Here is a 115343-nt window from a genome sequence, read left to right on the forward strand (position 1 = left end):
GCTGCCGTTGACCTGATGCATCTGGCTGGTCTGGAACCGGGCGCGATTGTCTGCGAGGTGCTGAACAATCGGGGCGAGGCTGCGCGAGGAGAGGAGCTATGCATGCTGGCGCAGACATGGGGCATCGGCATTCTCACAGTTGCCACTCTTCACCGCTATCGTCAGGAGCATCTTGTGAGCTTTGTTGCGGAGACACAACTGCCCACCGCCGAAGCCAATTTTCGCCTGCGCCATTATCGCGATACCCACACCCATCAGGACTATCTAGCGCTGTTATTAGGAGATGGAGATCTGACCGGGGAAGCTCCGCTGGTACGCCTGCACTCGGCCTGCACGACTGGAGACATCTTCGGCTCCCAGCGTTGCGATTGTCAGGCCCAGATGCAGACAGCCCTTCAACGTATCGCTGCTGAGGGACGCGGTTTACTGTTGTATCTGCCGCAGGAGGGGCGCGGTATCGGGCTGTCCGGCAAGCTGCAATCGTATGTGTTGCAAGAGCAGGGCTACGATACGGTGGAGGCCAATGAGCAACTCGGATATCCAGTCGATGCCCGTTCATATGCAGGCGCACTTGCCATCCTCCATCACCTGCAACTACGGAGCGTGCGTTTAATGACCAACAGCCCACGCAAGATCCAGGCACTGATTGAAGGCGGTATCACTGTTGAGCGCGTGCCGCTTGAGATCGCACCATCTGAGCATAATAGCGTGTATCTGCACACGAAATCGCAGCAGATGGGGCATTTGCTGACAATTCTGTCAACAGCGGATCATACACAAAACGAAGCAAAGGAGAGACATGAAACAGGAACTATCACAGCCGCCCGCGCCTCATCTTAACGGGGCAGGCTTAAAGATCGGCATCGTTGTTGCCCGCTTCAACTGGCACATCACGGGTGCAATGCTCTACGAGGCGCGGCGCACGCTGCAACATCTGGGAGTGGCCGACGAAGATGTTGCGGTCTATTATGCGCCTGGATCATTCGAGCTGCCGCTGCTGGCGCAAACGCTGCTGCAAAACGAGACATACGATGCCGTTCTCTGCATTGGCTGCGTGATGAAGGGAGCCACCCGCCACGATGTCATTGTTGGCGATGCCTCTGGGCAGGGCATTCAACAGGTCTCCCTGACTACAGGTATTCCTGTTATTTTCGGAGTGATCTGCGCTGAAACTCAGCAACAGGCGGAAGAGCGGATCGTGCGAGGCGTTGAGTGTGCCGAAGCAGCTGTAGAGATGGCGCGAACGATTCAGAATCTCAAACAGAGGAAGGAGCAAGCATGTTTACAGGGATCGTTGAAGAAGTAGGAACGTTGTTGAGAGTTGAACCCACTGGTCTGGTGATTTCTACGTCATCGGGTCTGTCGGATGTGGTGTGTAAAGATAGCGTTGCGGTCGATGGCACCTGCCTGACCGTCATTGATCGTGGGAGTGACTGGTTTCATGTCGATACCATTCCAGAGACGTTGCGCTGTACACGCCTGGGAACCTTGCAACCGGGGGCGCGAGTCAACCTGGAGCGCTCTCTCGCGGCCAATCAGCGTATCGGTGGGCATATGGTCCAGGGCCACATAGAGGCGACGGTGCACGTGCTGCTCACCAGAGATGATGGTATCGAACGTTATTGCGAGGTGGAACTGCCGTCTCATTTGCGCGCGTATGTAGTCCCCAAATGCTTTGTTGCCCTTAATGGCGTGAGTCTGACCGTCATTGATCGACAACATGATCGCTTCTCCTTCGCGCTGATCCCCTATACACGCGAACATACCAATCTGGGCGAGACTAAACCGGGCATGCTGCTCAACCTGGAAACGGACATTATTGGGCGCTACGTGGCTCATATGCTCAATCAGCGCGGCGACCTGAAAGACAATGCTGATGAGTCGGAGGCAGTCAATGCCAGCCCGGTGCAAATATTGACGACCAGTCCTTTTGAATATGCACGAGGATCGCTGGTACAACGCAGCCTGTATGCTGTAGCATACGGAATATAGCTGTAGAAAATACGCACATTTCGCGTAAAATAAGATAAGCCTCTTCTAGCTTTTACGTAAAGTTGGAAGGGGTTTTATGTTGTTCTCGTCATGAAATAAATCTCCCACATTTCGTACCGAAGATGGCAGGGGCGAGGACAAGCCATCTTCGGTACGAAATGTGGGGGATTTATTTGTCAAAATTCAAGCGCATTTAACACAACGTTAAGGTCGCAAGCGAGATAGAAATAATAATCTTAACAGGCAGTTAGTGGTGATTTAATAGTAGCGAGAGTATAATCAGTACGGGCTACTTACAGTTACTCGCTATAAATGAGAGATATTGCTGGTAAATTGAATATATAAAGAGATAGAGACCACACGGTATATTTCCTCGGAACTAAAAAATGTAGCCCGGAAATATGGGGAGGAAGAGCAATTTATGACTTCATGTATCTCTCATGTGTATAGTGTTATTTCTGCGAGAAAGAGGATCAACAGCTTATGAAAAAGCATTGGCGTAATGCCCTTACCCTGGTTGTGGCATTAGCTATAGCGATCTTCAGCGCTGGTTTCTTCGCGACCGCATCCGCCGGGCAGACAGGTTTATCTGGTGATGCACCCACTGCCACGCCTGTTAAGCATGTAGTCGTCATTTTTCAAGAAAATGTTTCATTTGACCATTATTTCGGTACTTATCCTAATGCGACCAATCCAGCAGGCGAACCAGCTTTTCATGCCACGCGTGGCACTCCACATGTGAACGGTTTGACGCCTGCTCTGCTCACGCACAATTCCAATTCCGCCAACCCTCAACGGTTGGATCGTTCGCAGGCGCTCACCTGCGACCAGGATCATGGGTATACCGATGAGCAGAAAGCCTACGATAACGGACATGTGGATAAATTTGTCCAGTTTACGGCGGGTGGCAGCTGTAAGGACAAAACAACCGTCATGGATTATTATGATGGCAACACGGTGACGGCGCTCTGGAACTATGCCCAGAACTATGCTATGAGCGATAATTCTTACAACACCGTCTACGGTCCTTCCAGCCCTGGCGCAATCAACCTCATTTCGGGCCAGACGCACGGATTGACGGCCAATTCATCACAGAGCGAGGCGGTGAATGGAACGCTGATCGGAGACTCTGATCCGGTTTACGACGATTGTTCCACGACCAACGGCAATACGGTTGGTATGACGGGCAAAAATGTTGGCGATCTGCTCAATGCAAAGCACATCACCTGGGGCTGGTTTCAGGGTGGCTTCAAGCCAACAGCAACCAACAATGGCGTTGCTGTCTGTGGTGCAACGCATCAGAACATCGGCGGCGCAACTATCACGGATTACAGCCCTCATCATCAGCCGTTCCAATATTACAAATCGACCGCCAACCCACATCATCTGCCGCCGACCTCAACCGCGATGATTGGTCAGACTGACCAGGCTAACCATCAATATGATCTGCAAGATTTCTGGGCTGCGGCCAATGCCGGGCATCTGCCGGCGGTCAGCTTCCTGAAGGCGGCGGAATATCAGGATGGTCATGCCGGTTATTCTGATCCGCTTGATGAACAGACGTTTCTGGTGAATACGATTAATCAACTGCAAAAGAGCGCGCAGTGGAGTTCGACCGCTGTAGTCATTGCCTACGATGACTCGGATGGCTGGTACGACCATGTGATGCCACCGCTTGTCAGCCCATCGCAGAGTACCGCCGATGCGTTGACCGGAGCTGGCGTGTGTGGAAAAGCTGGGAATGTTGTCTACGAGGGTCGTTGCGGTTATGGTCCGCGTCTGCCTTTGCTGGTCATCTCGCCCTATGCTCAGAAAAACTACGTCGCTCACACGATCAGCGACCAGTCCTCTATTCTGCGTTTCATCGAGGATAACTGGCAGGTCGGGCGCATTGGCGATCATTCCTTCGACGAGCGCGCGGGGGCCATCACCAACCTGTTCGATTTCCATAAGAAGCCGCAAACCACACATCTGTATTTGAACCCTTCAACCGGCGAACCTGTCTGAGAGACAGATCGCAAAAGTTGATGATCTAAAGATACAGTTTGATACATCGGGACAGAGCAGCAAACATGCTCTGTCCTTTATCTATGATATTTTCCTTTTGAAAGAGGTAAGATAGTGGTTTTTCGCTATTTTCGGGGTAAAGAAAAGCAAAATAACAAAAGCACAATTGAGAAAAATAAAGGAAGGGGCTTTACGCGTCGTCTCTTTTTTCAGGGAGCGGCAACAAGCGTATTAGCCGTTTCTTGCTCAGATGCGAATTCCCTTGTCCCATTAACCGATTCAGCAGCAGGAGGCCAGTTACGCGAATATTGGATACAGGCCGATTCGTTCTATCACAACCTGGTTCCCACCGGCATTGATGACATGTCGGGAACGCGCTATGCGCCCAATGAGAGTTCGTACTGGGCTGTTGGTTATCGTGCCTATACTCCCGGATGGAAGCAGCCTTTGCCGTCTGATGGCAATATCGGGGCAAACTCAGGTATTCCTGGTCCCGTGCTACGGGCGAGTGTGGGTGATACGATTCGCGTTCACTTTCGCAACAATGATACCCATTACCGCTTCTGCCATAGTATGCATCCTCATGGCCTGCTCTATACGCCAGCGAATGATGGGTCGTGGAGTGCGCACGACGCTACAAAGCCTGGGACGGCCCTCAAGGTTGGCGAGACGTTTACATATGAATGGAAGGCAGTCGCCAGTTCGGTTGGCAGCTGGCCGTATCACGATCACGCTATGCCTGCCACTATTGCGGGCAGTACCAGCACGAGTGGGAAGGAGATGGGAGGGGTCTCGAACGGGATTATGGAGCTTGGGGCAGAGTTGGGCCTGTTCGGTATGATTGCCGTGACTGATAGTAAAACGCCTCACGTTGATCGCGAATTTATTCTCTGTTTCCACGATTTTGTAGAAGCGGACGTTCCGCAGATCAGTCAGGATTTTGACTGTTTCAATGGTTATGCTTTTCTAGGCAACACGCCGACGTTCGAGGCAAAAGTTGGCGAGCGTGTGCGCTGGCGCATCATGGCGTTGGGATCGGAATTTCACGTTTTTCACTTGCACGGCCATCGCTGGCAACTAAACGGAGCTTTTACCGATGCAGTGAGCATCGGCCCTTCTATGGCGCAGACATTTGATTATGTGGAAGACAATCCTGGCACCTGGCTCTACCATTGTCACGTGACCGATCATTTCATGGGCGGCATGGCCGGATACTATATATCTCGCTGATCGGGCTGTTCTGCTGGGCGCGTGTCGGGGAATTTGACCTTCCGGTAAGCTTCGCTGACTGGAAAGCGAACATCAGGCACGCCAATGCCACAATATCGCCTGACTCGAAGGCGTGGTACGTCCAGAAGTTGTTCTCTTCGCGCCTGAAGACCTCGATGAAAGCCTGCTGCGTATCCACGAGCATATACTCTTGAATCGTCGGGCATTCGCGATAGTAGCGCAACTTATTGCCGCGATCATACGCTTCCGTACCCGGAGAGAGTACCTCTACGATGAGACGCGGATAGAGCAGCGTCTTGTCGTCGCTCTGTTCGCGCTCGTCGCAACTGACTGTGATATCAGGGTATATATAGCGCGATGCGGAGAGTTGTACGCGTCCATCTGAAGTATAAACGCTGCAAGTACTTTCGGACAACAAATTATTTAAAATGGTAGTGATATTTCCGGCAATCTTTGAATGGTTATTTGTACCTCCAGCTAGCATTCTTATATCACCGTCGATATACTCATATCGCGCCTCGTAGCTGTCTTCGTCAATCTTTAGATACTCTTCAACTGAAGTCATAATGTGTTTCGGTAGAGCCATGTCTCAAATTCTCTTCGCTCGCCACGTTTGCACTTTAGCAGAGAAATGCTCATTCCGCCCCCGTGAACAAACTAACGCAACGGCTTCTCAGATGTTTCTCTGTACAAACACATTATACCGAGACATCCAAATCTTCAAAGCTTGCTGGTTCCGGCAATTTTTACCCATCCCTTGACAATCGCGCCTGTCATTCTTTATAGTAGTAGTGGTTGCTACTACTAAATGGAAAGGATATCGGTTGTGATTGCAACAACGCTTGAAGAGATGAAACAACTGGGCTTTACGGGGGCCGAAGCTCAGATCTACGTCTATCTGCTGCAACATCCACTCTCGACCGGCTATGAGGTCAGCAAGGGTACTACCTTGCCGCGTGCCAATACTTACCAGGCGCTAGAGACGCTGGTGGCGAAAGAGCGCATTATTGCCGTCAGTCAAGATCCGATCCGCTACTCTGCCGTTCCACCTGCGCGCCTGCTCAAGCGCATTCAAGAGGAGACACAGCAGCGTTGTCGCGATCTGGAGCAGCAGCTTTCTGCTCTGGAAAAGCCTGATAGCGTTGGGCATTTCTGGGAGTTGAACGAGCGCAGCCGCATCGAGGCCCGCATGGTTGAACTGATTAATGCGGCGCAACAGCGGATCTCGGCCAGCCTGTGGGCAGAGGATCTGGAACGACTCGCCGGGCCGTTACGTGTTGCACATGAGCGTGGTTGCACCATCATTCTCAATCTTTTTGGTGAGGCCAGCGCGGATTTCGCCACTATTTATCGGCATGAGGGGCCGGAGAAAGCGGTTGGCGGACACGTCGTTGCCCTGAGCATCGATTTCTCTGAGGCTCTCGTAGCATCGCTTGACGAGCCTGTCACAGGCGTAGTGACCGAGAATCGCACGCTGGTACGCGTGGTCGAGAAGCTCATTCGCGACGAGGCGTACCTCGCCTCTATTTACGAGCAATTCTCAGCTGAACTGGAAGCGGCCTTTGGTCCACATCTGGTTGATCTGCGCCGTCGCTTGTTGCCAACTGAGGACGCTGTACATTTGATTGCGATTACCGCGCTGGGTTCACAGGCTATTCACCTGCCAGCAGAGCTAGAGCTGAAATAATATTTTTTGCGAAGAGATCATCGGGGAAGCATCGCGGCATGTTTCCCTCTAAAAGTATGCATAATGAAAAGGAGCATCATCATGGCAGAAAACGTAACCGTTGTTGTGGGAACGCAATGGGGAGATGAGGGCAAGGGAAAGCTGGTCGATCTCTTGAGTAGTCAGGCAGACCTTTGTATGCGCTTTCAGGGCGGAGGCAACGCCGGGCATACTGTTGTCAACGATCATGGCACCTTCAAACTCCACCTTGTTCCCTGCGGCGTTTTCAATCCTGAGTGTCTCTGTATTATGGGTACGGGAACCGTCATCGATCCGGCGGCGCTGTTGCAAGAGATCGCAGAGTTGGAGCAGCAGGGAGTGGCAGCTAAAAATGTGCTGGTTTCGGATCGCGCCCATGTCGTGATGCCCTATCACAAGCTGCTCGATCAGGTGGAGGACGAGGCGCGTGGAGCGTATCGCGTGGGAACAACGGGGCGCGGCATCGGCCCGGCCTATACCGACAAAGTGGCGCGTATCGGTCTGCGTATCGGCGATCTATTGTATGAGAACGTGTTGCGGGAGAAGTTGTCCACGATTCTGCGTCGCCATAATACCGTTCTCACCACCTATGGTCAGCAGCCCTTTGATCTGGAACAACTTGTTGCAGAGGCACGAGAATGGGGAGAGCAGTTGCGGAGTCGCATCGTCGATACGCTGCCAATCACCCGTGCCGCCTTGCGAGATGGGAAGCGCATTATGCTGGAGGGCCAGTTGAGCGCCATGAAAGATATTGATTGGGGATCATACCCCTTCGTCACCTCTTCATCTCCCACCGCAGCGGGTGCCGCAGCTGGGTCGGGCATTCCACCTCGGCGTCTCGATCAGATTATCGGAGTTGCCAAAGCCTATAGCACGCAGGTTGGCACAGGACCGATGCCCAGCGAGTTGCATGATGCTCAGGGAGAGTTCTTACGCAATCATGGTGGCGAATTTGGCGCAACAACGGGACGCCCTCGTCGCGTCGGCTGGTTTGATGCCGTCGTGACCCGTTACGTCTGCGAGATCAACGGCTGTACAGGATTGGCACTGACCAAGCTGGATGTACTGGATAGCTTGAGCGAGATTCCCGTCTGCGTCGCCTACCGTTACAAAGGCGAGCGCATCGAAGATTTGCCCGATACGATCATTCACGAGCAGTGCGAACCCATCTATGAGGTGCTCCCTGGCTGGCAGAGTAACACCTCGGAACTGCGCAGTATTAGCGACCTGCCCAACAACGCCCGTGCCTATCTGGATCGATTAGCCGAACTGGTTCAGACTCCCCTTCACAGCGTCGGTGTCGGCCCACATCGCCATCAAACGCTACTGGCACAATAGCAGCGTTAAAAACTTATAGCGCCGTAATTGTACGATGATGATCTTACGCGCATAAACTTCTGTGTAAGAGCCTTAAAAATGGCGGATTGGTGCGAGATAAAACGGCGCATCGTCGAAGTCGAAGCCGCTCCTAGACCGGCTTGATTCTTTGGGATCTCGACATACATCCTCGATAGATTCGGTAAGAGCGAGGAAGCGGGAAAGTGGTCCTTCATTTTCCCGTTACGGGTGGGAGGGCTGAGTCGCAAAAACGTTCGTTTCCTGTGAAAAACAGCAGAGGCCCGTTGAAATAATGCCATTTCAGCGAGCCTCTCCCTTATCCTTCCGTTTTTCCGAGGGAGGCCTCGTCAAGGGCGAGAAAAGCAACACCCGTCAGTTGCTCGGAGATGTTCCAGAGTCTTCTGGCAATGGCTAGATCGTGCGCCTCTGGGGCGGCCTGGACCTCGGTCACGTTCCCGCTTATCTCCATGAAACCATCCGGGCCAAAGAATTGACCTCCCTGTACTCCTGACGCAGTTGCTGCATAGAGTTGCGGGAGGACACCGCGTTCGGCAGGTTGAGCCGTTGCGGCGTTCAAGCATTTGATGATGGTGCCGAAAAAGCCAGTATATCTCTTGCTCAGATAGCTGTCAAAAAAGACATCAACAATGCCAGGGCTTTCCAATTCTCCCATCTAGCGGGAGTGCAGAGGGCGGCAGCCCTCTGCCGGGGTGCGGGGTGTCCCCGCAAAAACCTTTTTTCTTCTCTTTTGCGCGCCGTCGCAGGCGGCGCGCGAAGGAGGGAAGGAAACTGGGGACACCCCAGACCCCGGCAGGGAGACCCTGCACCCCTTTGAGCGGAGAACTGGAAAGCCCTGTCAACAATGCGACCACTCTTTCCCAATTGATAGCACAGAGTGTCCATGTGGAAGTTCCAGGAGTGATATGTTGCAAAATCGACCGTTTTCTGACACTCATAGTTTACTTATAGAGCGTGAATGCTCCTGACATCCGTGAGCGTGACGCAGAGGTTGGAGCAGTCTCAAAAAACGTGCCATAATCAAAGTCTCATTTGGGCAAGCAAAGGGTGTCATTTTGTGCATTTTGCGCTATGCCCTATAATCATATCCTGTCCCTCTAGCCACATAGAAGATTTCCTGTATAATGGCGGAAGATCATTACGGGGACATTGCGCTTTTGCAACAACGCCACGTTTGTGATCTTTGAGAAAATCACATGGTATGAAGGGGAACGGAGAAATATGCTGCCCTCATCACGGTACGTGCTGCAATTTTATAGTATTTCGCTACTTTTGATGCTGACTTTATTTTTACAGGGCTGTCAGGCGAGCTATTCTGAACAGGCCAGCAGCACGGATGCAAACACGAATTTTACTGACAATGCTGCGGCAACCACCACCAGAACGCCGTCATCTCAACCAGGTACGCGTCCCACCAGCAGCAAATATCGCATTCTTTTCGATAATGCTCATGCAGAGAGCGCGGGTAATGCTGATTGGGTGATTAGTGGTGCTCAGCCTGATCCATTGAAGGAGAATCCGCATCCAACAAAGGAGACTGATTGGACAGGTGGCATTAGCGCATGGGGAGTGGCGCTCCAGCAGACGAATCGCTATCTTTTGATGACCAACGCCAGCGCCTTCACTTATGGCAACGCTAAGAATATCACCGATCTCAGCAAGTTTGATGCGCTGATCCTGCCAGAGCCGAATAAGCTCCTGACCGCCAGCGAAAAAAACGGCTATTATGCAGTTCGTGCAGAATGGCGGTGGCCTGTTTATGATCTCAGATCATGACAAGAGCGACCGCAATAACGACGGCATCGACTCTCCAGCTATTCTCAACGATTTGATGCAGAACAATGGCGTAGCGAAAGACCCCTTCGGGTTTCAAATCGATCTCAAGAATATTAGCAGCCAGAACTTGAACAATCTCACACCGCAGACGAACCCGGTGCTGAATGGCCCGTTTGGAGCGGTCAAGGGAAGCATCATACGCAATGGTACCACTGTGACGTTGCATCCCACCGCGAATGCGCAGGTGCGAGGACTTATCTATCTCAACAGCGCCTCGCCCACTGGTAGCAAAAATGCATTTCTTGTCAGTAGCAGCTATGGGAAAGGGCGTGTGCTTGCTATTGGTGACAGTTCAACAATCGATGATGGCACCTGTAGAGGCAATGATCAGTGCTATGATGGCTGGAATGATCCCGCCGCGCAGAATCGTGCCCTCTTTTTAAACGGAACGGCCTGGCTTGCAAAGGCGATCTAGCGCACCTAATGTTTAGCTCTACATGTTTTTGCGGCAGACGTATTCAGCATATTCAGTTGATGGATACGTCGCCTCTTCAATCGTAAAACCTGTACGCGTGAGCATACCTTCGAGAATCCAGCCATAGGTGCTGTACTCGTCGCGCACATGCGTTTCAAAGTCGGCTGCGACAAATCCTGTTCCTGGCTCTTTCGCCACGCGCATAATCCAGGCATTGATATGTTCGCGATAGGCGGCAGGCTCGAATGAAAAGATGGTATCGCGCAAGTAGAAGATTCCACCGGGTTTCAGCATGGCAGCCATGCGCTGAAAAGCCACCATTTTCCAGAAATCGGGCAAGTGATGCAGCGCGAAACGCGTGATAATGGCATCAACGGGAGCAGCACGATGTTCATACGTCAGGAAGCCACCATGATGAAATTCGATAGGGGCCAGATGAGCAGCAGTCGCCTTCTGAATGGTATAAGTCAGCATGGAGCGCGAAACATCCACAACATAGACATAGGCTCCGGCCTTTGCCGCCGCTATCGCAAACGATCCGGTGCCAGCTCCAAGATCGATCACATGAGAGCCTGCACCGATAGCGAGTCGGTGTAACAATGCCTGTTCTTCCGCTGTGTTCGAGCCTTGATCGCGATCATACGTTGCAACCTGGGTGGTATTCTCGAAGTCCACACCTATCTGTTGTCGATCATCGTAGTACCATGAAGGCAATGTGCTCATGTATTTTTCTCCTGCTTGTCTGATGTAGTGTTGCCTGGATAGCCTAAGCTGAGCGATGCGGTGAGCGCCTGGCCCTGTACAAAAGCAATCAGCGCCTCGTTGCTTGCATCAAAGCGCGAGGCAGGCATCGAAACGGACATCGCTCCCCAGATCGAATGATCGAAACGATAGATCGGAGCGCCGATGCAGCAGACACCAGCTTCAAATTCCTGGCCGTCGAGTGCATAGCCCTGCTCGCGGACACGTCGTAGGTCGGCAAGAATATGCTCCCAACGAACATGTGAACGTGGGGTGCATTGTGTTGGCGGGTGATTCTGATAGTAGCGGGTCAGGGTCTCCTGAGAAACGTTGGCTAAGACAGCTTTGCCCAGGGCGCGCACGAATGCGTGCTCCTTGTATCCCACATAGAGTGAGCGGACTTTGACGTGCTGCGTGCCCTCGGCGATATAGTTGAGAATGACCTCATCACGTTCCCACGTGGCCACATAGACCGTTTCGCCGCTGCTATGAACCAGCGCTTGTGCCAATACTTTGATAGATGGAGGAATATGACGCTGGCTCTGGTAGAGATTATTCAGGTGCGCCACTTTGTCGGTCAGCATATATTCCTGCAATTGCCTGTCTTTCTCAAGATAGCCGGCATAGACCAACGTATTGAGGAGATGATAGCAGGTACTTAGCTTGATCCCGGAGACATGACTCAGCCATTTGGCGCTGCAACCACATTGACGTTGAGCAATTAATTCAAGGAGTTGTAAGCCTCGTGCGAGGCTGGCAATCATCCAGGGTTTCTCGTCCTGTTCGCTCTGTGGCATGTCTCTGTTAACTTTCTGTATAAAGCCGATCAATGTGAGAGCAAGTATATCATGAGGGTGGGGAAAAGTCGTAGTGAAAATTTCAAATAATTGCAATCATCAACTATAATAATTTTTCATCAGATAAAGCTAACAGAGGTGTCAGCAGACACTTTTCCTGTCATTTTTCTTCTGGTTATGCTCTCCTAGATGGCTCAGTCCGCTTCTCTTTCCACGCAACGATTTCACTACGTACAAATCGTAGCTCGTCGTGCCAGTAAATAGTGGTGAGCTTGCCCCGGTCTTTTCGCTCGTAGAGGGTCTGTCGGGCGACACCTGCCAGCTGATAGGCTTGTTTGGCGGTAAGCAATTCCTGCAAGGGATACAGGCGGATGTAGGCTTGATTGACCAGTTGCCCTACTGGTGTGCTGTGGAAGTCTTTGGGAAAGAGACAGTCGTTGCTTTGTGAGTCCCCATAAAGGCTTTGAGTCACCATTTGAATGGCCTGGTGGACTGCTTCCGCTTCAACGAATCCGTCCTGAGCGCACTCGGCGATGATTAGCAGTGCTTGACCCAGACAGCTTGAACGCAACACTTCGGGTGAAGAACTCCAGTCGGGTGCATCTGCATTCATATGAGAGGGCAGAAGGTCGTGCTGCCGTTCCCACATACGCCTTGCCTCTGCCTGCAAAATGCTATCGACCAGTTGCAGGTATGGTTCACGGATGCGCCGGGAGGTCTGGTCAGAATTATGTTCCAGATGGGGTTCTGACGTAGGAGCAGCAAGGTGATACACGATTTTGGAATGGGTTGAAGGAGAGGAGATATAGAGGATAATCTTGAGGTCAGGATGGGCAGGTGCGAGAAGGGTGACAGTGTCAAATTCCAGATGCCCTAAGATGGGATGATTCATTTCTTTTCGCCCATTCAGATCATCAGGTACGTCGTAGCACGACCACCACAGACGAAAGAAGGCACTCTCTTTTTGCAGTTTCTCGATCATCTCCCCAAACCAGGGGTCTTCAGGAAAGCGTGCGCTCTCAGTACGCAGGACCGCAATCATCAACCGTGCGGATTGTTCCCAATCTGGATAGACTTTCCTGGCGAGTGGATCAGTGAAATGGGTCCAGAGGAGATTTTGGGGGTGGACAGCACTGGCTTTGCCATACGTCAGGACGGTTGCTGCTGCTCTGTTCCAGGCCAGAACACCCCAGCGTCGTCCTAGCACAAAGGCTGGATGAGGATCAAGCGCCTTCACTGCCTGTTGAAGAGCAGGACTTATCTGTTCTTCCTCGGAAAGAGACCATTGTGTCGGAAGGGACTGTCCCGCAAGCACGAAGAGATGCTGTTGTTCTGGTGCTGTGAGCCGCAGTGCCTGAGCAATACTGTCAAGAACCTGCTCAGAAGGATGAATATCACGCCCCTGTTCAAGGGCGACATACCAGGAGGTTCCGATATTGGCCAGTAGCGCAACTTCTTCACGACGCAGCCCAGGTGTCCGCCGACGCCTGTTCCCCGGGAGACCAACATCCGCTGGCGAGAGACGGGCACGACGGGTGCGGAGAAACTCGGAGAGCGCTTGACGACGTTCTTCTTCGCTCATAAACCCTGACTCTTTTCTTATCCTATTTCTCTGAAGCCTACTATAGACACACTCTGGTAATAGGATAACACATAGGTCATACTAGAAAAAGATCCACACGATCTGAACATTGCAGAAGAGTAAGCACGTTCAGAGACGACATGTGTTCCTAAACCTAAATAAAGAAGAACCTATGAGATAAGAAAGGGTGAAAAGACATCGTATGGATATTCGTGAGAAAGTTATCATCATTACTGGTGCCTCAACTGGTATTGGACGAGCAACAGCACGTCTTTTTGCAGAGCATGGAGCCATCGTGGTGCTTGCGGCACGTTCAACCGACAAACTGGAAGCGCTTGCCCGTGAATTACAGGCGCAGGGGAGGGAAGCGCTCGCCGTTCCAACAGATGTGACGCAGGAAGATGCCGTGCGACACCTTGTAGCGAGAGCCACTAAGACATATGGACGTGTTGATATCCTTATCAATAATGCAGGGATAGGAGCAGCTGGCCCCATCGCCGACTACCCGGCTGATGCCTACCGACAACTCATCGACCTTAACCTCTTCGGTCCTTTCTATGGTATGCAGGCGGTAGTACCTCATATGCGCGAACATGGAGGGGGGCTGATTATCAATGTGAGTTCGTCAGCAACGAAGCAGGTGTATCCTCTTGTGGGTGCTTATACATCGACAAAGCACGCTCTCAACACTCTCTCGGCGTACGAACGTACTGAATTAGCTCCCGACAATATTCGCGTCATCACCATGTATCCTGATCTTACAGACAGCGACTTCAGCAGGAACGGGTTGGTATTTGGCCTCAGACCTGAACCAGGTGTTACTGCGCTGGGAGAACTTCCTACCCCCGATAGCCCTGAAAAGGTGGCGCAAAAAATCCTTGAGGCGGCTTCTGATGAGCCTGCTGACAAATACATGGATTGACACTTCCTTCTGTTGAACATGGAACAATAACCTGAATAAAAGCGAGCACCGAGTAACATCATTACATTTCTCAGTGCTCGCTTTTATCACTATTTGAAAAACAGGTTATTAGAGGTCGGGAGCGGCCAAACCATGCATACCCAGCGTGATGCTTGCCTCCCCGCCGTGATGAACATCATGTTCGATGAGGTGCCAGATGATCCATGAGCGCGTGACTATATAGCCCTCGTCATCAAGCTTTTCTTCCCAATCGGCGGGAGTCCAGCGAGCGATAGAGGCTTGCATCAGCCTCCAGGTTGTTTCAAGCGCTGTAACTAGTTCGGCGGCACTACGTCTGGGCATGTCCTTCCGATCCCATTCGCTGAATGCCTCCATCTCCTCTCCACCTTCATGGATGACTAGAGTAAACCAGCGAGCGCGTGCCCCGATGATATGCAGCACGATATCTTCGACTGAGCGGAGATTGGGAGCTGCGCTTACTTCCAGTTGATCGGATGAAAGCGGTGCAAGAGCTTTGACGAGTAAGTTCTGATAGTTGCTCCATCCATCGAGCAACGTTGGGAATGTTGATTGCGCGATAGCCATGATGAGCTTCCTTTCTAACACGGTCTTCTTTACTCAACACATTTTAGCAGAGAAACAGGATATGATCGATCCGCATTATTTGTCGGATTGTCGCCAGGCAGTTTGCAGGCATTGTTTCAACAGCACGACATTGGTGAGCGGCCCGACGCCTCCCGGTGTGGGAGTAACAGCTCCGGCAACCGTGCGGACTGATTCAAGATCGACATCGCCAGTAATCCCGCCCCCTGGCTTCGCATTGATGCCGACATCGATTACGGTCGCTCCCGGACGTACCATCTCAGCCGTCACCATATTTGCCCGCCCGACAGCTGCAACCAGCACATCGGCTTCACGCGTAATTTCTGACAGATTGGTGGTGCGCGAATGGCAAATAGTGACGGTTGCATGCTGCTGTAACAGCAAGATTGCCAGCGGCTTGCCAACCACATTGCTGCGTCCCAGCACCACGACGCGTCGCCCTTCCAGTGGCGTGTGCGTTCTCGCCAGCACCTCCATCACAGCCCCGGAGGTTGATGGTAGGAGGCTGGGAAAGCCAAGCAAGAGGTTTCCCGCGTTATGAGGACTGATGCCATCGATATCTTTTTCGGGTGCAATCGTTTCTGCGACCATTTGTTGTGAAAGATGGGCGGGTAGCGGCATCTGGACGATAATGCCATGCACCGAAGCATCGGAGTTGAGACGTTGGAGTGCCGCTCGTAGAGCGTCGGATGCAGTATCTTCGGGTAACTGGTCCAGGCGTGCTTGCACACCAACATCGTTGGCAATGCGTAAGATAGCCTTGCTATAGACGCCCGAAGCTGCGTCACCGCCCATGCGTACGATCACGAGGCCGGGAGCCTGTCCCCGACTTTCTATGTAGCGTTGCACGTCGTTACGCAATTCTACTCGCATCTCTGCACTGAGCGCTTTCCCATCGATAATAGATGCAACCATCAGTTAGTCCCTCTTTTCTACTGTTTCTTTCACCTGCTGGCTGACCGTCGCGAGGGTCTGTAGCGCTTGTTCCAGGCGATGATTGAGCTTGCCGACCAGTTCCTGATCTTTCATGGAGGTCACGTTGACGCGTATCATCCATGAGGCTCCATTACCCGCGCTGACCGCCAGTGCAGAAGCCGTTGCGATATCGCTCAGTACACGCGCATTGCCAATTTGTGCGATACGGAGGCAATAGTTGATCAGTTCTGCCGCGCTTTCAGCCATTGCCAGCGGGACCAGGGCCGCCTCTTTCAGGCTCTCCTGGACCGCTTTAGTGCGTGCAGCTTTCTCTTCAGCAGTTGTGCGCGGCAACTTAAAGCTTGCCGATAGCCTACCATAGGCGGCGATATCCTGCTGCATGAGTTGTTGAAAGCTGTCCCGCAATTGCTCCGCCCGCTGGAGAAGCGTGGTGATCTCTTCCTGTACATCTGCGTAGTCGGCCTTACCCAGCGTCAGGCGCGAGACCATACAGGCAAGAGCAGCCCCCATTGCACCACTGAGCGCGGCTGCGGAACCACCGCCAGGCGTTGGTTGTGCAGATGCCAGGTCATCAAGATAATTACGCAAAGGTTTATCTAGATACATAGTAGCGTTTGTGCCCCTTAAAAGTTTTTAAGATTGTGTACAACACCTCACGGTTGTACACACCTGAGACATGCTGGTGTCTACAACCGTGAGTGGGTAATCTTACCGCTTTAGTGTATCGTTTCTTCCCACCTATCGTCAATGTACTTTTTCCTCCCAAAAAGGGAACGGGCATGTCACAGGTTGCTATTTGCTGAAATCTTCAGATTGTTTACCCCTTTGCATCATCTAATTACCTGTAAAATTTACAATGCATTGCTTACCAGATTATACAACTATTATAGTTATGTGAACTACTTCATTTCTGTTTTGTCTTGCATCTGTTATAATCCCTCTGAATGTATTTAAAGAGGGATGACGATGCAAGAACGCGAAGGTATCCATCAAGCAAAAACGGCAGGTGAGACGCTTGGACGCTACCACCTGTTACATTGTATCGGTCGGAGCAGCGCTGGCGAAACCTGGCTGGCTGAAGACCCACTCCTGCATCGACAGGTAGCTATTAAGATATTGCCTTCCCAGAAACAGCACGATCACGAATATGCAACGCTTTTCAAACGAGAAGCACAAACCGTGATTACGCTCAGCCATCCTCATATTTTGCCCATTCACGACTATGGTGAACGCTTGCGTGCGGATGGGCAGATTGATAGCTACCTGGTGATGCCCTATATCGAGGGTGGTTCTCTTGCTGAACTGCTCAAGCAGCGGAGCCTTTCCCAGGGGGAGGCTCTGAATTTGCTGGTCCAGGCTGCTGAGGCAATTGATTATGCGCACGCCCAGGGAGCAGTACATCATGATATCAAGCCTGCTAACATGCTGCTACGTTCCGATCTCTGGTTACTACTGGCAGACTTTGGGATTGCGAGCATTGTCGCCAGTGCTCAGCCTGCAAAGAAAAAGGCAATTCCTGGCGCTCTCTCGTACAGCGCACCTGAGCAAGCGCAGGGCGCTGCGGTAGCCGCCAGTGATCGTTATAGTCTGGCTGTAGTCGCCTATCAATTGCTTACCGGCCATCACCCTTTTCAGACAAAAACAGGGAGTTCGATCGTTCACCTGGGACAGTCTCCATTCTCGCCGCGCCGTTGGAATCCAGCATTGCCAGCTACCTGTGAAGATGTATTGTTACATGGTCTGGCAAAAAAGCCAGATGACCGTTATCCTTCCGCACACGAGTTCGTCGAGGAACTGACCCGTTCACTGACTGCACCCACAACGACTGGCAACGCGGTGACACGCCGGAACCTGCTAATCGGTGCAGGAGTAACAGCGCTGATAGGTGCAGGCGGTATCTGGTCCGCAGCCAGTGGACGGCTTCCTTTCGGGACGACGCCAGCATCAACGCCAGCATCATCACCTGATCCAGATGGGCCAACAAAAATTCTGCGTGGTCATAAAAAACCTGCTCATGCACTTGCCTGGTCCCCCGCTGCTGGCGGGATGGTGCTGGCCTCAGTCTGCAATGGAGATTCCACCGTCAAATTATGGAACCTGCAAACATTCTCGGGTCAACAAACCGTTGTCAACAAAAGTACAGCGAGCAAAGAGCTAGGCCGCACGCAGCTCGCGCTTGCCTGGTCGTTGGATGGGGGTTCCCTTGCGCTTGGCGGCGGCAATGACCAGGGACGCTCGAAAATCGATGTCTATCATTCAGATCTTAGTGGGCCAATTGCAGGATTGGAGCAGGGTTTTTCTCTCTCTGCTGCGGGACTAAAGGGACTTGGTTGGATAAAACAAACGTTGCTGGCTGCTCTTTATACGCCTGATATGCCTGCTCATGATAATGGACAGCATTGTTTGCTCGGCCTGTGGAATACGCAGGAGCCAACATTGAGGCCACAGCCGGTTTCTATCAGTGGTATCCTCTCGCCGTCAGGGTACGAAACAACGTATCAGAGCCTTGCCGTCTCGCTTGACGAGACACGGCTTGCTATTGGCACTATGCAGGGAGCATTGGTCGGAAGCGCGGAACTGACAGGGAATCATGTACTGTGGAAGCCAGCACCTTTTGGTTTGCTACAAGCTTTCCCCGGTAAGCAGACTGGTAATGCCATCAATGAGTTAGGCTGGATCTGGACAAAAGATGGAGAAGCGCAATCATTACTGAGTATTACTCAGGGGAAACCCAATCTGCTTGTTGGCTGGAATATCGATGGTGCAACGCCCCATGAACCCATAAATATTAGTAAGTTAAACAATTTTCCGCCATTTACTACTCTTGTCACATCTTCTAATACCCAGAAGCGCCTCTATGCGGCAGGGACGCAAGCGGGTGAGGTCTATCTCTGGGATGACGATGCGGGGCAGCTTCCCAAGCGCATTTTAAAGGGGGGAAGCATCAAAGGGCGCGTCATTGCGCTGGCCTTGTCACCCGATGAGCTATGGATGGCCGCCAGCTATGATGATCGTGATGCCTCTATCGCTATCTGGGAAATATAAGGGGAGATACGTCATATGCAAGTGTATCAGGCTATTGATTGGCAGGGCCGACAGTTCAGGCAGTATCATGTGCTTCGTTTGCTCAAGCGTGATCGTATTGGCGCATTGTGGCTTGCCGAAGAAGGCCAGAGGCAGCGCTACGTTGTTTTGAGACTGTTGCCAGGCGTTGCGGCTGATGCACATGAATATATACATCAGTTTGAGCAGATCGCGCTGGCCTCTTCCGGCCTGGAACACCCCCATATACTTCCCGTGCAGGACTCAGGTGTTGAGGTGGGTAATCGAGATGAAGTCATCCCCTTCCTGGTGTACCCCTATCTGGAACAGGCTACTACTTTGCATGCACATCTTCAGCGTACTGGTGAGATACCCCCTGCTGCGGAAACGTTTCGCCACCTCTTTCAAGCGGCGCGGGCCATCGACTATGCCCATAGCCAGCAGGTGATACATGGTGGCATTCAACCTGTTTGCCTGCTGCTTGACGGAACACGCTTACTGTTGACCGATTTCTGTCTGGCATCGCTGCTCGATAGCGATATTACCATCAGCCGTACATACAGTGTTGATTTGCCTTATCTTGCACCGGAGCAGGCACAGGGCGAGAAGCAGGAAGCCAGCGACCGCTACAGTCTCGCAATGGTTGCTTACCAACTGTTCGCCGGTCGCCTGCCCTTCGAGGGAAAGGACAATCCTTACGAACTGCTGCTGCAACAACTGACGTTGATGCCACCTGCGCCGGGACGCTTCAATCCTACCATGAACTTACATATGGAGAACGTGTTGTTGAAAGGACTTGCCAGGGAACCACAGCAGCGTTACTCTTCTTGTTTAGAGTTGGTGAGTACGCTTGATCGTGCCTGGAAAGGATTGCCGCTTGATCCGCTAGATGATCCTGATGCTACGCTTCTGGTCGCCAGGAAGCCTCCTGTTCAGGAACCGCCATCCAGATCAGTAGTTATATCAGCTTCATCGCCATCATCCGTTCCTTCTCTGCCTGTCATGCCTTCTCGTGTAGCGGCAGAGAAAAAAACAATGGCTCCGATGAAGATAACACCTGATAGCCTGCCTGACACGTCCGAGCAAGCTGTTTCTCCACAAGAGGAGAAGAAGGGTAAGTTGAATCGGCGAACAGTGTTGATTGGCGGCACGTCTGCCGTCGCACTTGCGGCGGGAGGTGCAACCCTTCTGACACTATGGCTTAGAATGGACCCTTTCAAGCGGCTTCCAGGGCCACTCAAGTTTACACCAGGCAAGCCGCTTGTTCACCTGATTTCACACCAGGATATGGTCTCGAATGTTGTCTGGGATCCCAGCAGTCGCTATATAGCTTCGTCGAGCCAGGATCAGCATGTTATGTTGTGGGATGTCGGCGGCCTCTTGCGCCAGAAATCTGCCAGGCTTCAGGTCATGAGCCAGCCCACGCACCAATGGCAATTTGGGCACAACGGCATTATTGTCATCTTTGAAGTTCTTCATTGGACCCGCAGTGGGCGCAAAATCATTATCTCAGGGATGGATTCGGGTTCATTTCTGCTTCTTGATCCTTTTGCCGAATCGGATGAACGTCAGGCTTATAGCAATACTTCAGGTGAATCCCCAGGCTCTTCTCTGTATGCAAATGCCATTTCTGATCCGCACTCGGATCTATTGGCTGCGTTCGTTGCGTACAGCGGGAAGCAACTGGAGATTTTGCTCTGGCGAGAAGGACAGCCGACGAAGGCGGTTGCTAGCCTGACCTGGACCTCACCAAATGCTGATCCGAGAGAATCTCCGCTACTATTAACGATTGCCTGGTCTTGTGATGGCATGATGGTTGCCGGTCTGACTACTGATCTGGATGTGGTGATCTGGGATGTGAATACACATAGTGTCAAAAAGACTCTCAAAGTGCCTATGCGGAAACAAAAGATCGAAAATGTGAAGATGCAGAGGACTCCGGTGCTGGCATGGTCTCCAATAGATGCGAACATTCTGGCTGTGACTATCGTTGAGACGATTGTGCTGGTTGATATACGGGAGGAGAAGCCTCTTGATGTGTTGATCACGGATAATCAAGATGCGTATACGCCGCCCACAAACGCTAATGAAACAGGCTGGGTTCCGCAAGTGCTGAGCGCGTGCTGGTCTCCCAATGGGCGTTACATTGTTGCTGGTTACTCACAGGCGTTTACGACAATGGCCGTTTGGGATTTGCAAAAGCAGGCAGTGAAAAGGGATCAAGAGGAAGGGCATCTACAAGATTACCTCTTCCCACCTCCGGGCACGTCAAACGCTCACACGGGCAGCATCACTGATATATCCTGGTCCCCTGATGGGCGCTATCTGGCAACCGGGTCAGTTGACAAAACCATCCTCATCTGGCAGGTAGATGCCAGCGAAGAATAAGTAGGAGGAAGGATATGGTGCAACAGAACACGTTAAAGCGTGATGAGGGACAGCTTGGGCGTTATCACCTGCTTAAACGAGTCGGGCGTGGTGGTATGGGTGAGGTCTGGCTGGCCGAGGATCCGCAGCTTCATCGTCAGGTAGCCATCAAGATGTTGCCTCTCCAGGAACGGTATGATGAGAAAGATGCAGCCCTCTTTGAGCGTGAGGCGCAGGTAGTGGCATCGCTTAACCATCCACACGTTTTGCCTGTCCATGATTATGGTGAGCAGCACCTTCCTGATGGTCAGGTGATCAATTACCTGGTGATGCCCTATATCAGTGGCGGCTCCCTGAGCGACCTCATCGGACGGCGAACGGCTGCCGGGGAGGGCTTTCATTATCGGGAAGCGCTCGCCTTTCTGTTGCAGGCCGCTGATGCCATCGATTATGCTCATACGCAGGGCATGATTCATCGCGATATCAAACCTGCCAATATGCTTTTGCGCTCAGAGGAGTCTTTGCTGCTGGCTGATTTTGGCATTGCTCTCATGGTTTCCCATGATGACGATGTGGAGGGGTCTGGGGCGATGATCGGGACTCCACTCTATATTGCGCCCGAACAGGCTCAGGGGAGACCAACAGAGGCCAGCGACCTGTATAGTCTGGCAGTGATTGCCTATCAGTTCATTACCGGGCGTCCCCCCTTTCAGGCTGAAACGAGCTATGCCACCATCGTCCAGCATATTGTGCAAGCTCCACCATCTCCGTTACAATGGCATCCTGATTTGCCCGAGGAGTGTGTTGCTGTGCTGCTGCGGGGGCTGGCGAAAAAGCCAGAAGAACGCTATGCCACTGCACGAGAGTTTGTGATGGCTCTGATCCGCTCTCTTGGAGTCGAGAATCTGCTCCCTGCTTCTCCTTTGCCATTACCCTCTACTGTTCCTACCCAGGAAGGTGCCAACAAACTCCTCACCCGTCGCAATCTGCTTATCGGGACAGGGACAGTTGCTGGTATTGCTGCGCTGAGTGGTGGAATCTGGGCTATGAACCGTCGAACGGCTCCGCCACCAATAACAAAAAAGAAGTCATCAGGGATGGAGCAACCGGCGATGGTCCTGCGTGATAGCAAGACCGCTCCAAAGGCGATGGTTTGGAAGCCTGGAGAAAATATTCTGGCTACATCTTGTTACGATGATAGCACTGTCAAGCTGTGGAATATTGATGTCTTTCGCATTCAGAATCTTCCTATGTATGAAAGCACCTACACCAAAAATGATCTGCCAATTGCTCAGCAATTGGCCTGGTCGCAGGATGGGAAGTATCTGGCGGTCATCAATGGGCATGACATTAATCTCGTAGACATGTATATCGACATCTTTTCTGCCGATCTCAAAAGTAAGCTTGCTGGCTTCGAGCAAGGGATCAAGATCCATTCTCCCTTTATCAAAGGGCTTGTTTGGATCGAAAACAGATATCTGGTAGCTGCCTGGGATGGACCCGATCACGGTGATTATATCTATCTTGGCATGTGGGACACTTTGCATCCTCAATTGCGACCAGAGCCTACCAGGATCAAAGCAATTCCCTCTATACTTGATGGAGACATTGGTAAATATCTTGAACTGTCCATTTCACCCGATGCAACTAGCCTGGCTCTTTCCTCTAGCGGCAGTGTCTTTGTCGGCAAAACAGAGATGGTAGGGAATCAAGTCGTCTGGAAGGAGACTCTGCCAGCCCGTCTTCCGAGCGCAAATACATTTGTCCAGGGAGCCATCTGGACAAATGATGGAAAGCGCTTTCTAGCTATCTCTCTTGATGTTGTCATCAACTACGTGTTTGGTTGGGACTTGACCGCTAAGCCAACCGACCTTCTCAGGTTTGGTATTCCCCAGGATGCAACAAACTTTACCTACATTGTCGCTTATCCAAAAGCCGATAAGAGCATGTTTGCGGCTGGCACGGAGGATGGCAAAATCTACATATGGGATGGACAGACAATGAAATTACCAGTACGTGCCTTGATAAGCCCACCTTCCATTAAAGGTGGAATAATGTCATTGGCCTGGTCAACCAATGGTCAATGGTTAGCGGCTTCCTATGGTGATGTCGATGTGACGATCTTGATCTGGAAGATATAAGGGGGATGTATGCCAGAACAGCAGAATAATACACCCGGCACGAGTGAAGTAACAGATATTACTCCAATAAAAAGTGAGAACGATCCTTCAGAAAGCGTAGCAGTAGAGAAAACACAGACTGTTCAATTACCTCTAGCATCCCGGCAAAAGGGTGTTGGGCGGCGTAAGTTGTTGCTGGGAGGTGGAATAGCACTATTTGTGCTGGCTGGAGGTGGCACTGCACTCACTATGACCCTGATGAATACTCAATGGCAGACATTGTCAAATCCATTCTTACCAGCACCAACCATGATTTCAAAGCCTCGTCATCTGGTGCCTGGAAAGGTGATACTCACTATTGATGATGCACATACAGATACGATTACCAATGTACTCTGGGACCCCACCGGGCGTTATCTGGCTTCGTCGGGCTATGATTATACTGTCAAACTATGGGATGTGGGAAACATTGTGCAAAAACAGGTGGCAGATTCTCCTGCTACATTGTCTCGGCCCACATGGCAGATATTGAAGGAAAATGCTCCCTTTGGATTTGATGAACTGCATTGGTCGGCTGATGGACGCAAGCTCTTCACAATTGTTTCTGAGCAAAATGATGATATCAAACCAATAGCCCTGAACCCTTTTGCCGACAATGATAAAGGACAGATCTTTACTAATGCAAAAGTCAAGCAATCCTCTTTTTCCGAGCCTCAGCCAGCGCCACAGAACACGATGCTGGCTGCTATAGACATCATTGTACGGCACTATCTCAAAGTTGATCTCTGGCAGATAGATAAGCCAGATGTTCCGGTAGGCAGCCTGATCTACCAGGATCCTGATCAGTTTACTGGTAGTTTTGCGAATATCCTCATCATCGGCTGGTCCTGCGATGGCTCGTTGCTGGCCGCTTTTACTAGCTCAGGACATCTGGTTATCTGGGATGTAAAAACTCGCGCCGTCAAAAAAGCTTTTCAGATACCGCGTCAGCAAAGCGATGACACAAGTACCATAAAAATATCCCGCATTACGCTCTCCTGGTCCCCAACCAATCCTCACCTGCTGGCGGTTTTCAACCTTGCTGCTATTGCAGTCGTTGATGCAGTTCAAGGGAAGGTACTCTATCAATTAAGCACAGATGACCCGGATGCCTTCACGCGCTCTATAAATCCCAAACGCAACTGGACGCCTCATGTCGTTGCTATTACCTGGTCACCAGACGGGCGCTATGTTGCTGCCAGCTATGCCAATAGCAACAAAGTTTATCTCTGGGATACACAGACAAAAGAGCCGCAGATGAAAAATGGGCTACGTATGCAACAGCTTATCTTCCCACAGGCAGATGATCCACTTGCACATAGCGATGCGGTCGCCGATATATCCTGGTCTCCAGATGGACGTTTCATGGCGACCGCATCCTACGATGAATCGATCAAAGTGTGGAAGGTTGGAGAATGATGGCTAATCGTCTCCAGGAGCTTCTCGTACCGATCTACCTCTGACTTCAACATCAGTGATGGGAGGTTCCTTTATCTCCAATGCTTTGTGGATAGTGAAGTCGTAGATCAAAGCTCCTACGACACCTCCAACCAGTGGAGCGACAATTGGAACCCAGAAGTAGTTGCCAGGGCCAGGAATAGCCACCGGTCCCCACCCCGCGATGAGACAGAACAGGCGCGGCCCAAAATCACGGGCAGGATTGATGGCGTATCCCGTATTGAGGCCGAAGGAGAGACCTATGCCTACAACGAGCACACCGATGATAAAGGGATTGAGGTTGGCCTGAACTGGCTGGTTACGCACGTCGATAAGGGCGAAAATCACTCCAACCAGCAGAGCCGTCCCTAGGAACTCATCGCAGAACGCGCCGAATATCCCCACGAACGGCTTATTATAGGTATACCAGACAACCCCAGCATTAATAGGGTTATTGGGCGCACCGGCAACGTTACGTATGATATGGTGAACGGTTTCATAGTGGACCAGAGCGCCCTGATAGATAAAGTACAGGATCGCCGCCGCGACAAATGCGCCGACTACTTGAGCTATCCAGTAGGGAATCACCTTGCTCCAGGGAAGCTTCCCTCGTACAGCGAACGCGAGCGTCACTGCTGGATTGATGTGTGCACCGCTCAGCGCTCCCGAAACATAGATTCCGAGTGCAACTGCGATGCCCCATCCCCAGGCAATGACCATCCAATTAAGCGGAACAAAGTCCGTAAAGAATATTAAGGACGCTACACAGCCGCAGCCGAAGAGTATCAGCACCATTGTGCCAAAGAATTCCCCCACCATTTCGCCCCGAATACCGGCGAGCGGGTGAGTCCTGGCTACAGTTTGACTTAACATAAGCGTTTACTCCTTCTCATACAACTTTTACCTTGACCATTGCACTTCCGCTATGAGGATGTTCAGGGACACGACCTACTACATGATGACGATCTGTCATTATGAGTGCGAGTATGCATTCTTTTGCCTGTGTGATCGGCTCTGCTCCCAGGATAAGGCGATAGAAACCCTGTAGACCTGCGGCCTGCACCTCTGTAATGGTGAACTTCATGTCGCCTGTGAGATTGTACACGGCAAAGTTGCTCGCACTGAGATTCGGCACACCCAATCCATTATCATCGATGACTGAGGCGGCCAGAACGAAACGCGATGAATGTTCCCCCAATACAGGGCGAGAGCGCTAACACTATAGCCTGCCATGATACTGCCTTCTTTCTCAAACATGGCTTTCTTTGTTCAATCAGAGAAAGCAGAAAAGATAATGATGATGGACAATCATCATCTAAGAGACATGCTACAGAAGAGGAGTACGTCAACGGTTCCTGTTCTTCCTACTCTTCAGGAGAACCCATGAGAGAGAACCCGTATCTTAGTGGCAAGATGTACAAGGCGGAGAGAGATGGCGATAATATCTTAATACGATAGTATTATTAGGTAAATAAAATATGATTGTCAAGCTGTTCATTGGCTTGCATCGTGCTTTTTGAACGTCATAGAGAATGAGGAGATATCTCTTCTGATGCTGCTAAATTTTGGAGATCCTGGTCTGACCAGATGGACCATCTTGGTTTCGCGTGAGCAGTCTGTTGTAGCTCATACTTATTATCAAGTATGTTGCCGCCAACAAAGATATTGCGCTTTTTGAATGGCTCTGGTGTGGTGGAAAGGAGCCAGCCACGTTGAGATAACTGGGGCGAGTAGAACCAGGGGGGAATCAAGCGTATAATCTTGTTTGTGTATCCACGTGGGGCAGGGAAAAGACGTTCTGACACAAAGTTTCTCTACAGTTGCGGCAAAAAAAGCAGCCCAGCGTTTCCCATCTGCGGTTGTCGTTGATGCAGGTGGTGTATTGATCAACTCCTGGCGACGATCTATAGCATAACGCCACCAGTCATGAAGAAAGCATCCAAGCGCGAACCAGGGATCTTCCCCCTGATCGATGGAGGCTACTGCATCGCTTATAGAATGTATTGGGTATGGGAGAGGCATTGCCATCGTTCTCGCTTTTCCTTATGACGTTACAACGTTTTTTCTTTCACTCTTTCTATCTGAAAACTTTATAAAAATAAACAGTGTTTTTAGCCCGAAAAAGCCGTCTCTTGTGCATTCACGCTCCCAACATATGCACACTCGCTATAAAGAGGGCAACGCGAGCACTCTGGTCGTTGCGCGTGACAAATCTTGCGTCCGTGCGTAATCAGGTTGACGTGCAGCGGGTAGACCCATTCGGGCGGTAAGACTCTGGCATAGATGAGGTGGGCTTTGTCGGCGCTGACCTTTGGTCCAATTAAACCTAAGCGCTGCGAGGTACGCCACACGTGCGTATCGACCGGCATCGATGCCCGGTCAAGATTGAACATGAGGACACAGGCAGCCGTCTTTGGTCCCACACCCGGCAACGTGCGTAGATAGGCCCACGCTTCCTCAGTGGTGCGCTTTGCAAGTTCGGTAGAGAGATAGGCAGAGAGCGTTTGGGTGCCTTCCTGGATCTGTTGCTGATCCGTCAATGTCTGAAGCACATCCTGAATGCGCGGCGCTTTGACGTTCGCCAGCCCGCCCGAACGAATGGCATCTGCTACCAGATAGGTAGGGGCATCACGTACCTCTTCCCACGTTGGAAATGTCGTGATCAATTGCTGGTAGGCACGCCCCGAGTTGATATCTGAGGTATGCTGTGAAAGAATCGTGCCAACCAGCCCTCCCAACGGATCATTGTCTGGCTGGTTCACCGGTTCACCATATGCGGCAATCAGCGCTTCATACACCCGCGCTAAGTGGACTGTGGGTATCAATGATGTCGTCATGCTTTTGTTCCTGTCTCGATCAAATAAAGTAGGTATTGTACCGCTATTCTAGCGCTATTGTCGCTTCTGCACAAGTGCGGTGCAGCATGAAACAGGGCTTTCCAATTCTCCCATCTAGCGGGAGTGCAGAGGGCGGCAGCCCTCTGCCGGGGTGCGGGGTGTCCCCGCAAAAACCTTTTTTCTTCTCTTTTGCGCGCCGTCGCAGGCGGCGCGCGAAGGAGGGAAGGAAACTGGGGACACCCCAGACCCCGGCAGGGAGACCCTGCACCCCTTTGAGCGGAGAACTGGAAAGCCCTGCAGCATGAAAGCACACGTCTCTATAGGACTTTATGGAGGAGCTATGCTGTGAAAGTTGTCTTCTAGGAGGGAAGAAGAGTATTATTATAGCAAATTCATATTTATGAAAATGTACATATCATATGATGTGACTTTTCACGTCTCTACGCCTTCTTTAAAAGGCAGAGAGAAGGCGTGATATTGATGCAAAAAATGTCAAGAGGTGGATTACATGCACCTGGATCGGATTAAAAAACATATTTCCCTTCTATCCCTTTTTCTGCTGCTTCTGCCTGTCGTTCTGACCGCTTGTAGTACTTCAGACGGTCAAGGTGGTAATCAACTGGCCTCCTCGCGCGTCTTGCCAGCGGAACAGGACGAGTCGCAGAAACGTGCGCAGGTCAGTTCACCGTTACAGGTCTCTACACGCAATAATGGTCCCTGGGGAATCGCCCTCGACGAGGCTCGTGGGTTTGTATGGGTGGCTGAGCCTGGCTGTGATCCCAAGCCACCCTGTCCTTCAGCATTTCCAACCAAGATCACAAAATTTGCGATGGCCGATGCGAGCTTCATTCAGGATTTCCCGGAGCCTGATGGCAAGTACTCTAACCCCTTCTTCCTGGCCGTCAATCCCAGCGATGGTCACGTCTTCTTCTCACAACCAAACAGCGATGCTATTGGCATGCTTTCGCCCGATGATAATCGTTTCCAGCAATGGCATACCACGACGGGTAGCACCCCTTATGATCTGCTGATTGACAAGAACGGGAACGTCTGGTTTACTGAATACAACAGCAACAGCATCGGCTTTCTGAATCCTAAGACGGGCAAAATTGTGGAGACGCCGACGCCCACTGCCGGGACTCAGCCTTATGGTATTACGCTTGACCCCAAAGGTAATATCTGGTTCGCGGAAAATGCGAAAGGGATAGCGCAGGTCGGCACGTTTACCCCAACCGCTAATGGGAGCATTAGCATCAAAGAGTATCCCATCGATGGTACGTTGCGCTCACAGCCGCACCTGATCACGGCAGCACCCAACGGCCATATCTGGGTTACAGAAGGCTTCCTGGGCAATATTACGGAACTTGATCCTGCGACCGGCACCCCAACCCATTATAAAGTTGCTTCGGCATGCCGCAGACCACCCGACAACTGTACTCACATGTCCGGCATCGCTGCCGATAAGGACGGCAACATCTGGTTTAGCGATTCGCTTAACGCGACGGTTGGCTACTTCGTTCCATCGAAACGAATTGCCAAGATTCAACCATTGACCGATCCCAATGCGCACCCGCATGATGGTTTGGTGGTGCAGAGCAACGGGAGCGTCTGGTTTACCGAGCAGTTTGGTTCGCTTCTCCCCGGCGAACTACAGGGGCCGGCGCTGGTGATGTGGCCCAAAGGCACGCTGAAATAGCGACCAGACCGTTTGTTGTTCCATCTGACAGAGGCAAGATATCGTATCGCCTCTGTCAGACCTCGATCCCGTCTCGCTCCCCTTCGTTTATTGCTTTCCAAACAGAGTGCCGCGTGCCAATGTCCCTCCGACCGTATTGTCTTTCTCAGAGTGGTATGGTAAAAATTGGGTATATCTATTTTGTAAAAAAAGCTGAATCATTCTGCTTTTGCATAATTTGCCCTACTTTTGGTTGCGTTCCCTGTTCTATATAAGATAGCGATGTATATAGATATAAGGAGTTCCGGGTGACGATAGTGAATAAAAAGGCGATGCTCAGTATGTTCTTCACTTTGCTTGTTATTGCCACGAGTTTTCCCGCCTGTACCTCATCACAACAGACGAATAGTGGAGATCAATTCGTCGCCTCGCCCCGTATCGTTCCAGCGGAACAGCCAGAATCCTCGCAACGCGGGCAATCTCCAAAAGCTCATCTTACGCCAGCAAAAGTCAATCCCTGGGGTGTTGCTCTCGATGAGGCGCGAGGCTTTGTCTGGGTCGCGGAACCGGGATGCGAAATGACGCCCACCTGTTCTGGAACATTCGCCTCCTACATCGGCAAATATGCGCTGGCAGATGGAAGCAAAATTGCCGATTATCCACAGCCAGCTATGGGACCAGCCGGGACGAAATATTCCAGTCCGCTATTTGTCGCGGTGAACCCGAAAGATGGCCATATCTGGTTCACCGAACCGAACAGCGATGCAATCGGCGAACTGAGCCAGGATGATGGAATGTGGGACAATTACGCAAAGGGCATAACGCCGGGCAGCGCTCCCTACGATCTGGTGTTCGATAAAAATGGAAATATCTGGTTTACCGAAATAAACGGTAACGCCATTGGCTTTTTCAATACAAAAACGCATAAGATTGTTGAGACTGCCACTCCTACTCCTGGCAGCAATCCGTATGGCATCACTAGCGATGGCAAGGGGAACATCTGGTTTGCCGAGAATGGCAAGGGGATCTCGCAGATAGCCGCTTTCAAGCCAACCACTAATGGGAATATCACCATTACCGAGTATTCCATCGACTCGGTACTTATCTCGCGCCCACACCTGATTACGGCTGATTCACATGGGATCATCTGGTTTAGCGATGGGTTTACCGGTAACATCTCACGCTTCGATCCCGCAACTCAGGCTGTGACGCATTACAGGGTCGCTTCGGCATGTCGGCGCGTGAACAATTGCACCCATATCTCAGGGATTACCAGCGATAAGCAGGGCAATATCTGGTTCACCGACTCTCTCAATGCTGTGGTTGGTTGCTTTTATCCAGGCAACAGCACAGCCAGAATCTCGCTCCTCAGCGATCCTAACGCGCATCCTCATGATGGATTGGCGATTCAGAGCAACGGAACCGTCTGGTTTAGCGAGCAATATGGATCGCAGCGCAAGGGTGATCCTGTGCTTGGCCCGGTGCTGGCGATGTGGCCGAAGGGCGTGCTGAAGTGACCCCCGAAGAGAAAATCAGGTGGGTGATATACTGTGTGCAGGAAGGCAACTTTATTTCCTCACCATCTGAAAGGCAGATTATCTCATGCTTATTGATCTCAGGAGCGATACCGTAACGCAACCAACGCCAGCGATGCGGGAAGCTATGTACCGTGCCGAACTGGGCGATGATGTGTATAGCGAAGATCCAACGATCAACCGCTTGCAAGAGCTGGCAGCCGAGATCACCGGCAAGGAGGCGGCCCTGTTTGTGCCGAGCGGCTCAATGGGCAATATTGCCGCCGTGCTCTCTCACGCCGGGCGCGGCCAATCTGTGATCGTTGGCGACCAATCTCATATCTATCGCTACGAGGGCGGCGCTGCTTCAACGCTTGGTGGCTCACCTATGTACGTCGTGCCCACGCATTCTGATGGCATGCTCGATCTGGACAGGCTGCGGGCCGCGATTGCTGATGATAGCGATGAGCATATTGCGCCAACCGCTCTGGTCTGCCTCGAAAATACGCATAATCGTTGCGGTGGTACAGTACTGCCAACTGAGCAAATCGCCACGATTGCCGATATCGCCCATGCACAGGGCGTGGCAGTGCATATGGACGGTGCACGTATCTTCAATGCCTCGATTGCGCTTGGGGTGCCAGTTAACGAACTGGCTCACTCTGTGGACTCGCTCATGTTCTGTCTCTCAAAGGGATTGAGCGCTCCCGTTGGCTCAATTCTGGTGGGAAGCAAGGCGTTTATTCACAAAGCTCATCGCGTGCGCAAACTGCTTGGTGGTGGCATGCGTCAGGCTGGAGTGCTTGCCGCTGCTGGTCTTGTTGCGCTGGAACAAATGGTGGAGCGATTGGCGGAAGATCATGAGCATTGCAAGCAACTGGCGTATGGCCTGGCTGATTATCCACAGATCGCTATCGATCCTGAACGGGTTGTGACCAACATGTTGCTCTTTACTCTGCACGATTCACAGCAACGGACGTTATCGGAGGCAGAAGCGGGTCAATTTCTGGCGAAAGCGCGTGAGCATGGTGTGCTGATGGGAACGATGGGCGACGGTCTTGTGCGAGCTGTGACGCACTATGGACTGGAAGCGGAACATATTTCAGCGGCATTGAACGGCATCAGAAAAGCGCTGATTGAAATGCAACTGTAACACGTTTTACTCCAACTGAGGGACATTGCTGGTACACAGAGTAAAAAGGAAGGGGAGTATATGAGCCGTAATAGACGATCAAACGCGAATCGCGTAGCTGGTGGCATTGCGCTCCTGGGCCTCATTCTGGCTTTTACGACCGGCTCTGGTGGCCTCAATGTCCCGATCTTTTTTGTCGCATTAGCCTTTGCATCGCTGGTTGGTTCGCTTGGCACGCCCAACAGAGCAAGCATACTTGGAGGGATGCACGCCTTTGTCTGGCTGCTGATGGTAGCCGCATTCATCACTACCGGCACTGCCCATGTCTTTTTCTTTGGTATCATCGCCTCGCTCTTGTTGGGGCTGTTTGGTCGCGCTCTATTTGCTCAACGTATGCAAAATAACCCGCCCATGCGTAACAGACCCACCACGCCATATTATCAACCCTCCAATAAGGTGCCTGAAGAGCCACCATATCGCGGCTATGAACAGGGCTACCGACCATCCGCTAGCCAGCCCGCAGAGCCGCCTCCCCCTTCGGATCAGTACGAACAGCCTCAGGCGCAATATCCTCAGCAAATGCCACCTCAACAATAATTGACTTGCCGCTTTTTTCATAGCGAGAAAGAATAGATAAATAGCAATGCTGATGGATTACCAACAAACCAGTGTTTATTATGCAATGTAATTAAAATACATGATTAATGTGAAGAGTTCGTAGTTGCGCGATTTATCGCGCTGGTATCACCTTTGTTTAATTGGATCAAGCGCGATAAATCGCGCAACTACGAACTCTTCAAGTAAGGAAGGAGCCAGTAGCATATGTTATGGCGACATGGAGACGTACTGATTGCCACCGTTGAGCATATTCCCAGTGGGGCGGAGCAGCAGAAGACGAGCGTATTGGTGCTGGGAGAAGTGACGGGCCATAGTCATCGCGTGGAGGATGCACAGAAGGCGCGCGTCTGGAAATATGGTACACAGCTCTTTCTGGAAGTGACAAGCGAGACGCGTATTGTTCATGAAGAACATAAACCGATTGTGCTGGCTCCTGGCTCATATCGCATCTGGCAACAGCGAGAATACACGCCTGAACGTATTGTACGTGTAAGAGACTAGAGGGGAAGGCGTAACGACATGATGAATTGGGTTACGGTCGATAGCGAACAGCCAAAGCAACCGATCGATGTCTGGAATGCTTCAGCGGGAACCGTTGTTGAGGGCGATCTCGATCTTTCCGATAGCCATATTCAGCATTTGCCAGAGCAGTTGACTGTCACAGGCTGCTTGACGCTCGATGGCTGTTTGTCGCTGCACGAGCTGCCGTCTGGCCTGCGCTGCTATAAGCTATCGGCGCGTGGGAGTGCATTGCGCAGCATCCCCGCAGATATCCAGGTACAATCGCGCCTGGACCTGAGCGATTGTGTGCAACTGGAAGCGTTGCCAGCAGGCTTAAAAGTGGGAACGCTGATTGTGGCGGGGTGTAGCTCACTGCGGACGCTGCCTGAAGGATTCGACATCTACTTTCTCGACATGACGCGCTGTACTCGCATCACGTCGTTTCCCGGGCATGGGCGAGAGCGCATGGGACGCCTGATCGCGCGTGAATGTACAGCGTTGCGTGAGTTGCCGAACTGGTTGCGCGGCGTTGGATTGCTCGATGTGAGCGGCTGTAGCGCATTGCAGGCATTGCCGGAGCAGTTGCAGGTTGCGGGCTGGATCGATCTGGCCGACACCGCTATTACTGAACTGCCCGCATCGATGCAGGGGACCGCGTTGCGCTGGCGTAGCGTTCTTATTGATGAGCATATCGCGTTCAGGCCGCACGAGATCCAGGCTGACGAGGTACTCAAAGAGAAGAATGTCGAGCGCCGCCGTGTTTTGCTAGAGCGAATGGGCCATGAGCGCTTTGTGGAACAGGTGCAGCCGGAAACACTTGATACGGATGTCGATCCAGGGGGACTACGACGCCTGTTGCGCATTCAGATGGCAAATGACGAGCCGTTGTTCTTGCTCGCCGTCCAATGTCCCTCAACCGGCAGGCAATACACCTTACGCGTCCCACCCACTATGCAGACCTGCCACCAGGCCGCAGCCTGGATCGCTGGTTTCGACAATCCCGACGATTATCACCCAGCTCTCGAATCATGAAAGATGATGAGAGGGTTCGCCAACGATAAAAAACGGCGAACCCTCTTATCGTCTTTTACCAGATCTGTTGTGCTGGAATGCGCTCAAGAATACCGTCGCCGAAGACCTCATCCAAATGTAACTCAGGCATATGTACATAACCGATGTGACAGTGACAGGTCGTATTGGTGCAGATCCGCTCCGTGAGACACTGCTCGAAATTTGCGTCGTAGAGATTACCGATTGGCGTTTTGATGAAGTGGCAGCGGCGCATCGTGCCATCGCCATCAACCGAGATGACACTCTCTCCTGCGTGACAGGCATGGCCCAGGCTGGGATAGTGGCGAGTATTCAGGGGAAAGAGCGGATCGATCTTGCTCAGGCAGTCCATCTCGTTTGCTGTGTACGGGTGGCGCTTGTAAGCATTGATCCAGAGGTAGACCTGTTCCGGCAATTCCTGACGTAACGCCTTGATCTCCTCCATATGCTCTGGCAACCCGACGACGCCAACGCTGAATCTTACCTCGCGTGCAACCAGCTCTCGACACTTCGCGAGGAAGCGTTCGCGCGAGGTCTGGCTCGGATGATAGGTGGTCCAGAGCGCGATTTTCTCTTTTGTGCAGCGCTCAACCCAATCGAGACGGCTGGAGAGGTTGGTCTGGATGGCAACCTTTGTCACCTGGGGCAGCGCTGAAAGCCGCACGAAAGCATCCTGATAGCGTTTGCGGATCAACGCCTCGCCCCAGGGCGTAAAGAAGATCCCGATCTGATCCTCTGAACGGCCTGTGACCCAATCCAGAAAGCGCTCTAATGCCTGCTGGTCGTGCTGGTGTTCTTCGTACGTCTCGCGATGTTTGGCGAAGGGGCAGTAATCGCAGCCGTAGTTGCAGCTTGAGAGCGGACCCCTGTAGAGAATCGAGAGCTTCATTGTATGCTGTATTCCTCCATCAAGTGTTGCACTTGCGACGAATAGAGCCAGGGACCAATCGTATCTGAACGCTCAAGTCCCGCTGGCGTCAGCGTCATCGCCTCATCATCGATGCTTGCCAGTCCATATTCGAGCAACTCATGAAGCATCGGAAGATCGCTGAGCGTCGTTGAGCCGAAGCGCTGCTCATAGGCTGAGAGTGTTAACCCGCCTGCCTCCAACAATGATTTCAGGACATAGCGGCGACGCTGCTCATCTTCGTCCAGCACGTAGCCATAGTGAGCAAATGCAAAAGCGGTATCGGGAGTTGTGACATATGAGTGCAGGATAGAGCGAATTGTGCTGGAGCCGACCGCGTACTCGTTGGAGTAGTGATGGGTGCGTGTATACGAGCGCGCGCCGCAGCCCAGGCCAAGCATGCCGTCATCCTGCACGCAATAGACCGGGCCAGTCTCAGCCGGGGCGTGTGGCGCGCGAAACATACGCATTGAAACCTGCGTGTAGCCCTCGGCCAGCAGCAACTCTCGCGCCACGCGATAGCAGGTAAGACGAATATCCTGCTCGTGCAGAGGAAGCGCTTTGCCTGTTCGGTCCAGCCCAGTGAGCGGGCGTACATAGAGCGGGTAGAGGTACAACTCTTCTGGATGGTAGCGTAGAGCCGTGCGCAGCGAGGTAAGCCAGCTCTCGACCGTCTGACCGGGCAGGCCATAGATCAGATCGATGTTCAGAACCGGAAAACCTGTGCGGCGAATCTCAGCAAGTGCGTGCTCAACGACGGTTGTTTGCTGGGGACGACCAGCGGCGCGTGCCTCCGCCTCGATAAAGCTTTGCACGCCGATGCTGATACGATCAACGCCGTGCTCATGCAGCAGGCGCAGCTTCTCGGCTGTTGCGGTGAGCGGCGAGGTCTCGACTGATGTCGGTGTCGAGCCTGATTGCACGCTGAACAACTCGCTGCTGAGCGTCAGGAGTCGATCCAGGCTGGTAGCATCGAGAAAGGTCGGGGTGCCACCACCAATCGCCATACGTGCAATAGTGACCTCGCCAATTGCCGCTCGCACCCGCTTTGCCTGACGCTCTACCGCATCCAGATAGCCGGGCGTGAGCTGTGCTGAAGGATCAACGGTGGTAAAGAGGTTGCAGAAGCCACAGCGCATCTCGCAGAACGGGACATGCAAGTAGAGAAAGAGTGCATCGCGTTTTTCCTGCTGCCAGAGATCTGCTAGCGGCACCGGCTCAGGAAAGTTGCGGTAAGCGGTCTTATGCGGATAAGCATAGGTATACGATGCATAGGGCGTATTTTGTAGCAATTGAGCAAGCGTTGACACAGGTTCCTTCTTCCTTTTAACTAGACGGCAAGACGAATTCGGTATACGGGACGGTCCAGACCACCGGATGGGCGACGCGATGTCCATAATAGCCATCTTCGCCATAGGCCGTCCCGTGATCGGAGCAGAGAATAACCAGCGTGGGTACACGCCGCTGCACGGCTGAGAAGAGTGCTGGCAATTGAGCATCGACATAGACCAGCGCGGCGGCATGCGAGGCAAGCGTGTCCTGCTGATTGTTGGGCAGATAGAAGTAGTTCGGTTGATGTAGCGCTGAAATGTTGATGAAGAGAAAGATTCTTTGCTCACGAGGCAAGGCTTGTAACCGTTCGCAGGCCAGTGCTACCTGATGTTCTGTTGAATTAGGATCGGTCACGCCCAGCGACGGGTTCCAATGGCTCTCCTGGAAAAGCGAGGGCAACACGCTTCCTAGTGGACTCTGTTTGTTGAAGAAGCCGACGCCACCGATGCAGATCGTATGGTAGCCAAGTTGTGCCAGGCCGCCAGGGAGATCGGGAGCATCAAAGATCAGTGTTGTCTCTGTCGTGGTTTCGCTGCCAGGGAAACGGGCGGCAAAGAGGCGCGTGTGCCGTCCTGGATGAGCAGGGGTTGGTAAAAAGCCTGCAAAGAAGGCGTGGTGAGCTGCATAGGTGAAACTGGCCGGTGAGTGGCGTTCCTCCCAGCCCGTCGGCGGCAGATAGCGTGCGATGTTCGGTATGCGGCCCTGTCGAAACAGCTCTTGCGCTACGTCATACCGCAGCGTATCGAGCGTGATAAACAACAGATCGTGCGAACCGATCAATGTGTGAGTGTTGAGCATACCTTTCGTCCTTCGAGTGCAGTGAGAATTTCGGCGCTATACGTATCCTGTCCCTGATAGAGCAGACCGGGCAGTAGATCACCAAAGGCATTCAGCTCTAAGATGGCGTGATAGCGGTAATCAGAGCTAAAGAGTAGATCGACGCCTATATAGAGACTTGCAAACAGGCTGGCCGCGCGTTTACAGGTTGTCAGCGCCTCCTGCCAGCGCTCAGGCCCGATCCTGTCCAGAATGGCGGCAAGATCACCACGCTGATTGAGCAGGTGGAGATTGGTCATTGGGCTCTGGCTCATGCGCGCAACAGTATGCATAGGCTCGCCTCCGATCATTACCACGCGCATATCGAAGATACGATTGGCAAAGGCTGCTTTTGGTATCCAATACTCAACATGCAGGCGATGGTGGCAGAGCGCATCGACCAGCCGCGCGATTTCATGCTGCGATTCCAGTTTGCGAATCCTCCGCGTATTGTAGAGCCGAAGTTCTCCAGCCTGCTCAACGACATCAACGGTCGTAAATGCCTGATGCCGTTTGCCGCTGTAGCGATAGGCGATGGTGCCAGAGGCGCTTGAACCGTGTGCCAACTTGAGAAATGCTCGTGACCAGCCGCGCTCCTGTAAAGCTGCCATCAGTTCGTCATATGAATACACCGGTGGCAGTGCTTGCGGTACAGCGATATCATGCTGTGCGAGCAGCGCGTGACAGCGCCGCTTATCGAACATAAGCAGAATCTCGTCGGGCCGATTCATCATCCGTTCGGCGGGAACTGATGAGGCGATTTGGCGCAGGATGGCGCTCAATCCCAGATACCATTGACGTGAAGCAAGCAGCCGTCCTTTTTCATAGATCAGCGTGGAGGGCGAGAGCCGCTCGTAGCGCTCCCCCTCCGGGTCCGGCTCGTCTGCTCCCAACCTGAGCAAGTCGTGTTCCGTCTCAATACTCTTGCCGGGCGACTCGATCCGTACAATTGTTGTCGGCGTGAGCTGTTCGGCCAGCGTGACCTCGCCGCTGATAATTTGTTGGTAGCTGACGAGTTGAGCGCTGGGCAGGCCGAGACGACTTAGCGCCTCTTGAAAGAGGATCACGCGCCGATCTTCTGGAGTGCCGATCAGCAAAAAATGTGGACTATTCACTGACGGCCACAAAGCGCTGCTCTTGCCCATCCCAACTATCCGGCTCTTCTCGTTTGCTGATATCAACCTCGATGTCAAGCGTTTGCAGACGTTGCATCATCTCGTCAGAACAGAAGTGATGGTGGAGATCGAGCTTTTTCAATTTGTGTACAGCCGGGCAGTTGAGCAAGGCCGCCGCACCGCTATCGTCAAGGGTGCCAAGCGAGAGATCAAGCACCTGCAACTGTTCCAGTAAAGGAGATTGTGAAAGAGCGATTGCCAGATCGTTCGTAATTTCGCTATCGCGTAAGCCAAGATAGCACAGATGAGGGAAGAGCTTGTCGGTAAACAGTGGCGCAAAATCTTCGACTGTACAGTTGGCTTCATAGGCTTCGGAGCCAGTCCATAGCTCAAGATGTTCCAGGGCTGGCAGGCGTGAGCGCAACACATCCTGAACGACGCTGCGATCCATGCTGCCCGTTTCCACCACCAGGGTTTTGAGATGCTCAAGGTTGAGAATGCCTAGATGCAGATAGGTGTCGGTGTAGGTGCTGGCGCACCCGCGTATGCCGAAGTGTTCGAGCTGAGGATACGCCGTGAAGAGTGTTGAAATATCACTCAGTTCGATCCAGGAAATCTCGCTCTCTTCGCTAAGAATATCGCCAAGAAACAGGGTGGTGAGATGCGGAAAGTGGTCCTTGTGTTTTATGAGTATCTCTATAATCGGAACAGTATAATCCTCGGCATCAACATCGTGCATGCCGAACACGAAGCCGGTGGTCGTGGAGGAGGTGGGATCGGTCAGGAATTGCTCGAATTTTTCAAGACCTGCTAACTCTTCTTCTCGCAAGACACTGTTTGAATACCTAAAACGTGGAATGGTTGTGGTTGGATCGGGAACAGGATCTCCCGGCTCCCAATCGACAATCGTCTTATCAGCAAAATGCGTTTTATAGTCGTACATGGATGTTTTAATGCCTCTCTTTTGTTCTTCATTCAGTAAGAAGAAATAATCGTCAGGCGTGTTGGGCATGAGAAAATGTTATTCACTGACGGCCACAAAGCGCTGCTCTTGCCCATCCCATCTGTCCGGCTCTTTCCGCTCACTGAGGTCGACCTCGATCCCAAGCGTTTGCAGGTGTTGCATCATCTCGTCAGAACAGAAATGGTGATGAAGATCGAGTTTTGCCAGCTTGCGTATCGCGGGGCAGCCGAGTAGCGCGGCAGTACCGCTATCGTCGAGGGTGCCAAGCGAGAGATCAAGTACTTGTAACCGTTCCAGTAAAGGAGATTGGGAGAGGGCGATAGCCAGATCGTTTGCAATCTCGCTATCGCGCAAGCCGAGGTAGCGCAGATGAGGGAAGAGATTATCGGTAAACAGTGGCGCAAAATCTTCGACTGTACAGTTGGCTTCATAGGCTTCGGAGCCGGTCCATAGCTCAAGATGTTCCAGGGCTGGCAGGCGTGAGCGCAACACATCCTGAACGACGCTGCGATCCATGCTGCCCGTTTCCACCACCAGGGTTTTGAGATGCTCAAGGCTAAGGATGCCCAGATTGAGGGGAGATTCGATGTAGGTGCTGGCGCAACCGCGTATGCCGAAGTATTCGAGCTGAGGATACGCTGTGAAGAGCGCTGAGACATCGCCCGCTCCCATCCATGAAATTTCGCTCTCCTCAGCAGTAATGTCGCCGAGAAAGAGGGCCGTCAGGTGCGGAAAGTGGTCCTTGTGTGCGATGAGCGCTTCCATAATCGGCTCGGTATAATCTTCGGCTGTATCATTATATGGCATGCCGAACACGAACCCGGCGCTGGTGGATGAGGCCGGATCGGTCAGAAATTGCTCGAAATCTTCGATGCCACTCGATTCTTTTTCACCTCGTCTTCTTGAAGACCAAAAACGTGGGATGGTCGAGGTTGGATCGGGAACAGGATCTCCCGGTTCCCAATTGATGATCGTCTTATCAGCAAAATGCGTTTTATATTCATAAATGCTCACGATAACCTCACGTCGGCTCATAATATAGAACCATATTTATTTGTGGAAGATCAGCTATATCTTTTCTGTCGGGCTATTCTCTGCGGTTCGGCTTAAACCGGTTACGACGATGAAGCGCGAAACGCTGTCCTATCAGTATCCTCGCTGGAATCATAACATAGTTCTTTGCGTGGTTGAGATTGTGTAACTTCATCTGGTACTTTCTTGTGATGGTTTGCTGAACAGAGATGAATAACTGAGCGCGACTATGCTATCATCCGAAATAGCGCTACATTGCAATGTGTGTAGCTTAATATAGATGTATGTCACCCTATTTCATCACGATAATAGAGAGGGCTGGTGAGTAAATTGTTTCCCTTTTCTAGCTGGACTACCAGACACACAGTCATTAGCGTCGTTGCTCTGGTTGCGCTGTTGTGTGCTATATTGTATTTCCCTTTGCGACCGTATCTTGCGAATGCATTCACGCATAAACAGGTGGCTGTGCAGCATGTCAGCAGCAATGTGCAAAACAATCAGGGAAACAATGCGACCAGTACGAATGAGAAGCTGATCGCGTGGCCTGCATTTGATGGTGGCGGCCAGCGCAGCGGCATTAATGCTGATGAGACCACGATTACAACCGATAACGTGGGGCAACTCGCTCGTCTCTGGCAGCAGAAATTGCCAGCCACGGCTGATGGTGCGCCGGTGGAATTGCCAGGAGTGCAAACGGCGAATGGCGTGAAAACGCTGCTCTTTGTCACGACCACGACCGGGAGCTTGCTAGCCATTGATGCTGATAGCGGAGAACAGATCTGGCGGAAGGATACCAGCGGGCCAAAATTTACCACCAGCTCACCAGCTCTTGATCCTTTCGGCAAATATGTCTATGGTTACGGCCTGGATGGGAAGATCCATAAATATGCGGTAGGTGATGGCGAGGAGTTCATGGACAAGACCTGGCCTGCCGTTGCAACTGAAATGCCCATTGATGAGAAAGGCTCCTCGCCCATCAACATTGCCAACGGCTATCTCTACATGGCGATTGCTGGCTATCCCGGTGATGGTGGTCATTACGAAGGGCATATCATTGCAATTAATCTGAAAAGCGGCATCAAGACCGTGTTTAATACATTGTGTGCCAACATCCCACATGTATTGACTAAAGGGGATTGTACAGATGTGCAATCGGCAATCTGGGGACGTGGTGCGCCAACCGTTGATCCCGTCACTGGCAACGTCTTTGTCTCGACCGGCAATGGCGCTTTTCGCGGTGATGGACGCTCTTTTGGTGATAGTGTAATCGAACTGAACGCAGATCTCACCAAAGTTATTGATTCGTATACTCCTGCCAGTTTCCAGCGGCTTCAGGATCTTGACCAGGATCTCGGCAGTACAGTTCCGGCCATTCTGCCAAAGCAAGCGACTAGTAAAACGCCCTATTTGATGGTGCAGGCCGGGAAAGACGATACGTTGCGCATGCTCAATCGGCAAAATTTGTCTGGACAGGGTGGGCCGAATCATACCGGCGGCGAGGTGCAAGAGGTACGGCTTCCGATCAAAGGAGTGATTGTGACGCATCCGTTGGCCTGGAACGATTCACAGGGCACTACCTGGCTGTTTGTTGCCAACACCTACTATCTCTTTGGCTATAAAGTCGTGACGGACGCGCAAGGCAAGACCACGTTACAGCTTGCTTACCAGAACAAATACGGCGGTAGTTCGCCTTTTCTCGCCAACAACATTCTCTATGTGCAGGCGAAAGGTGTGTTACGAGCCTTGAATCCAACCACCGGGGAAGTACTCTGGAGCAGCACACAACCATCGGCGGGTGGCTCAACCGGTAAACTGCATTGGCAAAGTCCCATCGTCGTCAACGGCCATATCTACATCCCCGACGATTCAGGGTATCTCAGCGCTTATGGCTTGAAACAATGAATATTAACTTAATAACCCGATAATGTTTCCTCTTTCGTAGTGGAGCGATTTATCGCGTTGGTGGAGGTGCCTGTGATGCTGCCCCAACGCGATAAATCGCTCCACTACGAAAGAGGAGATTCATTTGTTAAATTTCTGCCGTGGTGTTAGTTCGCTTGGGCGGGGCGCTTAAAAAAGGCGATCAGCCGATCCTGATGGGGAACGACCGAAACAAGTTCCCAGCCGTTGCGTCCCCAGAGGAAGAGTGCGTTATCAAGCATGGTTTCGCTGAGGTCGATATGTTTGGAATCTATAGTGTCAGCTAATCCGATCTCTGCGCTGTACTCCCATTTGGGTCGTTCTTGGGGAACCCATCTCTGTTGCGTGATAGAGGCTTGCAGCCTGTCCATCGTTCGTGCGGAGGCATGAGAGAGGGCCGCTAGAATCGTCTCTGGTTCTGTCTCTTCTAATGTCTGAACGCCAGGAGGGAGAGGGATGCGGAAGCGGGTATGATCATGAAAGAATTGCGTGACGAGCGTGCCTACAGGCGTTCCCTCTTTGGTTTTTACGACGCTCCAATAGCAGCGTTCCCTTTCCTCTGGCGGTCCCCAGTTTTCCACCGAAGAGGTGCGAAAATCGCCTGGATAGTCGGGTTCACAGACAAAACCCGCTTGCGCGAGTTGCTCCTGAATGGGTTTGCAGAGCATGCGGGAGAATACACCATAGGCATTTTCACCTGCCTGATCGAAAACTCGCAATAGCTCTTCCTGGTTCTCGTCCAATAAGGGCTGGCAGTGTTCGTGAATATATTGTTTGATGTAGTTTGCAAGCGTGTGAATGGTCACTTCTCTCTTCCCAGAGAGAAACTCTTCTAACGACTTCATAGAGAATGACTCCTTTTACTGTAAACTGGTAACTTGAGTAGAGATATCATTGTGAGACCCGTTACGGGATCTTCACACATAAAGAGGGTTGAGCGGTCCTTTTTAGGACAACATTTCTGCCTGATGTTTAGCTGTTGCTCAGGCAGCTTTAGAGGCTGTAGAGACCTCGTTCACCGATCTCTTGCTACGTGCCAGGCGTTCGCCGATAACCCCGATGAGTGCGACGGCCCCAAATCCTACTGCTAGATGTGTTGTTTCAGTCAACCAGTGCAAATCTCCGGCTAGAATTAGCGCTTGCTGGACGCCAAAAATTGGTAAGACGAGCGCATAGATAATCCCTATGACTCCCAATATTCTCAATTTACTGGTGAAAACTGCTATGACCGATATGATTAGCAATAGCAGGGCAACGATGAGACCGAACAACATGTGTATGTTAGTGAAGTCCGCGTGGGTATACGTTCCCATCCCAAACGCAGCTGCTATCACTGCGGAGATAGTGGCGATAATTCGGAAAAGGCGTGCTATATTCATATAAAAATCCTTATACTGAATACAATCTCATCTCATTGCTGTGATGAGAGACGTTGCTATGATGAGCCACCACATGTGACCTTCACAAAGAAAGAGGGATGAACCGTTAGATTTGGGACAGGGGCGTGAGATTTCTGGAGAAGGAACTTCTTTCTGATGCTTGACTATCTTCCTCAAAGACCTTATACTTTTCCCTATAACCACCTCAATAAAGGAGACATTAAGCATAGTGGGCGGCGGAACCAATCAGTAGTCATCGTCAAGGAGCAGATAATCTCTAACATGTACTCATTTTTGAGTGCATGGTTTCATCTGTTCGCTGGCGATATATCCTCTGCGCCAGAGATGTCTACAGCCTGCCAGTATATATGCTTAACATCGATCCTGACAGCCTATTCCCTTGCTTGCTCAATCGAGCCTGATTCCGCCTCATCTCGTGCGCGCGGATACATCCCTCCTGAGAAGATGAATGTTGTTATTTGCTCCTCTTGAAGAATTCTTATAGTCAGAAGAGAGGAGAATCATGGTGCAAATAGGCTTGCAGGGTAAAGTCGCGCTGGTTACAGGCGCAAATCATGGCATTGGAGCTGCAACCGCTCAGGCTCTGGCGGCTGAAGGAGTTGCCGTCTTCATCAATTACTTGCACATGCCGCCTCTAGGAATGCTTGAGGAGAATCTGGGTGGAGGCAAAACCGCTCCCGGACTGGCTTTGTATAACGCCAGGAGAGCGTTATCTGCTGATGGAGTTCTTGAAGCGATTCATGCACAAGGAGGTAAAGCGGAGGCGCTCGAAGCTGATCTCTCTGATCCCGCCACTATTCCATTGTTGTTTGATCGTGCTGAAGCCGCCTTTGGCCCTGTAGAGATCTTAATCAACAATGCAGACTATTGCGTGGGAGACACGTTTATTCCTCACGATTTGCTAGGAATAGCGCCGCAGCTTCCAGGCGGCTATGCGGCGACAACATTCACTGCTTCCGGTCACGATCAGCATTTTGCCGTCAATAGCCGGGCTGTGGCGCTTATGATAACAGAATTTGCGCGTCGGCATGTTCAACGAGGGAAGCGATGGGGCCGCATCATCAATATCAGTTCGGATGGAGCACCCGCTTTTGCTCATGAAATCTCATATGGAGCGAGTAAATATGCGCTGGAATCCTATAGCCGTGCAGCTGCCAAAGAACTAGGGCAGTTTGGCATTACCGTCAATATCGTTTCACCCGGACCGATTCAGACTGGACATATTACGCCTGAAATAGAGCAGCAAGTGAATGACAATACCCCGCTTGGGCGAGTAGGGCAACCAGACGATGTTGCCGATGTGATTACGTTTCTTGCCTCGGAGCAGGCACGCTGGCTCACCGGTCAGTTGCTCTTCGTGGGCGGTGGACACAGGATGATCTAAACAATAATGGAGAAACAATATATGTCTCAACAAACTATACGTCCTATAGCCATAGTAACAGGAGCGAGCCGTCAACGCGGCATCGGCACCGCTGTTTGTCGTGCGCTGGCACAGAGCGGTGTCGATATCTTCTTCACCCATTGGAGTCCCTATGATCGCTTCATGCACTATCAGGGAGAAGAGGAGACGCCTGCCCATCTGCAAAACGAGTTGCGTGCAATGGGTGTACGCTGTGAGCAGATGAGTGTAGATCTGAGCGATGTGGAGGCTCCGGGCCGCATCCTGGATGCTGTCGAAGAGCGCCTGGGTGCGGCCTCGATTCTAGTGAACAATGCCGTTCATGATGAGGATGAGCAGCCCTTTGACCAGTTAACCGCTGCCACGCTCGACAAGTTTTATGCCATCAATATGCGTGGAACGTTGCTATTGAGCATCGAATTCGCACGCCGCTTCGTACAATCGACGGGAGGGCGTATCATCAACCTCTCATCGGGCCAGGGGGTAGGAGCCATGCCTGGCAAACTCCCCTATGTTGCAACGAAGGGTGCTATCGAAGCTTTCACCGTCACCCTTGCCGCAGAACTGGCCCCCAGAGGCATTACGGTAAACGCCGTTGATCCTGGAGCCTCCGATACAGGCTGGATGACCGAAGAAATCAAACAGGCGCTATTGCCGCATGCCCCAATGGGACGTATCGGCCAGGCAGAAGACGCCGCGCGCCTGATCCGCTTTCTGGCAAGCGAAGAATCTGGCTGGATCACCGGGCAAATTATCCATTCACGAGGCGGAATGTAGGTAATCTGGTTTCTCTGCTCTAGCGTGAGTGTATATAAAGTGCTGAGACCTCCCCGCCATGAACGGCGGGGAGGTCTCAGAATCCGGCTCTTTTCAATGTGTTTTAGCGGGGATGACGACCTTCATTGAGTCGCCAGGTAATCCGGCCTCGTGTCAGATCGTAGGGGGAGAGTGCAACTCGCACCTTATCGCCCGCTACAAGACGAATATTTGACATCCGCAACCGTCCAGCTGGCACGGCCATGACGTGATGCTGCTCATCGATTTGGATTTTAAACGTGGCGCTGGGAAACACCTCAACGACTTCCCCAACGACCAGAATTTCGTCTTTCTCTTTTGCCATACTATCCTCCCTTGTCCTGCTCAGTCTAGCACTGTCTCTTCAAGAACTGCTTTTTGCAGATTCGTCTCGCTAAGGTCTGCGTCACGCAGGTTAGCTCGATACAATAACGTCCCATTAAGGTTTGCTCCGTACAGGTTCGCTCGACAAAGATGGGTACCACTCAAGTCCGCCCCGCTGAGATTGGCCTGGCTGAGATTGGCTCTGATCAAGTTGGCCCGATAGAGATCGGCCCAGGTGAAGTCCACACTGTTGAGATCTACACCGCTCAAGTCGGCATTGCTCAAACAAACCCAGGCCAAATCGGTGCCGCTGAGATCAGGTCGAATATCTGGATGCTCTTGCCTCCACTGATTCCAGGCATGGACACCTTGTTTGAGAAGGTCAAGATGTTGCTGATTCGCCAATTGGTTTACCTCCAAATGTGCCTCTGTTACATGCTCCATAATTCACCCCATTCAGCGCGATAGGAATATAACACTCTCCAGGCGAGCGAGCAAAAAATACGCTCACTCCTCTCAAATCGGGTAAGAAGAATGTCTTCAAACGCTCGTTCGATCCGAATTAAGAGTATGACTCGCGTGGAGGAGGAATGATCAGAAAAAGCACAGAGAGATGGCGCAGCAAAAGAGGAAGCCTGAGAGTGGCTCTGTTACACGATACCCTGCTGGGTGTGCAAGGCCAGGAGGCGCATCGTGTCTTGCTGCCCATGCTCTGAACCATGTGCTAACACAATTCGTCTCCTTTCTCAAAGGACTGAATAAGTATCCAACTTGAAACAATTCAAAGGCGTCGTTTGCTGAACAGGTAACGAAAGTATAGCAGCCATCAGCACAAATTACAAGAGTATCAAGCGAGGTAGCCAGTTCTCAAGGCTACCTCGCTTGCTAGATAAAGCTTCATTACATGATCCCATACACTTTCAACAACACAGCGAGAACAATAACGAGTATAATACCTCCAACTACTAAAAGATGCCACTTCTTTACCCATTTCACAACTTGCGGTGAAATAGCTTTTTCCTCTCCTTCAGGGGAAATGGAAGTACTATTGGTGCGGTTCTCTACGGCATGTTCAAGCGAGATCCTCTCTCCTGTTGGATCAAAAAAAGCCCTGGCCCGGCCAGACCACCGCCTCTCTAGAATCCGAATAATAGTGTTGATATTTTGCAGCGAGATCATGGATGGCAGAGAAATGGTCTGTCGCAATGTGAAGAGAAATATGTAGTTCTTGCAACACACGTACTACAGCCATATCGCGAATGTGATCATGGTCGTGGGTCGGAAATTCCCTCCTATCTCGAATGGCAAGTTCGCGCAATCGAGCCTCTTGTGGGTTATTGAAATAATCAATGTTGTTGGGAATCGTCTTTAAGCCTTCCTTGAGACGAGTCTTATAAGCACGCGCGTAGACGGAGAGCAGACGTTCAATCTCCTGGTTTTCGGGCGGATCATTTTGTGAATAATTTTTCTTGATCTCCTTGAGAGCCTGATCATGTGCTTTCTCTTCAACGCCTTGCCAATCGATAATTACGAATTTTTCCCGACGATGAAGTTTTTTGATCTCCTCCAAATCATCAATGGTACTCCATTTTGCACTTTTTACAAGTTCTTGATCCTTTGGATCGACTTCTTCTATTTCATCCGTCTCCTGCTGACGCGTGGCGAGTGCAAGTGGATCAGTCTGACCATTGCCGGCCTCTAACTCGTTTTCTTCGTTGATCCACGTACCATCTGACTGTCTGTGATCCGGCATGATAATGAAAATAATCCTTTCTGCATTGATAGAAATCTCAATCTGTATGACAACAGTAGGCGCAATAACGGGCAAATGCTGCTGAAAACGACGTTGATGTCTACGCTTCCAGGCATGGGGGCCATGTCGCCCATAACGGTGATACATAATATTTCACTGTACGAAAGTGTGACGAGAACTACGAGGCGAGCATAATGCAAGGAGATATAAAATACTAATCATAACAATAAGTATAACCATGTTTTACTGTATGTCAATAAAACATGTGTTCTTCGGTCAGGATTAGCATTACAAAGATAAAGTTTGATATGTCGCACAAGAAATATTGGGTGGTAAAAAAGTATTGTTGTGATTGTCTGTATAAGCGGTAAGAGATACAGTTGCGTATTCGCTTAAAGTTGAGAGTATGCACGCCAGGGAAAGCAATATTGGTGTGTTATAATTTTGATAGAAGCACAGTGAGCAAGCAGGTAGGATAGGAAGAGATGAGCCGCTGTTGGAGGCGTAGGCTGACGTATTGTGCATATGATAGCAGATAGGCAAATCTCTATCCCTGTGTAAAGAAAAAGAGGTAAGCAACGTACATAGGCATGTTGCTTACCTCTTTTTTCAACAACAAATAGAATAGAGCAGTTAGAACGCATAAAACGAGATTGCACATCATTTCTAAGAGAAAGGGTACTCTCATGGAAAACCGCTCTACTTTTATTTGTCTGATTCGGCCAACGCGTCCAGGCTTCACTGAGCAGATGTTGCCGGAAGAAGTCGATGCGATGCAGGCCCATTCCGCCTATCTTGATCGGTTGCTCAACGAAACAACATTCCACCTGATCGGCCCCTGTCTTGATCGCGCCTTTGGGATCTCCATCTTTGAAGCTGCGTCGCTGGAAGCTGCATCTGAAATAGTGGCACACGACCCGGTCGTCGAGCGAGGCGTGATGACCGCCGAAGTTCACCCCTTCCACATCTCACATTGGAAACCATGAGATGAAGCCTGTTTACTGCTCCTGAATTGTCAGCACAAATTCGATAAGTGTGTTGGGTACAAGCTCTTTTGCGCTATAGTGCACCTCTGCATGTCCTGCGTTTTCTCTCGTTTCTACATAGCGAGCGTTAGTTGCAACTTGTACGGTGAGCCCTGGGAGTTGCCAGAGATCAGCGTGCAACACTTTATTGTCAGGCGCATAGATCTGGAAGACGAAATCCGGCGTGCTATTATCTGTGATACAGGAGATAGTTAAGCGAGCTTTTGTGGCGGTGGCATTTACTGGTATAGTGTAGGCGAGCTTGATCCAACCGATTTGACTGTTGCTGCTGGTCCAATGGATGGTTGCCGGGTGAATCTGGTCGCTGGCTGGCTGACTATAGCTGGTATACTCGCCACCCACAAGCAGCTTGTTGCCAATCCACGCGCTTGCTACGCGTTTCGGTTCGCTGGCGATGACTCGTTCGACCTGTCGCTCACCCTGAAATGCTTTCAAGTGGTGTAGCGCCTCTTGCGGGATATTGGCATCCACCGCTACGCAGCAGGGGCCAGACAGAAATCGTGCGCATGGTCGAACGGGTGCGCGATATCGGGAAATGGTGCTGCATCTCTGCCTACGGCCATCCAGATCCACATGCCAATCGTGCTGGCGTAGCGCTGCATATCCATCCCGTAGCTGCGGTCGTATGGCCCGGACATATTCTTCATACCCGCATGGTACAGAAGCGCAATATCTTGCCAGAGAGCTGCCTCCATATGTGCTCCCAATGTTTGTAGCAATGGAGAGGTGGCATATGCGCGCCACAGGCCCAGTGCATAGACATCGATGCCGTAGTACGTTGGCGAGTTGTATTCGGAAAAGGTCTGATTGGGCGCGAAGAGGTTGTAGATCTCCTGTGCAAATTGCTCGCCGTTTTTCATCCAGTCCGCTTCTCCAAAGCGTTCACCAGCAAAAAGCAGGAGAAATGCATGCATCAATGCAATGTTGGTATATGATGCTGAAAGATTTCGCGCCAGCATTCCTCTGATGGCTTTGTGTAGCGCGCTATCAATAGCGGCAACGAGCGTGGTGGGAAGTTCCTGCTCATAGTCAAGCAAAATAATGGCAAGCGTGGTGCCAATAAATTCTCGCCAGTTCGGATCGTAGCCCTTCCAGATCGGCATGTCTCCTGGGTACGGCTCCTCCGGGAAGCGATACCATGTGCCATCATACGGTCTGCCTGGTTCGTCGAACTGATAGCGCAAAATGGCCTGAAGCGCTTCACAGGCTTGTTGCTTGTCGTTGTCTGTGCCTCGCTGCAACAATCCCAACGCATACCAGCCCGTTTCGCGGATATGGTGGACACGAGCGAGTGCTGAGAGTCCTTCATAGGTTGGCATTCCCAACAAACCGGCGTTGGCATCCCAATACTGGTCCATCCACCTCACGGAATGCTCAACCAGATCGAGCGCGTACGAGTTAATAGAGGAATTACGTATGTTGAGAGAAGTAAAATAGCTATCCGTCATCATTACCTCCACATTGATTTGCAACTTCAATAGTGTCATTACTATACTAGCACGTTCGTTGTACAGGACTATAGCTGTGTGAGGAAAGATGGTTTTGCTTTGTATAGTGGTTTTCAGATGCTATCTGGAATGATTATTCTTGTGTTATTATTTATACAGGATTAGAGAACCAACGTATTTTGTTCGAGTCAGGAAGGAGCTATCGATGTCTCAATGGATCGCTGGTGATGTATTGACGAATGGCGTCAAGATTCACTATACGCGCACAGGAGGGGAGAAACCGCCTCTCGTCTTGTTGCATGGTTTCTCTGACAATGGCCTGTGCTGGACCCGCCTTGCTAGAGATCTTGAGTCAACTTATGATATCATCATGCCGGATGCGCGTGGGCATGGTCTCTCTGATGGACCAGGCGAGCATTTTTTGCCCTCTGATCGCTTCGCAGACGTAGCCGGGCTTATTTCTGAACTCCACCTGGGAAAACCCGCGCTGCTTGGGCATTCGATGGGAGCAATGATGACTGCTTCGGTCGCTGCTGACTATCCCGATCTGGTGAGTTGTGTGATCCTGGAAGATCCAGCATGGCGCGACCCATCGTCCGAAGATGCGAAAGTTTCTTTCAGAGATCGTTTTGGCTGGATCTATCGGCTCAAAGGGCTTTCTCGCGACGAGTTGATTGAGGATGGCCGCAAGGGGAATCCAGCATGGGTGGATGAGGAACTCGGACCCTGGGCTGATTCTAAGATCCAGCTCAATCTTGATTTGCTCAAGATCGAATCGGTCGGTCAGGGCCTCTCCTGGCGCTCAGTGGCTCAACGCATCACCTGCCCCGCTTTATTGATTACCGCTGATACAGAACTCGGTGCCATCGTGCCACCAACTGAGGCGCATGATGCCGTTACCCTCATGAAGAATGGACGCCTCGTGCATATTGGCGGAGCCGGACATAATATTCGCCGCGAACAATATGAGCAATTCAAGGACGCGGTCGTGTCCTTCCTGCAAGAGGTCTACCTTACGTCTGCTTCGCGCTAAATCTGTGAAGTAGATGGATGTATTTGTTCATACATATATTGTAGAGGAGGGAAACATCCCTCCTCTTTGCTGTTCGATGGTGAGCAGCATGTCTCGTGCTTTTTGTAGGACGCGAAGTATACATATTTCTGGCTTAATAGGTCATTTATTAGCGAAAAGTGAGGATCGCGAACGTTTCTTTGTTTGATAGGGTTGACAATATTGATCCCACACTTCTACACTTATCTCTAATAGCTGCGCCGTTGTAACGACTGGATGTATTTTCTCGCGAAGAAGATGTTTTGTCCAGAAAGCAAGGTGGTGGCGAGATGTAGAATTGTGCTGGTCATCGACCCTAAAACAATCAGGGGAGGCTGCCCATCTTGGATAAGACCTTTAAGCAAACCATCGAGGAGTTGCATGGACGAATTGCTCGCAATATTGAACAGGCGGCAATGGAGCGTATTGATCGGCTTACCGAAGGATCGACGGTCGCCGAAGCAACCGCCGATATTTCCAATGAATCTCTCCGCGCCGCTGTTATGGATATTTTGCTCTATTCTCACCTCTGTGCACGCTTACGCGCGCTGACGCCTGGAACCCTGACACGCGAGCAGGGAAATGAACTACTCTCCTATGTGCGGGAACGCATCGTACCATATACACCCTATCCCAAAAATCGTCTGCCCCATCAACTGGATTAAGCATCTTTTATTTATAACACTTTGTTCAGGTAGCCGATGATGGCCTGAGAAGGCGCGTTGCCTGCTGTCAGGCCAATATATCCATCGGGGCGAAGCAGGATCAGCGCATCGCCAGAGACGCCATAGGCGCGGTAAGCATGTCCCTCAGTATCGATCAAGACATGGTCATTGTTGCCTGCCGTCTCACCAGAGCGAATAATCCTGTATAGCTGTATATGATCGAGAGCGCTTGTGGGCAGTTGTGGCGCGGGCTGATTGCCGAAAAGGAGCAGTGTAAAGTGTGTGCCACGATAGAGATCGAAGAGCCGCACCTGTTCGCCACTTTCGACAGAAACGCATGGCGCGTCGGGAGCGCGATCTCCGGCGCGAATACTCGTCACATGGTCCAGATCACAGGCTAGCGGGCCGCCGCGATAGGTAACGCTCAACTGTGTGACATCGGCAAAAGCGTCTTTACCTAGCAGCGAATTGCTTATTGCCTGTGTCCCCGAGGTACTATCATCCGAATCGAACTTACTCCATGCGCGAATACGGGCTGTGGTGGATGATAGCACGTTTTGCGCAATAGGGAGCCGCTCGGCCTGGTAGGTGTCCAGCAAGGACTTTGGCGCACCATGCAACACATGAGCCAGCTTCCATGCGAGGTTGTACGCATCCTGAATGCCGGTATTCATGCCCTGCCCTCCGGCTGGTGTATGGACGTGGGCGGCATCTCCCGCCAGAAAAACGCGGCCATTACGATATCGGTCAACCATGCGGACGTTTGGTTGGTAGGTAGAGATGTAGGTTGCATTGCTGAAATGAATGCTGAGTCCGTTCACTCGCTCATCAAAGAGGCGCTGAAGCGTTTCAACGGTGGGAGGTGGAAACGCGCCCGACTCATCCAGGTGGAGCGAGGCTGAGAAGAACCAGCCGTTGCTGTGAATCATGGGATTTAATGCTAACATCCCCCAGGCTGGGTCATTCCAGAAGTACCAGTAGTTGGGGTTCAACCCATCGACATGGACGTTGCCAAAGAGATTGCATTCACCGATCCAGGTCTCGCCAAGAAACGAGATGTCAGCGTATTTGCGCACCACGCTATGACCACCATCACAGCCCACGAGATAGCGCGCCTCGATAGTTTCGCTTTTTCCTGCGTGGACAACCTCTGCCACAACGCTCTGAGCATGTTGGGTAAAACCAGTGAGCGTGCAGCCCATTTCTACATATACGCCATAAGATGCAAGCTTTTCGCGTAGTACGGCCTCAGTATGTTCCTGGCTGATGAGTACATTGTAATAGGGCTTCTCAGGCTTTGGCTGGATATTGGGGCTGGATGCCCGCTGCGTCTCGCGTACAAGAATGTTGTTGCGATCATAGAAACGAGTGGGCAGGTAAGGCTCAACATAGGCGTTCAGCTGGTTGATGATGCCCAGATCCTCGAAGACCTCACGCGTGCGCCCACTGACCCCTCTGGCGCGTGAACCGATAGGATATATCGTCTGTTTGTCGATAATGCGGCAGGAGATGTCACGTCGGGCGAGATCGCAGGCCAGCGTCAGACCCACCGGCCCCGCACCGACAATCAGCACATCAATAAGAGTATTGTTTGTTTGTGTATCGTTCATGATAGAAATTTCTCCCTGTATAGTACATCTTTTATATGTTTTTACCGAAAATCTTTGAGAGCAAGAGAAGTATATCTCGCTGTGATTGCAGTATAAACGGTGGATGACCGTTGATCCCACTCCTAAAGGAGCATTGCAGGGAGTATTTCTGTTGATTCATGCTGTCGTGGTCATGTGGGGTAAAACGTTAAAGCAGGCCGAGTTCGCGTGCACGTGTCACCGCCTGAGTGCGATTGGTCACGGTTAGCTTGGCGAGCAGGTGTTTGATATGACGTTTGGCGGTGTTCGGGCTAATCACTAGACGTTCGGCAATTTGTTGATTAGAGAGACCTTCCGCCAACAATGCCAGCGCCTCCAGCTCACGCGGTGTCAACGGATCGAGCAGCGGTTGCGCCGCTTGAGGTTGAGTTGAAGCTGTAGCACGAGTGGGGGCAATGGCGGCCTGAATTTGTTGGAGGTAGCTGGGAGAAGCAGTTGTATACGCTGAAACCTGAGCGAGCAGATGGGCCATTGGTTGGCCTTCATCGGCAAAGATGCGTATGTATCCTTCTGCTTCGGCCTGGTCCAATGCCGAACCAAGCGTGTGCAGCGCTCGTTTGATTTTCCCCTGTGCATGTAGCACCAGAGCCATCACCACGTGAACTTCCAGGCTCCAACCGTGCGTCGTTCTGGCTGCACTGATCCGTTGCATCCGTTCCAGAAGCATAAGCGCCTGTGAGAGGGCCAGGGGTGAACGCCGGTTGTGCCCTCGTGCCAGTAAGAGGCGAGCCAGTGTCATATAGTCAAAGAAATAATTGTTTTGAAAATGTGGTGGAAGCTGGTCGTCGAAATGGATGCCACGCACAGCTTCCCAGCGTTCCGCTTGCTCCTGAAGATCACATGCAAGGGCCAGGCGCGCAGGGATGGCGGTGATCATATTTGCCATCGGAGGTTTCCACTGCTCCAGAGCATGTTCCATACGCTCTAGTAGCTCTTGGGCCTTGTTATCGTGACCCTGTGCCAGTGCGACACGTATCAGCGTGCCAAGTCCAAATAAAAAGACTCCTGGTATGTTACTGCCGAGTTGCTGGCAGATCTTCAACCCCTTTTGCGCGGCATCTGTGGCCTCCTGGAGTCGGTTCCATTCATATAATAGCTCGGCGTAGCGTACCAACGCCTGTGTCTGTAATAGAGGAAGTGGCCCATTGAGCCGTTCGAGCGCGCGAAAGAGATCCTCGTAGTGCCAGTTGAGTTTCTGTAGCTTCCCCTGTGCCTCGTACAGCTCTATAATGCCCAGCGCCGCCGAGAGGTGAAAGGGGAAAGCTAGATCGATGGTGTCAGGGAGAGGGGCCGCAAGAAAGAGTTGTTCGGCCGCTGCCAGATCGCCGCTTGCGCCATAGGCAGCTCCGAGTAATATTTGTCGTCCCGTCGCGATCAACTGGGCGAGGGGTCTTTCAGGATTGGAGAGAATGGGCGGAACTTCACGAGTAAGGGTAAGCATTTGTGCTATATCTCCCTGGCTCAGCGCGCCCAATGCTTGCAAGAGAGGGAGGATAGGTTGTAGATCCGCCCAGGTCGATCCTGTCTCCTGAGTATGTTCTCGAATGCGCCTTTTAAGATCCTCAGTTAGCCTCTTCAGCGTCTCCTGCGGCTTGCCGATAAATGATCGCCACTGTACTTGTGTCCAGATGAGCGAGGTCAGGTAGAGCAGCGGTGAGGCGTCAATTACTATGGATGGGAGCTGAGCAATCCATTGTTGCAAGCGGAGAAACTTGCCCTGCGCCATCAAAAGTGGTAGCAGTCGTTCTAGCAGCGTGCCCGCTCGCGTGTAATCTCTGGCAAGCAAGGCGTACTCACATGCAACCTCGTCCCAATGCTGCTGTTCGTACCAGAAACTTGCCCGCTGATATAGCGTCGGTATCAGTTCCGGTTCCCGTTTGAGCAAATGAGTACGCAAACTCTCAGCAAACAGGGGGTGATAGCGATACCATGTCTGGGCATCATCTAGCTCAGTGAGAAAGAGATTTGCCCGTAGCACTGTGACGAGCTGTTTCTGTCCATCAGCCTCTTCGGTAACTGCATCGCAGAGCTGCCCACAGAGTCGGTCCAGTATACATGTATGTAACAGAAAGCGCTGAATTTTGGGTGGCTGCTGAGACAGGATCTCTTCGCTGAAGTAGTCATGAAGAAAGCGCTGAGCACCTCCCGCATTCTCTAGAAAAGCTGCGGCATCAGCATACCCGCGCAGAGCCAGCAGCAACAATTGTACGCCAGCAATCCAACCCTCTGTACGCTGCTGGAGCAAGGTTGTTGCTTCGTGCGACAGTGTGTGCCCCATCGCAGATGCGAATGCCTCTACCTCATCGGCGACAAAACGTAGCTCCTCAATATGTTGTTCGCTCACCTGATTACGCGCTCGGAAGCGCGCCAGCGGGAGTGGTGGATCAACCCGCGTGCCGATGAGCAGATGCAACTGAGCGGGCAAGTGATCGAGCAGAAAGAGCACCATAGTATGAACGGTTTCAGAGGTGAGAAGATGAAAATCATCCAGAACGAGGGCCGCATCTCTATCCAGCTGTTCCGTCAGAGCGTTAAGCAGATGCGTCATCGCTGGCTCCCAGGCTGCGCTGTGCTCTCTTTGCACAATAGGATCGATGGGCGTGTGCCTATCCAGACGGTTGAGTGTAGCGGTAAGATAGGCGAGGAAGCGTGCGGGATCATTCTCTGTTGTTTCGAGCGAGAGCCAGGCGACAGGCATCGTGGTTGCTGAGGCCCATTCTGCCAGTAGCGTTGTTTTCCCGGAGCCAGCGGGAGCCGAGATCAACGTCAATGGTCGTGTGACATCCTGCTCTAGCGACGTGAGGAGCCGTGAACGCGAGACATGCTGTGCTGGCAGACGTGGAATATGCAATTTGATCGCCAGTAAGGGATCTGCACTAGTATCAGGCGTACTCTTTGGTGAGGTAGATACTGATGCTTCACTTGTTTGTTGCGCTCGCTTGACCAGTTCATGAGCTGCCTCTTGCAAGCGTTGGAGAGTGAGCTGTGCGGACGCGCCCAGATAGAAGCTATAGAGCCGACCATGACTCCTGCGCGTGGCGCGCCAGTAGGAAGTTCCGCGCCGGTTACCCGCCTGTGTCTTATGAGCAGTAAAATGCCCCTCCTCGTTGCGAAAGGTAAAAGAGGTCGCGTTTTCCAGCCAGGCGAACCAGCCAGAGGAGCCAACCGTTATCGTCGCTGTCTCCCCGCCATGTTGATAGCTCAGGGTCTCGCCATGTATAGTGCTTTTTAGAGAAGAGCGTTGTTTCATTAAATATAAGTAATCATCCTCAGTTGTTGAAAGTTGCCGAACATACTATACCAGCAGGACAGCAGATTCTCAAGACTGGAAAAGCAAGAACGGGTAGAAGTAGAAGAATCGAATCGTGTTATGCACGATTCGTGGGGGCCACTAGTACTATTGGTTACATATTGAGCGTGTTATGCAGGAAATTGCAGCGTTCAGCGGCCATTGCAAGCGGAATTTGAAGAAACCGAAATAATATGGTACTTTAGTGTTGACTGACGCACTATAATGCCAGTACGTATCACCGTTATTTTTAAGAGCGAGAGATAAGTGCGCGGACGAACAGGTGGCTGGCGAGATTTTGAGCGTCAGGGACAGAGCTATCTGTGGTGTTATCTGGTGCGGTGTTATCATCGTATCAAGGTACATCCACAGGGGCAAAGGTTACTCGTGGTGTTATCTGGTGCGGTGTCTACAAAGGAGCGTGCGGGCTATGAATGGCAACGCCAAAATTACCTATCATCAGCAGGTCAGTTATTGCGGCAAGCCGCGATGTCGGAAATGTCGCGAGGGCAAAGGTCATGGTCCTTACTGGTACTCGTACCAGACGGTGAACGGACACACCACACGAACCTACATTGGGAAAAATCTACCGCCAGGTGTGCAAGCTATGCAAGAAAGTGTTCCTGTGAATCGCGCTGAGAGAGTCCCGCCATCCACTCTCCCCGATCTGGCATCGCAGTTCAGCACTGCCCGAATCCGTATTTTTGTGCTGGGGCAACTGCGACTCGAACGTCGCCAACAACGCCAGTGGCAAAGCGTAACCGATATGGTATGGCAACAGCAGGATGTACGCGCATTGCTTGGATTTTTGCTCTGTGCTGATCAGCGACGGGCCAGCCGTGAGCAGGTGATGAAGGTGTTGTGGCCTGAGAGCGAGAGCGACACCGCTAGCGAGAGCTTGAATCGCGTTGTGGATAATTTGCGTCAGGTGCTTGATCCTACGAGAACGCGCGATACCTTGCGTGCAGTCTCCAACAATCCAGGGAAGAGTTCGCGCGCGCGTTCCGCACAGAGCCGCGTGCCTTTATTGCACATTGATGGGGACTGGCTGGTGCTGGCTGATCAGTCGCAGGTCTGGGTTGATGCCGATGCGTTTGAGTCCATCCTGATATATGCGTGGGGGCCACAGATTGCCGAACCCGACAGCGCAGATGAAGAAGTCGCCGCACAGAGTCGCGAACGCCTGCTGCGTGGGGCCGAGACGCTCTATGGCGGCGACTTCTTACCAGAAGAACGGCATGGAAGCTGGGCGGTTGTTCGTCGCCAGACCTTGCGCCGCAGCTATAGCACGCTCTTGCTGGAACTGGCTGACCTTTCGATTGCACGTGGAGCCACCGCCGCAGCTCTGGAAATGCTGGATCGCCTGCTTGTTGCTGATCCCGCGAATGAGGCGGCAGTGCAGCGCTTTATTTATGTCTTCGCTCAACAGAAGCGGCGTGGAGAGGCTTTGCGAGCATATCGTCGTCTGGAAGATTTTTTGCAGCGCGAGTACCAGCTTCAGCCTTCGCAGGAGACGCGCGAATTGTATGAAGCGGTGCAACTTGGCAAGCCTTTGCCGGATCACTTTATTCGTCGCAATGCTCCGGGCCAGCGCACTGCTCCACCTACAGAGGCCACGATCGCTCCTCGGGCGCGTGGACTGGATGTAGGAGATGTGGTCACTCCTCCAGGTATTCAACAGATTGGACGTGTGCATCAGAGCCCGCTGGTCGGTCGTGAGATGGAGCTTGAGACTTTGCGTGCCATGTTGCTGGATGTGGAGCAGAGCATGCGACTGCAACTGGCGACCCAGCGGCGTTTGTCCGGTATTCCGCTCGATACGCAGCGGCATCCTCAATGTACGGTCTTGCTGGGCGAGGCCGGTATCGGCAAGACGCGTCTCGCCGAAGAAGTGAGCCGGGATGCGTTGCGGCGCGGCTGGTGGGTGATCTGGAGCCGCATCTATCCCCAGGAGCGTGGCATCCCGTATCATATCTGGATCGAGGTGCTCAGACGCGCATTGACCGGCAGTGGCGTGCGTACCTCCTTGCGCATGCCCTATCCAGTAGCAGCAGGGGTCAGCACGACTCAGGATGCGATTCAGCAACTCTGGCAGCAGGCCGATGCCGGACAGTCAGGAGAGCGTGGCAAAAGAAAGCGCGATGCTGGAGAGGCCGAGGCTGGTGTTCCTTCGCAGCAGCCACTTGTTGCATTGTTGCCCGAACTGGAACCGCTTTTCCCGACTCCTATGATCCCACTGATGACACCTGAACAAGAGCAATTGCGTCTGTGGGAAGCCATTCGCGATCTCCTCATCAGTGCCAGCGAGAACGCCCCACTCTTGATCGTGCTTGATGATATTCAATGGGCCGATGGTAGCAGTGGCGAGTTGCTAGGCTATCTGGCCCGCCACCTCTATGGACACCCCATTGTGTTGCTTGCCACCTGCCGCGACACCGAACTCCCAACGCAGCCGCCGCATCCATTGCGCACGCTGATAGCACATATGCAGCGAGAGCATTCGGTGCGAACGCTGCCCATCAATCCGCTGAGTGGGGAGGAGATTCGTCGTCTCGTCTCTCATCTGCCCGAATCGATGGTGCAGTATATTCAGGAGCAGGCCGCAGGCAATCCGTTCTTCGCCGAAGAGTTGGCGCGCTCTACGCCTCATGCACTTCCCGGTAGCGTAGCGGCTGCGCTCCAACATCGTATGAGCAGACTTAGCCAGTCGTGCCAGCAATTGCTGGGCAATGCAGCCGTTCTGGGTGGCTCCTTTGAGTTCCCGCTGATCGCTGCGATGGAGACTGATAATACCATTTCTGATGAAGATAAGGTACTTGATCTGCTGGAAGAGGCGTTGCAATCGGGCGTGCTGACAGAAGAGGGAACCGGAACGCGCGTAACCTACCACTTCTGGCATCCGTTGCTGGTCAACCATCTGTATGATAATGTGTCGGCTCTGCGGCGTTCGCGCTTGCATCTACGAGCTGCCAATATTCTCCAACAGATCCACAAAGGGCGTGAGGAGGAGGTTGCCGCAACCATCGCGCATCATCAGGTAAGAGGCGGTGCGGAGCCAACAGTAATAGCCCGTTTCGCGGAGATGGCTGGAGATCGTGCCTACACCTTCTCTGCCTATGCAGAGGCCGAATATCATTATCGCCTCACCCTTGAGCAGCGCGGCCTTCCCCTCGCGACTACCTCGTCCGAGATTACCACGCTGGCTGGGCAGGCGGTGTTCGCAGATCCACATATCCTGCAATTGCTTGAATTGCTGGCAGAATGTATGATGATCCGGGGCAAATTCGCCGAAGTGCGCAACCTCTACACGGCTATCCTGGCCTTGCGCGGCGCACACTACACCTCTTCCCCGCATGAGATACAGAAGCAGGCACTTTTATGGGGCGAGATTGCCTGGACATGGCGCTATACGGGCAACAATGTCCAGGCGAAGGAGTGCTGTCAGTTGGGCGAACAGGTGTTGCACGAAGCTGGCATCGAGGAGGGACCGGCTCTGGCTCGTTTGCGTCAACAACTGGGCAGCATTTACTGGCAGGAGGGACGCTATCAGGAGGCACGCTGGGCAGCAGAGGAAGCACTGGATATGTTTGCTCATCAGCCACGAGCCTCGTCTCAGCTACGCGCCACGTTACAGATCTTGCGTACGACCCGTATTCAGCGCACGTTGGAGGGGGATCCAGTTGATCCCGGGTCCGCTCATCGCCTGCTGGGAGCACTAGCCGAGGCCGAAGGGCATCTCTCTGAGGCGCTGGAGCATCTCAATACGGCGCTCGTCATCTTCGAGCAGGCCGATCATCCACGCCGCATCGCCCACGTCTCGCACGATATTGGCTATGTCCATATCAAGAAGGCGGAGTACGAGCAGGCTCAGGCAGCGTTGCGGCGTGCCTATAGCCTTGCAGAAAGAATCGGCGACAGCCCCTTAATCGGCGTTATCACCAGCAATCGAGCGGAACTGGCTGCGTTGACAGGGGAGTTGGAGGAGGCCGAGAAGCTGTATCGTGAGAGCCTCGTTTCTGCCGAGCGTATGCAGGACCGGGAGTACATCAGCTGGTGGAATGCACGTCTGGCACAGGTGTTAAAAGACCAGAACCGCTTTGATGAGGCGACGACCTGTATCATCCGTGCGCTTAGCACGGCGCGTGCGATGTCGAATCAGCCGCGCATTGGCACTGCTCTGCTTGCCCTGGCAAACCTGCGCATCGCTCAGGCCCAGGCGTTGACGATGCGCCGCTTCCCGAAAGTGAGGAAGAGGCTATTGCAGCATGCGCGGCAGGATGTCGAGAGGGCGCTCGCTTTGAGCAATCTTGAGGCCGAGACCAATCTCAAGTGTCGTCTCGCCCTGGCCCAGATCGCTATTTTGCAGGGACGCGATGAGGGTTATGCAGAAATCGAGCGCGTGATCGAGGAGGCGCGAGCCTGTGAGCTGGCTCACGTCGAGAGCATGGCGCAGAGGTTGCTGCAACAGGCGGGGTAAATGAGGTTTATCTCAATGTTGTCGTCGAGTGATTGTTGGGTTGACCCGTAGCGACAAGGGGGGCTGGGGGTCTTGGCGGGGCCCTTGTGCTTGTCGCTGTTGGGTTTTGAGATATTGTGGGGGGCGAAGAGAGAGGAAGCGGCCTGGGGAGGGCGACAAGCACAAGGGCCCCGCGACCGCTCTCCGCCTCTTCTTGTCGCTACGGGTGATGTGAACCTTTCCCTCTCTTCCCCATATTTCCCGGATGCGCCAATAATTGAGGCAAAATTATCTTTGTGTTGCCAATGCCAATTGTGCATTCGCGATTTGCTCATTTGATCGCAGCCCCTCGAACAGATCATGTTCTTCGCGCCGCCCGCTGTTGACCAGGCTGAAGACGCGATAATACTCCTGGCTGCCCCAGAGATAGTGATGCTCCTGCTCGGTGACGTTTTCCAATCGCGTGGCCTGGACCAGTTGCGTCTGATGGCAAAGGACCGCTCGCCACACCTTTTGCCAGTGCGCATGGGTATCCAGCCGTGTTGTGACGATCCAGTTAGCCCAGGGATGTGCGCGCTGCTCCTGTCCGTCAATCGTCATGACCAGCTCGCCAAAGATGGGCATATAGCGTTGCAGCCAGGGTTCCAGTGCCACGCGATAGTAGAGCTTGGCTACGCGATGTGGCTCCAATTTCCCCGGATCAGTGTATTGTGGATCGGAGGCGCACATGACGGCTGTGGTTGTGAATTGGGAAATAGCGATATGATCGGGGTGGCCGTAAAGTCCCTCTGGGCCAAAGGTGATGACGACGTGAGGCTGGATCTGGCGAATCAGGCGCACGATTTTACCGACCACCTCCTGCGCATCTGCCTGATCCAGATCCCCATCAATATAATCCAGAAAATCGAGGCGTGCGATGCCAAGAGCGCTACTGGCCCGGCGCAGTTCCATTTCGCGCATCTTGCCCAGCGCGTACTCACCAGGATACTGGCTCCAATCGCTAAACCAGCCACGCTCTCCACGAGTTGCCACCACCAGCGAGGCCTCGGCCCCTTCCGCCGCATATTTGGCCAGCGTGCCTCCCAGTGCCAGGGATTCATCGTCTGGATGAGCTAAAATGCACATCAATTTCCATGTCGTCTTCATAACTTCTTCCTTTTTATCGATCAGTTTATATGCTAGCAGGGACGCGCAGGGCAACTCGTGGCTCTATCGGCGCGCTCACTGTTTCTTTTTTCCAGCAATGGGTCTGAAGCGCTTGATAATACTCATCGCTGGCTGCCACAAAACGCTGAATATTCCTCTCGTGAAGCTGTTGCGCAAAGAGTGGATGCGTATGCATGCTTACCAGGCTCTCCTGAATCTGAAGCTTGAGCCGGGGATGGACATGCGAGGCGACAACAACCAGCGGACCCGGCGTGCGGCAGCAAGTGTTGAGCACCCGTAAGCGGTTGCACATATGAGGGCTGTTATTGTTTACAAGCGCAAACAGGCGAGCATCAATGGCTGTGGCATCTGCCGCACCATCCAGAACCATGCGCAACGCCTGAGCCGGAGAAGTTGCCTCCACCATCGAGCGACAATGAAGCGCCAGTGGCTCCCGTGCATAGAAAGGCGGCTCTTCTACGGCTGTTGCACTCGCATGATATGCCCATGTACAGCGCTCCAGATCGCTCTCACTCTGCAATTCACTCTCTTTACGCACCACGATCTTTACCAGCCCTGGAGGAGTATTCGCTTCGTCCGTATGCTGAAATACAGGCACGGCAAGCAGTTCAACCGGATAAGCGCGCTCGCTCAACAACTGGGCGTAAGCGAGTGGACTGATGAGTCCTGCATCGGCGTCTCCGCTGGCAAAATCCTCAAACGATTCACCGTTCAAAAGAAAGGTCGGGATGCCAAGCGTACGCTCTACGTATTCTGTCATGTACAGGCACATCTTATATCTGGTCGGGGCGAGAAACGATGCAAAAATGAGCGTCTGGTTCACAATGGGTGTCTCCTTGATAGTTACTGAGCCAACAGAAAACGATGCTTGACGGAAGAATCCATGCTTCTTCTCACAGTGTAATGTTGATTTCAAGCAAAGCAGAAAGAGAGCGTACAGGAAAGATGAGCGCTCTTGAGAAGGGGTGTGATGTTAGCAGCAACAGAGACACATGTAGTGGTAGTAGCTGTTTTGGCGAAGGCCGGATGGTGAGGTGGTCAATGATGAATGCCGAAAATAGGATGGTGATACTGGCAGAATCCCTTCATAATTGCGTGTTTGCCCTGACGATGCCGCGTCCCTGCCGTCAGGCCAGACCTGATGATATGTGTTCATCTCACGTCCTCTTCTTCACAGTCTCGCCCACAAAGAATAATATTGTAGACTTAATAGATCAACAATATAAAGTATATATGGGAAGAGCGCTCTTGTCAAGCAAAAAGCGGTTTATGCCAGGGCTTTCCAGTTCTCCGCTCAAAGGGGTGCAGGGGTCTCCCTGCCGGGGCCTGGGCGTCCCCAGTTTCCTTCCCTCCTTCGCGCGCCGCCGCAGGCGGCGCGCAAAAGAGAAGAAAAAAGTTTTTTGCGGGGACACCCCGCACCCCGGCAAAGGGCTGCCGCCCTCTGCACTCCCGCTAGATGGGAGAATTGGAAAGCCCTGCGGTTTATGCTAGTACTCTCTTTGGTTTAAAAATATCTATGTGAAAAGGGCTGTTACATTTTTGGGTTGGCAACGATATCTGTAATGCACATTGCATGCAGCTATCAATGCTACATTTCGTAGGACAAACATCTCCGCACTGGCATGCAATGTCTCTCTTTGTATAGAGGTATGAAGTTTGATGAAAACATTCTAAAGCTTATGATGAGTAGTAGATAAAGAGACTGTTAGCGAACTAGAGGAGTGCGCATGAATCCCCGTTTTGGCTTGCCCAGCCGTAACAATGATCCACAGGAAGACCCGACCGAACAAATTACATCTCCTCATCGAGCATATCCTTATAGCAATCAGGATAGCGAGCGCTTGCCGATAGCGGACGCGACAAATACTTATCCCACCCCATCAGCGCCTATGTTTCCTCAATCGGAGGAGTTGCGTTATGCACAGACCGGTTCAAGCCAGCATGCAGTACACAGGTCGGTTGATAGAACGGCTGGTCAACGCTTCGTCAGTACTGAGAAGATCGAAAGCATGCCAACGAGTCCCCTTGGTGGGACTGGCTCGTTCCCGCCACCGCGCCCGCCACGACCTCCACGCCGACCGAAACGGAATGGGTTGCTAATCGTCGGTATTGTCGTGGTGATGCTGGTGGCGGTGGCTGGTGGCGGTGGCTGGGCTATGATGCATGGCCTTTCTCCCCAGCCGACGCCGAAAGTTGAGAAGACCGTGCCGACGCCAACCACGCCTCCAGTCCAGATTACAGCAACCCCGCGTGTCAGCCCTGTTTCACCCTTACTCTTTGGCACCAATCTCGAATTGTACGATAGCAAGGATCAGGCGTTGACCTCCGCAAAGACCCGGCAACTGTTTCAGCAGATCGATGTACGCATTATTCGCATGCCCATGCGCAACGATGGCACAATGGAGCCAGAATTTCAGGGCGCGCGTATGATTAAGGCGCTTGGTGCCACTCCGCTTGTGATCTTGCATGGTGATGCGCGTGTTCCGGCGGCTTTGCAGGATGATACCCAGATGATTCAGGAAATGAACAAGATTTTCGGGAACAGCCTGGTCTACTACGAATATGGCAACGAGCAGGATCTCAATGGAGTGAACGCGTCTAAGTACACCGCTTCATGGAATCGCGTGGTGCCGCAACTGAAAAAGATTGCCAACAACGCTCACTTTATCGGTCCCGTCAACTATCAGTACGATCAAGAGTATATTCAGTACTTCCTGAAAAACGCGAACCCGCGACCGAACGAGATCAGCTGGCATGAATATACCTGTGACAAATCGTGGGCAAAGGAAACATGCCTCCAGCATATCGATAATTGGAGCAAGCACATCAGCAATGCACGCGCCATGATGAAGGAGACAGTCGGTAGCGAGTTGCCGATTATGATTACTGAGTGGAACTATGCGCCCAATCCCACGCTCGGCGACGGCAAGATTACCGATACAGCTTTCATGAACGCCTGGACGACGAAAGCCTTTCAGGTATTGGCGGCCAATCGCATCTTTGCCTCGATGATCTACGCTGCCACGCATCCCGTCTTTCCGCTGGTGGAGCAAAATAGCACGCTTTCGACGCAAGGTAACGTCTTTAAGCAGGAATATCAAACAATTATCACCGATGCCAAAGCTCCAGCGGTAGTGAACGGTAGTGGCGCTACTGACAAGACCGGGACGGATGCCCAGGAGACCGGCAACGAAAACGCGATCTTTACCTTTGAGCAGAGCGGTGATAGTACTCGCTGGGCGATCGATGGCAAAAGTATTACGCACATCGGTGGCGGATCGGTCGCTAGAAATGGTAATGGCTCGCTACAGATCTCGCTGGCAAGGCTTCAACAGAACGATACGCCGGGCGTTTTTGTCAATGTTTCCGGCAGTACGCCACGTGCGGGACAGTCAGTAGCCGGCTATATCAATCTAACAAGCAATGCTGTGAGCCTCAGCGCGCGAGTCGTTGTAACCGATCAGAGTGGCAAGCAGCATATGGGAGAAGTGGTCGCTCTGACGCCCGGCAAGTGGAACCGCGTCGCCTTTACGCTGCCATCCTCTTTTAGTGGTCAGGCACAGCGCGTTGGCTTCCAGTTCAGTTCGCCCGGCGACAATATCACAGGCGCTGATGTTTACCTCGACGATGTGGGTTGGAATTAGCCTGCTTGTGCTCGTCTGGCGGCTATGTTAGAATCAAGAGACCGATAAGTCTCTTTCTAGAAGCGCATGTCAGATGAAGAAGTGGGAACGTACACATCACAATATTATTGCCCGGGCCGCGCCATTGTTTAATCAGCGCGGCTTCAGCGGCACGAGCCTTCAGGACATTATGGAGGCGACCGGGCTGCGAAAGGGTGGCATCTACAGCCACTTTGAAAATAAAGAGCAGCTGGCGGAGGCGGCATTTGAATATTCCTGTCAGTTGATGGAAGAGCGGATGCGCGAATTTCTCTCGCGCGTGCCACGAACTGCGACCGATCAGCTCCAGGCAGTCGTTGAAGCTTTTGCAACTGTCGCTTTCGATCCCCCAGTGGCGGGAGGATGCGCGATGCTAAATACGGCAGTGGAGAGCGACGATGCGTATCCTGCGCTCAAGCAGAAGGTGCGCTACTCGATGGATGCGTGGATGGCGCTGGTGCAAAAGATCGTGAGCAGGGGCATTGAGCGACAGGAGTTGTCCCCGGAAACCGATGGCGCTGAGGTCGCCACGCTGCTCATCTCAACTCTGGAAGGGGCGTTGATGTTGAGCAAATTATACGACGATTTTCGCCATATGGAGCGTGCCGTTGCCCATTTGCGCTCCTTTATTCAGACGCTTGCCAACAAGTAAAAAGAGGATGGAGCATCAAATACGACATTCCATCCTCTTTTTATGCCTGATGCGTTCCCCGACCGCTAAGGTGTAGGTGTAAGCAGCGGAGTCGCTGTGGGTGTAACGGTAGGCGTGGGAGTAGGAGTCGGCGTTACGGTTCCGGTCGGCGTAGGAGTTGGTGTGACCGTTCCCGTTGGAGTGGGAGTAGGAGCCGATGTTGTGGTCCACGTAGGCGTGGGAGTAGGAGTCGGCGTGTCTGTTGGTGTTGGCGTTACTGCCGAGGTGCCAGATGAGGCAATCACTACGCTCATGCCGCCGCTACTAAACTGGATAACCGAATTTGACTTTTTCTCGCCGAGCCAGCCCTTACAAATGACTGCTAGAGTATGATTGCCCGCGCTGACTGGCGCAGTTGTCGTTAACTCCACCATGCGATCAACGGGCAGACGGTGAAATTCTCTTTGCAGGCTGATCAGTGAAGTGTTATCGAGGTTGAGGCTGCATATGAGCTTGCCGAGTGCTCCTTTGCTCGTTTCGGGTCGTCCAGCTCGATCCCCCATATAGAGATCAAGCATGGCTGACACCTGGATTTGCGCATCGCCAGCCGGTTGCAGTGAGATCTGTTCAAGCGTGGTTTGTTTGCCATCACGTGAGAGCGAGACGTTGGAAAAAGACGTGCTTAGCATCTGTATGCTTGGATTTATGATGGGCGTGACGGTAACAGTGCTGGTATGCGTCTTCTTGCTATGAGCTGAGACCCCGTTGCTAATAAATACAAAATAGAGACCTACGCCACTCAGCGCCAGCAGCCCCAGAGCTATAGATAGATGAAGTATCCTATTTTTCTTTACCACAAGGTTCCCTCCTGTTCTGGTCTAAGAAAAGCGATTGGATGTGGTTGGGAATGGGAGAGAAAGACAGCGGGAAGTGCAGATGAACCTGCTGGAGAGATCCAGTTTGCCTTTCCGGTATGCCCCTCTTTCCCGGATGCGCCAATCAATGGTTTTTCTGCTATAGCTATTATAGCAGTACTGTGCATGAATTGCAATCTAGAAATGGACAGAAAGATTCTACATATTCCAGGATGTTTTATCCATAAAACATCAATAGCTCTTCTCTTGTGATTGAATTGAGATGGACCGTCAGGAGCCTATTGCTTTTGTTTTACTCGTACAACTCACGTAATACTGCTCGCCAGTGCCCTATTGCATGCAAATCGGTGCTATCGCTAAAGTGATCGATGCTACCAATCAATGGCCGTGTCCTCAGTCGTTGCACATTCGGGTCTGTAATCTGCTCAAGCAAGGCGCGGGCAAACGTCTCTCCCTGGATGACGCGAAATGGTCGATCATGAAAGCTGGATACTGTTTCTGGCATTGCGTGAGTGATTCCGGTGGCGTTATGCATGTGTGCAAGCTGTGTATAGGCTTCGCAGAGGGCCGACTCGCGCTCTTGCCAGCTGGCAGCCCGTTCTGCACGCCAGAGGATAGGCTGAAGCGCTGTGGCACCATCAAGCTGTTTGAAGGCTGTGCCAAACCATTTAGGATAGGGCGCATAGTGCTTTTCCAGCAAGAAGCAGAGGAACATGATGTCGCGTACCAGCCGTGAGCCGATCAGGGCCGACCCCAGTTCATCGCCCGCAAAGCCTGCGCGCGGCATCAGATGTTCTTCCTGTCCGATCCGCTGCCAGCCACAGGCGAGCAGATAGAGCCAGACATCGTGGGGATACCATGCGAGCTGGGCGCGTAAGGCCGTCAGTTCGCCGATCTCATCATGATAAACAACTCCGGCTGTGAGGCTGCGCAACTCCTGAGAGGGGAAGGTGAGCCAGTCGGCGACGGTAGGTGGTTGTTCGCCACCGTAAGCAAGGCGATATTGAAGAAAACCTTGCAGCGTTTGCAACGAGATACGATGATTGACCTCGCCTTTCGTTGTCTGCTGCATTTGCGTTATCCCAGGTTCGTCTGCGGCCTCCATAACATTGACCGGGAAGCCAGCAAAGCTATGTGGGAGATGTGTGCGGAGGATTTTATCAAGCGAGGGGATCAGGGCTGTATCTTGCTCACGCAGGAAGATCAGGAGCCTCGGACCCCAATCATGATCCATCGACATAGCCGTGTCAAAGCCCAATACATCGCTGCCCGGACCAATCAGAGCAGCGGCGTATGAAAGTGCTGGGAAATGCTGTGAAAGCAGGGGCCGTACCGCTTCTTCATAAAAGCGACGATTGAGTTCGATGCCTGGAATAAATGTACTCATCCATGCTCCTTTGTCGTTTCAGAATAGGGGTAGCTTAGCAGTCAGGTGAAGAGCATGTCAAGCTTGAAATAGTTCCAAAAAGTATAGCGATCTCTAGCATTTTATTACGTTGTATTGCAAGCTAGGACTTCTCTTTTTGGTTTCGTGAGGGGATCAACGACTAACCTCACCGGATGGACTACCAGGGGGACAACCCTTTTCCCACCCTCTACCGCATGGCGAGGGTGTATCTGGTACTAGCAGTACTTCTGCCACGTAGTCCCAGTTGCTTCCGAATGTCCTGAAACGAGAGAGCTTGCCCATCGAACCCAAGATGGAGACGAACAACGGTACGCCACTTAGGGGGAAGGGTGTCAATCAGCGCTTCTAGCTGGACGTGGCGCTCGGCATCCCCCTTGAGAATACATAGGAGCATTTGCCGCCGGACCTCCAATGGCCGCCATCAATAGCGCCTCAAATTCACACATCTAATAAAAATCTTTAGAGAAAACGACAGACTCATGAACTCTAGAAAACCATCCGAGCAGTGAAAGCTACAAGGGTGGTTTTTAGGTTCAAAACCTTGCCATAAAACGTTAGAAACATCAAGAAAACGCTCTATTTTCAAACACTAGTTTTCTATACCCCCATGATGCTATCTATTTAGCCTAATTTGCACGAGAATATTGTGCAGGATGGCTTTTCTGGAATATATTAATACGAGCAATGACCACTTTTTTGTGTCGATAGACGAGGGTTATAATGCAAAGAACCGGTAAGAGGGTGAAAATATGCTATTGCGGGGTTTTGTTGCAGGAAAGGTAGATACCGATGAGCGGTAACTCTGAAGAGACACGAGTGTATTATGAAGCTGCGGCAAAGCTGTTGGCTGAGAACAAATATGAAGAGGCGTTGGAGCAGCTTGAGCAGGTGATAAGTCGCGATCCCGATGACGCGATTGCTTATAGTAATAAGGCCATGATCTTGCTACCGTTGCAGCGCTACGAAGAGGCGCTGGTGGCCTGCGAACAGGCGATCAAGATCAATCCTGATGACGCCATTACCTATGTCAATAAGAGCGCGGCCCTGATGCATATGCGGCGCTATGAAGAGGTTATAACCGCCTGCGACCGGGCGGCTCAACTTGATCCAAACGCGGCCACCAATGATCCAGGCGTCTATATTAACAAATATCTTGCCCTGTTGATCCTGGGACGTGAGGTGGAAGCTGCCCAACTGTACGATGTCATTCAACAGTATCCACACATCAGAGATCGCCTGTTGCGGTTGCTGCTCTCGATGATGAAGGGTGAAGCTGCCTTTAAGCGGCTATAATCTAACCAGAAAGACAGCCTGAGAGGGAACTCCATCGTCAGGTGGGATGGGGTTCCTGCTTTTCAAACCATTCAGCCAAATTTTTCTTTTGCTCGCGTAAATGCTGGTGATGAGTCTTATTGTTGAGGGTACTTAGCGAGCTGCTCTTCCAACTTTTTTATATTTATCCTGCCTTCTATCAGTTTCTTGAGATCCTCGTTTAGTTGATATATCGCTGTTTCACGGCGTGGTTGGTGTTTATTAAGCCATGTTTGAAGTCTCTCGAACTCGGCTTCCAACTGCGCACGAGAAGCGTTATCTAAGCCCTGCATCGTTTCTCGCAAAAAATCTGTCGTTCGATCTTTAATTGCTGTGTTTGTTTTTTGCCACACCTCCCTAACTTTTTTATATTCTTGTGTTGTATTTATATGTTGATTATTATTAATCCATGTGTCAAGTTGCATATAATAATTTTCTAATAGCCTACTACCTTTTATATTATAATCAGCCTGAGATATTATCTGTTCCATCTCTTTTAATGTTATGTCCCTTGTTTCATTACTACGCGAAGCATCTCCCTGGTTATCAGCGGATTGCTCAGGCTTTGTTCTCTTTGCCTCTGGTCCCGTTTCCGCTGCCTTCATTGGTCTTTTCCCTTTCTTTTTATCTAGTTCTTCTCCTTGTGCTGATTCCTCCTCGGCTAATTGCGCTTGAGCGGCCGCCGCCTCTGTTCGGATGAGATCATGCCCAAACGTGATATCCCGTTTCACCTCTTGGGGCTGAGTCATTTGTTTAATGAGATCAAGACTATTCTTGCCTTGCTTATGAGGAGTAACTATTCCTCGTGCCACGTCAAAAAATTGGGTATCCGTTCCGGCATCTGAGTGTCCAGGCGAGGAAGTCTGCTCAGTAAATCTCTCGGGACTTCTACGTCCTGTCATATCGTTTCATCCTTTCATAGATCTGCATGCAGTAATAACAGCTAAGGAGGAGAAAGTTTCTCTTGAGAATCTCCTTGAGTAGGAAAGCATGTTGTGCGTTCTCTCCTCAAGAAGGATCGAGAAGAACTCAGAGAAGCTTTTTCGCTTTAAAGATATTAAAACCGGTAAAGGATGGGTAAATTAGAGGAATAGAGGGAAAATTTATCCTGGCACGGTTCTGTCAACAATGGTTTGAACGCGTTTATCTCAGATATTTACTGACCATGCGCTGTTCGTTGATCTGTTTGCTGCGGGATCTCTTGCCGCTTATGGATAACGTGCTAAAATCTGTTGCTCTCTCTCCCTTATGCTGGGTGGCTGTTGCCATTGCTCATCGCAGCTTGTCATATCGGTTTCGCTCGCGACGGCACAGACCAGCCAGTACTCGCCCGGTTCGTGTTCTCCCAGCAGGGTTGGGATGACGGTGCGTGGATGGAGCAGGTTTGTGTTGGGATCGGCAACGACAACCTTTCCCTGGCGCTGGCCCTGGAGGTCGCGTATGCCGCTCCAGCCAGCCGGGTAGATCGCCAGCGCTGCCCCTGGTTGTTCCTGTGAGTTGGCGTACTGAGCTGGTTGTGCTGGTTCGGTGCGATTAAGCGCGAAGCCTCCCTCGGCGCTGTAGAGCTTGATTGACGTACGCAGGCGATGGATGCGGATGTGCCAGGGCAGGCGAGGGAGCAACCACGTCTCGATCTCGACCGTTCCAGGCCAGGGCGACCAGCGCGAGTAGAGCATTTCCCCTTCCAGACGTGCCTCCAGCGGCACCTCACGCACGCGAAAATGCTGTCCATCGTCGCTCAACGCCAGCATGCTATCATAGGCACCCGCAGCCAGACCATAAGATGCTCCGGGCACGCTGAATCCCGAACTGGTGGAGTACGCAAATTTGGCATATTTGGCCTCACCATGTCGCACCCCCATATCATGCTGACCGCTGCTCAATGCAAATACATGCCCCGGCGTGCGACAGAGCAGCATGTGTGGGTGCTTTTGCGGCTGGATTGTAGGGAGATCAGGCAGCGGCTCCTCCTGCGCCTGCCAGAAGGGATGGGTTTCTGGAAGGGCGAGGGGCAGAAAGAAGGTGAAGGCCCAGTAAGGCGAGCCAGGCGCGTTATATGTTTCGGCGATGTTGAGATTGGGATAAGCATAGCCGATAGAGAGCGTGCCATCATTCTGGAACATGGGTTGTCGCGCCCACCAGCGCAGATGGCGCAAGGCCAGCCCTTTCATCACGCCCCAGGGTAGCGCCTCCACATCGGCGAAGGCCAGCGCGCCCCATAAACTGCCCTGCGCGAATTTATACGTGAGGCTGCGACCAAAGGGCAGTGCCGCACCATCGGCGGCAAACCAGTGCTGGAAATCGTGCGCAAACTCGCCTGCCCAGGCTTTGTAGCGTTGAGCGCGTTCGGGATCGCTTTGGGCGGCGAAACGAGCATAGATCAGGCCGATCAGGTGCATAACGAACGTATTGTAATAATCGCGCTGCATAGTGGGGCCGTCCGCGTACCAGCCCTCACCCAGATAGAATGTCTCGTGAAGCTCCAGTGCTGCCTGAAGCGCCTCCTGAGCATAAGGGACGCCAACAGTCGCCAGCCCAATGTTTGCCATGACGCGAAAGAGGAGCCAGTTATTGTCGCCTACCTTTACCTCGTTGATTGTGGAGAGCCAGCGCGCGAGTTCCTGTTTTGTGGTAGGATGCAGCGGTTCCCAGAAATAGCGGGGAGCCAGTGCCAGTGCCAGCCCGATTGGTGCCATTTCAACGAGCGCTTGCCCATAATCGCGCGGCTGGCCCCAGTATTCGGGATGGTGAGGATCACAGCCATTGGCAAGCCCCAGATGATAGAGGTTGAGATGCTCAAAGGAGCCGCCGCCAGCCAGCAACGGAGCGATGCCCCAGAGTGGGCGTGCAAAGCCTTCCAGTTCGGCATAGCGGGTCGCATAATGTGTTCCCGTCTGTCCTATCGTGACCCGTGCGTGACCATGACTGAAACAGTCCACCAGCGGGGCAAAAAGCGCTCTCACCGCTTCCTGTATATCGGCCCGCGTGCGCAAGGGATTGTCAACCAATGGGTGAAGCATGATGTGAACCTCTACTACATTTCTTCTCTATGCCACCATTATAGCACCCCTCTGGTTGAGATATCTTTACTTCGTAGTCTCGCGATTTATCGCGTAGGGGCAAGCACTTCCCACGCCGCCCCTACGCGATAAATCGCGAGACTACGAAACATCGGGGCGCTTGGTATTTGCAACGTAGAGCAGGTGTTGACGTAAAAACAGAAGAGATATGTGTATGTATGGATAGTTTTTCTGGAAGGATGAAGCAATGAATGCACTTATCCAGCTTTTTCATCTTATCTTCACGTACCCCATCCTCAATGTATTAATGGAACTCTATCATCTATTTCACGACTTCGGTTTTGCGATTGTTCTTCTCACCGTGATTGTGTACCTGCTCAATCTCCCATTCACGTTACAAAGAGTCAAACTTGCCAGACAACAACGGACGTTGCAACCGCAACTGGATGAGGTTGATAGGCAACACAACGATTTGTTAGCTCGTATGGCGGCTCGCCAGGAATTCTTGCAACAGCATGGTATCTCAGCAACGTCATCAATCGGGCCAGTGCTTTTCCAGATGCTTATACTGTCTGGTCTGTTCTTAGCGTTGAATATGGTAATAAGCAACGCAACGTTGGATACCATCAATGGCATCATGTATCCCTTTCTCGCCCATTTCTCCCAATTGCCTGATCTCAATCTCAACTGGTTCACTTTTTTAAATGCCGCGCTGCACATCGCGCTCAATCGGGCCGATCCGACGCATATTCTGCCTATCCTGACCGGAATCATTACCTTTATTCAGATGCGCATGGCACAGCCATTGACCGAGACTAAAGAGGCTGTGGTGCAATCTACGCAGTTGCTACAACTGGTTGGTCCATTGATTGGAGTGGGCATTACGATGTTTTTTGTGTGGCAATTCGCCGCTGGCGTTGCCCTGTATCGTCTGGTCTATCTAGTAGTGACGGCTGTTCAGCAATACTTTATGACTGGTTGGGGATCGTTATGGAGCGTGCCAGCGTTTGCGGGAATTTTTGCCAGCACGAGTGGGCACGTCGGGAGAGAAACTAGTAAGAGTCGCCGCGCCAGGAAATCAGCGCGACGACATGGGAAGCGCTTCAGGAAACGTTTGTGAGTCTGTAAAGATCAAAAGCTAGCCATCGCGGTTTTCTCGCTCCCTGTCCTCGGCGAGATCGAGCGCCAGAACGCTGGCAAGGATGAGCATATCGTCCTGCCCGGGGGCGATATCGACTCCGTAAGTATCGGTGAGCGAGAACCAGCGTTTCGAGACCGTTGCTACCACCTGTCCGCCCTGTGCGATGGTAAATTCATGCTCAAAAATCGAGCCCGTCACCTCCAGATCGTTGGGGCCGGGAATATCGATGGTGAAGCGGTCAACGAAAGGGCTGATGAGGTGTTTGCGTACCTCTGCAACCTCCTGGCCTCCGCGCGTAATCTCATACGTGGGGCGCAGAGCGATTAAGCGCCGATGCACACCAGCAACCTCATTGCCATTCATATCGCGCACGACCAGCCGATCATGCAGGCTAAAAACTTTGCCATCAACCTCTAGAATGGGTTGACCTGCTTCGTTCATAATGGTCGAGTCTTCCCCAAGACGAATAAGCTTTTCGCGAATCAGATAACGCATACCGTGAACCTCCTCAATTCTCTGTATTTATTCTCTTTCACTCTTTATCGTGTATCTTGTGCCGGGTAGTTTTTGTAGAAAGGGCAAAATGATATGCCTCATCTTCTATACGTTTCTGTCCAGGCTTGCGTTCTATTCTCTTGTGATGATATGGTGCTGTTGAGATATTTGTACTGAGAGGAAGAGAGCAGGATGCAAGAAGAGATGGTTCAGTTAAACGATGTTCGTTTGTGGACGAGTACGCAGGGCGAAGGGCGTCCAGTGATGTTCAGCAATGGCGGCCCCGGCTTGTGTGATTATCTGGCCCCGGTTGCTGAGATGATTGATGATCTGGTACGCGTGCATCGCTGGGAGCAACGAGGCTGTGGGCGCTCAGAGGCTGTGCCACCATATGACCATGCCACCTGCCTGCAAGATCTCGAAGAGTTGCGCCGCTATTTCGGGTACGAGCGCTGGATCGTTGGCGGCCATTCCTGGGGTGCGAATCTGGCCCTCGACTATGCTATGACCTATCCGCAGCGCGTTCTCGCTCTTATCTATCTGGCAGGCACAGGCATTACCGAGGATTGGAAACCAGAATTTAGGCGCAGGCAGCAGGAACGCACTGAACTGCTGCCAGACTTTGCCTATCCCTGGAATGAGGAGGTGCTCAAGGAAGGAAATCGTTCGCGCACAGAATTCCTGAGCAGTCCTGATCTGGTGGAGCGCATCCGAGCGCTGGATGTGCCGACTATCATCATTCAGGGAGAGCGGGATTTGCGCCCGAACTGGTCTTCGGAGCATCTGGCCCGGCTTCTCCCCAATGCTCGCTGTCACGAGATTCCTGATGCCGAACATTGTCTCTGGCTCACGCATCCACAGGAACTACGAGACCTGTTGCGAGGATTTCTCCAGTCGTAGGCGATATCCAACGCTCCAGACCGTTTCAATGGCGCTGCCAAGCGGCCCCAATTTTTTCCGCAGGCGTAATATAAGGTTATCCACTGCACGGTCTCCACCATCATAGGTTTCGCCCCAGAGCATATCGAGCAGGTCAGCGCGATGGAATGCGCGTCCAGGATTGCGTACCAGCAAATGGAGCATCGCAAATTCAGAGGCGCTGAGGTTGAGTGTTTTGCCATTCAGCTCCGCTCGATAGGCCTGGAGATCGAGATGAAGCGTTTGATAGGTCATGTGTATATCATGTAGTACGGGAGTTGGCCGTTTGTGGCGGTGTGCGTTGAGCATGCTGATAGTTGCGATATCTGGCATTGTATTCACTTTAGAGATGTTAGAAGATAGTTTCCCAGATGTTTTTTTCAGCTCATTCATTGTCAATATTTGACCCCCTTTTGAAATACAGACAACAGGATGTTATTTTGTGCGCTCATAAACAAAATAGAGAGGAGACAACTTCCTTACCCTCTCAAGAAGGAAAACGATGTGTTACTTTTCCGCAGAGAGCGTGGTTGCTCCCGGACAATCTTCCACTTGAGCGATGCGGAGAAGGGCTTTGAGACCCTGACACAGGGCAGCAAGATCCTCCTGGTTGAGTTGGGAGAGCCAGCCCTGAATACGCTCCAGGCGGCCCTGCCGCAGTCGTTGGATGAGTTCTCTTCCCGCAATGGTGAGTTGAGCCAGGGTGTAGCGGCGATCAGACGGATTTTCCACACGTTCCGCCAGCCCAGCCTGTACTAATCGGTCCACCAGATGGCTTGCCGTTGGCTGGCCGATCCCCAGATTTTCGGCGATCTTGCCAATCGCCACATGATCTTCAAGAGCAAGCGTGAAGAGTACTTTGACTTGAGCAAGTGTCAACTCAAGCCCCCACCACTCCATGAATGCGCCTTTTTGCAGCGCATAGGAGTAAGAGAAGATCAGTTTTAGCACCTCTTCGGGTGTGACATCATTTTCCCCTGGCATGATATCTCTATTCCCTTTCCTGTTTCTTTACGATAACATATTACTTCGATTGCGTCAATATAATTGATACTATCGATGAGATAACATAGTCCTTATTTCCTTCTCTAGTTGTTTGCGCATTGGTAGTTATGTAGTGTTAGCTTGCAAGGACTAGCCTAAAAGGGCTATATTTTAGGAAAGAAGTACTGCAATTGGGCGCAAAGTATGGTACTTTTATGCTACAGTAGTCTGTACTGAAAGGGAGTAGAGTTTTCCGTCCGTGGAAAGGAATGACATGATACGTGTTCTCGTTGTAAATGACTGTCCCCTGTTTGGTCTCGGTATTCGCTCCACGTTGGAGAAGACCGGCGAGTGCGAAATCATTGGCGAATCGACTGATCCGGCAGAGGTTGTTGAACTGGTGCGCACGCAGCACCCCGATGTCGTCTTGTTAGATGCTGGCCTGGTCACCGTTGATTCCCTGGAGATGGCGCGCCTGTTGCATCAATATGCATCAAATATTGGCGGTATTTTTGTATTGGCACCTACCGAAGATGAGGAGACGCTGTTCCACTTCATCAAATGGGGAGCCGTTGCGTACGAAAAACATTCCATTGTGCCACAGGAATTGATCGACAAGGTGCGCAAAGTCAGTCTGGGTGAATATTTGATCGATAGCACTGTGCTGGTTCCCACTTCTCCGCTCTATCATCCCAATCCCATCAGAGCGCGCGAAACCTTCGAGTTGCAGGTCGAGGAAAGCCCTGTTGCAACAGCGGCCCTCCCCATTTCTTCACGTGAGCGTGAAATACTAGAACTGATCGCTCGTGGTAAAAGCAATAAAGAAATTGGCAAAATGCTGGAAATCAGCGATCAGACCGTCAAAAATCATATTACTTCCATTCTCAAGAAATTACATGTTAATGACCGTACTGCTGCTGTGGTCTATGCAATTCGCGAACGATGGATCAAGCTCGATGATATGTAATGCCTCTCCAGCAGCGCGACAGGCTGGATGAAGATGTACGGAGACAATATGAGTGCGGCGTTTTTATGCTGATCGTGACCAGGTAAAATCGCCGCATACATTCTTACATATAGCTGCATTTGTTCGTGGCACGTCCAAAAATTTGACGATGCGCGCCTCAAAATACAATCCCATCCCCACAAGTGACCGTGACAACACATGCCCAATCTACGCCAAAAATGGCCTTGTTCGCCCCCTGTTTTGAGTATACTTCCGGTAGGATGCGTGAGAGGGGAAATACGATGAGAGCTGCTGGTGGGTTCACCATCTCAGATCATCCCTGCTGGTGATCGTGGATCAGGCTGGAAGGAGCATGTACGTACGAGCAAAGAACCGCCAGGGATGATCGCTTCATAGGATGTAGAGAGTTAATGGAAGGATCATGAGGCCGGGCATATGAAATTGAAGACGGTAGCTTTGCTCGCATTTCTATTCAATACGTTTCTCTTTGGCACCTATTATGCGGTGGCAAAGGATGCGCTTGAACGTATTGACCCCATCGTTTTTACCTTTTTCACGATGATGGCACTTGTCCCGGTTGCACTGTGTATCGTTGTGCTGTCGTGGCGGGAGATCACGCGTGATGTGGTGAAAAGTGGCGTGTTGCTGGGAAGCTGCCTCTGTTTGGGACTCTTCACGTTGGCAGTTGCGCTCAAGCACAATAGCGCAACCAGTACGGCATTTTTCCCCTCCCTGAACGGTTTTCTGGCCGCTGCCTGTGTCAGCCTCTTTTTGCGTCAACCGATTGGGAAGGCAACCTGGCTGGCTGGCATCGTTTCGGTTGCGGGAGCGCTGCTGTTGATCCTCAATTCTGAAATGGGGGGTGCGCGTGGCGCATTAATCGCGTTTATCGGTGGCCTCTTCTGTACGCTCTATATCTTCCTCTCTGAGCGAGAACAGCGCGACAAAACCGCGTACTGGGCGCTCTTCGGTATCCAGTTGCTCACAATGGCGCTCTGGGCGAATCTGCTGGCGCTGCTCTTTGGCGATTGGCAAGCGGTTCATCCGTCGCTGCCCAAAGATATCTGGATCATCCTGTTTATCTCACTTGGTACCATCTGTCTGCCGGTCCTGATCTCTGTGTTGCTCCAGAACCACATTTCGCCTGTCACCGTCTCGTTTATCTACATTCTGGAGCCGGTGTTTGGTGCGATTTTCTCCAACCTCTACCTGCACGAAGTATTGCCGTTCAATGGCTATGTCGGCGGTGGTCTGATAGTGGCGGGCGCGGTAATTCATACATGGGGAAGCGCCCGTCAGCCGTCCAGTGATGGCGAGGAGGTGCAGCAGCAGCTTGCGCGCATGGGGCGGCGAGTGCATCATTCGCGGCTCACGCTGCTTGGCTATCCAGCGCTCAGCTTTGGGGTAGGAGCCTTCATTCTGTATCGGATCGGCGGTTTCCCGCCGCCAGCGTGGAGGACGTTCTATCAGTTGTTGCCGATCCTGCCGGCATATATGCAGGAGCACAGTCTGGTCGGCCTCTTGCTGGTGGCGCAATCTTTTTGCTGGCTCGTCGCATGGGCCTCGCTCATCGGCCTGGGCATCCTGGTGGCCTTGCGCACAAAGCTGATGTTTACGTCGGAAGTACAACTGGAAGCAGAATGGGAAGCACAATTACCAGAAGTACAGCCGAAGATACAGGAAGAGCGGGAATCGTGGGATATGCGAACGCTGCGCCAGCGCGGAGTGAAACCAGCTGTATCATCGGTGAGGCGCAGAGAGGAGAAGCCAGAGGTGCAGCGTCGTCGCCGTGAGCGCATAGCGGAGAGGATGGCAGAAAGAACAATGGGAAAAATGGTAGAAAGGACGATTGAAAGGACATACTGATAGATTGTGATTTGTCGGGTATACCGCTTGAAACAAGATGATAGGAGTTGTTTATGCGCATCTGTACAGGTCCACATCGCTTTAAAGCACGCCATCCATTGCATGTGTCGTACAAGTCGATTCGGCATCACCGCCGGCTTGTACGATCTGCTCGGGAGGCTCTCTCTCCCCTGGCTCGACGGGTCAGTCTGCTTGAAATCGATTATAGCATCTGGCGCTTTTATGCAACTCTGTGGCGACATATGCATCCCAGTTACCATACTCCTATTTTCCTTTCCGGGCGCAGCGGTTATGGACAGTTGCGCCACACAACGCGCTGGATGCGCACCGATGGCTGGTTTTTACGCAAGGCCAGGCCGTTTCCAGTCCATAAGCAGAGGCGTTTATCTTAGGAAGCATGTTGGAAGTCGTGCAGCTTTCTGTCGAGACCGAGTTGAAGATGTTGACCGGAACATTGTAATATGCCCCCTTAGAGCAGCTTGCGGAAGGGGGCAGACCAATGAGTGCGACAGAATGCCAGGATATTCCTTGCACGACCTTTGAAATCGCGGGAAGTGAGGGAACGATGAAACAAAACGATACTGGTGGCTTTTGCATGTTGTATGTGGAGCCAGCTGATGAGCGAGCGAGTGTCTTGCAGGCCATCGATGGGCAGAAGAAGCCCATCGTGATCCTGCTTGCCGAGCATGCCCGCGCGTTTCAACGTCCAGAAGACTTTGCGACGCTGAAACACATCAAGCGTCAGGCGGACGTATCCATCGTTTTCGTGATCCCTCATGGTGGTCATCTGGTGCAGTTGGCTGCACGCAACGGCTTTCCCGTGTATCTCTCGATGGACGCGCTGGCCGAAGCGCTTTCAGCAGGTCGCGTGACACGCACCCGCTCGCTAAACAGAGCGACCGGATCATCGGACTCGCTTGATCGTAGTGACTTTGTGCCCAAAAAGACCGTCCCGCTGCCTGAGACGCTCACAGCACCTGCTGTTTCTCCACGCAAGACCAGGAAGCTTGAGGATCTTGACCCGCTTCCTGCAAACAGGGTGGCAAATAGTATTACAAGTAGCGGCACAAACCATGTCATCAGCAATGTTGCTCCAACCAATGTGGCACCGTCTCCCCTGCCGCGCAAGACCGGACCGCTGGCGACGAGCGCGTATGTGAAAAAAACGGAGCCGCTGGCACCGCCGCAACGCGATATCACCAGGAGGCGCACTGTTCCCTTGCAGCCTCCACCCGTGCAACCAACACCCGCGCCACTTGAGCCGTCAAAGAGCAGCCCGGGCAGCTTTCTGCCAAAAGTGCTGGCTATTCTGGCGATCTTTGCTGTGGCGATTGGCGGGCTAGGTTCGTTCCTGCTCTTTTATCAAAAAGTGCCCGACGTGCTGCCAGCCAGTGCCGCCGCGCCAGTTGTGATCGGACGCGTCTCTTTTCTGAGCAGCGGTCAACTCAGCGAGAACAGCAACCAGGGGATCAATGACGAAGTGCTGGTTGAACTGCACAATTTGCCCAATCCAGCGGCCCAGAAAAGCTATTATGGCTGGTTGCTTGGCGATAAGAAGCAGAGCGACGAGCAAGCAATTTTGCTGGGCGTGTTGCGTCTCAACAAGGGGAGTGTGCGTCTGCTCTATCCTGGTGATGCCGCACATACGAATTTGCTGGCAATCACCAGTCGCTTCCTGATTACTGAAGAAGACTCGGATGTGACGCCCATTTCGCCAACGCCCGATTACAATGCCTGGCGTTTCTATGGTGAAATTCCGCAAACTCCGCTCAAGGAGCCGGGCGATACGCAGAACTTCAGCTACCTGGATCACCTGCGCCATCTGCTTGCCGCCGATCCGACACTCGACCAGATGGAACTGCCTGGTGGGTTGAATAACTGGCTGTATCGTAATACGAGCAAAGTGTTGGAGTGGATGAGCAGCACGCGTGAACCCTGGGAGGATAGCAAGGACGTTGGCCTACTGCGCCGTCAGACGATTCGCGCCCTGAGCTATCTTGATGGCATCTCATATGTCAAGCAGGACTTACCACCCAATACACCTTCCATGATTAACGACCGGCTGGCACGGATCGGTTTATTAGAGGTGATGGGGCCAACGCAAGATCCACCGGGCTATCTCACGCATATTGTTCATCATTTGAATGGTCTCTTACAGGCACCAGGGGCCACGCCCGAGCTGCGGAAGAACGTGGCTGATATCGTGATGGCTCTTAATAACGCTAAATACTGGTTGACTCGCTTACGCATGGATGCACAAAAGCTCGTGAAGATGAGCGATGCCCAGTTACGCCAACCCGCGACGCTGAATCTGATCAATGACATGATCGATAACGCCACCAATGCTTATAGCGGCGAGATCGATCCGGCCAATGGGCAGATGCGCGAAGGCGTGAGCTGGCTCCACGATCATATGCAATTAATCGCAAACTTCTCTATCTCAACATTTACTGCAAACAGTCAATCTATACAAATGATACAGGATGCAAAACATGCAAAGGCATAATATACAAACTAGAGAAGGCAATATACATGCGCGCTTGTTTGGCGGAGCGGCGGTAGTGCTCGTGGTGATTGGCGGGCTGATCGCTGGACTGTTTGCCGGCTCCATTCAGCGCGCTCTAATGGCACCGGCTGTGATGGCAGTGAAAACGCCCCAGGCCGCGCAATCCACGCAAGCCATGCCCACGACAACCGCCGTCATGCCTGTGATGGGGATGCAGATGCTCGCTGAGGATACGTTTAAACGTGCCGATGGCCTCCATTGGGGGACCGCCACCGATAATCGAATGTGGGAAGGCGACGCCAATCAGCGCCCGGTGTTCTCTATTATTGGCAATACGGGCCAGATTGCCAACGGCAATGGCACATTTAATGCTCTACTTGGCCCAAATAAAGACAATGTAGAAGTTCTATTACAAGGATCAGTCAATCACTTCGCGGCAAATGGTCAATCAAACCTGGGCGTTGTTCTGCGCTGGGGCGACGCAAATAACTGGTATAAAGCTTTGATCGATAATGCAAATCTAACCATTCTGAAACGTGCTAATGGGCAAGGAGCAGTTCTGAGCAGCGTTCCATTCAAATCGCAAGATAATACGCCGTACTCGCTTCGTTTTCGTGCGGTGGGCGCGACCCTCTACGCGAAAGCGTGGTTGAGTAATATGCCAGAGCCGACGAACTGGATGTTAACCGCAACTGATACGGCTCTCCCTACTGGACAGGCTGGTGTACGCGTTCTGGTGCAGAGCGATACAGTGATTAAGATCACCCTGTTTCAGGCGACAGCAGCGAGCGCGACAACGATGTAATGGATTGGGGGAGTCTGCCTGCTTGAGAAGCTCCTCGTTTATGGTGAAAGTGTGAAGATTATGGAACGGTTGAAAGCAGCACTTGTCAATTACTGGTGGGTCAGGATTGCGGTGGGTCTGGGCCTGCTGATCAGTGGTATCATTCTCTATACGCTCTCAGGTGGTTTCCCGCCTTGGGCGTGGCGTTTCGCTGCGACTGTCTTCCCGCAAGCTCCGCGCCTCTGGGCCGCTCAGGGGGCTGCGATCCTCTTTCCGTTGATCGGGTTGGGGCTGTTGTCGCTCTCCCTGCTCATTCTCTGGGCTGTGTTGCTGGGGTCATTTGTGAAGCTGATTGTATTCTCGTGGCAGCTGTACCATGACCAACAGCGGTTCGCTCAGGATCTTGAGGAGGCCGAGTATATGGCTGAATATATGGCCCGGCGCGAGATGGAAGAGGGGGAACATATGCGTCAGCTTTCGGCCAAGTGGCAGCCTGAGAGCGCATTGCCAGCGCGTGCTTCGCGTCGTGAGCCAGTACGTTCCGGCGTTTCGTCGGTGCCACCTCGCTCTCGTCCCAGCAAATCCCCGGCTCGCTGGTCACAAGATCTGGATGAGGCTATCGAGTTTGAGGTTTCCGATGAAGCCATTGCAGCCTCGCAGAAGATGGCCGCGATGGAGCGAGCAGCCGCCACTCAGCGCCGCAAGGTTGCCAACGCGCCCGAGCCGTCCGAAACCTATTCAGAGCCGACATACCGTTCGCAGCCTGCTCAACCGACAGCCTATAAAACAACCGGGCTGCTGTCGTCATGGGAAGGCGGGAACACGACCTATGAGCCAGTTGCTCGTTCTGCTCAGCCGCCAGCATCTCCCCGCGCGTTGATACACGTTCGCAGCCTCTTTCGTCGCCTTTACCGGCCCCCTCAACGGGTTCGTTGCGCAGTCAGTTTCGCATTGTGCCTCGCTCTGATGAAGAGGTGGAAGAAGAGGCGCTTCCCGAGACGGCTTATTCGACTCAGCCTTATCTGGAACTAGAAAATGGAGAGGTGGAGGAGCCGCCAACGCTACCGACGACCGAGAAGTTGCCCGAGGACGAGGACGACGAATTGCTGGTGGCGCTGCGGCTGGTGGTTGGCATCGGCCTTGATCCGGGTATTGTGCGCAAGGATTCTCCCAATGAAGATAATCTGCTGGCGATTCAGGGGTTGCATGATGGTGAGAGCGGACCTGTCCCGTTGGGGCTGTTTGTGGTTGCTGATGGTATGGGTGGGCATGCTGACGGGCAGGAGGCGAGTCGCTTAGCGATCCAGTCGATCAGCGATGTCGTCTCACCGGCGATTCTGCGCAATGCGGAGCCGGACGAGACCTTCTCTGATCTGCTCAAAGATGGCGCGCATCGGGCCAACCTCTCCATTTATCGTCGCAATCGCGAGCAAGAGCATATGATGGGGACTACGCTGACTGCCGCGCTGGTGGTTGGCACGCAGGCGTATGTGGTGAATGTTGGTGATAGCCGCACGTATCGCTATCGCCCTGGCGAGGGGCTGGTGCAGATCTCGCGCGACCATTCGGTAGTGGCCCGCCTGGTTGAGGCTGGCATCATCAGTCGTGAGGATATCTACACGCATCCCAAGCGCAATCAGATCTATCGCTGTCTGGGAGAGAAGGCCTCGCTCGAACTCGATTACTTCCATATCGATGTGCAGGCAGGCGATATTCTCATCCTATGCTCTGATGGTTTGTGGGAGATGGTGCGCGATCCCGATATCGAGAACATTGTTGCCTCCTCATCTCCTCATGCCTCGCAGGTCAGTTCGATGCTCGTTCAGGCGGCTCTGACCAGAGGTGGCGCTGACAATATCAGCGTGGTGGCTGTCTGTGTCCTGCCAGCGGAGTAGCTACTGCTCCGCTGACAAGGCTCGATTGCTGATCGATGCGTTTGCTATCCAGTTGCGATAGGTGTTGTTTTGAACTGTGTGCTCACAAAATGTTTCCCATCCCAACGATAAGCCGCATCGATATGCAGATCCGGGCAGCAATGCGGTGCGGTGGCAGAGTAGCCACTCCCGCTCATTTGAATGATTCGGTTGGCGATGCTGACCTTCTCAACGCTCCATTTCTCCTCCGGCTCGTTTTTGCCTGATAGCGGCAGCTCTCCCAGCAGTGTTGGATGGCTGGCGGTGCCGCTATAGACGAGGACATGAACCCCGCCAAAGTCGGCCCCGGTACAGCTGTAGCGCACAGCAGCTTCCGGTTGACCATCTCCGGTCAGATCGCCGAAGCTGACCGGCTGATAGATCTCGAAGTGAATGAACTTGTTCTCGGCCTTGCCGTTGTGTGTCATAAAAGGTTGTGTGTTGCCATAACATGTGCTAGTGTAGGAAAAATTGTCCCAATCAACCGCTTTTAGCGAGGTTGGAGAAGGCTCAGGAGGCGGCGTATTACTACTCGCCGCGGGAGAAGATTGGTTGGAGGAGCCACAGGCGGCCAGGAGACAGGCGCTTAGAATGAGCAGCAAAGAGCATAATTTTCGCATAATCCACTCTCCCCAGATTCTCAATGAGATATTCTACCTATCTTTCATTATGTCACGATATGAACAGAGATCGTAGATGAATACTCCCGAGAAGTTTCAATAGTGCGATGGTGAACAATGAGAGCGAATAAATCGTGATGTCTCTCTGTTTTTGGCAAAGAGTAGCCGCCAAAATGAGGCTCCGAAGGGAAAAGTATGAGCTGGTATGAAACGAAATAGTCTTCCCACCCGTGTCAGGTAATTATTGGAGATGCATTATCGTTTTTGAAGACTTCTACCTCCTGGGATGAAAGAGAGGTTGTAAATGAATACTATGCTTGACAAGAACATGGAGACGACGCGAGTAATCGTGTTGCTCTGTATTGTATTGGCTCTGCTGGCCTTGATCGTCTTGAACGCCATCTCCCCTATGCTGTTGGATTTCTACACGATCCTGCTCTGGCTTGTGCTGGGGCTGGGACTGCTCTTTATGGGGCTGCGTGGTTTGCGTCAGACGAGTCGAGGCCGTGAATATCAGCCCTGGTATCGAGAGCCTGATGTCCTTTTGAGTGCCGGTGCATTCTTTGCGGTTGCGCTCTCTTTTGCTCTGCACTACTTCTCACATCAGAACATATTGACCGATGTTCTGCTATTGATCGTTTTTGGTATTCCAACCCTGACTCTTTTTATGTATGCATTGTATAAAGGAAGCGCTCCTATGCAGCCACAGCGCAGGCACAGCCGCTCGACCCCCTGGTAGTTGCGCTTGCTTTATGAAGTTTTTCGTAAGTTGCAGAGGAGGTTGGGTCTCCCGTAGCGACAATGGGCGGTTGGGCGGTCCTGGTGGGGGCCTTGCGCTTGTCGCTCTCCCCAGGCTTGCCACGCCGCCAGAGGGAGAGGACCATTCGGGCGAGAGCGACAAGCGCAAGGCCCCCGCAGCCCCTCCACACCTCCCCTCGTCGCTACGGGTGTGGGAGATTCCCGATCCCGGTGGTGCAATTCATCATCGCGCAACTACTGTGGAGAGATGCGCGATGAAATTTGCCAAAAGGTTAGCGATAGCGGGCCATAAGCCACTCGTCTTTGATCTCGCCTTGAGAGATGATACTGAGCTTGCGGCATCCTTCGACCACAAAGCCAAGGCGTTCGTATAAACGGCGAGCGCCTTCATTCTCTGTTAGCACCGTTAGCTCGACTCGCCGGAGCAGTAGCCAGTTATCGGCAAGATCGAGCAGCGATTGCAACAGGCGTGTGCCAATTCCCTGTCCCTGCTGTTCGGTGGCGACATAAACAAACAGCTCTCCCCGATGTCGTAGCCGACCTGTTCCCACCGTCAGACCAGCGACACCAACCACCCGACCGAATTTTTCAGCAACCATATAATGGTCGTTGGCGGTGAGTTCGGCCAGCGATTTTGCACGCTGTTCCAGGCGCAGGCTTGGGAGTGCCAGCGTCGTTTCAATTACACCTTCCTGACGGGCCAGTTGCCAGAGCGCGTGAGCATCCTGCTGGCAAATAGGGCGTATAATTATATCGTTAGCGGTGGATGTCATCGTGCCTCCATACACTTGAAATAGCACAAAAAGCTGGTCGCTATAATATCCAGACTGCTGGTATTGTGCAAAGGTCGGACTGATCTGGCGTCGTGATTTTGCGCTATCTTCGCCTCGTGAAACGCCTCGTAAACATCGTCAGAATTTGCGATGTTAACCTCAAATCCGTATGCGTTCGTTCCGAAACTCCCTGTTCACAATGCGCTGCGGTGATGATGATTTGAGCGTCAAATTGCAGTATACTATGGTATTGTTACTTATGGAAATGATGATAGGTACCTGTAAGCATGGCGGCGTGACGGGTTCTCTCTAACATGTATCAGGTGCTTCCTCTACCAGAATACTTGCAGGTACCACTCTTTCCTCTCAAACGTGGTATCATAGTTTTCCCGCACTATTCAATAACAAGGAGAAGGTCATGTCAGAAGCAGAGCGTGTTCCTGGACGATATGGATTCGAAGAGATTGCTGCGAATCGCCTGGAACCCTGGCCCAACGCTCATCCCGATAGCAACTACGTCGTGCATTTTGAAATTCCTGAGTTTACCTGTCTGTGTCCGCGTTCCGGCTTTCCAGATTTCGCAACCATCATCATCGATTATGTGCCGGGTCCATCGGTTGTTGAGCTAAAAAGCTTGAAGCTCTACATTAATAACTATCGCAATCGTCAGATCAGCCATGAAGCGACGCCGAACGTCATTCTCAAGGATCTGGTGGATCTGCTCTCGCCGCGCTGGATGCGTGTTGTCGGCGATTTCACTGTGCGTGGCAATATCAAAACCATTGTCTTTGCCGAGCATGAGCAGCCTGACTATAACGGACCGCGCCCGGAATTTCGTCGTTATTATCTGCAATCATAACCCACAAGGAGGATGCTATGTCTATAACCGTGAACAGAGATCGTGCAGTCCTTATCGTCAGTGGTGGCATGGACAGCTGTGTATTGTCCCACTATTATGCAGCAGCAGGCTTCAACTTGCATTTGCTCTCGTTTGATTACGGCCAGAAGCATGTCAAAGAACTGACCTATGCTGAGAAATATATCAGCGATTTGCGCCAGCGCTACAGTAGCGGTCCGAAGCCATTGGAGATCAAGCATACCGTGATCGAACTGCCCATCTCGCGCTTGCTTACCGACTCGGACTCGGCGCTGATCAACCAGGGCGTCAAGATGCCGCATGGACACTACACCGACGACAGCATGAAAGCAACGGTCGTGCCCTATCGCAATCCGAACATGCTATTGCAAGCTGCCACCGTTGCCTGGAATGAGAAGGCACCCATCGTTGCCTACGCTGCTCACCAGGGAGATTACGCGCAGTACCCGGATTGTCGCGAGGTTTTTGTCAACGCCTTTGACGCCATGCTCAGCGCGGCCATGAACACCACCGAAATTCACGTCGTATCGCCCTTTATGCACTTCACCAAAGCGCAGATTGCTCGCCTGGGAGCTAGCCTGAACGTTCCCTTCGAGCTAACCTGGAGCTGCTACGAAGGCGGCAATGAGGGACATGGTGATACTCATTGCGGAGCTTGCGGTACCTGCGTTGAGCGGTACGAGTCCTTTAAAAACGCAGGAGTTGTAGATCCGACAAAATATGCAGAAGATCCTGATAAGTACTTACACATCGCTGGCAAACAAGAGGGGTAGTTTCTATTTGAGCCTGGTTCGTAAGCCGAGACCTCGTAAAGCCATAGATGAAGGTGAGCGATACGTTTGCAAACTGCATAATTGGATGATGCCAGGTTTTATGGAGAGGAAGTTATGACACGATTTGCCATTATCACGCGTGAATTTACGTTTGAGGCATCCCACCACCTGCCGGGTCATCGCGGCAAATGTCGGCGACCGCACGGCCATTCGTATCGCCTGGAAATCTCGCTGCGGGGGCCGATCATTGAAGCCCCCGGCGAGTCGAGCGATGGCATGGTGATGGATTTCGAGGATCTTAAAACTATCGTCAACGAGACGATTCTGGAGAAGCTCTCCGATTCGGTCCCGCGTGGCAGCGCTGCTGGTCCCATCGAAAAGGGAGGAATGGATCACAACGATCTCAACACCCTCACCGGCATTCGTACCACAGCCGAAAATCTCGTGCATTGGATCTGGGATGCGCTGGTCGCTGGCGGTGTCCCTGACGAGCTGCTCTATCGCATCCGTCTGTGGGAGACCGAGAAGGGCCACGCCGAGATTACACGCGCTGAGAGAGGGCTGGCATAAAAATATGACAACAAGAGTTGCAACCCGCACGATAACTATAAGCGAGACCTTTGGCCCTACAATCCAAGGAGAAGGAGCACTTATAGGAAAGCCGACAGTTTTTGTTAGAACAGGCGGATGCGATTATAGGTGCGATTGGTGTGATAGCCTCTATGCTGTGCTGCCGGAACATAAATCTGAGTGGCATGCGATGTCAACTGAGGAGGTCTTTGCGGAGGTGCAGCGCCTTTCGGGGAATAAGCCGATTCTAGTGACGCTTTCAGGCGGCAATCCTGCCATCCAACCGCTTGAGCCGCTGATCGATCTTGGACACGAGCATGGTTACACCTTCACCATAGAGACGCAGGGAAGCGTAGCCCAGCCCTGGTTTGCCAAACTGGACTACCTTACGCTGTCTCCCAAGCCACCAAGCAGTAAGCAAGTAACGCGCTGGGAGCGGCTGGACCGCTGCATCTCCTATGCGCGAGGCAGAGCAGGAGAGACAGGACCGCAGACGAGCCTGAAGATAGTTGTGTTCGACGAAGAGGATTACGCCTACGCCCGCTACGTCGCCTCACGCTATCCCGACGTGCCTATGTACCTGCAAGCTGGCAATCATACGCCGCCACATCTGGCCGATGAGATCGATATTCCGGGCATTCTCAACCGTATGGATTGGCTGATACAGCGCGTCATGCAGGATCAGTGGTATGCAGCCACTGTTCTGACACAGCTCCATGTCCTGTTGTGGGGAAATAAAAGGGGCGTGTAATTTGTTACATAACAATGGGATGTAGTCGTCTTTTTGATGGAAGGCAGGCATGCTATTCGTTCCGTCTAACTGAAGAAGAGATTACGGGCGTCCACTCACCCATTTAAGATATAAGCGAGGCATTATACACATGACATTATCGATGGATCATATACGCAGTAACGGACATACTAACGGGCATTTGAAGAAAGTCGAGCCGCCATCGTCGCCGCAGAAGGTCGATTATCCTCGACTGCTGGAGTTGGGTCGCGAATTGTTACTCGCGATTGGCGAAGATCCAGAGCGTGAAGGATTGTTGGAAACGCCTCGTCGTTGGGCCGATTCCTGGCGCGAATTTATCGAATACGATCCGGGCACGACCGATACCGTTTTCGAGACCAGCACCGCAGACCAGATGGTGACGGTATCGGGCATGCGAGTATCAAGCCTCTGTGAACACCACTTGCTTCCTTTCTGGTGCGATGTGGCAATCGGATATATTGCTGATGGAAAAGTCTTAGGGTTATCGAAATTTGCTCGCATCGCGCACCAGTTCGCCCACCAACTGCAACTCCAGGAGCGGCTCGGTCAGCAAATCGCCGACGAGGTCAGCCGCATTACCGGAACCGAAAACGTCGCCGTCGTCCTCAAAGGCGAACATCTCTGTATGACTACAAGGGGCATTCGTACGCCTGGTACAATGACCTCTTCCGTCATGCGCGGTGTGTTCCGTGACGAATATGAGACGCGAATGGAGTTCCTACGCCTTATCAGTTGATCTTGCGCATACGACGAACATCGAGCCCCTCCACTCTCTCGATCTAGAAGAAGTGGGGAGGCTCAATTTTTTTGTATTGTCAGGAGCGAGCATTTTCACGGCTGCGAGCGCGTTCGCGCTCCCAGCCGTGAGCAAAGGTGCGATCCTCAATCGTCTCGCCGCTTGCCAACGTATCGGTCGTGAAATCTTCCGGACGTAGATCGGTGCCAATTTTGCAGTTGCGCCCAACCTTGAGATGATCGGGAAGGCAGGTACGTTTGCCAATCAGCGTAATGCCGCTATTCAGGCGTGACGGCTCCAGCCTGTTCGGCGTCATATCGTCGCCTGTGCCAATCTGACAGTCCTTGCCAACTTCCACCTCTTTATCGAGAATCGCCCGATCAATGGTGCTGCCTGCCTTGATTACACAGTCGAACAGGATGATCGAGTCGCGCACGACCGCGCCCTCTTCAACGATCACGCCGGGCGAGAGAACGCTATGCTCGACCTGGCCCTTAATGATACAGCCATGCGAGATCAGGCTGCTGGTGATCTTTGCGGCACTGCGCACATGAGCTGGTGGACGCTCTTCACTACGGGTATGGATAACCCACGAAGGATCGTAGAGATCGAAGGCCGGTTTGTCGTCCAGCAGGGCCATATGGGCTTCCCAATATGATTGGATGGTGCCGACATCCTGCCAGTATCCGGCGAAGGGATAAGCAAAGACCCGTTCGCTGCGCTCGACCATTGTTGGGATAATATTGTGCCCGAAATCGGCACCTCCTGCTGCCTGGGCATTCTCCAGCAGGACGCGGGCCAGCGTATCCTTGTTAAACACGTAGATGCCCATCGATCCAAGCGTGCCGCGCGGCTGGCTCGGCTTCTCCTCGAATGAGACAACCTTGCCGGAAGCGTCGGTCTCCAGAATGCCGAAGCGGTGCCCTTCTTCAATCGGCACTATAACAGCTCCCAATGTGACATCGGCTCCATGCTGCTGATGAAAGGCGATCATCGGGCTGTAGTCCATGCGATAGATATGGTCGCCAGCCAGGATCAGCACGTAATCGCATTGCTCCTCCATAATGAAGCCGAGATTTTGATAGACTGCATCGGCGGTTCCTTGATACCAATCGGATTCGAGGTGGCCGATATACGGTTGCAGCAGGTGAATGCCCCCTTTTTGCCGGTCCAGATCCCAGGGTTTGCCAATACCAATATGATCATGCAGCGAATGAGGACGATATTGTGTCAGAACGGCGACATCCGTAATCCCTGAGTTGACGCAGTTGCTCAGGGCAAAATCGATAATGCGGTACTTGCCAGCGAACGGAACCGCCGGTTTTGCTCGTTTTTGCGAGAGCAAGCTTAATCGTTCGCCCTGCCCTCCAGCCAGAATAACTGCCAATACTTTGCTCATAGTGCCATGCATCCTTCCTGTTGGGAGTTCGTTCTCCCTGTGTACTCACAGAGGATATGGCCTATTATATCTTCTCAGCGTGGCAAGCGGTGTCAGTTTTGCCTGCAAATGTTCCCACTCCAGAGAGAGGTGATATGATGTGGGATATATTTCTCTGAATCTGGAGAAGATGTTATGACGAATACGAAGGCACTCAAGGTTCTGATGGTTGCGACGGAGGCGGTCCCCTTCGCGAAGGAGGGCGGCGTCGGCGATGTGTTGGGGAGCCTGCCGCTAGAACTGGCGGCACTGGGCCATGATGTGCGCATCTTTCTGCCGCGTTACGGCACAATTGATCGCGCCCACTGGAGCCTGCAACATACCGGCGTTGAATACACGCTCAACATTGCTGGTGGAAACCAGACCTTCTCGATCTGGCGCACCACATTCCCCAATTCATCGGTCACAGTTTATTTTCTGGAACATGACCCGTTCTTTGGCTGGCATCAACGGATCTATCTTGGACTGGATCAGATCGACGAGCAGCGCCGCTTTCTCCTCTTTTGTCGCGGCCTGCTGGCAACGCTGCCACTGCTGGGCTTTTCCCCTGATATCATCCATCTCAATGACTGGCAGACCGCTCCCTGTGCCGCCTATCTGCGTACCGCGTACCGCCATCTGTTGCGGCGGGGAGAGACGCGCATCGTCTATACCATCCACAACCTGCAATATCAGGGCCGCTGGAGTCCATATATTCTCGATGAGGCCGGGCTGGATCGGGCGCAGGTCTTTCTGCCCGATGGCCTGGAGTTCTGGGGCGATGTCAACTGGATGAAGGCCGGGATCGTCTATTCTGATGTGCTGACCACCGTTTCGCATCGTTATGCTGAAGAGATTCAGACGCTCGATTATGGTTGGAGCCTCGATGAAGTGCTGTTTCAGCGCCACACTCGTATCTTCGGCATCCCCAATGGTCTCGATTGGCAAAGCTGGAACCCTGCTACCGATAGCGCTCTAACAGCTCAATATACAACGGAGAATGCTCTGGAGGCGAAAAGGCAGAATCGCACGGCGCTGCGACAAGAATTCGGCCTGCCAGATCGCTCCAATTGGCCGCTGTTGGGGATCGTCAGCCGACTCGTGGATCAGAAGGGATTTGATCTGCTTGCCAGCATCGCTCAAGAACTGCGCAATTTGCCGTTGCAGCTTGTCATTCTTGGCACAGGACAGTCGCAATATGAACGCTTGTTTCGCGAATTGGCGGCAAGCACCGACAATGTGCGGGCGCGGATCGGCTTTGATGTCGCCCTGTCGCGCCGCATCTATAGCGGGGCCGATTTCTTTCTGATGCCCAGTGCCTTTGAGCCGGGCGGACTTGGACAACTCATCGCGCTGCGGTATGGCACCTTGCCCATCGTGCATGCGACCGGCGGCCTGGCCGATACGGTTGCAGATCTGGATGCCCATCCCGATACAGGCAATGGTGTGAGCTTCATCCCCTATACATCTGATGCGCTGCTCGACGCTCTTCAAAGGGCGCTACAGCTCTATGGGCAACAGGAGCTATGGCCCGAGCTGATCACACGCGCAATGGCATATAATTCATGCTGGTCAACCAGTGCCAGAGCCTATAGTGATCTGTATCAGCGCGTCTTACGCCTCCCGCCAATCTAATATTGAGAAAGTTCTTTTAGTGCGTCTTTCGCTATCCAGCGTGCAGCCTTAGAATCTATCTGAGCAATGACCTCTGCCTGCTGGATAGCCAGAGTGCGCAAATGACTATTGCGCTTCCCCATCTGTCGTAATGCCCAGCTGACGCCCTTCTTGACGAAATTGCGCTCGTCTGTCGCATATTGTTGGATTAATGGGAAGAACGGTAAAAACGCCTCGTCCAATGCTTTTTTATCGTGAACGGCGAGGTAGGCCATGATCACAAAACCGGCCCGGCGCACAAATTCGCGTTCTCGATGGCACCATTCACGAGATTTCTCGTAGGCGCAGGGCGTTTTGTCAAACAGATTGCCGCACACCTGATCGCAGACATCCCAACTATCGAAATCGTTGACCCACTCCTCCATCTGTTGTGGTGAGACGCGTCGAGGCTCATCGATCATCGAGGCTAATATTCTGACCTCGTGAATGCCTGTACTCCATAGTTCTGTTGCCAGGGTGTGGTTCTTCCCTGTTTCTCTTGCCAACTTGCGCAATACGGGAATATTGATCCCCAACGCGTGAGCTGGATTGACGCCAAATCTGGCCATCCCTTGAATGACTTCTGGATTGGACTGTTCCTGTAATCTGGCGAGGATCTGGTCACGTGTTAACATACTACACCTTTTTTATGATAAATTTTAACAAAATAGTTATTTCCTCAGAAATTTGTAGTGGCGCAGTTTATCGTGCCTGATCCACCATTCAGATGTGTTACCAGCACGATAATGGTTTTTAACAAGCAAAAAGAGACTTCTCATTGTTATCGATCTCGGTTGTTAAAATTCATAATCGCGCAACTACGATAGTAGAGGAGATTATACTAAAATTTGTTGTAATCCACAATAGCGTTATTGCAAACTATTAAGTAATTACCGTTAAAAAATTAAGATGCGCAAATGGCTATTGCGCTTTCCCATCTGTCGCAGTGCCCAGTTGACGCCCTTCTTGACGAAATTGCGCTCATCTCTGCTGGAGCTTTTTGATATCATAGGCGCATTCTTAATAGTAGGAACGTAGTAAGAACGTGTCGACAGCATATGATGTATTCAATCAGTAAAATTTTCCTTTATCCCGCTAAAAAAGATGATGATCTATGATAGAATACGACTAACCCCCTTAAAAAAGAGATCCCGATGTTAGTGCTATTCATGTACTATCTATAAGGAGTACCACCCATACACCAGGAGCAACACCCGTTTTTACCAGATTGAAAGGAGTTGAGTATGCCAAAACCAGGAGATGTTCCACGTTCAAGAGATGTTTCACAGTCAAAAACTTATAATACAGGTGAATGGGATGGATACAAGATCTCTGCCACCGCGTCTGGTAGTGAGCGGAGTTCCCCTCCACCAGGTGTACCGCATCAAGGTTTTGTCGAGGGAGCCTTGGAGCAATTGGAGCGATTGAACCTTAGAGGGGGTTCCTCTCGCGGCGATGCAAAGGGCAAGGAATCCGATAAAATGGAAGAGATGATTGAAGAGAATATTTGGTATAACGTGTGGGAATGGCATAACCTGTTGTGTTTGGATTTCAATGAGCAGAATAAACAAATAAGTAATAAACGCGTAAAAGTAAATGCAGACATACGCAATGCAAAGAAAATGGAAGAAAAGGATAAAATATCGAAAGAAGCAGCTAAAGAAATATATAAAGAAGGTGAGTCGCGGTTATTAAAACTTGATAATGAGGAAGAAGGAGTAGATCACAACCGAAAGTATCTGGAAGAAATAAAAATCATTTATCTATTCATGGCTAACAATGGATATAAAATAACCAAGGTACATTTTAGCCCAAAATTTGCTGCACAGAAAATGTTAGGACCTTTTTCAATAGATACCAATATTAAACGCGATTTAGAGGAAATCGGAGTAAAAGTAGATGAAGATGAAACTGCGGGCAGGACAACCATCTCCTTTGATCTCGAAAGAAAAAGTTTGAGGAGATTGAAAAGTAAATTAATGGAGATTGCAGGCACCATTCTTGATAAGAAACTTGATAAGAAACATTCGGTGTAACAGAATGAAGGGTTAAGCTAAACAGATATTTTGTGAGTAATATTCAAAACAGTTCTGAGATAGGGTATGCTTCCCATCGTTGCCGTTCTTGTACCCTCATCATGAGATTGTGCCGGTTCTCATCACATCTTGTGGCGTGTTCCCCACATGGCGAACGAACGTTTCACTGTGCGCCTGTCTTATCTCCTCCATGTTTGTGATGCTATACGAGGAAAAAATGGTGATGAGGTCGCAATTTTTTGAGGCTACGCGGTCAAATCATATATATTCCTGATTGTATTGAGGTCATCTCTCTATGCTCAATCTTCTGTATATGTGCAGGGGCGCATTGAGAATATATCAGGTATAATATCGGTATATGTCAGAACTGAGGAGGCATTTATCTTTGAGCAGCAATAACTTTATCATGCAGGATGCACTATTCTTGCAACCTCCACCGGGGAAGCGCTACGTTCGCTCGTTTCTCTTCTCGCGGCGGATCGATGCTCCCTTTGCCCGGGTTCATCTGATTGCACGCGTCATACTGGTTCTGTGCCTATCAATCGCGCAACTGCGGACGATTGATACGCTGGCTCCCGATCCAATCGGTGCGGGCCTGCTCTGGGTGGTCTCTGCCCTTCTGTTTCTGACGAGTGGCATGAATATGCGGATGGCGCGTCTCTATGTGTTGCTAACCATCCCGGCACTGTTCAGCCTGTTTCTGACCTGGGCCCTGTTCAATCCCGTTCCTGGCAAGCTCATTCTCATCCAGTGGCCCATTTACTCCGGGCAACTCGCGCTTGGGCTGGCTGCGTGGCAGGCGATCTGGCTTGCAATTGTGGTGGGCTATTTTCTGTGGACGCGCAAATTCACCACAGGTATTCTGCTGGCGACTGCTGTAGCCTTGCTTCTGCCGCACTTCGTCGCGCTACCGGAGTGGACATTCGCCCGTGTGCCGTTCTTTCATCCTCTCACGATGCTGATCAGTGATCGCGGCCTGTTGGTGGCCGTAACGAAGGTGATCGGCTATTCCGGCATGGTCTTCTCGACGATTGCCCTGGTGGTGACGGGGCGTGATGCCGAATTGATCGGAACGTTGCGCCAGTTGCGCCTCCCTCAGCCTGTGATCTTCTTCTTGAGCACCGTTTTTCGTGCCCTTGATCTGGCTCTGGCCGACTACGAAACGATTCGTCAGGCGCAGATCGCCCGCGCTATTAACGCCCGCCCGAAGAGCTTCTTTCGCCTGTTACGCGACCTCGCCAGCATCGCGGTTCCCCTGGTGGCGATGATGATTCGGCGTTCCAGCGAAATTGGCGATGCTTTGTTAGCGCGCGGTTATACTCTGGGACGCTCCAGCGCCGATTTCTATGAGACAAGTCCCTGGCGTCTCATCGACTGGCTGATCCTGGCATTCAGCCTTATGTTGCTGTATCTGGCGATTGGTCCACACCTGAATCTCACGACTCTGGTGCAAAAGTGGTTCTAGCATTGAAGGGAAGCAAATTATGTCCGCAGCAGTAGCCGTATCTGGTTTATGGTGGCGCTATCCATTGTTTAGCGAACATGTGCAACCTCATCCCTGGACGTTGCGCGATGTGACATTTCAAATAGAGCAGGGCGAGTGCTTTGGCATCACCGGTCCAAGCGGCGCGGGAAAGACGACGCTGTGCCGTACGTTGATCGGGATTCTCCCCTATAGTGCGCGGCTGACCGACGAACAACTGCCTCAACATTTTCGTGGCAGCATTGATATTCTGGGTGAGCCGGTCAACGCGCACACAGCCAGCACGAATAAGATTGGCATGGTCTTGCAAGACCCGGAGAATCAATTCTTGCGCATGAGCCTCCTGCACGAGCTGGGGCTGGGGTTGCAATTGCAAGGCGTGCCACGCGAGGAAATTCTGCAACGTGGCTACGAAGCGCTCTCTCAGGTCGGTCTGGAGCGTCTCTGGCATGGTGCAGCCTATATTCACCCCGCCGATCTTTCCGGTGGACAAAAGCAGCGTGTTGCCATTGCCGCGTTCCTCGCCATGCGCCCCCAGGTCTTGATCCTCGACGAGCCAACCAGCGACCTGGACCCTGTTGGCAAGCGCGAAGTGATTGAGACGATTGCGCGTCTGCGTCGGGACTATCGCATCACCGTTATTCTGGTGGAACAAGACCCGGAGATTCTCTCGACCTTCTGTGATCGCATCGCCCTGTTGCACGAGGGACGCGTTGAATTGGTGGCACCGCCCGCTCGTTTTTATGCCGAGCGCACTGTACTGGAGCAGTGCGGTGCTTCGGTCGGCGAATTGACGCGCATCTCCTGGCACACAGGCTACCGCTACGATGGGCGTCCTCCTCTGACGCTCCGGGAAGGCGTCAGCACTTTTGCACCCATTGTGGCTCAGTATGGCTCCGTTTCCCAACCACAGCTAGAGCCATCGGGGATGGGAGAGCCGGCTGTGCAGGCTGAGCAGGTCTGGTATCACTACGAAGACGGCACCACCGCGCTCAAGGGCGTTGATCTGACATTGCGCCGGGGAGAGATGCTGGCCCTGCTTGGACCCAATGGGAGTGGCAAGACAACGTTTGCCAAGATTCTCGCAGGCATCTATCGCAGCAGCCGAGGGCGCGTAACGGTTCAGGGGCAGGATCTCGCCTCCAAACGTGTACGTAAACATTTGCCCGGCACCGTTGGTTATGTCTTCCAGAATCCCGACCATCAACTCTTCTGTCGTAAGGTGAGCGACGAGATCGAGTTTGGCTTGAAGAACCTGGGGGTTCCATCTGCGCAGCGCCGTGAGAGGGTGGCGGCGACGTTGCAGGCTGTTGGTCTGGTGAGCGAGGCGGAGGAAGACCCTCTCTTTTTGAGCAAGGGTCAGCGACAACGTTTGGCAGTGGCGGCTGTGCTGGCGATGGGACCGGAGATCCTGATTGTGGACGAGCCAACCACCGGGCAGGACGCCCGTTCTATCGCGGGCATCATGGGCCTGCTCTGCGACCTTCAGCGCCAGGGCAAGACCATACTGATCATCACGCATGATATGACGCTGGTTGCCGAATATTGCCAGCGCGTCGTCTCCTTCCGTGATGGAGAGGTGGCTTTTACTGGCACTCCCGCCCGACTGTTTCACGATCAAGATGCCTTGCAGCGTACCGGACTACGACCACCAGCTTCGGCGGCGCTTGCTGCTCTGCTCAACCAGGAAAGGGCGGTTTTGCCACCATTGATTACCGTCGAGGATTGGGTGCAAGAACTGGGCGTGCAGAGCCTGGCCTGACTCGTCGCTCTATTCAAGCGCTGCGTCTTCTGGCAAGGGCGGAGGGCGCAGCGGGACGGGCGACGATTGGATAATGCTGGTTGTCGTTGTGCCATAGAGGAGAAAGCCGTCCAGCAGCCGATCAAGCTGATCGATGGCGGGAATGTGGACCTTGAGAACGAAGCAATCTTCTCCCGTCACGCGATGACACTCCACCACTTCGGGGATTTGCTGCGCCAGTTCAGCGACTTTGGGCAATTGACCTGGATCGGGACGGATGCGGATATAGGCCGCAATTGGCAGCCCAAGCGCGACGGGGTTGAGGTCCAGGCGATAGCCGCGAATCACGCCGGACTCTTCCAGACGCCGAACCCGCTCGGTCACAGCTGGTGACGACATCCCAACGCGCCTCCCAAGCTCAGACATGGTTAAGCGCGGGTCACGCTGAAGCTCTTCCAGTATTCGCAGATTGACCGCATCGATCTCGCCATGCAGTGATGTGTAAGCGAAAAGCTGTTTTTTCTTCAAAGTTTGATCCATAGCGCCTCTACCTCGTTAAAGTTGCCATGTACGTTTTCTGATTTGCATTATACCATAAAAGAAAACGCAATCAGGAGGTGTTATGGATCAAGCGAAAAGAGCAAACGTGGTGGCGGCCAGGGTTCCGCCGCATTTCTTCTTTTTCATCAGTGCCATTTTTCACTATCTGGGACCGGCCTTTGCGGTGCTGCTCTTCTCCAATGTTTCAGTTCTTGGCGTGGCATGGTTTCGCATTGCCAGTGCCGCGTTTGTCTTTGCCATCTGGCGACGTCCCTGGCGTATGTTTGTGCAAATGTCCTGGACACAGCGGCGCATATTGATCGCATTGGGGAGCGTGCTGGCGTTGATGAACGTGTGCTTCTATGTGGCGATTTCGCGTGTCCCTTTAAGCACTGTTGGAGCCATTGAGTTTCTTGGTCCTATTGTGCTGGCGGCGCTGGGTGCGCGCACGCCGCGCAATATTACCGCGCTGGTTCTTGCCGCCAGCGGTGGCTGGTTGCTGACTGATGTACGGTTTAGCGGAGAACCGCTTGGCTTTCTCTTTGCCTTTGCCAATTGCGCTCTGTTTATGCTCTACGTCGTGCTGGGCCATCGTATCGCGCAGGATGGTGGCTCGGCTGGCATTGATCGGCTGGGGATGGCAATGCTGATCGCACTCGTCGTCGTTACTCCTATAGGCATTACCGGAGCTTTGCCAGCAATGACGCAACTCCCTCTCCTGTTGGCGGGCATCGGCGTTGGCATCTGCTCGTCAGTCATTCCTTATGTTTGTGATCAGCTGGCGATGGCCCGCTTGCCGCGTGCGACCTTTGCGCTTTTGCTCGCGCTGCTTCCGGCCTCTGCCACCATCATAGGTATCCTGGTCTTGCATCAATTGCCAACGCTGGTGGAGAGCCTGGGGATTCTCCTCGTCGCGGGTGGTATAGCGCTGCATCGCGAATCCGCAGCATAAGAGAGCATTAGATGCTCTTGAAGGGCAGAGGTGAAAGGAATTGGCGGCGAGGTTGCTGTTCTGGGGTATCTTGCTCGACGGCCCAGGCCAGGGCATCCGCGAATGCCTGTACATTCGTAAAGCGTGCAGAGATCTTTTTTGCCAGCGTCTTCATCACGACCTGTTCAATGAAGGGAGAGAGAGCCGGATTTTTCGTGCGCAGCGGTGGTGGCGGCACAGATAAATGCTGGTGGACGATCTCTTGAAAGTTGCCGGAGAACGGCTTCTCTCCGCAGAGCCATTCGTAGGCTACAATACCCAGAGCATATTGATCGCTGCTAGCATGTGGTTCCCCTTGCAGTTGTTCTGGCGCGGCATAGATGACGGTTCCCTCAAAGTTGCGCTGGCCCGAATGGAAGCTATGGGAGGCGATGGCGATACCGAAATCGTTGATTAAAAGTTCGTCATTGGCTCCCAGCAGCATGTTGTGTGGCTTGATGTCGCAATGAATGAAGTGGTTGTCATGGATATAGGTTAATCCGCTGGCTGCCTGCTTGATATAGGTAAAGACGGTGGTGGGAGGGAGGATGCTTCCCTTTGGATGGCGTTGCCGGAGCGTGCCATTGGGTGCATAGTCCATCACCAGATAGCCCCTGTCTCCATGCATGCCAAAATCGAGTAGCGAGACGATATGAGGATGGCGCAGGTTTGAGAGCATGCGGGCCTGCGCGAAAAACTTAGCCAGATCATCACCAATCAGCCGCTCGTTCAACAGCTTAATTGCCATTCGCCTGTGCTGTTCAGTATGCTCGGCCAGATAAATTTCCGATAGCTCACCCTGTTCCAGCAGGCATAGCAGGTGGTATGGGCCGATATGTTGATCTGTGAGATCAGCGTTTGAGCGAGGTATGGTCGTCAACTGTATCTCCTTAGAATAGATCCCCTGCTTCCTATCTCTGCTGTAAATTGTAATGGAAGCGTTGGGGTGTGTCAATTGGCCTCAGCTTGTCCGTATCCATAATAGTACTATGACTAACGTATTTTCTCAACTCAACCGTACCATTGCATTTTTCATATCTTGATGAGAGAACTGTATATTTGATGGAAGATATGCCGACAGTAGAAGGTATAAAGGCGTATAGACAGCGGTTTGCGGCTCTTTCTGAAACGTGCAGGTTTCCTTTTGTGATATCATGAAAGCGCTACTGGGATTTCACTGGTAGATGATGTCCCCGTTTTTTTGTGATTGAGTGAAGAATTCCAGTACGACCAATTTTTATTTTATTTTGATTTGTTCGTTGAATAATCGTGCGAATCTGTAGCGCAATAGAGATTACAGATCTCGCTTTCGTATAGCGGAGTGCTTGACATGCTACTTGCCGGTGACATTGGTGGAACCAAAACCAATCTAGCGATTTTTTCCATAAAGGATGAGCTACGTACACCTCTGAAAGAGGAAACATTTCCCAGCGCTCATTACGCAAGCCTGGCGGAACTCATCCGTGAATTTCTTGCCGATTCCACTTTTCCTATAGAGCGTGCTTGTTTTGGCGTGCCTGGACCGGTGATGGATGGCAAGGCAAAAATTACCAATCTGCCCTGGGTACTTGAAGAAGAGCAATTGCAGAACGAACTGGACATTCCTTCTGTCTGTCTGCTTAACGACCTGATGGCGATGGCGCATGCTGTACCGTTGTTAGAAGCTGCGGACCTGGCGACGTTGAATGTCGGTGAGCCGGAGACGCACGAGACAATGGCTGTTATCGCTCCCGGTACCGGTCTGGGTGAAGCTTTTCTGACCTGGGGAGGTAATTATTATTATGCGCACCCCTCTGAAGGGGACATACTGACTTTGCGCCAACCAATACGTTGGAGATTGGCCTGCTCCGCTATCTGCTGAATCATTTTGAGCATGTTAGCTATGAACAGGTCTGTTCCGGTATCGGTCTGCCGCATATATACGCATATTTAAAAGAGACGCAGCAGTTTACTGAACTGGCATGGGTCATTGAGAAGCTGGCCACAGTTGTTGACGGCAACCCCGTAATTTTTCAGGCAGCAATGGCGGAAGTTGATCAGTCGCCTCTGTGTGTTGCAACGCTCAAAACGTTCGCTGCGATCCTGGGGGCTGAAGCTGGCAATCTGGCTCTCAAGGTACTGGCAACCGGCGGGATCTATCTTGGCGGCGGCATACCTCCACGTATCCTCTCTTTCTTACAGGATGGTGGATTTATGCAGGCATTTAAGAATAAAGGGCGCTTCTCGACCCTGCTTTCACGTATTCCTGTGCATGTGATTCTCAACCCCAAAGTTGCTTTGCTTGGCGCTGCATATCACGGTTTTGAGATATAGAACTCCATCTATCTGCCCTGTCGTGCTGCTGATTTCCTTTTTGGGGTGTTGAACTCTCACTCATAGGGGGGAAGTTAGCAGCCTTCTTTTTTGCGATGTTGCGGCTGCCCTCTGCACCTATACTAAGATATGAACAACTGATACGACAGGCTTTATCCGCTAAGCGGGTTATGTATGGTCCTGGTTTGACCAGTCATACAGTTCCGTTCTTTGTGAAGAGAACCCGATGGAGGGAAGAGAAAGGATTGTTATGGGCAACGAGTATCAACGAGATCAGTCTCAGCAAGATCAATACGGAAACACCGATCAGTCTGACATGCCCCAACAGGATCAATATGGGAACCGGCAGGACCAGACCGGGATGCAACAGGATCAGTCTGGGGACCAGCAGGATCAGACCGGGATGTCTCAGCAAGATCAATATGGGAACACTGATCAGTCTGGGATGCAGCAAGATCAGTATGGGAATCAGCAGGATCAAACCGGAATGCAACAGAACCAGTATGGGAATCAGCAGGATCAAACTTAGCAGCAGCAAGATACTGGTCCTTGTGAGCGGCTCAAAGGTGTTGGGGTTGAGGTGAGATGTACCGCGCTTCTTATTTTCCCTCATTGAGAAGCGCGGCACGTTTTGTATTGTCATTGAATAGCCTGTTGTGTGCGTTTGTGTTGCAAATATGCAATAACCGATTCCAGGCTTAATACCCCCACAAGCAAGCCATCCTTCACAACTGGCACCAGATCGATATCGCGTGCCACCATTGATTGTAGCACGGCAGAAAGGGATTGATCCGGTGTTGCCACGAGCAACTGCTCTTTTAAGCGCATGCTGTAGCCAACGGGTGTTTTGCTCCAATGTTCGCGCGGCACCCGGTTAATCTCCATCAGCGTAATCAGGCCGGCGAGGTAGCCCCCTGGATTACAAACGCGCTGGAAAGCTGCAACGGATCAAAGTACTCATCGACGAGCTTCTGCAATGAAATGTTTGCTGGCACGGTGATCGCCGCAACATTCATGGCGCGTTGAACCGTGACTTCATGTAACGTTGTCTGAATCAATGCCTGCATATGGGTTGCCTGTGCCGCGCTGAGCAGAAACCAGCCGATGAAGATGGTCCATAGCCCATAAAAAAAGTAGCCGAAGAAGAAACTACCAATGCCCAGAACGATTAGCAGATAAGCACAGCCCTGACCTGCGAGCGTGGCTGAGCGCGCAGCCTGATGATAATTGCCACTGCTTTTCCAGAGGATAGCGCGGACAATACGACCACCATCGAGGGGAAAGCCGGGTAGAAGATTGAGCAGAGCAAGCGAGAGGTTAATAAATGCGAGATAATCAAGAACCGCTTCTTCAGGTGTCCCCGTGCCTGCGAAGGGTAACGCCAGTGCATAGGCTAGACCTGCAATCAGCAGATTAGTGCAAGGGCCGATTAGCGCGATCTGTAGCTCACTGCTCACGCTGCGTGGGGGCGATTCCAGATCCTCAATCCCTCCAAAAATGAAGAGCGTCATGCGTGCGATTTTGAGGCCGTGAGCCTGCGTGAGCCATGCATGGGCCAGTTCGTGGGTTAGGACGCTAACAAAAAAGAGCAGAGATGTAATGAGTGCTGTAATCCAATAGGTGCCACTCGTCCAGGTGGGAGCTAGCTGCACAAAGCGATCACCTGCCAGCGACCATGTGAGTAGTACCAGAATAATGAGCCAACCTGCGTGAATATAGAGATCAATGCCGGTGACTTTGCCAATCCGTAAGGAGCCAGGCATATTATTTTCCTCTTCCTCCAGATGCACGTCTGTTTGACGCACTCCACACGAGATGCTCAGGCGATAGATCCGCGTTGTTCGCCAGTTCTCGCCTGACCTTGATTATACGTCATGTTGGTGAAGTGAGGCTGTGAACTTGCTGAGACGAAACTGAGGATAGTTCCGTCTCTGAAACGATGGTAATATATCTCGCGTTCTATAGTGAGAAAGCTGATAAGAATCTCCCTAAGTATAAGAAAAGTACTTCACAAATTGGCTTATAACTGCTATATTGTTATATGAAGCACTTTTGTATGAATTGGTATCTGAAAAGCATCCTTGAGAACAAGCTAAATCGTCTTTGGGAAAAAGCAGGATGAAATAAGTAATGCCGCATTCTCAGTTTCGTTTCAGTCTTTTCTCAGTGTCAGTTCATGTGAAGAGCTTATGCTAGTACGAAACAGGCAGGTAGTCCTGGCAGGTGTTCGGTATGGATCTCTTTCTCGGAACATCTTTTTCGTTATGTTAGACGATGGTACGCTTTAAAATGGAAAAATGAGCGCATCTTCGACTTTTGCAAGTGAATCAGGAGGATTAATCTCATGGCGTATAACAGATCGCTGCTCGATGCAGAGACAACCGATAGCGGCGGACACGATGAGCTGCTCACAGTTCACGAAGTGGCGCGTCAGCTGCGCGTTGATGATACAACGGTTCGTCGCTGGATTAAAAATGGTGCATTAGAGGCGGTCACTTTACCACACCTCGGCAAGAGGCGCGGCTATCGCGTGCGCAAATTGACGCTCGATGCCCTGCTCAGCAGCTCTTCTTTACCAGCATAAGCGAGTGGATGCTTCCTGCGCCACCTAATTTAGTGCTTTTGATGCTCAGGCAGCAGGTGACAGTACCTGCTGCCTGACTTTACCCATTGCGAAAAGAAGATCTTCTATATATAATAAAAAGCAAGCTTTCTTAGTTTTCTTTCAGATTGGATTCAGCTAATGCTTAGAGCAATGTGCTATGATCAGTAAATATGCTGGTGGAGAAAAGCGAAAGGCTGCCGACGCTGTAAAGAGCGTCATTTTTTTCATGAGCTAAGGAGATATGTTTTATGTTGAGTTGGTTGGGACCACTAGGAGGTATCATTCTGGTCGATCTCGTTCTCAGTGGTGATAATGCGCTGGTCATTGGCGCAGCCGCCTCTAAATTGCCTCGGAAACAGCGTTGGCTCGCTATTTTGCTTGGTGGAGGTGGTGCTATTGTCTTGCGAATCGCGTTTGCCATTATCGCAACATTGCTGTTGCAGTTGCCCTTGCTCAAAGCCATTGGCGGCGCTCTGCTCATGATTATTGCCGTTCGCTTGTTGATGGATCGCAATACGGCGACTGATGGCAAGGGTGAGAAGCAGGAGGGAGAGAGTGGGGTAAAGCGTGGTTTCTTCCCGGCTTTGATGACGATTCTTGTTGCCGATGTAACGATGAGTTTGGATAATGTGCTGGCGGTGGGCGCTCTGGCGGCTGGCGAGCTGCTGGTTCTGGCAGTGGGCCTGGTGATCAGCATCCTTTTCTTGCTGGTGGGTAGTGCCTTGATTGCTGAACTGATTTCACGCCTCCCCTGGTTGCTGGATCTTGCCAGTCTGGTGCTTGGCTGGACGGCAGCCAATATGATTCTGGATGATATTAAGCTCGGCCCTGTGCTGGATCGTTTCCCCTGGACCGATTATGCTCTTCCCGCTGTGGCTATTGCGCTTATTCTTGCCGCCGATCTCTACTTGCGCTGGCGCGACCATCATAAGCAGAGTCCAGGCCATGTTTGAGGAGTTGTATGGAATGTCGTGCTGGTTGTGGTGCCTGTTGTATCGCGCCTTCTATCTCATCGCCGATCCCCGGAATGCCAGAGGGCAAACCAGCGGGGGGGCGCTGCATCCAATTGACGGAAGATAATCGCTGCAAGCTTTTTGGCAAACCCGAACGGCCTGCTGTCTGTTGCCAACTGCGCCCTTCAGAGGAGATGTGTGGCCGCACGTTTCAGGATGCCTTTCAATTTCTTATCACCCTGGAGCGTGCAACCAGACCGGAATAGTTTATTAAGAGCGTGGTAGCGAAAACCAGAAGGTCGAACCCTGACCAGGATAGCTTTCTACTCCCACCTCGCCTCCGTGTTCTTGAATGAGCGCTCGACAGACATGAAGGCCCAGACCGAAGCTCTTATTCGTTTTTTCTCCGCTATCTGTTGGCGTCGAGTGACGGTAAAAGCGATCCCAGACGCGCTGCTGGGCCTCTGGAGGAATGCCCCGTCCATGATCCTGCACCCAGACACGTATCTTCTGTTCCTCGATAGCCATACCAATATTCACTGGCGTCTCTTCGGGCGAATACTTAAAAGCGTTCAAGATATAGTTTGCGAGTACCTGACCAATGCGGTCTGCATCAGCACTGATCTGGACCGTTTGCTGTACGGGCAGATCCAGCACGAGTTTTCGTTCGGGGCGAGTAAATCGCATATCTTCCACTGTATCATGGATGATGGTAAGGAGATTGCAGGGTTGCAGAGTGATCGTTAACGTCCCATCAGCAATACGTGTGCTTTCCAACAGATCGTTAATCAGGCGTTCCTGCACGCGAATTTGGCGATGAGCCTGCTCTAGAGAGGTCTCTATTTTTGCGAGCGACGACGAATCTTTCGCCGGTTGATCGTGATGGCCTTGTATGTATCGATGGAAACGGCGCTGAGCCAGTTGGAGGTTGCCCTTGATGGCCGTAAGCGGGGTACGCAGCTCATGGCCGATGATACCTACCAGTAACTCGCGTTGCTTCTCCAGACCCTTTTGTTCCGCCATATCAAGCACGAAAAAGAGGCAACGGTCCGAGGTTTCTTCCAGGCGAATGCCGACCATCAGAACCGGCACTTGCTTGCCATCTTTCGTGATATATGCTTTCTCAAATGGTTTGCAGGCCCCCTGTTCAAGTAACTCGTGTGTGACCTGTTCGTGTAGTGAGAGATATTCTGGCGGCGTCATGGCTCGCCAGGAAAGTTGTCCAGCCAGTAGTTCTTCGCGGGTATATCCCACCAACGAGAGAAAAATATCGTTTGCTTCGAGGATCTGACCAGCCATCGTAGTTACAATAAGTCCAGTAACATTGGACTCAACCAACCGTTGTAGCTGTGTCTGATTGGCCTGGAGCGTTTCCTCTAGCTGCTTCCATTCAGAAATATCATTAAAGTGCAATGCAAGGCCGTTGGGAGATGGATAGGCGTGAATAACAAACCAGCGTTGCACACGTGGATCATAGGTTTCAAAGTGTACTGTTTGTTTATTTTGCATTGCCTGCCGTAAACTTGTTTCAAATACAGAATCAGGAGTATAAGGAGAGACCTCCCACAGCGACTTTCCCTGTAATTCGTCTCGTGTTTTCCCCATCATCTGAACTGTTCGTATATTTACATAGGTAAAACGCCATTCTTTATCCAGTTGTATCACTGCATCAGGGATACTTTCCAGCAGCGTGCTGACCCTCTCGTTGCTTGTCTGTAATAACTCTTCAGCCAGTTTCCGCTCCGTAATGTCGAGCGCCACTCCCAGCATACGCAGCGGTTGCCCCTGCTCATCATAGATTGGATGACCACGAATGAGTAGCCAGTGTTGTCCATCAGGCTCCAGTATGCGAATCTCTTTTGTGTAATTGGTGTGGGTGCGCACGGCTTGATTAGCGGCGTCAACACTGGCATGCCAATCGTCGGGATGGATCATATGTCTATAGTCGGCTACATTGACTGGCATGCCTGGTGGTGCAATAGCAGGCTTTGAGCGGTAGCTGGTGACGACATCTGATCGACCAGCAACGTTCCAGAACCAGATTCCAAGATCATTGGCAGCACTCGTCAATTGTATATATTCTTTATTTTCCTGCTCTATTCGTTTAGTCCCCGTAATGTCTTGATTCACTTCCAGCACAAGGGAGCGTTTACTGCTTGGATCGAAAATAAGTGTCTGGCGGCTATGCACGATGACCTGTTGGTCGTTACCATATCGTTGTCGTAATTCCCCTTGCCACTGCCCTTGCTCATTCAAGATCTCTTCATTGTTTACCTGCCCCATGAGCACCTGTGGTTGTAGAAGATGTACATAATTTTGTCCCAGCGCCTCCTGCGAACTTCTTCCGTAGAGTTTTTCTGCCTCATCATTCCATAAATAAATGCGTTGATTGTGGAAATCTCGCACTATGACGGCATCATGGGTGGTTTGAAAAAATAGGGAAGTTAAGAGGTCTAATGACACTTGCTCATCCTGGTGGTGTAGGGAAATATGACTGGCTTCCAAGCGCTGCCTCCTTTTTCAACCTGGTCGAACGACTACCTATTCATACCGAGGAGTAAGCGACACTATGCACCGGAGAGGTGATAGCTTTTCGACTATGATGTCGATAGCAAGTATAACATACTTACAAATAAAATGTTGACTATTTGCTTGAAATGATGTACTTGCTATCCTTCTCAGCATTATTCGATAGTTCTGCTCGCAAGAGTTTTTCTTTCCAGACAGCAATTGCTGTCTGGATTGATAAAAGAAAATCTCACCAGGATTGCCTGAAATGATCTGGCAGCAGCGTTACACATCTTGTGGAGTTTCGCGCAATCTTCCCAGGTGGCGCATTTCTGGCCAGCGCCACGCGATAAGCGCTACCACGAGAATTGTGCCAATCCCTCCAACAACAACCGACACGACGGGACCAAAGAATTGCGCCACCAGTCCAGATTCAAACCCCCCTAGCTGATTAGAGGTGCCGATAAAAAGGGAACTGACCGCCCCCACACGACCGCGCATCTCGTCAGGTGTGCGAACGAGTAGCAAGGTTGAGCGAACCACAACGCTGATGTTGTCACATGCACCGAGCAGAAAGAGCATCGGCAGCGAGAGCCAGAACCAGCGTGAGAGGCCGAAAATAATTGTAGCCAGGCCGAACCCGGCCACTGCCAGCAGCAAGGCACGTCCGGCATGCTGAAACGGAGGCCGATGAGCGAGGAGAAGAGCCATGCAGACAGCGCCCAGTGAATCGGCAGCTTGTAGCCATCCCAGTCCAATTGGGCCAACGTGCAGAATGTCGCGCGCAAAAATAGGAAGGAGCGCTGTTGCGCCACCGAGCAGAACCGCGAAAAGATCGAGTGTGATTGCAGCCAGCATGACCTGTGTTTTGCCAAGAAAACTGATGCCCTCCACGAGCGAGCCAAGCGTTTTCTGATTCTTCGCACGTTTTTGCGGCTGGTGGGTTGCCCGCATTTGTATCAGAAGCAAAATAAAAATGACGGAAGTGAGGCCGCTCAGCGCGTAGACAAACGTGGCTCCGTGCAGGAGACCGATCAGAAAGCCGCCTGATGCCGGACCAATCACCGACGACAATTGAGCGACGCTACTTCTCCACGTTGTGGCATTTTCATAGGCATATTCTGGCACGGCCTGTGCGACGAGGGCAGAACTGGCGGGATTGCTGAACGATTGCGCGCCTCCCATGACCGCCAGACAAGCGTAGATCAGAAAGAGCGAGCCGTGCACATATGACAGTATGGTCAGGACCAGCGAAGCCAGGACCAGCACCACCTGAGAGACGATCACGACCTGCTTGCGGTTGTAGCGGTCCGCGATGTATCCAGCGGGTAAAAAGAGGGCAATCAAGGGGATCACCTGAGCCAACCCAACGCCGCCCAGGACGAGAGCCGAGCTTGTGCGCTCGTATAATTCCCATCCGATCGCGACCGTCAACATCTGTCGTCCAAACATGGAGAGGAAAACGCCAACGACCAGCAGGCGAAAATCGCTAAATTGCAACGCACGATAAGAACCTTGATCGTTGACTACAGGGGACGGAGCTACAAGAGAAGTACTGTTTGACTCGTTGATCTCATCTTTGGGCTGTTTCACGTTGTTTCTTTCTAGCGCGTTGTGCTATTGCTCACCTTGTTGGGACAAGCGGAACCGTAGAGTTCTATGCTATCACTTGAAACCTCCATACAGCAAGCGTTCGGAGATACAAGCCTTACCAGACACTCAACCAAAAACCATTGATTGAGCGAGGCATCTTGTAACTTTGTCACCGGAACAAGCGTCTTAAAAGGAAAATAGGAGTTTTAAGATGAAAGGCAAGATGGTGCAAGAATATGTGGTTCACGGGGAGCAGGCGGCCAGAATTCATTGGACAACCACATTGACTGACGCGTTCAAACTGCTCTTTTTGTGTTTTGTCATTAATTATTTTCTGACCAGTGGCTGTTTCTTTTTTTTATGGAGGGCGTTCAATTTCTCCAGTGATTTCTTATCCACCTGGATGCTTGGATGTATGTTCTTCTTCGCCTTAATTTTGCCTCCCCTTATGTTTTTCACGAGCATGATCGCAAGGCATATGGCGAAAAAAGCAGTATGGAGTGCAGGTAGAAAGCGCGCGGAAGATAATATGTGTGTAGGAATTGCGCTGATGCTATTCTGGTGTTTTGCACTGTTGATCTTTTTGCTGGGACGGGGAAGTTAATCTGCTACGATGCCGGTGAGGCTGAAAGCCAGTAGATTGAAGATATTGTATATGCTGTTTTGACAACGTACTGCCAGTATCAGATAATGGGAACACAGAAGACGACCGATTGCAACTTAAATGGGTGTACAGGCCGCTGAGATGCGGCGATGGATTTTCATGGAATAGAGCAGCCTTGAGCCAGGAGGGAAAGAGGACGTATGTCAGAGGAACTTCAAGTCCCCGAACAACCGCAAGCGTCAATAGAGCCTCAGCCGCGGGTGCGGATACGGCGTACAAGATCGCTCTGGGATTGGCTTCAGTTGTTGCTAGTGCCGATCATTCTCATCACGGGCTTGCTCTGGTTGAATGTGCAGCAAAATCAGACAAGCGTTGTACTAGGTAAGCAGCAGCGAGCCGATGCGCTCAAAATCGCGCAGGAGCAGCAGCAGATGACGCTGCTCACAAATTATATGGATCGTATTTCTGATATGCTGCTGCACGAGAAGCTCTTGCACTCGGCAACGATAGATGATGTGAGGATAGTGGCCCAGGCTGAAACGATGACGCTGTTGCCGCAGTTGGATGGCAAGCGGAAAGGGATGGTCGTGCTCTTTTTGATGCAAACGAAGTTGATCAACAACGATTTTCGTGTGATCAGCTTGCGCGAGGCCGATCTGCGCGGCGCTCAACTGCATGGAGCCGATATTCGAGATACCTATCTGCTCGGGGCCAATTTGCAGGGGGCCGATCTCGGCGGGAGTAACCTCAGCTATGCATCGCTCGTGTTTACGCGTCTGGCGGGAGCCAATTTGCAGGGGGCCAACCTGCAAGGGTCCGAGTTGAGTAGTGGAGATCTCACAGGAGCCAATCTCAATGGCGCGAATTTAAAGGATGCACAGGGCGTGCAGGACGACCAGTTGGCGAAAGCAAAGTCGCTGACCGGGGCCATTTTGCCCGATGGTTCCACCCACCAGTAACATGCGACCGTTGTTAATCAGGCCATTGAATATCATTGTGCTTTTTTGTAATGGAGCGCTGCTTCAAGAATTGTTCGACTGCGGCCACCGCGTCCTGGGCATCAGGTAACGTGGTTGGTTGTCGGCGATGCCAGATGCGGTCCCACCAGCTCTGGTTGTCAGTTTTCCCGGACTTGATATACCCTTTTGCGCGAGGGGAGGACGATGAAGGAAAGATCGCTCTATAGCAGCGCAGGCAAAGCACGCGAGAGCGAGGACCAGCGTTGATACCGATGGTGCCAGTGGGCGGGTTCTGAGTCACATCAACGAGATGGGTGCGACAGATGCCGGCTCCACACTGTTTGCAGATTGCGTGGGCTGGTTGGTCGTCGTATCCAGTCTCGATGAGGCAAGCGTAGCAGTTCATCCGGGCAAACTCCTCAATACTTTAATAGTATTGGTATGATTTCAAGACAACAAAAAAGCAGCTATTGTGCTGGCAAAATGCCTTGCCGTTCTTGACAATAGTTGCTATCAATCAGGATGCGGTCACAGAAGCTCCATTGCTTTGCTACTCTTTAGTTTACGCATGAAAAGTTGAAAAGTCAAGCAACAGTACTTATTCGTTCGCCTGGCATCTAATTATCTCTCTTCTCACATCTCTTCCCGTTCCTGCTTGAGTCTGGAGACAAGTGCGAGAAGGTCTTCTCTCGATGTCGCTAGATGGGATATAATGCTTGCGATATGTTATTCACAGAGAAAAAGTAGGTTTGAAATAGGGCGGATACTATGATACAAACCGGCACGCCGCGCGCTTATTTACCATTACCACCAACACCTTTGATCGGACGCGAGCAAGAGGTAGAGGCAGCTCGTACATTGCTCTTGCGACCGGAGGTACGACTAGTTACCTTTACCGGCACAGGCGGTGTGGGCAAAACGCATCTGGCCTTACATGTTGCATCCACGTTGCGCTCTGAGTTTCCTGACGGCATCTTTTTTGTCTCGCTCGCCATGCTGAGTAGTCCTGAGCAGGTACTTCCAACTATCGCTCGTGCGTTGTATTTGCAGGGATCTGCGGATGGTCGCTGGCTCTGTAATTCGGAGCAGGCACTCCATCACCGGCGCATGCTGGTGCTGCTCGATAATGCTGAGCAGGTGGTCGCCGCTGCACCCTTGCTGGTAGATCTGCTGGCCCTTTGTCCACAGGTGAAATTGTTGGTGACGAGCCGCGCAGTTCTGCGTGTGCGGGGCGAATATGAGCTACTCGTTTCGCCTCTGGCCCTGCCCGATGCATCGGTCGATCATCACGCACTTGTGCGCTATGGCGCTGTCGCTCTGTTTGTTGAGCGCGCGCGGCAGGTCTCCCCAACGCTTCAAGTGACGGCCGAGACCGGGCCGTTGATTGCTGAGATTTGTCGTTATCTTGATGGGCTGCCTCTCGCTCTTGAACTGGCTGCGGCTCGCCTCAAGTTGTTTTCTTTGCAGTCCTTGCTGGAACGTTTGCGCCCTCGTGAACAGCGCTTGCAGCTTTTAACTGATGGTGCCCGCGATCTGCCGGAGCGTCAGCAGACATTATTAAATACGCTGGCCTGGAGCTATAATTTGCTCTCCGCTGAAGAGCAGCGCCTCTTTCGGCTCCTCTCCCTCTGTTTTGGCGATTGTACGGTGGAAGCGGTAGAGGTGATGTATGCAACGCTGGGAAGCACGCAGGCCGTTGCGTTGAGTTGCCTGACCTCTCTGTTGGATAATCATCTGGTGCAACTGAGCGAGCAAGGGGGGATGGAGCCGCGCCTGAGCATGCTGGAAACAATGCGCGTCTATGGTAATAGCTGCTTGTGTGAGGATGAGGTTGAGCAACTGCACGATGCGCATGCAGCCTATTATTTACATCTGGCGGAACTGGCCGAGCCTCACCTCTCAGGAACCGAGCAGCAGAGCTGGTTAGATCGTCTGCAAGTGGAGCATTGTAACCTGATCGCGGCCTTAATCTGGACCCTTGAACGAAAACCTCAGCCTGAGATGGCCTTGCGACTGGCAACTGCCTTGAAACAGCTCTGGATTTTGCGTGGCTACATTGATGAGGGCAGTTACTGGCTGGAACGGGCTATCAAAGCGGTTGAGAGCCTGACGGGAGTAACTCCCGCGATAAAGGCCAAAGCTGCAAAGGCGCTTTCTGAAGTACGGGACGTGAAGGCCGATCAGCTTGAGACCGCGCAACAAAATGCTACACATGGGCTGACAGCGCGAGAACAGGAGGTGTTGCGCCTGGTTGCTCGCGGTATGACCGATGCTCAGGTGGCGACAGCGCTGGTGATCAGTCCGCGCACGGTCAACGCTCATCTGCGTACGATTTATAGCAAACTGGATATCACCTCGCGCTATGCCGCCACCCACTACGCTCTCACACACGACCTGCTCTGAGACGCTCGTTGCCTACGCATGCATCACTGACGCGTCGACGAATTTCTCCGGGGAAGGCCGAATATGGCAGGGGCGACAGCTTGTCCTCGTCCTGGAACCTCATCGTACCGCCTGTGGAGCCGGACGAGGACAAGCTGTCGCCCCTGCCATATTCGGGTGGCATTCCCTCCCTGGTTTCTCAGGGTTACTATCATGGCAAAATATACGTTAACTTGCCGA

Annotated in this window: 107 protein-coding genes and 1 pseudogene (1 of these 108 cut by a window edge); 59 read left to right on the plus strand and 49 right to left on the minus strand. The window is 52.1% G+C overall.

Going from position 1 to position 115343, the window contains the following annotated elements; translation table 11 throughout:
• The 5 genes from ribA to K3T83_RS35010 form a co-directional block, all read left to right on the plus strand.
• Positions 1-840, plus strand: the 3' portion of a protein-coding gene (ribA, locus tag K3T83_RS34990) for a GTP cyclohydrolase II (RefSeq protein ID WP_220207539.1). Its footprint begins 1128 nt before the window's first position; 840 of the gene's 1968 nt are visible here — the last part of the coding sequence; the start codon falls outside the window, past its left edge; it ends in the stop codon at positions 838-840.
• Complete coding sequence (gene ribH / locus K3T83_RS34995; protein WP_220207540.1) at positions 800-1306, plus strand: 6,7-dimethyl-8-ribityllumazine synthase; 507 nt, start codon at positions 800-802, stop codon at positions 1304-1306. Before ribA ends, ribH begins: the two co-directional genes overlap by 41 nt.
• On the plus strand, positions 1279-1992 hold the full coding sequence (locus tag K3T83_RS35000; protein WP_220207541.1) for a riboflavin synthase: 714 nt from the start codon (positions 1279-1281) through the stop codon (positions 1990-1992). The genes ribH and K3T83_RS35000 overlap by 28 nt, the downstream gene beginning before the upstream one ends.
• Positions 1993-2475: 483 nt before the next feature.
• Positions 2476-3999: a phospholipase C gene (locus K3T83_RS35005; RefSeq protein WP_220207542.1), complete on the plus strand. Its 1524-nt coding sequence runs from the start codon at positions 2476-2478 to the stop codon at positions 3997-3999.
• A gap of 114 nt (positions 4000-4113) precedes the next feature.
• Positions 4114-5229: a multicopper oxidase domain-containing protein gene (locus tag K3T83_RS35010; protein ID WP_220207543.1), complete on the plus strand. Its 1116-nt coding sequence runs from the start codon at positions 4114-4116 to the stop codon at positions 5227-5229.
• On the opposite strand, the gene K3T83_RS35015 is transcribed toward K3T83_RS35010, so the two are convergent.
• On the minus strand, positions 5192-5815 hold the full coding sequence (locus K3T83_RS35015) for a Uma2 family endonuclease (protein ID WP_220207544.1): 624 nt from the start codon (positions 5813-5815) through the stop codon (positions 5192-5194). The genes K3T83_RS35010 and K3T83_RS35015 overlap by 38 nt on opposite strands.
• 240 nt (positions 5816-6055) lie before the next feature.
• Here K3T83_RS35015 and K3T83_RS35020 point away from each other — a divergent pair, with 240 nt between their 5' ends.
• Together K3T83_RS35020 and K3T83_RS35025 are read left to right on the plus strand one after the other, a co-directional pair.
• Positions 6056-6916 (plus strand): TrmB family transcriptional regulator, encoded by an 861-nt coding sequence (locus K3T83_RS35020; protein ID WP_220207545.1) that lies wholly within the window; start codon positions 6056-6058, stop codon positions 6914-6916.
• 81 nt (positions 6917-6997) lie between these two features.
• Positions 6998-8272 (plus strand): adenylosuccinate synthase, encoded by a 1275-nt coding sequence (locus K3T83_RS35025; protein WP_220207546.1) that lies wholly within the window; start codon positions 6998-7000, stop codon positions 8270-8272.
• A gap of 316 nt (positions 8273-8588) precedes the next feature.
• On the opposite strand, the gene K3T83_RS35030 is transcribed toward K3T83_RS35025, so the two are convergent.
• On the minus strand, positions 8589-8945 hold the full coding sequence (locus K3T83_RS35030; protein WP_220207547.1) for an SDR family NAD(P)-dependent oxidoreductase: 357 nt from the start codon (positions 8943-8945) through the stop codon (positions 8589-8591).
• A gap of 566 nt (positions 8946-9511) precedes the next feature.
• Here K3T83_RS35030 and K3T83_RS35035 point away from each other — a divergent pair.
• Positions 9512-10066, plus strand: a complete 555-nt coding sequence (locus K3T83_RS35035) for a hypothetical protein (RefSeq protein ID WP_220207548.1) — start codon at positions 9512-9514, stop codon at positions 10064-10066.
• Positions 10050-10541: a hypothetical protein gene (locus K3T83_RS35040; protein ID WP_220207549.1), complete on the plus strand. Its 492-nt coding sequence runs from the start codon at positions 10050-10052 to the stop codon at positions 10539-10541. The genes K3T83_RS35035 and K3T83_RS35040 overlap by 17 nt, the downstream gene beginning before the upstream one ends.
• Before the next feature lie 18 nt (positions 10542-10559).
• Here K3T83_RS35040 and K3T83_RS35045 read toward each other — a convergent pair whose 3' ends face one another.
• From K3T83_RS35045 to K3T83_RS35055, 3 genes are all read right to left on the minus strand, one after another.
• Positions 10560-11264: a class I SAM-dependent methyltransferase gene (locus tag K3T83_RS35045; RefSeq protein WP_220207550.1), complete on the minus strand. Its 705-nt coding sequence runs from the start codon at positions 11262-11264 to the stop codon at positions 10560-10562.
• Positions 11261-12079 (minus strand): IclR family transcriptional regulator, encoded by an 819-nt coding sequence (locus K3T83_RS35050; protein ID WP_220207551.1) that lies wholly within the window; start codon positions 12077-12079, stop codon positions 11261-11263. The genes K3T83_RS35045 and K3T83_RS35050 overlap by 4 nt, the downstream gene beginning before the upstream one ends.
• A 175-nt stretch (positions 12080-12254) precedes the next feature.
• Positions 12255-13661, minus strand: coding sequence for a helix-turn-helix transcriptional regulator (locus K3T83_RS35055; RefSeq protein WP_220207552.1), 1407 nt, complete (start codon positions 13659-13661; stop codon positions 12255-12257).
• Positions 13662-13863: 202 nt separating this feature from the next.
• Between K3T83_RS35055 and K3T83_RS35060 the strand changes: the two genes are divergently transcribed.
• Positions 13864-14583 carry an SDR family oxidoreductase gene (locus K3T83_RS35060; RefSeq protein WP_220207553.1) on the plus strand — a complete coding sequence of 240 codons (720 nt, stop codon included), beginning with the start codon at positions 13864-13866 and terminating at the stop codon, positions 14581-14583.
• 108 nt (positions 14584-14691) lie between these two features.
• Here K3T83_RS35060 and K3T83_RS35065 read toward each other — a convergent pair whose 3' ends face one another.
• The 3 genes from K3T83_RS35065 to K3T83_RS35075 all read right to left on the minus strand — a co-directional run bounded on the left by K3T83_RS35065 (position 14692) and on the right by K3T83_RS35075 (position 16728).
• Complete coding sequence (locus K3T83_RS35065; protein WP_220207554.1) at positions 14692-15168, minus strand: DinB family protein; 477 nt, start codon at positions 15166-15168, stop codon at positions 14692-14694.
• A 75-nt stretch (positions 15169-15243) separates the two neighbouring features.
• Complete coding sequence (locus K3T83_RS35070) at positions 15244-16101, minus strand: bifunctional 5,10-methylenetetrahydrofolate dehydrogenase/5,10-methenyltetrahydrofolate cyclohydrolase (RefSeq protein ID WP_220207555.1); 858 nt, start codon at positions 16099-16101, stop codon at positions 15244-15246.
• 3 nt (positions 16102-16104) lie between these two features.
• On the minus strand, positions 16105-16728 hold the full coding sequence (locus tag K3T83_RS35075) for a cyclodeaminase/cyclohydrolase family protein (protein WP_220207556.1): 624 nt from the start codon (positions 16726-16728) through the stop codon (positions 16105-16107).
• A gap of 360 nt (positions 16729-17088) precedes the next feature.
• On the opposite strand from K3T83_RS35075, the gene K3T83_RS35080 reads away from it, so the two are divergent.
• Genes K3T83_RS35080 through K3T83_RS35095 form a run of 4 tightly spaced genes read left to right on the plus strand, consistent with a single transcriptional unit; the run spans position 17089 to position 25109 of the window.
• Positions 17089-19167 (plus strand): WD40 repeat domain-containing serine/threonine protein kinase, encoded by a 2079-nt coding sequence (locus K3T83_RS35080; RefSeq protein WP_220207557.1) that lies wholly within the window; start codon positions 17089-17091, stop codon positions 19165-19167.
• Positions 19168-19182: 15 nt separating this feature from the next.
• Positions 19183-21552 carry a serine/threonine-protein kinase gene (locus tag K3T83_RS35085; protein WP_220207558.1) on the plus strand — a complete coding sequence of 790 codons (2370 nt, stop codon included), beginning with the start codon at positions 19183-19185 and terminating at the stop codon, positions 21550-21552.
• Positions 21553-21566: 14 nt separating this feature from the next.
• On the plus strand, positions 21567-23672 hold the full coding sequence (locus K3T83_RS35090) for a serine/threonine-protein kinase (protein WP_220207559.1): 2106 nt from the start codon (positions 21567-21569) through the stop codon (positions 23670-23672).
• A 9-nt stretch (positions 23673-23681) separates the two neighbouring features.
• Positions 23682-25109, plus strand: a complete 1428-nt coding sequence (locus tag K3T83_RS35095; RefSeq protein ID WP_220207560.1) for a WD40 repeat domain-containing protein — start codon at positions 23682-23684, stop codon at positions 25107-25109.
• Positions 25110-25112: 3 nt separating this feature from the next.
• Here the strand turns inward: K3T83_RS35095 and K3T83_RS35100 are convergent, their stop codons facing one another.
• The 4 genes from K3T83_RS35100 to K3T83_RS35115 all read right to left on the minus strand — a co-directional run bounded on the left by K3T83_RS35100 (position 25113) and on the right by K3T83_RS35115 (position 27964).
• On the minus strand, positions 25113-26000 hold the full coding sequence (locus K3T83_RS35100) for an MIP/aquaporin family protein (RefSeq protein WP_220207561.1): 888 nt from the start codon (positions 25998-26000) through the stop codon (positions 25113-25115).
• 16 nt (positions 26001-26016) lie between these two features.
• Positions 26017-26262: a hypothetical protein gene (locus tag K3T83_RS35105; RefSeq protein WP_220207562.1), complete on the minus strand. Its 246-nt coding sequence runs from the start codon at positions 26260-26262 to the stop codon at positions 26017-26019.
• A 503-nt stretch (positions 26263-26765) separates the two neighbouring features.
• On the minus strand, positions 26766-27155 hold the full coding sequence (locus K3T83_RS35110; protein WP_220207563.1) for a hypothetical protein: 390 nt from the start codon (positions 27153-27155) through the stop codon (positions 26766-26768).
• 83 nt (positions 27156-27238) lie between these two features.
• Positions 27239-27964 (minus strand): endonuclease III domain-containing protein, encoded by a 726-nt coding sequence (locus K3T83_RS35115; RefSeq protein WP_220207564.1) that lies wholly within the window; start codon positions 27962-27964, stop codon positions 27239-27241.
• A 508-nt stretch (positions 27965-28472) separates the two neighbouring features.
• Here K3T83_RS35115 and K3T83_RS35120 point away from each other — a divergent pair.
• The 6 genes from K3T83_RS35120 to K3T83_RS35145 all read left to right on the plus strand — a co-directional run bounded on the left by K3T83_RS35120 (position 28473) and on the right by K3T83_RS35145 (position 34436).
• Complete coding sequence (locus tag K3T83_RS35120; RefSeq protein ID WP_220207565.1) at positions 28473-29660, plus strand: Vgb family protein; 1188 nt, start codon at positions 28473-28475, stop codon at positions 29658-29660.
• Positions 29661-29947: 287 nt separating this feature from the next.
• A complete protein-coding gene (locus K3T83_RS35125; RefSeq protein WP_220207566.1) occupies positions 29948-31156 on the plus strand; it encodes a Vgb family protein in 1209 nt (402 codons plus the stop codon).
• An 85-nt stretch (positions 31157-31241) separates the two neighbouring features.
• Positions 31242-32306, plus strand: a complete 1065-nt coding sequence (gene ltaE / locus K3T83_RS35130) for a low-specificity L-threonine aldolase (RefSeq protein WP_220207567.1) — start codon at positions 31242-31244, stop codon at positions 32304-32306.
• Positions 32307-32366: 60 nt separating this feature from the next.
• Complete coding sequence (locus tag K3T83_RS35135) at positions 32367-32882, plus strand: transglutaminaseTgpA domain-containing protein (RefSeq protein WP_220207568.1); 516 nt, start codon at positions 32367-32369, stop codon at positions 32880-32882.
• Between the two features lie 225 nt (positions 32883-33107).
• Positions 33108-33404, plus strand: a complete 297-nt coding sequence (locus K3T83_RS35140; RefSeq protein ID WP_220207569.1) for a DUF8820 family protein — start codon at positions 33108-33110, stop codon at positions 33402-33404.
• 18 nt (positions 33405-33422) lie between these two features.
• Positions 33423-34436, plus strand: coding sequence for a DUF6745 domain-containing protein (locus K3T83_RS35145; RefSeq protein ID WP_220207570.1), 1014 nt, complete (start codon positions 33423-33425; stop codon positions 34434-34436).
• A 55-nt stretch (positions 34437-34491) separates the two neighbouring features.
• On the opposite strand, the gene K3T83_RS35150 is transcribed toward K3T83_RS35145, so the two are convergent.
• From K3T83_RS35150 to K3T83_RS35175, 6 genes are all read right to left on the minus strand, one after another.
• A complete protein-coding gene (locus K3T83_RS35150; RefSeq protein WP_220207571.1) occupies positions 34492-35343 on the minus strand; it encodes an STM4011 family radical SAM protein in 852 nt (283 codons plus the stop codon).
• Positions 35340-36671: an STM4012 family radical SAM protein gene (locus K3T83_RS35155; RefSeq protein ID WP_220207572.1), complete on the minus strand. Its 1332-nt coding sequence runs from the start codon at positions 36669-36671 to the stop codon at positions 35340-35342. Before K3T83_RS35155 ends, K3T83_RS35150 begins: the two co-directional genes overlap by 4 nt.
• A 16-nt stretch (positions 36672-36687) precedes the next feature.
• Positions 36688-37491, minus strand: coding sequence for an STM4013/SEN3800 family hydrolase (locus K3T83_RS35160; RefSeq protein ID WP_220207573.1), 804 nt, complete (start codon positions 37489-37491; stop codon positions 36688-36690).
• The gene (locus K3T83_RS35165) at positions 37470-38654 is read right to left on the minus strand and encodes an STM4014 family protein (protein ID WP_220207574.1); all 1185 of its coding nucleotides are present in this window, start codon (positions 38652-38654) and stop codon (positions 37470-37472) included. The genes K3T83_RS35160 and K3T83_RS35165 overlap by 22 nt, the downstream gene beginning before the upstream one ends.
• Positions 38617-39567 (minus strand): STM4015 family protein, encoded by a 951-nt coding sequence (locus tag K3T83_RS35170; RefSeq protein ID WP_220207575.1) that lies wholly within the window; start codon positions 39565-39567, stop codon positions 38617-38619. Before K3T83_RS35170 ends, K3T83_RS35165 begins: the two co-directional genes overlap by 38 nt.
• Positions 39568-39645: 78 nt before the next feature.
• Positions 39646-40623: an STM4015 family protein gene (locus K3T83_RS35175; RefSeq protein ID WP_220207576.1), complete on the minus strand. Its 978-nt coding sequence runs from the start codon at positions 40621-40623 to the stop codon at positions 39646-39648.
• A gap of 318 nt (positions 40624-40941) precedes the next feature.
• Between K3T83_RS35175 and K3T83_RS35180 the strand changes: the two genes are divergently transcribed.
• Positions 40942-42522, plus strand: coding sequence for an outer membrane protein assembly factor BamB family protein (locus K3T83_RS35180; protein ID WP_220207577.1), 1581 nt, complete (start codon positions 40942-40944; stop codon positions 42520-42522).
• A 146-nt stretch (positions 42523-42668) separates the two neighbouring features.
• Here the strand turns inward: K3T83_RS35180 and K3T83_RS35185 are convergent, their stop codons facing one another.
• Both K3T83_RS35185 and K3T83_RS35190 read right to left on the minus strand, forming a co-directional pair.
• The gene (locus K3T83_RS35185) at positions 42669-43385 is read right to left on the minus strand and encodes a DUF6022 family protein (protein ID WP_220207578.1); all 717 of its coding nucleotides are present in this window, start codon (positions 43383-43385) and stop codon (positions 42669-42671) included.
• Positions 43386-43523: 138 nt separating this feature from the next.
• Positions 43524-43919, minus strand: a complete 396-nt coding sequence (locus tag K3T83_RS35190) for a hypothetical protein (protein WP_220207579.1) — start codon at positions 43917-43919, stop codon at positions 43524-43526.
• Positions 43920-44442: 523 nt separating this feature from the next.
• Between K3T83_RS35190 and K3T83_RS35195 the strand changes: the two genes are divergently transcribed.
• Both K3T83_RS35195 and K3T83_RS35200 read left to right on the plus strand, forming a co-directional pair.
• The gene (locus tag K3T83_RS35195; RefSeq protein ID WP_220207580.1) at positions 44443-45324 is read left to right on the plus strand and encodes an SDR family NAD(P)-dependent oxidoreductase; all 882 of its coding nucleotides are present in this window, start codon (positions 44443-44445) and stop codon (positions 45322-45324) included.
• A 21-nt stretch (positions 45325-45345) separates the two neighbouring features.
• Entirely contained in the window at positions 45346-46119 is a 774-nt protein-coding gene (locus tag K3T83_RS35200; protein WP_220207581.1) for an SDR family oxidoreductase, read from the plus strand.
• A gap of 103 nt (positions 46120-46222) precedes the next feature.
• Here the strand turns inward: K3T83_RS35200 and infA are convergent, their stop codons facing one another.
• Complete coding sequence (gene infA / locus K3T83_RS35205) at positions 46223-46462, minus strand: translation initiation factor IF-1 (RefSeq protein WP_220207582.1); 240 nt, start codon at positions 46460-46462, stop codon at positions 46223-46225.
• Between the two features lie 20 nt (positions 46463-46482).
• Positions 46483-46905, minus strand: a complete 423-nt coding sequence (locus tag K3T83_RS35210) for a pentapeptide repeat-containing protein (RefSeq protein WP_220207583.1) — start codon at positions 46903-46905, stop codon at positions 46483-46485.
• 146 nt (positions 46906-47051) lie between these two features.
• Between K3T83_RS35210 and K3T83_RS57380 the strand changes: the two genes are divergently transcribed.
• A complete protein-coding gene (locus K3T83_RS57380) occupies positions 47052-47177 on the plus strand; it encodes a hypothetical protein (RefSeq protein ID WP_268963500.1) in 126 nt (41 codons plus the stop codon).
• Between the two features lie 383 nt (positions 47178-47560).
• On the opposite strand, the gene K3T83_RS35215 is transcribed toward K3T83_RS57380, so the two are convergent.
• Positions 47561-48289, minus strand: a complete 729-nt coding sequence (locus K3T83_RS35215; RefSeq protein WP_220207584.1) for a hypothetical protein — start codon at positions 48287-48289, stop codon at positions 47561-47563.
• Positions 48290-48900: 611 nt separating this feature from the next.
• On the opposite strand from K3T83_RS35215, the gene K3T83_RS35220 reads away from it, so the two are divergent.
• Positions 48901-49200 carry a YciI family protein gene (locus K3T83_RS35220; protein WP_220207585.1) on the plus strand — a complete coding sequence of 100 codons (300 nt, stop codon included), beginning with the start codon at positions 48901-48903 and terminating at the stop codon, positions 49198-49200.
• A gap of 12 nt (positions 49201-49212) precedes the next feature.
• On the opposite strand, the gene K3T83_RS35225 is transcribed toward K3T83_RS35220, so the two are convergent.
• Positions 49213-49695, minus strand: a complete 483-nt coding sequence (locus K3T83_RS35225; protein WP_220207586.1) for a hypothetical protein — start codon at positions 49693-49695, stop codon at positions 49213-49215.
• A gap of 38 nt (positions 49696-49733) precedes the next feature.
• Positions 49734-50747, minus strand: coding sequence for a DUF8769 domain-containing protein (locus tag K3T83_RS35230; RefSeq protein WP_220207587.1), 1014 nt, complete (start codon positions 50745-50747; stop codon positions 49734-49736).
• 166 nt (positions 50748-50913) lie between these two features.
• Here K3T83_RS35230 and K3T83_RS35235 point away from each other — a divergent pair, with 166 nt between their 5' ends.
• Both K3T83_RS35235 and K3T83_RS35240 read left to right on the plus strand, forming a co-directional pair.
• Positions 50914-51741: an alpha/beta fold hydrolase gene (locus K3T83_RS35235; RefSeq protein WP_220207588.1), complete on the plus strand. Its 828-nt coding sequence runs from the start codon at positions 50914-50916 to the stop codon at positions 51739-51741.
• Positions 51742-52103: 362 nt separating this feature from the next.
• Positions 52104-52424: a hypothetical protein gene (locus K3T83_RS35240; RefSeq protein ID WP_220207589.1), complete on the plus strand. Its 321-nt coding sequence runs from the start codon at positions 52104-52106 to the stop codon at positions 52422-52424.
• Positions 52425-52435: 11 nt separating this feature from the next.
• On the opposite strand, the gene K3T83_RS35245 is transcribed toward K3T83_RS35240, so the two are convergent.
• Together K3T83_RS35245 and K3T83_RS35250 are read right to left on the minus strand one after the other, a co-directional pair.
• Positions 52436-54034, minus strand: coding sequence for an FAD-dependent monooxygenase (locus K3T83_RS35245; RefSeq protein WP_220207590.1), 1599 nt, complete (start codon positions 54032-54034; stop codon positions 52436-52438).
• Positions 54035-54221: 187 nt separating this feature from the next.
• Positions 54222-57323 (minus strand): winged helix-turn-helix domain-containing protein, encoded by a 3102-nt coding sequence (locus tag K3T83_RS35250; RefSeq protein WP_220207591.1) that lies wholly within the window; start codon positions 57321-57323, stop codon positions 54222-54224.
• A 469-nt stretch (positions 57324-57792) separates the two neighbouring features.
• Between K3T83_RS35250 and K3T83_RS35255 the strand changes: the two genes are divergently transcribed.
• Positions 57793-61839 carry a DUF6788 family protein gene (locus K3T83_RS35255; protein ID WP_220207592.1) on the plus strand — a complete coding sequence of 1349 codons (4047 nt, stop codon included), beginning with the start codon at positions 57793-57795 and terminating at the stop codon, positions 61837-61839.
• A gap of 267 nt (positions 61840-62106) precedes the next feature.
• Here the strand turns inward: K3T83_RS35255 and K3T83_RS35260 are convergent, their stop codons facing one another.
• Both K3T83_RS35260 and K3T83_RS35265 read right to left on the minus strand, forming a co-directional pair.
• Positions 62107-62964: a PIG-L deacetylase family protein gene (locus K3T83_RS35260; protein WP_220207593.1), complete on the minus strand. Its 858-nt coding sequence runs from the start codon at positions 62962-62964 to the stop codon at positions 62107-62109.
• 25 nt (positions 62965-62989) lie between these two features.
• The gene (locus K3T83_RS35265; RefSeq protein WP_220207594.1) at positions 62990-63808 is read right to left on the minus strand and encodes a phosphate/phosphite/phosphonate ABC transporter substrate-binding protein; all 819 of its coding nucleotides are present in this window, start codon (positions 63806-63808) and stop codon (positions 62990-62992) included.
• 904 nt (positions 63809-64712) lie between these two features.
• Between K3T83_RS35265 and K3T83_RS35270 the strand changes: the two genes are divergently transcribed.
• Positions 64713-66629, plus strand: coding sequence for a hypothetical protein (locus K3T83_RS35270; RefSeq protein ID WP_220207595.1), 1917 nt, complete (start codon positions 64713-64715; stop codon positions 66627-66629).
• Positions 66630-66702: 73 nt separating this feature from the next.
• Complete coding sequence (locus tag K3T83_RS35275) at positions 66703-67299, plus strand: TetR family transcriptional regulator C-terminal domain-containing protein (protein WP_220207596.1); 597 nt, start codon at positions 66703-66705, stop codon at positions 67297-67299.
• Positions 67300-67364: 65 nt separating this feature from the next.
• Here the strand turns inward: K3T83_RS35275 and K3T83_RS35280 are convergent, their stop codons facing one another.
• The 3 genes from K3T83_RS35280 to K3T83_RS35290 all read right to left on the minus strand — a co-directional run bounded on the left by K3T83_RS35280 (position 67365) and on the right by K3T83_RS35290 (position 69955).
• A complete protein-coding gene (locus K3T83_RS35280) occupies positions 67365-68135 on the minus strand; it encodes a hypothetical protein (RefSeq protein WP_220207597.1) in 771 nt (256 codons plus the stop codon).
• Positions 68136-68445: 310 nt separating this feature from the next.
• Entirely contained in the window at positions 68446-69540 is a 1095-nt protein-coding gene (locus K3T83_RS35285) for a DUF4037 domain-containing protein (RefSeq protein ID WP_220207598.1), read from the minus strand.
• 208 nt (positions 69541-69748) lie between these two features.
• Complete coding sequence (locus K3T83_RS35290; RefSeq protein WP_220207599.1) at positions 69749-69955, minus strand: RNA polymerase sigma factor; 207 nt, start codon at positions 69953-69955, stop codon at positions 69749-69751.
• A gap of 395 nt (positions 69956-70350) precedes the next feature.
• On the opposite strand from K3T83_RS35290, the gene K3T83_RS35295 reads away from it, so the two are divergent.
• Complete coding sequence (locus K3T83_RS35295) at positions 70351-70854, plus strand: tetratricopeptide repeat protein (RefSeq protein WP_220207600.1); 504 nt, start codon at positions 70351-70353, stop codon at positions 70852-70854.
• Between the two features lie 116 nt (positions 70855-70970).
• Here the strand turns inward: K3T83_RS35295 and K3T83_RS35300 are convergent, their stop codons facing one another.
• Positions 70971-71774 carry a hypothetical protein gene (locus K3T83_RS35300; RefSeq protein WP_220207601.1) on the minus strand — a complete coding sequence of 268 codons (804 nt, stop codon included), beginning with the start codon at positions 71772-71774 and terminating at the stop codon, positions 70971-70973.
• Between the two features lie 306 nt (positions 71775-72080).
• A complete protein-coding gene (locus K3T83_RS35305; RefSeq protein WP_220207602.1) occupies positions 72081-73892 on the minus strand; it encodes a DUF2264 domain-containing protein in 1812 nt (603 codons plus the stop codon).
• Positions 73893-74139: 247 nt separating this feature from the next.
• Between K3T83_RS35305 and K3T83_RS35310 the strand changes: the two genes are divergently transcribed.
• Complete coding sequence (locus tag K3T83_RS35310) at positions 74140-75012, plus strand: YidC/Oxa1 family membrane protein insertase (protein ID WP_220207603.1); 873 nt, start codon at positions 74140-74142, stop codon at positions 75010-75012.
• Between the two features lie 18 nt (positions 75013-75030).
• Here K3T83_RS35310 and K3T83_RS35315 read toward each other — a convergent pair whose 3' ends face one another.
• Positions 75031-75528, minus strand: coding sequence for an LURP-one-related/scramblase family protein (locus K3T83_RS35315; protein WP_220207604.1), 498 nt, complete (start codon positions 75526-75528; stop codon positions 75031-75033).
• Positions 75529-75720: 192 nt separating this feature from the next.
• Between K3T83_RS35315 and K3T83_RS35320 the strand changes: the two genes are divergently transcribed.
• Positions 75721-76428, plus strand: a complete 708-nt coding sequence (locus tag K3T83_RS35320; protein ID WP_220207605.1) for an alpha/beta fold hydrolase — start codon at positions 75721-75723, stop codon at positions 76426-76428.
• On the opposite strand, the gene K3T83_RS35325 is transcribed toward K3T83_RS35320, so the two are convergent.
• Positions 76393-76779 carry a winged helix-turn-helix domain-containing protein gene (locus K3T83_RS35325; RefSeq protein ID WP_236065053.1) on the minus strand — a complete coding sequence of 129 codons (387 nt, stop codon included), beginning with the start codon at positions 76777-76779 and terminating at the stop codon, positions 76393-76395. The genes K3T83_RS35320 and K3T83_RS35325 overlap by 36 nt on opposite strands.
• Positions 76780-76953: 174 nt before the next feature.
• A complete protein-coding gene (locus tag K3T83_RS35330) occupies positions 76954-77430 on the minus strand; it encodes a MarR family winged helix-turn-helix transcriptional regulator (RefSeq protein ID WP_220207607.1) in 477 nt (158 codons plus the stop codon).
• Positions 77431-77704: 274 nt separating this feature from the next.
• Here K3T83_RS35330 and K3T83_RS35335 point away from each other — a divergent pair, with 274 nt between their 5' ends.
• The 7 genes from K3T83_RS35335 (at position 77705) to K3T83_RS35365 (ending at position 85448) form a co-directional block, all read left to right on the plus strand.
• Positions 77705-78397 (plus strand): response regulator transcription factor, encoded by a 693-nt coding sequence (locus K3T83_RS35335; RefSeq protein WP_220207608.1) that lies wholly within the window; start codon positions 77705-77707, stop codon positions 78395-78397.
• A gap of 435 nt (positions 78398-78832) precedes the next feature.
• Complete coding sequence (locus K3T83_RS35340) at positions 78833-80263, plus strand: EamA family transporter (RefSeq protein WP_220207609.1); 1431 nt, start codon at positions 78833-78835, stop codon at positions 80261-80263.
• Between the two features lie 53 nt (positions 80264-80316).
• Positions 80317-80655 (plus strand): hypothetical protein, encoded by a 339-nt coding sequence (locus tag K3T83_RS35345; RefSeq protein WP_220207610.1) that lies wholly within the window; start codon positions 80317-80319, stop codon positions 80653-80655.
• Between the two features lie 107 nt (positions 80656-80762).
• Positions 80763-82769 (plus strand): anti-sigma factor, encoded by a 2007-nt coding sequence (locus K3T83_RS35350; protein ID WP_220207611.1) that lies wholly within the window; start codon positions 80763-80765, stop codon positions 82767-82769.
• A complete protein-coding gene (locus tag K3T83_RS35355; RefSeq protein ID WP_220207612.1) occupies positions 82756-83574 on the plus strand; it encodes a hypothetical protein in 819 nt (272 codons plus the stop codon). The genes K3T83_RS35350 and K3T83_RS35355 overlap by 14 nt, the downstream gene beginning before the upstream one ends.
• Before the next feature lie 60 nt (positions 83575-83634).
• Complete coding sequence (locus tag K3T83_RS35360; RefSeq protein WP_220207613.1) at positions 83635-84585, plus strand: hypothetical protein; 951 nt, start codon at positions 83635-83637, stop codon at positions 84583-84585.
• On the plus strand, positions 84486-85448 hold the full coding sequence (locus K3T83_RS35365; RefSeq protein ID WP_220207614.1) for a PP2C family protein-serine/threonine phosphatase: 963 nt from the start codon (positions 84486-84488) through the stop codon (positions 85446-85448). The genes K3T83_RS35360 and K3T83_RS35365 overlap by 100 nt, the downstream gene beginning before the upstream one ends.
• A 44-nt stretch (positions 85449-85492) precedes the next feature.
• On the opposite strand, the gene K3T83_RS35370 is transcribed toward K3T83_RS35365, so the two are convergent.
• Positions 85493-86086 (minus strand): hypothetical protein, encoded by a 594-nt coding sequence (locus tag K3T83_RS35370; protein ID WP_220207615.1) that lies wholly within the window; start codon positions 86084-86086, stop codon positions 85493-85495.
• A gap of 304 nt (positions 86087-86390) precedes the next feature.
• Here K3T83_RS35370 and K3T83_RS35375 point away from each other — a divergent pair, with 304 nt between their 5' ends.
• Positions 86391-86825 (plus strand): hypothetical protein, encoded by a 435-nt coding sequence (locus tag K3T83_RS35375; protein ID WP_220207616.1) that lies wholly within the window; start codon positions 86391-86393, stop codon positions 86823-86825.
• 292 nt (positions 86826-87117) lie between these two features.
• Here the strand turns inward: K3T83_RS35375 and K3T83_RS35380 are convergent, their stop codons facing one another.
• Positions 87118-87618 (minus strand): GNAT family N-acetyltransferase, encoded by a 501-nt coding sequence (locus K3T83_RS35380; RefSeq protein ID WP_220207617.1) that lies wholly within the window; start codon positions 87616-87618, stop codon positions 87118-87120.
• A gap of 418 nt (positions 87619-88036) precedes the next feature.
• Here K3T83_RS35380 and queF point away from each other — a divergent pair, with 418 nt between their 5' ends.
• The 5 genes from queF to folE all read left to right on the plus strand — a co-directional run bounded on the left by queF (position 88037) and on the right by folE (position 91346).
• Entirely contained in the window at positions 88037-88477 is a 441-nt protein-coding gene (queF, locus tag K3T83_RS35385) for a preQ(1) synthase (protein WP_220207618.1), read from the plus strand.
• A 17-nt stretch (positions 88478-88494) separates the two neighbouring features.
• Positions 88495-89268 carry a 7-cyano-7-deazaguanine synthase QueC gene (gene queC, locus K3T83_RS35390; RefSeq protein WP_220207619.1) on the plus strand — a complete coding sequence of 258 codons (774 nt, stop codon included), beginning with the start codon at positions 88495-88497 and terminating at the stop codon, positions 89266-89268.
• A 114-nt stretch (positions 89269-89382) separates the two neighbouring features.
• Complete coding sequence (locus K3T83_RS35395) at positions 89383-89838, plus strand: 6-pyruvoyl trahydropterin synthase family protein (protein WP_220207620.1); 456 nt, start codon at positions 89383-89385, stop codon at positions 89836-89838.
• A gap of 4 nt (positions 89839-89842) precedes the next feature.
• Positions 89843-90589, plus strand: coding sequence for a 7-carboxy-7-deazaguanine synthase QueE (queE, locus tag K3T83_RS35400; protein WP_220207621.1), 747 nt, complete (start codon positions 89843-89845; stop codon positions 90587-90589).
• Positions 90590-90719: 130 nt separating this feature from the next.
• Positions 90720-91346 carry a GTP cyclohydrolase I gene (gene folE / locus K3T83_RS35405; protein ID WP_220207622.1) on the plus strand — a complete coding sequence of 209 codons (627 nt, stop codon included), beginning with the start codon at positions 90720-90722 and terminating at the stop codon, positions 91344-91346.
• Positions 91347-91425: 79 nt separating this feature from the next.
• Here folE and K3T83_RS35410 read toward each other — a convergent pair whose 3' ends face one another.
• On the minus strand, positions 91426-92745 hold the full coding sequence (locus K3T83_RS35410) for a glucose-1-phosphate adenylyltransferase (protein WP_220207623.1): 1320 nt from the start codon (positions 92743-92745) through the stop codon (positions 91426-91428).
• Positions 92746-92919: 174 nt separating this feature from the next.
• Here K3T83_RS35410 and K3T83_RS35415 point away from each other — a divergent pair, with 174 nt between their 5' ends.
• On the plus strand, positions 92920-94398 hold the full coding sequence (locus tag K3T83_RS35415) for a glycogen synthase (protein WP_220207624.1): 1479 nt from the start codon (positions 92920-92922) through the stop codon (positions 94396-94398).
• Here K3T83_RS35415 and K3T83_RS35420 read toward each other — a convergent pair.
• Positions 94395-95051, minus strand: a complete 657-nt coding sequence (locus tag K3T83_RS35420; protein WP_220207625.1) for a DNA alkylation repair protein — start codon at positions 95049-95051, stop codon at positions 94395-94397. The two genes, K3T83_RS35415 and K3T83_RS35420, sit on opposite strands and share 4 nt — an antisense overlap.
• A gap of 261 nt (positions 95052-95312) precedes the next feature.
• Positions 95313-95474 (minus strand): DNA alkylation repair protein, encoded by a 162-nt coding sequence (locus K3T83_RS35425; RefSeq protein WP_220207626.1) that lies wholly within the window; start codon positions 95472-95474, stop codon positions 95313-95315.
• Positions 95475-95660: 186 nt separating this feature from the next.
• Here K3T83_RS35425 and K3T83_RS35430 point away from each other — a divergent pair, with 186 nt between their 5' ends.
• From K3T83_RS35430 to K3T83_RS35440, 3 genes are all read left to right on the plus strand, one after another.
• A complete protein-coding gene (locus tag K3T83_RS35430) occupies positions 95661-96452 on the plus strand; it encodes a hypothetical protein (protein ID WP_220207627.1) in 792 nt (263 codons plus the stop codon).
• Between the two features lie 385 nt (positions 96453-96837).
• Entirely contained in the window at positions 96838-97917 is a 1080-nt protein-coding gene (locus K3T83_RS35435; RefSeq protein WP_220207628.1) for an energy-coupling factor transporter transmembrane component T, read from the plus strand.
• Between the two features lie 19 nt (positions 97918-97936).
• The gene (locus K3T83_RS35440; protein WP_220207629.1) at positions 97937-99697 is read left to right on the plus strand and encodes an ABC transporter ATP-binding protein; all 1761 of its coding nucleotides are present in this window, start codon (positions 97937-97939) and stop codon (positions 99695-99697) included.
• A gap of 9 nt (positions 99698-99706) precedes the next feature.
• On the opposite strand, the gene K3T83_RS35445 is transcribed toward K3T83_RS35440, so the two are convergent.
• Positions 99707-100216, minus strand: coding sequence for an Lrp/AsnC family transcriptional regulator (locus tag K3T83_RS35445; protein ID WP_220207630.1), 510 nt, complete (start codon positions 100214-100216; stop codon positions 99707-99709).
• Between the two features lie 82 nt (positions 100217-100298).
• Between K3T83_RS35445 and K3T83_RS35450 the strand changes: the two genes are divergently transcribed.
• Positions 100299-101168: an EamA family transporter gene (locus tag K3T83_RS35450; protein WP_220207631.1), complete on the plus strand. Its 870-nt coding sequence runs from the start codon at positions 100299-100301 to the stop codon at positions 101166-101168.
• Positions 101169-101175: 7 nt separating this feature from the next.
• On the opposite strand, the gene K3T83_RS35455 is transcribed toward K3T83_RS35450, so the two are convergent.
• Complete coding sequence (locus tag K3T83_RS35455) at positions 101176-102066, minus strand: serine/threonine protein kinase (RefSeq protein ID WP_220207632.1); 891 nt, start codon at positions 102064-102066, stop codon at positions 101176-101178.
• A gap of 450 nt (positions 102067-102516) precedes the next feature.
• Here K3T83_RS35455 and K3T83_RS56530 point away from each other — a divergent pair.
• Both K3T83_RS56530 and K3T83_RS35470 read left to right on the plus strand, forming a co-directional pair.
• Positions 102517-103499 (plus strand): annotated as a pseudogene (locus tag K3T83_RS56530) (glucokinase).
• Between the two features lie 226 nt (positions 103500-103725).
• Positions 103726-104028 (plus strand): hypothetical protein, encoded by a 303-nt coding sequence (locus tag K3T83_RS35470; RefSeq protein WP_220207635.1) that lies wholly within the window; start codon positions 103726-103728, stop codon positions 104026-104028.
• Positions 104029-104138: 110 nt separating this feature from the next.
• On the opposite strand, the gene K3T83_RS35475 is transcribed toward K3T83_RS35470, so the two are convergent.
• Positions 104139-104369, minus strand: coding sequence for a CBS domain-containing protein (locus K3T83_RS35475; RefSeq protein ID WP_220207636.1), 231 nt, complete (start codon positions 104367-104369; stop codon positions 104139-104141).
• Between the two features lie 23 nt (positions 104370-104392).
• Positions 104393-105262 (minus strand): site-2 protease family protein, encoded by an 870-nt coding sequence (locus tag K3T83_RS35480; RefSeq protein ID WP_220207637.1) that lies wholly within the window; start codon positions 105260-105262, stop codon positions 104393-104395.
• A 581-nt stretch (positions 105263-105843) separates the two neighbouring features.
• Here K3T83_RS35480 and K3T83_RS35485 point away from each other — a divergent pair.
• From K3T83_RS35485 to K3T83_RS35495, 3 genes are all read left to right on the plus strand, one after another.
• Positions 105844-106083, plus strand: coding sequence for a helix-turn-helix domain-containing protein (locus K3T83_RS35485; protein WP_220207638.1), 240 nt, complete (start codon positions 105844-105846; stop codon positions 106081-106083).
• A 269-nt stretch (positions 106084-106352) separates the two neighbouring features.
• Positions 106353-107057, plus strand: a complete 705-nt coding sequence (locus tag K3T83_RS35490; protein ID WP_220207639.1) for a YjbE family putative metal transport protein — start codon at positions 106353-106355, stop codon at positions 107055-107057.
• Positions 107058-107065: 8 nt separating this feature from the next.
• Positions 107066-107323, plus strand: coding sequence for a YkgJ family cysteine cluster protein (locus K3T83_RS35495; RefSeq protein ID WP_220207640.1), 258 nt, complete (start codon positions 107066-107068; stop codon positions 107321-107323).
• 4 nt (positions 107324-107327) lie between these two features.
• Here the strand turns inward: K3T83_RS35495 and K3T83_RS35500 are convergent, their stop codons facing one another.
• Both K3T83_RS35500 and K3T83_RS35505 read right to left on the minus strand, forming a co-directional pair.
• Positions 107328-109562, minus strand: coding sequence for a sensor histidine kinase (locus K3T83_RS35500; RefSeq protein WP_220207641.1), 2235 nt, complete (start codon positions 109560-109562; stop codon positions 107328-107330).
• A gap of 288 nt (positions 109563-109850) precedes the next feature.
• Positions 109851-111158, minus strand: coding sequence for an MFS transporter (locus K3T83_RS35505; RefSeq protein ID WP_236065055.1), 1308 nt, complete (start codon positions 111156-111158; stop codon positions 109851-109853).
• Between the two features lie 211 nt (positions 111159-111369).
• Between K3T83_RS35505 and K3T83_RS35510 the strand changes: the two genes are divergently transcribed.
• Entirely contained in the window at positions 111370-111762 is a 393-nt protein-coding gene (locus K3T83_RS35510; protein WP_220207642.1) for a hypothetical protein, read from the plus strand.
• A gap of 200 nt (positions 111763-111962) precedes the next feature.
• Complete coding sequence (locus K3T83_RS35515; protein ID WP_220207643.1) at positions 111963-112721, plus strand: pentapeptide repeat-containing protein; 759 nt, start codon at positions 111963-111965, stop codon at positions 112719-112721.
• A gap of 13 nt (positions 112722-112734) precedes the next feature.
• On the opposite strand, the gene K3T83_RS35520 is transcribed toward K3T83_RS35515, so the two are convergent.
• Entirely contained in the window at positions 112735-113127 is a 393-nt protein-coding gene (locus tag K3T83_RS35520) for a DUF2180 family protein (protein WP_220207644.1), read from the minus strand.
• A 362-nt stretch (positions 113128-113489) separates the two neighbouring features.
• On the opposite strand from K3T83_RS35520, the gene K3T83_RS35525 reads away from it, so the two are divergent.
• Positions 113490-115124, plus strand: coding sequence for a LuxR C-terminal-related transcriptional regulator (locus K3T83_RS35525; protein ID WP_220207645.1), 1635 nt, complete (start codon positions 113490-113492; stop codon positions 115122-115124).
• The last annotated feature ends 219 nt before the right edge of the window (positions 115125-115343 follow it).

Source organism: Reticulibacter mediterranei, assembly GCF_016587455.1.

Coding starts and splice junctions, on each gene's coding strand:
- ribH (WP_220207540.1), top strand. CDS start 800: ATGAAACAGGAACTATCACAGCCGCCCGCGCCTCATCTTAACGGGGCA.
- K3T83_RS35185 (WP_220207578.1), bottom strand. CDS start 43,385: ATGAAGTCGTTAGAAGAGTTTCTCTCTGGGAAGAGAGAAGTGACCATT.
- K3T83_RS35160 (WP_220207573.1), bottom strand. CDS start 37,491: ATGCTCAACACTCACACATTGATCGGTTCGCACGATCTGTTGTTTATC.
- K3T83_RS35235 (WP_220207588.1), top strand. CDS start 50,914: ATGTCTCAATGGATCGCTGGTGATGTATTGACGAATGGCGTCAAGATT.
- K3T83_RS35095 (WP_220207560.1), top strand. CDS start 23,682: ATGCCAGAACAGCAGAATAATACACCCGGCACGAGTGAAGTAACAGAT.
- K3T83_RS35145 (WP_220207570.1), top strand. CDS start 33,423: ATGATGAATTGGGTTACGGTCGATAGCGAACAGCCAAAGCAACCGATC.
- K3T83_RS35195 (WP_220207580.1), top strand. CDS start 44,443: ATGGTGCAAATAGGCTTGCAGGGTAAAGTCGCGCTGGTTACAGGCGCA.
- K3T83_RS35320 (WP_220207605.1), top strand. CDS start 75,721: ATGCAAGAAGAGATGGTTCAGTTAAACGATGTTCGTTTGTGGACGAGT.
- K3T83_RS35200 (WP_220207581.1), top strand. CDS start 45,346: ATGTCTCAACAAACTATACGTCCTATAGCCATAGTAACAGGAGCGAGC.
- K3T83_RS35395 (WP_220207620.1), top strand. CDS start 89,383: ATGACACGATTTGCCATTATCACGCGTGAATTTACGTTTGAGGCATCC.
- infA (WP_220207582.1), bottom strand. CDS start 46,462: ATGGCAAAAGAGAAAGACGAAATTCTGGTCGTTGGGGAAGTCGTTGAG.
- K3T83_RS35340 (WP_220207609.1), top strand. CDS start 78,833: ATGAAATTGAAGACGGTAGCTTTGCTCGCATTTCTATTCAATACGTTT.
- K3T83_RS35425 (WP_220207626.1), bottom strand. CDS start 95,474: ATGCTGTCGACACGTTCTTACTACGTTCCTACTATTAAGAATGCGCCT.
- K3T83_RS35470 (WP_220207635.1), top strand. CDS start 103,726: ATGGAGGGAAGAGAAAGGATTGTTATGGGCAACGAGTATCAACGAGAT.
- K3T83_RS35080 (WP_220207557.1), top strand. CDS start 17,089: ATGCAAGAACGCGAAGGTATCCATCAAGCAAAAACGGCAGGTGAGACG.
- K3T83_RS35115 (WP_220207564.1), bottom strand. CDS start 27,964: ATGACGACATCATTGATACCCACAGTCCACTTAGCGCGGGTGTATGAA.
- K3T83_RS35415 (WP_220207624.1), top strand. CDS start 92,920: ATGACGAATACGAAGGCACTCAAGGTTCTGATGGTTGCGACGGAGGCG.
- K3T83_RS35175 (WP_220207576.1), bottom strand. CDS start 40,623: ATGAGCCGACGTGAGGTTATCGTGAGCATTTATGAATATAAAACGCAT.
- K3T83_RS35300 (WP_220207601.1), bottom strand. CDS start 71,774: ATGACAGGACGTAGAAGTCCCGAGAGATTTACTGAGCAGACTTCCTCG.
- K3T83_RS57380 (WP_268963500.1), top strand. CDS start 47,052: ATGATCAGAAAAAGCACAGAGAGATGGCGCAGCAAAAGAGGAAGCCTG.
- K3T83_RS35100 (WP_220207561.1), bottom strand. CDS start 26,000: ATGTTAAGTCAAACTGTAGCCAGGACTCACCCGCTCGCCGGTATTCGG.
- K3T83_RS35355 (WP_220207612.1), top strand. CDS start 82,756: ATGCAAAGGCATAATATACAAACTAGAGAAGGCAATATACATGCGCGC.
- K3T83_RS35520 (WP_220207644.1), bottom strand. CDS start 113,127: ATGAACTGCTACGCTTGCCTCATCGAGACTGGATACGACGACCAACCA.
- K3T83_RS35135 (WP_220207568.1), top strand. CDS start 32,367: ATGAGCCGTAATAGACGATCAAACGCGAATCGCGTAGCTGGTGGCATT.
- K3T83_RS35270 (WP_220207595.1), top strand. CDS start 64,713: ATGAATCCCCGTTTTGGCTTGCCCAGCCGTAACAATGATCCACAGGAA.
- K3T83_RS35380 (WP_220207617.1), bottom strand. CDS start 87,618: ATGACATCCACCGCTAACGATATAATTATACGCCCTATTTGCCAGCAG.
- queE (WP_220207621.1), top strand. CDS start 89,843: ATGACAACAAGAGTTGCAACCCGCACGATAACTATAAGCGAGACCTTT.
- K3T83_RS35220 (WP_220207585.1), top strand. CDS start 48,901: ATGGAAAACCGCTCTACTTTTATTTGTCTGATTCGGCCAACGCGTCCA.
- K3T83_RS35285 (WP_220207598.1), bottom strand. CDS start 69,540: ATGAGTACATTTATTCCAGGCATCGAACTCAATCGTCGCTTTTATGAA.
- K3T83_RS35150 (WP_220207571.1), bottom strand. CDS start 35,343: ATGAAGCTCTCGATTCTCTACAGGGGTCCGCTCTCAAGCTGCAACTAC.
- K3T83_RS35485 (WP_220207638.1), top strand. CDS start 105,844: ATGGCGTATAACAGATCGCTGCTCGATGCAGAGACAACCGATAGCGGC.
- K3T83_RS35345 (WP_220207610.1), top strand. CDS start 80,317: ATGCGCATCTGTACAGGTCCACATCGCTTTAAAGCACGCCATCCATTG.
- K3T83_RS35315 (WP_220207604.1), bottom strand. CDS start 75,528: ATGCGTTATCTGATTCGCGAAAAGCTTATTCGTCTTGGGGAAGACTCG.
- K3T83_RS35360 (WP_220207613.1), top strand. CDS start 83,635: ATGGAACGGTTGAAAGCAGCACTTGTCAATTACTGGTGGGTCAGGATT.
- K3T83_RS35040 (WP_220207549.1), top strand. CDS start 10,050: ATGATCTCAGATCATGACAAGAGCGACCGCAATAACGACGGCATCGAC.
- K3T83_RS35120 (WP_220207565.1), top strand. CDS start 28,473: ATGCACCTGGATCGGATTAAAAAACATATTTCCCTTCTATCCCTTTTT.
- K3T83_RS35165 (WP_220207574.1), bottom strand. CDS start 38,654: ATGGGCAAGAGCAGCGCTTTGTGGCCGTCAGTGAATAGTCCACATTTT.
- queF (WP_220207618.1), top strand. CDS start 88,037: ATGTCAGAAGCAGAGCGTGTTCCTGGACGATATGGATTCGAAGAGATT.
- K3T83_RS35015 (WP_220207544.1), bottom strand. CDS start 5,815: ATGGCTCTACCGAAACACATTATGACTTCAGTTGAAGAGTATCTAAAG.
- K3T83_RS35070 (WP_220207555.1), bottom strand. CDS start 16,101: ATGGTTGCATCTATTATCGATGGGAAAGCGCTCAGTGCAGAGATGCGA.
- K3T83_RS35190 (WP_220207579.1), bottom strand. CDS start 43,919: ATGAATATAGCACGCCTTTTCCGAATTATCGCCACTATCTCCGCAGTG.
- folE (WP_220207622.1), top strand. CDS start 90,720: ATGACATTATCGATGGATCATATACGCAGTAACGGACATACTAACGGG.
- K3T83_RS35035 (WP_220207548.1), top strand. CDS start 9,512: ATGCTGCCCTCATCACGGTACGTGCTGCAATTTTATAGTATTTCGCTA.
- K3T83_RS35250 (WP_220207591.1), bottom strand. CDS start 57,323: ATGAAACAACGCTCTTCTCTAAAAAGCACTATACATGGCGAGACCCTG.
- K3T83_RS35055 (WP_220207552.1), bottom strand. CDS start 13,661: ATGAGCGAAGAAGAACGTCGTCAAGCGCTCTCCGAGTTTCTCCGCACC.
- K3T83_RS35045 (WP_220207550.1), bottom strand. CDS start 11,264: ATGAGCACATTGCCTTCATGGTACTACGATGATCGACAACAGATAGGT.
- K3T83_RS35290 (WP_220207599.1), bottom strand. CDS start 69,955: ATGCTCCTATGTATTCTCAAGGGGGATGCCGAGCGCCACGTCCAGCTA.
- K3T83_RS35170 (WP_220207575.1), bottom strand. CDS start 39,567: ATGTACGACTATAAAACGCATTTTGCTGATAAGACGATTGTCGATTGG.
- K3T83_RS35515 (WP_220207643.1), top strand. CDS start 111,963: ATGTCAGAGGAACTTCAAGTCCCCGAACAACCGCAAGCGTCAATAGAG.
- K3T83_RS35005 (WP_220207542.1), top strand. CDS start 2,476: ATGAAAAAGCATTGGCGTAATGCCCTTACCCTGGTTGTGGCATTAGCT.
- K3T83_RS35295 (WP_220207600.1), top strand. CDS start 70,351: ATGAGCGGTAACTCTGAAGAGACACGAGTGTATTATGAAGCTGCGGCA.
- K3T83_RS35065 (WP_220207554.1), bottom strand. CDS start 15,168: ATGGCTATCGCGCAATCAACATTCCCAACGTTGCTCGATGGATGGAGC.
- K3T83_RS35275 (WP_220207596.1), top strand. CDS start 66,703: ATGAAGAAGTGGGAACGTACACATCACAATATTATTGCCCGGGCCGCG.
- K3T83_RS35030 (WP_220207547.1), bottom strand. CDS start 8,945: ATGGGAGAATTGGAAAGCCCTGGCATTGTTGATGTCTTTTTTGACAGC.
- K3T83_RS35440 (WP_220207629.1), top strand. CDS start 97,937: ATGTCCGCAGCAGTAGCCGTATCTGGTTTATGGTGGCGCTATCCATTG.
- K3T83_RS35050 (WP_220207551.1), bottom strand. CDS start 12,079: ATGCCACAGAGCGAACAGGACGAGAAACCCTGGATGATTGCCAGCCTC.
- K3T83_RS35255 (WP_220207592.1), top strand. CDS start 57,793: ATGAATGGCAACGCCAAAATTACCTATCATCAGCAGGTCAGTTATTGC.
- K3T83_RS35480 (WP_220207637.1), bottom strand. CDS start 105,262: ATGCCTGGCTCCTTACGGATTGGCAAAGTCACCGGCATTGATCTCTAT.
- K3T83_RS35495 (WP_220207640.1), top strand. CDS start 107,066: ATGGAATGTCGTGCTGGTTGTGGTGCCTGTTGTATCGCGCCTTCTATC.
- K3T83_RS35430 (WP_220207627.1), top strand. CDS start 95,661: ATGCCAAAACCAGGAGATGTTCCACGTTCAAGAGATGTTTCACAGTCA.
- K3T83_RS35025 (WP_220207546.1), top strand. CDS start 6,998: ATGGCAGAAAACGTAACCGTTGTTGTGGGAACGCAATGGGGAGATGAG.
- K3T83_RS35085 (WP_220207558.1), top strand. CDS start 19,183: ATGCAAGTGTATCAGGCTATTGATTGGCAGGGCCGACAGTTCAGGCAG.
- K3T83_RS35350 (WP_220207611.1), top strand. CDS start 80,763: ATGAGTGCGACAGAATGCCAGGATATTCCTTGCACGACCTTTGAAATC.
- ltaE (WP_220207567.1), top strand. CDS start 31,242: ATGCTTATTGATCTCAGGAGCGATACCGTAACGCAACCAACGCCAGCG.
- K3T83_RS35305 (WP_220207602.1), bottom strand. CDS start 73,892: ATGCTTCACCCATTGGTTGACAATCCCTTGCGCACGCGGGCCGATATA.
- K3T83_RS35410 (WP_220207623.1), bottom strand. CDS start 92,745: ATGAGCAAAGTATTGGCAGTTATTCTGGCTGGAGGGCAGGGCGAACGA.
- K3T83_RS35245 (WP_220207590.1), bottom strand. CDS start 54,034: ATGAACGATACACAAACAAACAATACTCTTATTGATGTGCTGATTGTC.
- K3T83_RS35335 (WP_220207608.1), top strand. CDS start 77,705: ATGATACGTGTTCTCGTTGTAAATGACTGTCCCCTGTTTGGTCTCGGT.
- K3T83_RS35075 (WP_220207556.1), bottom strand. CDS start 16,728: ATGTATCTAGATAAACCTTTGCGTAATTATCTTGATGACCTGGCATCT.
- K3T83_RS35375 (WP_220207616.1), top strand. CDS start 86,391: ATGAATACTATGCTTGACAAGAACATGGAGACGACGCGAGTAATCGTG.
- K3T83_RS35370 (WP_220207615.1), bottom strand. CDS start 86,086: ATGCGAAAATTATGCTCTTTGCTGCTCATTCTAAGCGCCTGTCTCCTG.
- K3T83_RS35490 (WP_220207639.1), top strand. CDS start 106,353: ATGTTGAGTTGGTTGGGACCACTAGGAGGTATCATTCTGGTCGATCTC.
- K3T83_RS35525 (WP_220207645.1), top strand. CDS start 113,490: ATGATACAAACCGGCACGCCGCGCGCTTATTTACCATTACCACCAACA.
- K3T83_RS35420 (WP_220207625.1), bottom strand. CDS start 95,051: ATGTTAACACGTGACCAGATCCTCGCCAGATTACAGGAACAGTCCAAT.
- K3T83_RS35330 (WP_220207607.1), bottom strand. CDS start 77,430: ATGCCAGGGGAAAATGATGTCACACCCGAAGAGGTGCTAAAACTGATC.
- K3T83_RS35140 (WP_220207569.1), top strand. CDS start 33,108: ATGTTATGGCGACATGGAGACGTACTGATTGCCACCGTTGAGCATATT.
- K3T83_RS35000 (WP_220207541.1), top strand. CDS start 1,279: ATGTTTACAGGGATCGTTGAAGAAGTAGGAACGTTGTTGAGAGTTGAA.
- K3T83_RS35230 (WP_220207587.1), bottom strand. CDS start 50,747: ATGACACTATTGAAGTTGCAAATCAATGTGGAGGTAATGATGACGGAT.
- K3T83_RS35510 (WP_220207642.1), top strand. CDS start 111,370: ATGAAAGGCAAGATGGTGCAAGAATATGTGGTTCACGGGGAGCAGGCG.
- queC (WP_220207619.1), top strand. CDS start 88,495: ATGTCTATAACCGTGAACAGAGATCGTGCAGTCCTTATCGTCAGTGGT.
- K3T83_RS35110 (WP_220207563.1), bottom strand. CDS start 27,155: ATGGCAATGCCTCTCCCATACCCAATACATTCTATAAGCGATGCAGTA.
- K3T83_RS35210 (WP_220207583.1), bottom strand. CDS start 46,905: ATGGAGCATGTAACAGAGGCACATTTGGAGGTAAACCAATTGGCGAAT.
- K3T83_RS35090 (WP_220207559.1), top strand. CDS start 21,567: ATGGTGCAACAGAACACGTTAAAGCGTGATGAGGGACAGCTTGGGCGT.
- K3T83_RS35445 (WP_220207630.1), bottom strand. CDS start 100,216: ATGGATCAAACTTTGAAGAAAAAACAGCTTTTCGCTTACACATCACTG.
- K3T83_RS35260 (WP_220207593.1), bottom strand. CDS start 62,964: ATGAAGACGACATGGAAATTGATGTGCATTTTAGCTCATCCAGACGAT.
- K3T83_RS35450 (WP_220207631.1), top strand. CDS start 100,299: ATGGATCAAGCGAAAAGAGCAAACGTGGTGGCGGCCAGGGTTCCGCCG.
- K3T83_RS35325 (WP_236065053.1), bottom strand. CDS start 76,779: ATGCCAGATATCGCAACTATCAGCATGCTCAACGCACACCGCCACAAA.
- K3T83_RS35060 (WP_220207553.1), top strand. CDS start 13,864: ATGGATATTCGTGAGAAAGTTATCATCATTACTGGTGCCTCAACTGGT.
- K3T83_RS35310 (WP_220207603.1), top strand. CDS start 74,140: ATGAATGCACTTATCCAGCTTTTTCATCTTATCTTCACGTACCCCATC.